The following is a 113578-nucleotide window of genomic DNA, read 5'->3' on the forward strand; positions in this document are numbered from 1 at the left end:
CCAGCCATGTGGTCCACCACTCCAGCCGGTACTTCAACCTCTCCACCGCGCTGCGGCAGAGCTGGACCCCCATGAGCACGCTGCCGTTCTGGCTGCCGCTGGCCCTGCTGGGCATCCCGCCCTGGATGATCCTGCTGCAGCAGTCGATCAGCCTGGTCTACCAGTTCTTCCTGCACACCGAGCGGGTCGGGACGCTGTGGCGCCCGATCGAGCTGGTCTTCAACACCCCCTCCCACCACCGCGTGCACCACGGCTCCAACAGCGCCTACCTGGACCGCAACTACGGCGGCATCCTCATCGTCTGGGACCGCCTGTTCCGCACCTTCGAGGCCGAGGGCGAGCGGGTCGTCTACGGCCTGACCAAGAACATCAGCACCTACAACCCGGTCCGGGTGGCCTTCCACGAGTACGCCGCCCTCTGGCGGGACGTCCGCGCCGCGGACCGGTGGCGCGACCGCATGGGCTACCTGCTCGGCCCGCCCGGCTGGGCGCCCCGGGCACGGGAGCGGGTCTGACGATGCTCCTCCTCTACGCCGGGCTCGCCCTGGCCGACCTGCTCGCCGTCCTGCTCGACATCCCGGCGCTGGAATGGGCGAGCAAGCCGCTGCTCGCCCCGGTCCTCGCGGTGTACCTGCTGCGGGCCGACCCCCGGCAGCGGCTGCTGCCCGCCGGCCTGGCCTTCGCCGCGGCCGGGGACGTCGCCCTCCTGATGGAGGGCCGGATCGCCTTCGCCGCCGGCATGGCCTGCTTCCTGGCCATGCAGGTCTGCTACATCGCGGCGTTCGCCCGTGCGGGCGCCTTCGCCGTACTGCGCGCCCGCCCCTGGGTGCCGGGCGTCTACCTGCTGGTGTGGCTCGCCGCGAGTGTCGCGCTGTGGGACGCGCTGGGCGGGCTGCGAATCCCCATCGTCCTGTACGGCCTGGCCCTGATCGCCATGGCGGCGGCCGCGAGCGGGGTCGGCCGCGTGGTCGCGGCGGGCGGCGCCCTGTTCGCGGTCTCCGACCTGCTGATCGGGCTCGGCGTGGCGGGGACGCAGTTCCCGGGCAGGGGCCTGGTCGTGATGGCGACCTACGTCCTCGCGCAGGTCCTGATCGTCTGCGGGTTCCTCCGCGCGGTCCGCCAGGCGGGCCCGGCGGAACCGGCGGCTCCCGCACCGCGCTCCGCCTGACGGGCCGGGACGCGGCGGGTACGGCCGGCGCCGTACCCGCCGCACGGGTTCACGAGACGGTCTGGGTGAAGGTGGAGGTGGTCTCCTGATAGGTCTGACCGGTCGGCTGGAAGTCGAAGGAGTAGCTCAGCCGGTCACCGGAGCGCAGGGTGACCGGCAGCTCCCACCGTCCGCGGGCGGCGTTCCAGCTCAGGAAGTAGTTGAGCTGCCCGCCTCCGTTGACGGTGTAGTGCACGGTGACGAAGCTCGCGGTGAAGCCGGTCGGCTTGAACCAGACGGCCGTGCGGTCGGCGCCGTGGGTGTAGCGGCCGGGCGTGGCGGTCGGGGTCGCCGTGGGCGTGACCGTGGGCGTCACCGTCGGGGTCGGGGTGGGCGAGACCGTGGGCGTGGGGGTCGGGGAGGGCGTGCCGGTCCCGTTGACGTAGACCGGCTTGCGCAGCTCGGCGAGGAAGCGGTCGCGGATCAGGGTGCTGCCCTGGACCCGGGAGTCGCCCCAGTAGCCGTTGGCGCAGCCGGGACCGCCGGCCTGGGCGCCGTCGGCGCACTTCCACAGCGGCTGGCTCTCCCAGTCGGTGTTGATGTAGGAGACGGCGCGGATGACGTCGCGGTTGTTCTCGATGAGGGAGAAGAATCCGGCGTACCACTGGTTCCAGATCGTCTCGGCGCTCGCGGCGCCGGTCTGCTTGGTGAAGATGCAGCTGCGGGTGCCGGTGCCGGTGCTGTAGCCCTGCGGCGCGGCCTCGGCGATCATGGCGGGCTTGGCGTGGGCGCGGGCGAAGTCGAGGATCCGGCTCTGCGCCTGCGCGGGGGGCATGTCGGAGGTCCGGCAGCCCCACTGGGTGGCGATGGAGCCGGCGTTGTAGAAGGACGACAGGCCGACCCAGTCGACGACGTCGTCGCCGGGGTACCACGTGTTCAGGTGGTTCGGGTCGGTGACGACGTAGTTCCACTCGGGGTGGTCCGGGGAGGTGTTGAGCGGCCAGGCCGCGCTCTGCCAGACGGTGGCGACCCTGGTGGCGCCGAGGGCGTCGATGCGGCCCTTGATGTAGCGGAAGGCCTTCTTGTAGAAGTCGGCGTTGTAGCAGTTCCACGGGCCGTCGAACTCGTAGCCGATGCGCAGGTAGACCGCCCGGCCGTACCCCTTGAGCCGGTTGACCATCTCGTCGACCTTGGCGCGGTACTGGCCGACCAGCGCCGGGGTCAGGTCGGCGTCGCCGTTGTCGATGATGGCCCGCAGGGGCTGGTTTCCGCAGCCGCTGGAGGTGTCGGACAGGTAGAGGCCGACCGCGAGGGCGCCGTCGGGGTACTGCGACAGGGTGGCGGGGAAGTCGACGCGGCCGGCGCCCCAGTCGGCGGGGGCGGCCATGCCGGCCAGGGGCGGCGGGTCACCGCCCAGGACGAGGTTGGTGTAGAGCGTGACGCCGCCCGGCTTGGGCGTCAGGCCCCTGTCCAGCACGTCGCGCTTGTAGTCGGACAGGGTGCTGCTGTCCTGGCCCATCAGGAACAGCACCCTGCCGTCGGCCGGCAGGTTGCGGCCCCCGACGGGGTCCGCCGAGACGGCGCTGCCGGCGGCGGGTTGTGCCGTGGTCAGGGTCGCGGTCATCGTGGCCGCGGCCGCGGCCGCGGCGATCGCGGCCAGACCTCTGGACATGCGCATGCGATGCTCCAATACACACACGGTGGGGGGACGGGCTCTCGGCACCTGACCCGCCCGCAGGTGTGGAGCTCTGCGCGCCATGGTGATCCTGCGGCGACCGCAAAGTCAATGTTTCGTGAAAGTTTCGATCCCGATCTCCGCGGCCGCCGTGCTCTCGCGGACGACGAGCCGGGTGGCCAGTTCCACCCGGGGGGTGTCCACCGGCTCGCCGTCGATGAGCCGGACCAGCAGGCGGGCGGCCATCGCGGCCATCTCCACGATGGGCTGGCGCACCGTGGTCAGCGGAGGGCTGACCCAGCGCGCCACCGGGACGTCGTCGAAGCCGACCACGCTGACGTCGGCGGGCACGCGCAGGGAGCGCTCGCGCAGCGCCTCGTAGACGCCGAAGGCCTGCTGGTCGCTGGCGGCGAAGATCGCGGTGGGCGGCTCGGCCAGGTCGAGCAGGGCGGCGGCGTCCTCGTAGCCCGAGCGGTCGGTGAAGCGGCCGTGGCGCAGGTAGCCCTCGGGGACGGTCAGCCGGGCCCGCTCCATCGCCGCGCGGTAGCCGTCCGCCCGGGCCTGGCTGCACAGCAGTCCGCGGGGGCCGCCCAGGTGGGCGATGCGGGTGTGGCCCAGCCCGATCAGGTGCTCGGTGGCACTGAGCCCGCCGGCCCAGTTGGTGGCGCCGACGGCCGGGACGTCGGGGTCGAGCTCGCCGACGGGGTCGACGACGACGAACGGCACGCCCAGGGCGTCCAGCCGGGCGCGCTCCGAGGGCGAGAGCTCCGACACCACCAGGACGACCCCGTCGGAGCGGCGCGCGGCCAGGTTGTCCAGCCACTCGCGGGTCGCCGAGGAGCGGCCGTGCACCGCCGAGACGACCATGCCGATCCCCGCGTCGTGGCAGACCTCCTCGGCGCCGCGGATGACCTCGGTCGACCAGGCGCTGTCGAGCTCGTTGACCACCAGGTCGACCAGGCCGACGTCGCCGTGCCGGTGGGAGCGGCGGCGCTCGTAGCGGTGCCGGCGCAGCGCGGACTCCACCCGGGCGCGGGTCGCGGCCGCGACGTCCGAGCGGCCGTTGAGCACCTTGGAGACCGTCGCGACCGACACCCCCGCCTCTTCGGCGATGTCGGAGATCTTGACGCGTTCCTTCGTCACCTGCTCCCCCTTCGTGTGGGTCGGAGCCTACATCGAAATTTTCGCCGCCAACCAGCCGACCAGCTCTGACGCGTACGTCATCGATCTGTGATGCGGGGACCTGGGCGGATGCCATTGACCGGAGCAGTGGGCGCCGTTACGGTACTCGAAAATCTCGCGAAAATTTCGATTCCATGTCGTGAGAGTTACCCCCCGAAGTACCCGAGAGGAGCCCGGGATGAGCGGAATCGGTACCCGGCTCGGCATGGCCGCCGGCCTGGCGGGCCTGCTGCTGGTCGCGGCCTGCGGAAGCGGCGGCACGGCCGAGGCCCCCGCCACCGGTGGCAGCGCGGCGGCCTCGGCCCCCGCGGAGAAGGTCGAGCTGACCTACTGGCACTTCATCGACCAGACCAAGATGGTCGAGAAGTGGAACCAGACGCACCCGAACGTCCAGGTCACGTACGAGAGCCTGCCGTCGGACACCTACTTCACCAAGCTGCAGGCCGCGGTCAAGGCCGGCACCGCCCCCGACGTGGCGCTGGTGGAGTACCAGATGATGAACACGATGGTCGCCGCGGACGCGCTGGAGGACATCTCCGCGCACGTGCCCGCCGACCTCGGCGGGAAGTTCCCCGCCTGGTCCTGGCAGCAGTCCACCCAGGGCGAGAAGGTCTACGGCATCCCGCAGGACATCGCCCCCATGGGCATGTACTACCGCGCCGACGTGTTCGACAAGCACGGGATCGAGGTGCCGAAGACCTGGGAGGAGTACGCCGCGGCGGCCGAGAAGCTGTCCAAGGCCGACCCCGAGGTCAAGATGGCGATCTTCTCCCCCCAGCAGGCCGGCCAGTGGGCGGGCCTGACCTGGCAGAACGGCGCCAAGTGGTACACCGCCGAGAGTGACGCCTGGAAGGTCACCCTCAACGACGACAAGTCCAAGCAGGTGGCCGCCGTCTGGCAGCGCATGCTCGACACCAAGGCCGTCGCCGGCGGCGCCGACTTCTCCCCCGAGTGGGTCAAGGGCCTGACCGACGGCACCATCGCCACCTGGATCGCCCCCTCCTGGGCCCAGTCCTACATCAAGGGCTCCATGAAGAAGGCCGAGGGCAAGTTCAAGGTCGCCCCGATGCCCCAGTGGGCCGACGGCCGGACCGCGGCCGGCAACTGGGGAGGCTCGGCGCTCTCGGTGCCCAAGGGCTCCAAGCACGCCGCGCAGGCCGCGGAGTTCATCACCTGGCTCAACACCGACCCCGACGCGGTGAACCTGGCGGTCGACACCAACGGCATCTTCCCGGCCCTGGTCTCCGGCCAGAGCTCCCCCGCCTTCACCAAGGAGGACCCGTTCTTCGGCGGGCAGAAGACCCAGGAGGTCTTCCTCGCCGCGCAGCAGGGCGTGGACCCGGACTTCACCTGGGGCCCGAACATGACGACCGTGTTCGCCATGTTCAAGGACGAGTTCGGCAAGGCCGTCAACGGCCAGGGCACCCTGTCCGACGCCCTCGACCGGGTCCAGGCGCGGGCCGTGGAGGACATGCGCAAGCAGGGCTTCCCCGTCGCCGAGTAACGGCCCGACCCAGAGGCTTCCGTACGGCCGGCCGCCGGCGCACCCGCCCGTAGACCGGGGGCCGGCCGTACGGGACACCCCCTCGAAGGAGTTCCCATGAGCCAGGTGGCCGCGCCGCCACGCCGTACCGGCCCCGACGGCGGCACCCCCCGCCCCGCGTCCCGCCGCCGGGCCCCGCGCCGGATCGGCGTGCGGGCCGTCCCGTACGTGATGGTCGCGCCCTTCACCGCGTTCTTCGCGCTGTTCTTCCTCGTCCCCATCGGCATCGCGGTCTACCAGAGCCTGCACGGCACCGAGCGCGCCGGACTGCTCGGCAAGCCCAAGGACGTGTTCGTGGGCCTGGGCAACTACGCCGAGGTCCTCACCGACCCGGGCTTCCACTCCGGACTGCTGCGGGTGCTCGGCTACGTGCTGCTCACCATCCCGGTGATGCTGGTGCTCTCGGCCGGGTTCGCGCTCATCCTCGACTCCGGCATCGTACGGCTGCGCCGCCTGCACCGGCTGGCGATCTTCCTGCCCTACGCGATCCCCGTCGTCGTGGCGACCCTGGTCTGGGGGTTCTTCTACCAGCCGGAGTTCAGCCCGATCGCCGGTGCGCTGCGCTCCCTCGGCTTCGGCACGCCCGAGCTGCTGGAGGGCGGCGCGCTGCTCGGCTCGATCGCCAACGTCGCGGTCTGGCAGTGGACCGGCTACAACATGATCATCCTGATCGCCGCGCTCCAGGCCGTCCCGGTCAGCGTCTACGAGGCGGCCCGGCTCGACGGCTGCGGCGAGCTGGCGCTCGCGCTCCGGGTCAAGCTGCCGATGCTGGTGCCCGCGATGCTGCTGGCGTTCATCTTCTCCCTGATCGGCGCGTTCCAGCTGTTCAACGAGCCGGCGGTGCTGCGGCCGCTGTCCAGCAGCGTCACCGCCGACTACACGCCCAACCTCTACGCCTACTCCAAGGCGTTCACCGACGCCCAGCCCGGCTACGCCGCGGCCATCGCCGTGGTGCTGGCGCTGGCGACGTTCGCCTTCTCGTTCGTGTTCCTCCGCGCCGGCCAGCGAAAGGGCGCCCTGTGAAACGTCTCGGCCTCCCCCTCACCCAGCTGGTGCTGCTGCTGTCCACCGTCTACTTCCTGCTCCCGCTCGCCTGGGTGCTGGTCAACGCCACCAAGGGCAGCGACGACCTGTTCAGCGCGATCGGCTTCGCCTTCGGCGAGCGGTTCGCCCTCTTCGACAACCTCGCCGAACTGGGCACCTACCAGCACGGCCTGTTCTGGCGCTGGATGCTCAACACCGTGTTCTACGCCGGTGCGGGCGCCACGGTGGCGACCCTGCTCGCGGCCTTGGCGGGCTACACCATGGCCAAGTACCGCTTCCGGGGCTCGGGCACCCTGTCGGTGCTGATCCTCGGCGCGGTCCTGGTGCCGACCACCGCCCTGGCACTGCCGCTGTACTTCCTGATGGTTGACCTCGGCCTGGACAACAACCCGCTCGCGGTGATCCTGCCGAGCTGCGTCAGCCCGATCGGCGTCTACCTGGCCCGGATCTACGCCGGCTCCTCGGTGCCGAACGAGGTCATGGACGCGGCCCGGGTGGACGGCGTGGGAGAGTACTCGATCTTCTTCTCGATCTCCGCCCGGCTGATGGCGCCCGCCCTGGTCACCATCTTCCTGTTCCAGTTCGTCGCGATCTGGAACAACTTCTTCCTGCCGCTGGTGATGCTGAACGAGCGGGCGCTGTATCCGATCACCCTCGGCCTGGTCGACTGGAACTCCACCCCGCCCTCCTCCGGCAACGTCATCTACCACCTGGTCGTCACCGGCGCACTGGTCTCGGTGATCCCGCTGGTGGCCGCGTTCCTGCTGCTCCAGCGCCACTGGCGCTCCGGCCTGGCCGCCGGAAGCATCACCGCCTGATCCGCGCCTCCGCCCGCCGCCGCACCCCGCCGGTGAGCCGTACGGCGGGGCGGGCCGCACGCCGTACCGCACCCCTTCCACGCAAGGAGACCGTTCCCGCATGCCCTCCGCCATCGCCCGCAACCCGGTCCTGCGCGGCTCCCACCCCGACCCGTCCATCCTGCGGGTCGGGGAGGACTACTACATCGCCACCTCGACCTTCGAGTGGTGCCCCGGGGTCCGCATCCACCACTCCCGCGACCTCGTCAACTGGCGCTGCCTCGGCGGCGCCCTGACCCGGTCCGAGCAGGTCGACCTGACCGGCGTGCCCGACTCCGGCGGCGTGTGGGCGCCCTGCCTGTCCTACGCCGACGGCCTGTTCTACCTGGTCTACTCCGACGTGGAGAGCTTCGGCGGCTTCTGGGACACCCCGAACTTCGTCGTCACCGCCGCCTCTCCCGAGGGCCCGTGGTCGGACCCCGTCCCGCTGCACGCCCGCGGCTTCGACCCCTCGCTGTTCCACGACGACGACGGCCGCAGCTGGCTGCTGAGCAACCGATGCGACTGGCGGCCCGGGATGCCCTGGGCATCGGGCATCATCGCCCAGGAGTACTCCCGGGCCGAGGGAAAGCTGATCGGCGCCCCTGAGGTGATCTTCGAGGGCACCGAGGCGGGGTACACCGAGGGCCCGCACCTGCACCGCAGGGACGGCTGGTACTACCTCGTCACCGCGGAGGGCGGCACGGACTGGGAGCACCAGGTGACCGTCGCCCGCTCCCGCTCGATCCTGGGCCCGTACGAGCCGGACCCGGCCGGCGCGGCGCTGACCTCCCGCCACGACCCCGCCCTGCTGCTGCAGAAGGCCGGGCACGCCAGCCTGGTCGACACCCCCGGCGGCGACTGGTTCCTCGCCCACCTGACCGGCCGCCCGCTGACCCCGCGCGGGCGGTGCGTGCTCGGCCGCGAGACCGCCCTCCAGCGCGTGACCTGGCCCGCCGGCGGCTGGCCCCGGGTCGAGGGCGGCGTGCCCGCCGAGACCGTGCCGCTCCCGCTCGAACCCCGCCCGTGGCCGCAGGAGGACGGGGGCTGGACGGGAACGGAGTGGAACACGCTGCGCCGCCCGGCGTCCGAGGACTGGATGACCGTCCACGACGGCCGCCTGCGCGTGCGCGGCGGCCAGTCCCCCTGGTCCCGGGTCCGGCCCAGCCTGGTCGCCCGGCGCGCCGCGTCCACCCGGTGCAGCCTCACCGTTCCGGTCGACTTCTCCCCTGAGGACTTCCAGCAGCTGGCCGGGATCACCGCCTACTACAACACCCAGAACTGGTACCTCCTCGCCGTCACCCGGCGGGAGGGGGTCGGCCGCTGCCTGGAGCTGCTGGCCAGCGACCGCGGTGAGATCACCGCCCCGGCGGGGGCCCCGGTCGGGGTGCCGGAGGCGGGGCCGATCCGGCTGCGGGCCGGACTCGACGGGTCCGAGCTGCGTTTCTCCTTCTCCTCCGGCACCGGGGCGTGGACCACGCTCCCGGCGGTGCTGGACGCGGGCATCCTGTCCGACGAGTACGCCACCGACGGCCGCTCCTGGGGGTTCACCGGCGCGTTCCTCGGCGTCTGGGCCGTCGACCTCACCGGCGGCGGCGCCCAGGCCGAGTTCGGGATCCCCTCCTACACGGAGTCGTGATCGCGCCGGCGGCTCCCGCTCCCTGCTGCTAAGGTGCCCGCCCGGCCTGCCGATGGGGCGGCGTGAACGGTTCCCGGGCCTGGCGCGCCTACCTCCTGGCCGGTGCGGCGGGCATGGCGGTCTTCGTGCTGCTGCCGTACGGCATGCCGCGCGACGTGGCGTGCGTCCTGGGCGGCCTGGCCGCCGTGACCGCGATGCTGTGCTCGGTCGCGCGCCGCCGCGGCGGAGCCGTCCTGCCCTGGACGCTGCTGCTGCTCGGCCAGCTCGCCATGACCGCCGGTGACGCCCTCTGGGTCTACTACCAGCACGTCGCCGGGACCGACCCCTTCCCGTCCGCGGCCGACGGGTTCTACCTCCTGGAGTACCCGCTCGTCGCCGCGGCCCTGTTCACGCTCGTCCGGCGCCGCCGCCCGTCCGGTGACCGGGAGGCCTGGCTGGACGGCGCCATCGTCGCCGTCGGCCTCGCCCTGCCGTACTGGGTCCTGCTCGGCCCGGACCCCGGCGGCCACGACTCCGTGCTCACCCGGGTGATCACGCTGGGCTACCCCGTCGGGGACATGCTGCTGCTGGCCGGACTCGCCGTGGTGCTGACCGTGACGGGCGCGCGGACGCCCGCCCTCAGGATGATCGTCGCGGCCCTCGGATTCCTCCTCGCCGGAGACGTGCTCTTCGTGCTGGTCGACGACCCCGCCGGGCTGGCCCTGCCGGTCGACGTCCTCCCCTACCTGCTGAGCTACCTGCTCTGGGGCGCCGCGGCGCTGCATCCTTCCGCAGCCGACCTGCTGCGGGCCGGGACGGAGCCGGTCACCTTCCTGACCCCGCGCCGGCTGCTGGTCCTGACGGCGGTCGTGCTGCTCGCCCCGGGCACCCTGATCGTGCAGCTCGCCCTCGGGTTCGAACTCGACTCCTGGGCCGTCGCCATCGCCTCCGTCCTGCTGTTCCTCCTGGTCGTCGCCCGGATGGCCGGCATGCTGCGCCGTCTGGAGGAGCAGGCCCGGCGGCTGGACGAGATCGCCCGCACCGACACGCTGACCGGCCTGCCCAACCGCCGCACCATGGACGCCCAGCTCGCCCGCGAGTACGAGCGTGCCGCCCGGGACGCCGTTCCCCTGACCCTGGCCCTGATCGACCTCGACCGGTTCAAGCGGTTCAACGACACTCACGGCCACCAGGCCGGGGACGCGCTGCTGTCCGGCGCCGCCACCGCCTGGAGCCTGGCGCTCGGCGGCGGCGACATGCTGGCCCGCTACGGCGGCGAGGAGTTCGTGCTGCTGATGCCCGGCCGCGATCCGGACGGCGCCGAACACCTGCTGGCCGCCCTGCGCGCCGCCACCCCGCAGGGGCAGACCTTCTCGGCGGGCCTGGCCCTCTGGGACGGCCGCGAGACCCCCCTCGAACTACTGAACCGCGCCGACACGGCGCTGTACGCCGCGAAGGAGGCCGGCCGCGGCCGCACCGAGCGGGCGGCGCCCGGGGGCGGTCGCCTGTCCGGGGCCCCGGTCCGGGACGCCGCGGGCTGAACCGCCCGCCGTCACAGGAGCAGCCACCGGGAGGACAGCTCCCTGAGCATCTCCTCCACGGAGGCGTGGTCGGGCACGAGCCGCAACCACCATTCGGCGAAGGGCCGCCCGTACTGCGCGAAGGCCGCCTCGTGGATCGGGGCGGCGTCGCGGGGCGGTGCCAGCCCGAAGTTCCCCTCCAGCCAGGCGAGGTACTCGTGGTGCCCGGCGGTGTGGTCCTCCTCCTCGAGCTCGGCGCCGTCGAGGTGGGCGCCGTCGAGGGCGAGCAGCCGGAACAGGTCCCGCAGGCCGGAGGCCTCGATGAAGAGCTCGCCCTCGTCCCCGCAGAACAGGACCGGCAGGGTGGCCATGTCCTCCCGGTCGTCGCACCGCCACAGGGCGTAGAACGAACCGGAGTCGGAGGCCCGGGCGAAGGGGATCAGCCGCTCCCCGAACTCCGGATGCGCCAGGCCCTGGAGGTAACCGGCGTCGCCGTAGTCGAACAGCTCGAACCCGCCCGCGTAGGGTCTGCCTCCGAGCCGGTCCTGCAGCTCCTTGAGCAGGTTCAGCTCGGGAACGGGTGAATACGCCTCACTCATGGAACCTCCGTATGCCGGCGGCCGTCCGGGAGGACTCTTCCCCCCGCCGCAGGGGGCCGTCCCCTGCTCCGGGCGTCACGGTACCCGCACCCGCCCCGCGAGCTCGTGGTAGACCTCCCACAGCTCGCCGAGGAACAGCCCGCCGAACCGCGCCAGGCAGGCGGGCCCGTCCGGTCCGCGGGTGCGGAACGTCGCGAGCATCCGGAGGAGGTCCGGCAGGCGGATCGCGAGGACGCCCGCGGCGACGACGCGGGCTCCCCCGTCCCCGGCGGGCCCGGTGTGCCCTTCCAGCACCCGGACGTAGAGGGTGGAGGTGTCGCGCCACGCGTCGGCGCCGGGGTCGTCGCGGACGTCCTTCCACCCGACGAGGGTCAGCGGGTTGCCGCCGGCGTCGGCGAAGTGCAGGCGGTAGCGCATCCGCCGGCACGCCGGGTCCTCCTCCCGCACGAAGAGGTTGAACCACCCCGCCTGCACCGGCAGGTGCTCGCCGCCGAGCTCGTCGCAGCTCACCCACCCGGTCATGGCGGCCTCGTGCCCGGCGTCCGCCACGAACCGCTCGCCGTCGTCCACCGTGACGGTCAGGCGGAACATCAGCCGGTGGCCGTTCGCCCGGCCCAGCCGCTCGCCCTCGGCGGGGTCGGCGGCCCCGAGGGTGACGTGGCCGTGCATCTCCTCGGTGAAACTCAGTCCCGTCGCCTCCCGCGAGACCGTCCGCGCGGCGGGCGCGGGAGCGGGGGCGGCGGCCGTCCCGGTACGGCCCGGCCGGGCGGCCGGGGCCTCCAGGATGCGGTCGCACGCCCGGTCGGAGAGCGCGGCGATCGTCAGGGCGGGGTTGGCGCCGACCGGTCCCGGCAGCGCCGCGCCGTCGAGGACGTGCAGGCCCGGGTACCCGAACACCTGGCCGTACCCGTCGACGACGCCCTCGCCGGGGTGCCGCCCCATGGGGGCCCCGCCGAGCGGGTGCACCGTGATCACCCTGCGGGCCAGCCAGAGCGGGCTGTCCCGGTAGCCGGCCCGCAGGACCCGGGCGATGTCCTGCATGGTCGCGCGCATCCCCGTGAAGAAGGCCATGGACGTCCGCGTCGTCCAGTCGACGTCGAGGTAGCCGCGGCGCAGCCGCATGACCCCGTCGGGCACGTCCCGGCCCATGCCGAGCAGTCCCAGCGAGCCGTCGGACAGGTGCCCGTCGCCGAGCAGCGCGGCCAGCTCGGCGTTGATCCGGGTCTGCGGGGACCGGGTCAGCACCGCCCGGAGCCTGCCCAGCAGGAAGAAGGCCGCGCGCCTGAACTGACCGGGCACTCCGGCGAACTCCGCCAGCCACTCCACCATGGGCGGGTAGCCGGCGTCCTGGACGTAGAAGCCGCGCCTGCCCGGGACCCGGCGGCCGGAGTCGAGCGCGTCCGGCACGCGGATCGCACTGGTGATCACCGGTCCGCGGCTGCCCTCCAGCGGGCGGTGGCCGCCGGCGTCGTCGCGGGCGCGCAGGACCGTGGTGAGCAGGTCGCCGTTGCCGCTGAACCGGGCGCCGAGCCTGCGGCTCATGCCGGGGAACGCCGACCTGTTGGTCAGCAGCAGGTAGGTGGTGCCGAGCGTGCCCGCGGCCAGGACCAGCCGGTCGCACGTGATCGTGCGCAGCGGCAGCCGCCGGGTGGGGGTGCGCCGTCCCTCGTCGCGCGGGTCGTGCACCACGTAGCGCACGACGTACCCGCCGCCGGGCGCCGGGGCCAGCCCCCGCACCTCGTGCAGCGTGCGGATGTCCGCGCCGGCGTGCTCGGCGGCCGACAGGTAGGTGTGGTCGAGGGAGTTCTTGGCCCCGTCGTTGCATCCCAGGTCGCACTCCCCGCGCAGCCTGCACGTCGTACGCGGCAGCCCGTGCAGGTTGCCGTACGGCGGGTCCGGGACGGGCAGGCCGGGCAGCGGCCGGGCGCCGGGTTCGGGGGCGAAGGCGACCGCCAGCGGGGGCAGCTCCCACTCCAGCCCGAGCCGCCCGGCGGCCTCCCGCATCGCGCGGGTCTTGGCGGTCGCGTCGTACGGCGGCAGCCCGAAGGGGTACCGCTGGGCCTGCAGCATGCGCTCCACGGCGTCGTAGTGCGGGTCCAGGTCGGCTCGGGTGACCGGCCAGTGCTCGTAGCCGCCGCCGGGCAGCGGGCTCTCCCGCACGAACCAGTGCTCGGGCTTGCGCAGCAGCACGTTGGCGTAGATGAGGGAGCCGCCGCCGAGCCCGCTGGAGACGACCGCCCCGGTCCCGCGGAAGCTCCACAGGTCGAACAGGCCGTGCAGCCCCTCGCTCGGGTCCCACAGGTTGCGGGCCATCGCGGCCGGCGTGCGCGGGAAGGACCCCGGCGGGTACGGCTTGCCGCGCTCCAGCACGACCACCCGCCGGCCCGCCTCCGCCAGCCGGTAGGCCGCGACCGCCCCGCCGAACCCCGAGCCCACGACGATGGCGTCCACGTGCTCGGCCCCCGGGAATGTTCCCTGGTGACGGCCATGATCGTTCATACCGACCTCCCGCGGTCAACCTTGTCAAGTCAGGGGGAGGGGTAGACAATAAAGACTAACCGACCAGTCACATGAGCACCGGAGCCGGCAGTGCCGTCCGAGCGTCCGGCCCGCGGTGCCCGGGATCGCGGCGATCGCCATGCACCAGCAACGCGCCACGCGCGAACGTGTCGTCCCCTTCACCGCCGGCGACGGCATGGACCTCAAACTCGTCAACGTCCAGGGGGCGCATCCGCCCACCAGGGCCCCGGTCGTCCTCGTCCACGGCGCGGGGGTGCGCTCCGGGGTGTTCCGCGCGCCCGTGGCCGTGAACCTCGTGGACGCGCTCGTCGCGCGCGGGCACGACGTGTGGCTGGAGGACTGGCGGGCGAGCATCGACCTGCCGCCCAACCGCTGGACCCTCGACCAGGCCGCGCTCCACGACCACCCCGCCGCCGTGCGCAAGGTCGTCGAGGAGACGGGGGCGGACCGCGTCAAGGCGGTCGTCCACTGCCAGGGCTCGACCTCGTTCATGATGTCCGCCTGCGCGGGCCTGGTCCCCCAGGTCGACACGATCATCACGAACGCGGTGTCCCTGCACCCGGTCGTGCCGCTCTGGTCGCAGGCCAAGCTCCGCTACGCGGTGCCGCTCGCCCACCGGTTCCTGGACTACCTCGACCCCTCGTGGGGGGACCGGCCGCCGCCGGGGGCGGCCGCCGCGATCACCTGGCTGGTCAAGGCGAGCCACCACGAGTGCGCCAGCACGGAGTGCAAGCTGGTGAGCTTCACCTACGGCAGCGGGTTCCCCGCCCTGTGGCGGCACGAGAACGTCGGCTCCGCCACGCACGACGCCTGGATCCCGCGCGAGTTCGGCCCGGTGCCGCTGACGTTCTTCCGGCAGATGGAGCGGTGCGTGCGCCGCGGCCGCCTGGTGTCCTACGAGCACCTCGACGGCCTGCCGGACGACTACACCGCGCAGGAGCCCGGGACGGACGCCCGCGTCGTCTTCCTGACCGGGCGGCTGAACCGCTGCTTCCTTCCGGAGAGCCAGATCCGGTCCTACCGGTTCTTCTCCTCCTTCCGGCCCCGCCGCCACGCGCTGCACGTCCTGCCGGGCTACAGCCACCTGGACGTCTTCTTCGGCGAGCGCGCGCACCGCGACGTCTTCCCCCTGATCACCGAGGAGCTGGCCGGTTCCCCGGCGCGGCTCGGGGAGAGACCATGACCTCACCTGAAGAGACCTCACCCGCGGAACACTTCGCCAACGTCGACGGCATCCCCTTCCGGATGCCCGTGGGGACGCGCGGCAGCCCCGCGCTGCTGGCCGCCTACGCCGTCGACCCGGACGGCGCGCGGGCCGTGCTCCCGCGGGAGCTGCACCCGTACCGGACGGGCGGCAGTGGCCTGCTGCTGATCGCGGTCGTCGACTACCGGGACACCACGATCGGCACCTATGTGGAGTTCTGCATCGGGATCCTGTGCACCAGGGGCGGCCGGCCGGCGCCGCCGCTGCTCCCGCTCCTGCTCGGCTCCGCCTTCGGCACCGGCGTCTACATCTACGACCTGCCGGTGAGCACCGAGATCTCGGTGAAGGGCGGGCGCGGCATCTGGGGCATGCCCAAACGGCGGGCCAACCTCGACTTCGTCGTCGGCGAGACCACGGTGAGCAGCCAGTACGACCTCGACGGGCGGCTCGTCATGCGCGTCGACGTCCCGCGCCCGGCGTGGACGGGACTGCCGCTGCGGTTCAACGGCGTCGGGTACGGGTGCTTCCGCGGCATGCTCGCCAAGTCGCGGATCTCCCTGCGCGGCCGGATGGGCGTGACGCCCGGCGGCGGCCCGCGCAGCCGCCTCCTGGTCGGCGACCACGAGCGGGTGGCCTGGATGAAACGGCTGGACATCGCCGAGCGGCCGCTCGTGACCGCCTTCGTCCCGGCGATGCGGGGCGTGCTCGACGACCACGTGGAGACGTGGTTCCTGACCTCGGACACCCCACCGGCGCCACCGGAGGACGGCCTGGAGAGCGTGACCGGCCTCGGTCTCGGCCAGGACCGTCTGCCGCCCCCCGACCGCGCCTCCAGCGACCGCCTGCTGCGGGCGCCCGGACCACGCGAACACGCCGGAAGCAGGTGACCACCGTGAAGAGATCACTCGTCCTGGCCGGAGGCGGAGCGAAGATCGGCTGGGCCTCCGGCGCCCTGCAGGTGCTGCTGGAGGAGTCGGACCTGAGGTTCGACCACATCGACGCGACCAGCGGGTCGGTCTTCAACCTCGGCATGCTGCTGTCCGGCCGCTCCGGCGGGCAGGTCGCCGCGGCCTGGGGGGACCTCTCCCCCTGGGAGTTCGTCTCCTTCCACCCGTGGTGGCGCTACCTGACGTTCTGGAAGCTGCCGTCGCTGCTCACGCAGGAGGCCGCGGTGCGCAGGATCCTCCCCAAGTGGGGTATCGACCTGGCGAGGATCAGATCCTGCCGCGAGGTCGCCGGCCACCCGGTCACGGCCACGTTCAACGTGGTGAACTTCACCACGAAGCGGGTCGAGACCATCCCGCACACGCAGATGGACCTCGACTCCTTCCTGGCGATCGACGCGGTCCCCGGCGTCGTCCCGCCGGTGGCCAGGGGCGGCACGCTCTACCTCGACGCCATGCTCCTCAAGGACGCCAACCTCACCGAGGCCGTACGGCAGGGCGCCGACGAGATCTGGCTCATCTGGACCATCGAGGACCTGCCGACGTGGCGCGGCGGGTTCTGGAACCACTTCGGCCACATCTTCGAGATCTGCGCCACGGGCAACCTCAAACGAGAGCTCGACCGGATCGAGGAGGTCAACGCGCGGGTGGCGGCCGGGACCGCCGAGCCGGGGCAGCGCCACGTCACCGTGCACATCGTGCGGCCGTCCGCGCCGGTCCCGGTCGGCTACCTCTTCTTCCGCAACCGGCGGCAGATGCGGCCCACCATCGAGGCCGGCCGGACCGCCGCCCGGGAGCACCTCGTCAGGACGGGGCACCTGCGCAAGGCCGCCGCCCTGCACCTGGTGTGAACGACCCGCGGTGTGAACGGCACACGGGGGAACGACCCGCGTGTGAACGGCATGCGGGGTGAACGGCACCTCTCCCGGACGACCCTTCCCAGACGACCCTTCAGGAGAAGCGATGGACCACCAGACCACCGCGGACGGCGCGCGCCGCGCGCTCGCGCTCGTCCGCATCGTGATGGGCACGACGGCCCTCCTCGCGCCCGGCCTGATCGCGGGCCGGCTGCAGGACGCCCCCGGACGCAACCCGGCCGCCCCGTACGTCCTGCGGCTCTTCGGCGTCCGCACCGTGGTGATGGGCCTCGACCTCCTGGCGGGGGACGCCCGGGCGCTGCGCTCCGCCCCGCTGGTCCACGCGAGCGACGCGCTCGCCGCGCTCGCCGCGGGCCGGGCCGGGCAGGTGCCGTGGCGCGGAGCGGCCGCGGCCGCCGGGCTCTCGGCGGTCAACACCGCGCTCGCGCTGGCCGCGCTCGCGGCGGCCGGCGGCTCCCCGCCGCCCGCCGCCGCGCCGGACGCGGTGCCGGACGGTGGGCGGCGGACGGCCCGGGAGGCCCGGGAGGCCGTGCCGTACCGGCCGGACCGGCGGCCGGCGGGGAGCCGGTGATGGGGCCGCGCGAGGCGGCCGGGGCCGGCACCGCCCCGGCGCGCCCGGACTCCGCGGAACGGCAGGCCGCCGACCGGACGCCGACCGGCCACGCGCCCCCCGCCGCCCGGAGCGGCCCGCAGCGGGGCGGCGGACCCGCCGCGAAGCCCGTCACCGGGGCCGGCTACCGCCGCTCGCGGTTCTGGGCCCTCTACGACGCGCTGGCCGGGCTGCTCGACCGCCGGTTCGGCTGGGACCGGCTGCCCACCCCGCTCGGCCTGGCGGTCCTGGTCGGGATCCGCAACCGGCTCCGCAAGCGGAACCTGCACGACCCCGGCCGGCTGCCCTCCGTCGGCCCGCCGCGGCCCGCACCCGGCCCCGGCGACCCCCGCGTGCGGAGGACCGCCGACGGCTCCTGCAACGACCTCGACCATCCCTCGATGGGCATGGCCGGGACCCGGTTCGGCAGGAACGTCCCGCTGGACAGCGCGTACGCCGAACCACCGGGGCGGATCATGACGCCGAACCCGCGCCTGGTCAGCCGCCGCCTCATGACGCGCACCCGGTTCCAGCCCGCCGGGAGCCTCAACGTCCTGGCCGCGGCGTGGCTCCAGTTCATGATCAGGGACTGGTTCAGCCACGGGCGCAGCCCGTCCGAGGACCCCTGGACCATCCCGCTGGAACCGGACGACGACTGGCCGGCGCCGCCGATGACGATCCCGCGGATCCCCGCCGACACCACCCGCCCGCCCGGCTACGACGGGCCCGTGACGTCGCTCAACACCGTCTCGCACTGGTGGGACCTGTCACTGGTCTACGGCAGCTCCGCCGAGGAGCAGCGTGCGGCCCGCACGGGCGCCGACGGCAAGCTGCGCCTGCGCTCCCGCGGCACCCGGCCGATGGCGGGCGGTGAGGCGGACCCGGCCATGGAACCGGGGTTCTGGCTCGGCCTGGTGATGCTGCACACGCTCTTCACCCGCGAGCACAACGCCATCTGCGACCGGCTCCGGGCCGAGTACCCGGGCTGGGGCGACGACGAGCTGTTCGAGCGCGCCAGGCTGGTCAACGCCGCGCTCGTCGCCAAGATCCACACCGTGGAGTGGACGCCCGCGGTCATCAGCCACCCCACCGCGGTGATCGGGCTGCGGGCCAACTGGTGGGGGCTGGCCTCCGAGCGGATCAGCAGGGCGCTGGGGAGGCTCGGCGGCGGCGAGGTGGTCAGCGGCATCCCGGGCTCGCCCACCGACCACTTCGGGGTCCCCTACAGCCTCACCGAGGAGTTCGTCGCGGTCTACCGGATGCATCCGCTGATACCCGACGAGTACGGCCTGCGCTCGCTGGGGGACGACTCCCCCATCCGCCGGTACACGCTGCGCGAGCTGTCCGGCCCGGCGGCCCTGGAGGTCGCCTCGGCCGTCTCCGCCGCCGACCTGCTGTACTCCTTCGGGACGGAGCACCCGGGGGCGATCGTCCTGAACAACTTCCCGCGCCTGCTGCAGGAGTTCGAACGGCCGGACGGCAGGCTGATGGACCTGGCGGCGACCGACATCCTGCGCTGCCGGGAGCTCGGCGTGCCGCGCTACAACGAGTTCCGCCGGCTGCTCCACCTGCCGCCCGCGCGCAGCTTCGAGGCGCTCGCCGGCGACCCGGGGCTCGCGGCGGCGCTGCGCGAGGTGTACCGGGACCGGCTGGAGGACGTCGACCTGACGGTGGGGATGTTCGCCGAGCGGCGGCCGGAGGGGTTCGCCTTCAGTGACACGGCCTTCCGCGTCTTCATCCTGATGGCCTCCAGGAGGCTCAACAGCGACCGGTTCTTCACCGCGGACTACGCCGAGCGGATCTACACGCGGGCCGGGCTGGACTGGATCGCGGACAACACGATGGCCTCGGTGCTCCTGCGCCACCATCCCGAGCTCCGCCCGGCCCTGCGCGGCGTCGGCAACGGCTTCGCCCCGTGGCACCGCGCGGGCGGTGCCGGCTGACAGCACCGCGCGGGCGGTGCCGGCTGACAGCACCGCGCGGGCGGTGCCGGCTGACAGCACCGCGCGGGCGGTGCTGACAGCACCGCGCGGGCGGCTAGGCGGCGAGGGCGGCCAGCGCGGCTCCCACGGCGACGCTCTTGACCTCCTCGAACGGGAGGGCCCGGTGCTCCACCACGCAGTCCGACATGCCGCCGAACGCCACGGTCGCGCGGATCCGCGCGGCGGCGGAGGGGTCCGGGCCGAGCAGGAGCGCGGCCAGCCGCCTGCGCCATTCCCAGATCCGGTCCACCAGGTCGAGCGCGGCCAGCGTGGCGGGATCGTTCAGGATGATCATGAAGACCTCGCGGTGCCGCCAGACGAGGTCGAAGTAGTCGTCGAGCAGCCGCCGCGCATCGGTGGGTTCGCGCCCGGCCACGAACGCCTCCAGCTCGTCCATGAACGGCTGGAGGATGCTCCTGACCAGGTCGTCCCGTGACGCGAAGTGGTAGTAGAGGGCCGGTTTGGTGATGCCGAGCCGGTCGGAGATCTGCTTCAGGCTGGTGTTCCGCACGCCCTGCGCGAGGAAGAGCTCGCGGGCCGCCGCCTGGATGCGCGTCTTGGTGTCCGAAGGCCTCGCCATGGAGCCAAGGGTAACGCTTACCTATCGTTAAGTAAGCCCTTGCCGCCCGGCGCTCCCTGTGCTTACCTATCGTTAAGTAAGCGACTTACCTTCCGTTAAGTAAGGAGACGCTCATGCGGGTCCTCATCTCCGGAGCCAGCGTCGCCGGGCCGGTGCTGGCCTACTGGCTCACCCGGTACGGTTTCGCCGTCACCGTGGTCGAGCGGGCCCCGGCGCTGCGCAAGGCGGGCGGGCACGCGGTCGACCTGTTCCGCCCGGCCATGGACATCGTCGACAGGATGGGCCTGATCGAGCCGGTCCAGGCGTGCGGGACCGGCACCGAGCGGCTCACGCTCCGCCCCGAGAACAGCGACCGCCTGCACGAACTGGAGGTCGGCAGGCTGATGCGCGTCGTGTCCGACCGGCACGTCGAGATCATGCGGGACGACCTGGGCGAGATCTTCTACGAGGCCACCCGGCACGACGCGGAGTACGTCTTCGGAGACTCCATCTCCGCCGTCGCCGAGGACCCCGGCGGCGTCGACGTCGCCTTCGAACGGGGAGCGCCACGCAGGTTCGACCTGGTGATCGGGGCCGACGGGCTGCACTCCAACGTCCGCCGCCTGGTCTTCGGCCCGGAGTCGCGCTTCTCCACCTGGATCGGCGCCTACCTGGCGGTCATGTCGATCCCCAACTACCTGGGGCTGCGCGACCGCATGGACGGGGTGACGGGCGTGAACAGGATGGCGGCCGTGTACGGCGGCGCGCGCATGGACGACGCCCGCGCGATCTTCCTGTTCCGTCCCGCCGCCGAGCTCGACTACCACCACCGGGACGTCGACCGGCAGAAGGAACTGCTGCGCCGGGAGTTCGCCGGGCTGGGCTGGGAGGTGCCCCGCCTCCTGGGTGAGGAGCTCGACCGCGCGTCGGCGTTCTACTTCGACTCGATCACCCAGCTGCGCATGGACACCTGGTCCCGGGGGCGGGTGAGCCTGGTCGGCGACGCGGGCTACTGCCCGGGCCCCGCGGTCGGCGGCAGCACCAGCCTCGCCGTCGTGGGCGCCTACGTCCTGGCCGGTGAGCTGGCCGAGGCCCGCGGCGACCACACCCGGGCGTTCCCGGCCTACGAGCGGGAGATCGGCGACTACGTGCGGCGCAGCCGCGCCTTCGCCGTCGGGGCCGCCAAGCGGCTCATCCCCGCCACCCGCCTGGGGCTGTGGAGCCTCGTCCAGGGGGTCCGGCTGGTCAACCACGTCCCCACGCCGGTCGCCCGCGCGCTGGCCGGCCTCGGCGGCGGGGGGATGCGGCTGCACGACGAGGTCGCGCTGAAGGACTACCCGCGGGGACCCGTCATGGAGACGGGCGCCGCCAGGTGACGCCGGCCGGCGCGGTCAGAGCAGCAGGTCCTCGGGGCGGATGATCTCGCGGGGCAGCGGTGCCCGCTCCATCCGCTCCAGGGGGTCGGCGGCGGCGTGCGGGTCGAGGCCCAGGCCGGTGAGGGCGGCAATGCTGCGCACGGGGACCTGGAACGTCCGGTAGGCGCCGTAGGAGAACGCCTCCTCGGTGGGCAGTTCGTCGATCAGGGCGGCCTGGCTGAGGAGGTAGCCGGTCACGGAGAGGGCGCCGGACTCCTTGACCATCGCGACGATCTTCCAGAACTGGCGGGGCAGCAGGACCCCGCGGTAGGCGTCGTCGTCCTCGGCCAGGACCGGGCCGGTGAACACGCTGACGGCCAGGTCGTGGGTGTCGGCGTTGTTCAGGACGTAGTCCTCCAGGCCGAGCCAGAGGGTCTGGCCCGCGTTGAAGGCGTGGTGCTGCGGGGTGGAGTTGGTGAAGTGGAAGGTGTCGTCGTTGGCGGCCCTGGCCTGCACGTCGCTGGTGCCCCACGCGGGGTCGAGGCGGCGTACCAGGTGCCCGCGGTCCAGGTCGTTGTCGCGGTAGACGGCCTCGCCGGTCTGCTCCCCGACCGGCAGCCGGGGGTCGAAGATCCAGCGGTCGCTCTCCCGCCGCGGCCGCCGGGCGAGCTTCCCGTCGATGTTGCAGGCGGTGAACAGCGCGAGCCGCCGCCGCCGGTGCATGACGATGCTGAAGTGGTGGTAGCGCAGTTCGGTGGAGGCGACCGCGGCCAGCTCCGGGGAGGGCACGGGCAGCGGCAGCGGGTGGGCCAGGAACCCGGGGTCGTAGCCGCCGCGGCCGGCGTAGTCGGAGTCGATCGCGCCCTCTCCGTCCGTCGCCGGGGCCGTACCGTCGAGCCGGACCGTGACCTCCAGCGGGACCGAGATCGTGATCTCGCCGTCCCGGGCGGGCGGTGAGCCCGCCGCGGTGAAGGACACCGGCGCCGGGACCGCGGAGGAGGCCGCGCCGTCCGCCGGCGGGAAGGAGGCGGGCGCCGCCTGCCCGGTCCGGCCGGGGACGAAGAGCTGGTCGGCGAGCGCGCGCTGCGCGGGCGGCAGCGGCGCCTCGCGCACGAACCGGCAGATCCGGCTGATCCGGATCCCCTCGTTGACGAACATGCCGAACCCCCTGTCGCCGGCCACCGGCACGCTCGCGTGGTGGAGCGCGACGACCTCCCACTGGTCGTTGAACACCGGCGAACCGGACGAGCCCGGTTCGGTGTCGGCCATGTAGTGCAGGAACTGGTCGAGGACGTCGACGATCCGGTTCTCGCGGAGCGCCACCTGCTTCTTCTCGCCGCGCGGGTGCTGCACGATCGTGACGAACTCCCCGATGATCGCCTTGCCCTCGTCCTCGATCATCCGGTTGAACCCGAGCGCCGCCAGGTCGGCGGCGGGCGCGCGGACCGCGACCAGTGCGAAGTCGCGCTCGGCGTCGGCGAGGAAGAACCGGTCCGGGTCGAGCGGGTGGGCCACGGCGTGCAGCGGCCTGCCGTCGATCCCGTCCTGGTAGTTGAACTCGATCACGCTGCTGCGGGCCGTACCGGCGTCGGGCAGCACGTGGTGGTTGGTCAGCAGCAGCACCGGGGACACCATGGACCCGGTGCCGTAGCCGGTCAGCCGGCCGTGCCCGTCGCGGACGTTCACCCGTCCCACCCCGCGGGCCGCGGCCACCCCGGCGTCGAGATAGCGCACGCCCACGAAGTCCGCGGTATTGATGATCTTTTCGAGCTGCGCGGCCGCCCCGGGCACGTCGCCCCCGATCAGGTCGCCGTCCCCGTAGAACCGGCTGAGCCGCTCGATGCGCTTGCCGATCCGCTCGCGGGTGTCGGCGGCGGCCAGCCCGCCCGGAGACGCGAGTGCCGACTCGTGCTCGTGCCGTCTCGCGGCCCGCTCCGCCACCCGGCGCGCGGCGGCCTCGGCCTGTCGCTCAACCAGCAGTTCGATGGACGTCATTCACCGCTCATACCAGCGGCGCATTCACCGAAATCCCCCGATCAGGCAATAACTTGCCTAATTGCCTAAAGGCAGCTTTCTGGGTGAGTCGGGCGCCGTTTCGACGTCCGCCGGGGGACGGCGTGTCGTGCCCGGACGGGCGGCGAGGTCTCCGGTGCCGATCCATCCCGGCCGATCGGCCGTCCACCGGAGACCTCGCTGGTCGCAGATTGCTTACACGCGCACGAGCCTCACAGCGCCCGGGACGCGGCGGCGCCGGTGCGGCCGTCCGAAGCGCGAGCCGCGGTCGCGCCGACGGGCGGCCCCACGCAGTTCCGCCCCCCGCTCCCGCTCCGGACGACCGGGCCGGGCGGGGAGATGCTCGGCCCGGTCAGACCCACTGGTCGTCGAGCCAGCCGAATGCCGAGGTTCCGCAGTTGAACAGCTCCAGGCGGTAGTAACCGTAGAGCCCGGTGATCCGCCCGCTGTGGTGGCGGAATGCGCCCAGTCTCCCCGACCCGACGATGTTCTGGTTGTCGGTGTCGCGTACCCGCCAGCTGCAGCCGTATCCCGAGGCGCCGGAATCGACCTCCCAGTCGATGAACCAAAGGGGGTACGTCGCCTTGAGGATGGCCGTCTCGCAGTGATTGGTGACCACGGTGCACCTCGCGGTGGTCGCGCTCGCCGGCGATGCGGCGACCACGCTCACACTCGCCGCCAGCGCCGCGGCACCCGCGCATCTGACCAGGGTCTTAAACAATTTACGCATTGCTTCCCTTCTGCTCTGCGGAACATCCCGGCGTCCGATTGCCTGGTCTCCCTGCGGGGACCCCTGGGCGGAACCGGGCCGCGTGTCGAGTACGGAGACGGCCGGCATACAACTGCCCGGATCGGGCGATAACTCCCGACACCTGCCTGGCCGCGGCCTTTGCGTAAGCCTTTGTAACCGCTGGAAGGTTGTGCGGCCTCCGGATGACCGGTGCACAAACAACACCGCACAACCGCACGGCGCAGCCGGATCGGCCATGCCCTCCGCGCCCTCCGCGCCTCCGCGCCCTCCCCGGCCTGCCGCGCCGGGTCGGAACCGGCTCAGTCCTCGTCGTGCTCGGCCACGGAGCGGACCGTGGCGGCGGGCCTTCCGGAGGAGCACGTCAGGCTGATCACCGCCGTGCGGTCGTCGGACTCGAACACCACGGAGGCGGTGGCGGCGGGACCGCGCTCGACCTCCTCGACGCCGTACCCGGGAGCCGGCGTCCACGACAGCAGCAGCGCCCGTCCGGCCTCGCAGGCGACGGTCACCGACCCCTCGGCGTAGGAGAAACCACCGGTGACCGCATGAGGCCCGGTCGCGGAGGGAGGGGCGGCCGCCGGGGCCGCGGAGGCGGTGGCCAGGACCCGCCCGACCTCGTCCGGAGTCATGGAGCGGACGGCCTGGCCGGACAGGTCGGCGCCGATCAGGGAGACCGCCCAGATCCCGGCGAGCGTGGTGAGCGCGGCGGCCGCGAGCCAGCCGCCCGCCCCCAGCAGCACCCGCCGGTTCACCGATCCACCGCCCTCCGGTGTCTTCCGCGCCTGCCGGGGAAGCTTCCCTCCTGGCCCACGTCATCACCTCACCCGAGAGAGGTCCGCATCACCGTGGCTCATCTGCTCCTCGTCGAGGACGACGCCCGGGTGCGCTCCGCGCTGACCCGCGCGCTGGCCGGCCACGGCCACGCCGTGGTCTCGGCCGCCGCGGGCATGCCGGGGCTCACCCGCGCCCTGGAGGACCGCCCCGACCTGGTCGTGCTCGACCTGGGCCTGCCCGATCTCGACGGCTGCGAGGTCCTGCGCATGCTGCGCGCGGTCAGCACGGTCCCGGTCATCGTGGCGACCGCGCGCGACGCCGAGCCGGAGATCGTCCGGGCGCTGGACGCCGGCGCCGACGACTACGTCGTCAAGCCGTTCAGCGCGGCCCAGCTGGACGCGCGGATCCGGGCCGTGCTGCGCCGCGGCCGCGACACCGGCACCGGGACGGCGGCCGTCCGGGTCGGCGGGTTGCGCATCGACCCGGCGGGCCGGGAGGCGTTCCTCGACGGGACCCGCCTGGAACTGACGCCCAGGGAATTCGACCTGCTGCACTATCTCGCCCTCCGTCCCGGCCAGGTCGTCTCCAAACGGGAGCTGCTGACCGAGGTGTGGCGGATGGCGTACGGCGGCGCGGACAAGACCGTCGACGTCCACCTCTCGTGGTTGCGCCGCAAGCTCGGCGAGAACGCCCACCGGCCCCGCTACCTGCAGACCGTCCACGGGGTCGGCGTCAAGATCGTCGATCCGGAGGAGTGAGGGGACCGGATGAGGCGACGCCTGGCCCTGCTCGCGGTGGCGACCGCCTCGCTGGTCCTGGTCGCCTTCCTCGTGCCGCTCGCCGTACTGGTGCGCGCGCTGGCCGCCGAACGGGCCACGGCCACCGCCACCGCGTGGGCCCAGTCGGTCGCCACCGCGGCGGCTCTGGGCGACCGGAACACCCTGGAGGCCACCGTACGGCAGGCGGCCGGCTCCAGCGGCATGCCGGTCACGGTCTTCCTGCCCGGCAACGGGTTCATCGGCGCCCCGGCACCCCGCGGGCCGGGAGTGGAGCTGGCCTCGCGCGGGCGCAGCATCACCGTCGAGACACCGGCGGGCCGGGAGGTCCTGGTCGCCGTCCAGGGCGGGGCCCGCGGGCCCGTGGTCGTGCGCGCGTTCGTGACCGCCGAGCGGCTGCGGCAGGGCGTCGGGTGGGCCTGGCTGGTGCTCGGCCTGATCGGGCTGGTGCTGCTGGCCGTCGGCATCGCGGTCGCCGACCGGCTCGCCCGCTCGCTGATCCGGCCGGTCAGGCAGGTCGCGGAGGTCTCCCGGCGGTTGGCCGGCGGCGACCTGGACGCGCGCGTGGAACCGGCGGACCCGCCCGAGATCCGCGAGGTCGGCACCGCCCTCAACCATCTGGCGACCCGTATCCGCGACCTGCTCGCCCGGGAGCGCGAGGCGGTCGCCGACCTCTCCCACCGGCTGCGCACACCGGTCACGGTGCTCCGGCTGGAGGTCGACACCATGCGCGACAAGGGCGAGGCCGCCCGGGTGGGCCAGGCCGTCGACAGCGTCGAGCGCATGGTCGACCAGATCATCCGCGAGGCGCGCCGGTTCGACCGGGACGGCGCGCCCCGCTGCGACGCCACCCAGGTGGTCGGCGACCGGGTCGCCTTCTGGTCGGCGCTGGCCGAGGACCAGGACCGGCCGCTGCGGCTCGGCCTCCCGGACGAGCCGATCGGCGTCGGCGTGAGCGCCCCCGAGCTGGCCGCCTGCGTCGACCTCCTCCTGGAGAACGTGTTCGCCCACACCCCCGAGGGCACCCCGTTCACCGTCGAGCTGACCGCGCGGACGGCGGGCGGGGCCCGGCTGACGATCTCCGACCGGGGACCCGGCTTCGCCCACCCGGCCCCGGTCGACCGCGGGGCGAGCGGCGGCTCCTCCACCGGTCTCGGCCTCGACATCGCGCGCCGCACCGCGGAGGAGTCCGGCGGCCTCCTGAGGGCCCGCTCACTGCCCGCAGGGGGAGCCGAGATCGTCCTCGAACTCGGCCCCGGACCGGCTTAACGATTCGTTAGGAATCTTGAAGCATCTCGCTATCACCCCGGCGGGCAGTCTCGGAGGGTCATCGCGAATCCCTGTGATCGCGGACCCTCACGGACACGGAGAAACCCCGATGCGCAAGCCATTGATCATCTTTTCCGGCCTCGCCCTCGCCGCGCTGGCGACCGCCGGCGGCGTCGCCTTCGCCGAGAACGGCGAGGCCGGCCACGGCTCCCCGTCCCCGGCCGCCACGGCCACCCCCGCCCCGGGCGCCCCCGCCCCGGACACCGACGCCGACGACACCGACGACGCCGGCCTCACGGCCAAGCCCGCCGTACTGGCCGAGCAGGCCCAGCGGACCGCGCTCTCCCAGGTGGGCGGAGGGTGGATCGTCTCCTCCGAACTGGAGGACGGGGGCGGTGCCGGCGCGTGGGAGATCGGTGTCGCCGACGGCAAGGGAGGCGAGCGGGAGATCCTCGTCGACGCGGCCACCGGGAAGGTCCTCCCCGCGGAGGCCGGCACCGCCGGCCAGGAGGACGAGACCGCGGACGATGAGACTGCGGAGGACGAGACCGCGGAGGACGGGACCGCGGACGACTGACGGCATCCGGCCGTGCCCCCCGCCCCCCGCGTCCCCCGCCCGGCCGCGCCGTACCGCGCGGTCTCCCCCGGCCGGTGAACGGCCCGCGATCGGGGGAAGGGGCGGGGCGGAGCGAGGCTCCGGCCGGGCGCGGTGCCCCCGACCCGGCCGGCCGAGGTGTCGATTGGGTGATGGCCGGTATGCGGAACGGTACGGAGACAGGGGACGCCCACCGCGTCCTGGTCGTCGGGATAGCGGCCAGCGCCGTGCTCACCGGGCTCGTGTGGCTGCTCGGCCAGCGCCTGCACGGCGTGCGCCTCCTGCCCGACCAGGGCGCGTCCTGGTACTACTGGAAGCTGCCCGAACCGACCGCCTGGACCCGCGTCTCGGCCTGGCTCGGCTACGCCGCCCACCAGGCGGCGTTCTGGGGCCTGATCTACTACGCGCAGACGCGGGTCCGCCGGTACGCCTCCGGCCTGCACGCCGTCAACGTCGCGGCGCTCGCGGTGAACCTCGGCTTCGTGCTCCTGCACACCCTGCAGACCCAGCTGTTCTACGACGGCCTCGCGCAGGACGTCTCGATCTACAGCTCCCAGGGGTCGGTCGTCCTGCTGCTGGTCGCGGTCCTGCTGATGGAGAACCGGCGCCGCGGCCTGTTCCTCGGCAGGCCCGCGCCCATCGGGGAGCAGGTCGTGGCCTTCGCCCGCAGGTACCACGGCTACCTGTTCAGCTGGGCCGCCGTCTACACCTTCTGGTACCACCCGATGGAGGCCACCAGCGGGCACCTGATCGGGTTCTTCTACATGTTCCTGCTCCTGCTGCAGGGCAGCCTCTTCCTGACCCGGGCGCACACCGACCGCCGGTGGACCTTCACCCTGGAGATCGCGGTGGCGGTGCACGGCACCCTCGTGGCCGTCATGACCAGCGGTCCCGACGGCGCCTGGCCGATGTTCCTGTTCGGCTTCCTCGGCGTCTTCCTGATCACCCAGATGCACGGCCTCGGACTGTCCGCGGCCGTCAGGTGGCTGTTCGCCGCCTGCTACGCCGGCGCCGTCCTGGTGGTGTACGGCGCCCGCGGTCTCGGCTCGGTCCACGAGATCGTCCGCATCCCCGTGATCGAGTATCTCCTGGTCGGCGTGGCGGCGGTGCTGATCTGGCTCGGGCTGGGGGTGTCCCGGCTGCTGACCGGGAGGACGGGGAGGACCGGGCGAGGCGCCCCGGCCGGGCGGCGGACCCGGTAGCCGGTCACGCGGGGTAGGCGTGGGTCTCGGTCGCCTTGACCGCGGCCCAGATCTCCTGTCCGGCGCTCAGGCCGAGGTCGGCGACGGCGGCGGGGGTGACGTCCGCGGAGGCGGTGATCGGCCCGTCCAGGTGCACGCGGATGTTGTCGCCGTACCGCTCGATGCCGTCGATGCGCGCCCGCCAGAGGTTGCGCGGGCTGCCGTCGGGCCGGGAGCGGTACAGGGCCACGGCCGCCGGGGAGAAGGCGACGAACACCGGCCCGTGCAGGCGCTCGGTGACGCTGAACACGACGCCCTCCACCGTGACCTCCGGCCCGTCGGCGGCGCCGCGGTAGAGGTTGAGGCCGACCAGGCGGGCGACGTACCGGGTGCGCGGGCGGCGGGCGACCTCGGCGGCGGTGCCCTGCTGCACGACGGCGCCGTCCTCGATGACGATCAGCCGGTCGGCCAGGACCATGGCGTCCAGCGGGTCGTGGGTGACCAGGACGGTGGCGCCGTCGAAGTCGGCCAGGTGGCGGCGGAGCCCGGAGCGGATCTCCAGGCGGGTGTGGGCGTCCAGTGCGGCCAGCGGCTCGTCCAGCAGCAGCAGGCGGGGCCGTACGGCCAGCGCCCGGGCCAGGGCGACGCGCTGGGCCTGGCCGCCGGAGAGCCGCCGGGGCCTGGCCGAGGCGTGGCCGGCCAGGCCGACCCGCTCCAGCAGCTCGGCGGCGGCGCGGCGGGCCTCCGCTCTGGAGGCGCCCTGGCAGCGGGGGCCGAAGGCGACGTTGTCCAGCGCGGACAGGTGCGGGAAGAGCAGGTAGTCCTGGAAGACCACACCGACCGGGCGGCGCTCGGCGGGCAGGGTGTGCAGGGCCCGGCCGTCCAGCTCGATGCTCCCGCCGGTCAGCGGGGTCAGCCCGGCCAGGGCGCGCAGGGCGGTGGTCTTGCCCGCGCCGTTGGGGCCGAGCAGCGCGACGACCTCCCCCGCCGCCACCTCCAGCGCGACGTCGAGACGGAAGCCGGGCCGCTCGACGGCCAGACGCGCGCGCAGCCCGCCGTGCTGCGGCGAGTCCGGGCCGGGCCGCCTCATACCCTGCTCACCCACCGCTCGCGCAGACCGGCCAGGATGAGCACGGAGACGGCGAGCAGCACGAGGCTGAGCACGACGGCCGCCTCGGGGTCCGTCTCCAGGGCGAGGTAGACGGCCAGCGGCATGGTCTGGGTGGTGCCGGGGAAGTTGCCGGCGAAGGTGATGGTGGCCCCGAACTCGCCCAGCGCGCGGGCCCAGCACAGCACGGCCCCGGCGGCGACGCCGGGGGCGATCAGGGGCAGCGTGACCCGGCGGAAGACGGTCCAGCGGGAGGCGCCCAGGGTGGCGGCGGCCTCCTCGAAACGCGGGTCGGCGGCGCGCAGCGCGCCCTCGACGCTGATCACCAGGAAGGGCATCGCCACGAACGCCTCGGCGACGACGACTCCGGCGGTGGTGAAGGGCAGGGTGACGCCGAACGCCGACTCCAGCCAGGATCCGAGCAGGCCGCGCCGGCCCAGCACCAGCAGCAGCGCGACGCCGCCCACCACGGGGGGCAGCACCAGCGGGACGGTGATCAGCGCGCGCAGCAGGCGGCGGCCGGGGAAGGAGGTGCGGGCCAGCAGCCAGGCCAGCGGGACCCCGAGCAGCAGGCAGACCCCGGTGGCGACGGTCGCGGTCACCAGCGAGAGCCGCAGCGCCTGGAGCACCTGCGGCTGGGCCAGCCGCTCCGGGAGCGTGGACCACGGGGCGCGCACCAGCAGCCCGGCCAGCGGCAGCACCAGGAAGGCCGTGCCCGCCAGCGCGGGCACCAGCAGCATCCAGGGCGGCCGGCCGGTCACGGCCCTCCCGGTGCGGCGCGCGCCGTACCGGAGCCGCGGTCCGGGGTGAGCCCTCACGGGCCGGGGACCTCGAAACCGGCCCGTGCCAGGACGTCCCGGCCCTGTGCCGACCGCACCGCGTCGACGAACCGCTGGGCGGCCTGCCCGGCCGGCGCCGTGGAGAGAACGGCGATCGGGTAGTCGTTGACGGCCCGGGCGGCCTCGGGGAAGTCGATGCCCTCGACCTCGCCGCCGGAGGCCCGCACGTCGGTGACGTACACCAGGGCGGCGTCGACCTCGCCCAGCACGACCTTGGTCAGCGTGGCCTTGACGTCCTGCTCCAGGGTGACCGGGGTGACCTCCACCCCGGCCGCCTCCAGCGCCCTGGCCGCCGCGGCCCCGCACGGCACCTGCGCGGCGCACAGCGCCACCTTCACCTCCGCGTCCGCCAGGTCCTCCAGCGCGTCGATCCCGGCGGGGTTGCCGGCCGGTACGGCGATCTGCAGCCTGTTCCGCGCGAACGTGACCGGCGGGCCCGCCAGGGAGGCGTCGGTGACGGTCTTCATGGTGGCCGGGCTGGCCGCGGCGAACACGTCGGCGGGAGCGCCCTGCACGATCTGCTGGGCGAGCGTGGCGCTGGAGCCGAAGTTGAACCTCACCGTGATGTCCGGGTGGGCGGCCTCGAAGGCCCTGCCCAGCTCGGTGAAGGTCCCGGTCAGCGAGGCCGCGGCGAACACCGTCAGCGTCCGGGCCCCGGCCTGCGGCTCCGCCGGGCCCGCTCCGGCGGAGCCGCAGGCCGCGGTGAGTACCAGGGCCGCGGCGGCGGAGGCGACGCAGGCGGCACGCCGGGAAAGGGACTTGAGCGTCACGGTGCTCTCCTAGTGGCTCGCGTTCCTGGAGTGGTCGGGGATCTCCACGACGACGTTGGTGGACTTGATCACGGCGACCGCCACCACTCCCGGCTCCAGGCCGAGCTCGTCGGCCGCCTGGCGGCTCATCAGCGAGACCACCCGGAACGGCCCGGCGGCGATCTCCACCTGCGCCATCACCGCGTCCCTGACCACCTCGGTCACGATCCCGCGCAGGCGGTTGCGCGCCGAGGAGTGCCCGGTGCCGTCCTCCGTCTCGATCCGCGCGCGGGCGAACGCGGCCAGGTCCGCGCCCGCGATCCGGCGGTGGCCCTGGCCGTCGCGCCGCGCGGACAGCCGCCCGGCGTCCACCCAGCGCCGGACGGTGTCGGCGCTGACCCCGAGCAACGCGGCGGCCTCACTGATCCGGAATGTCGCCACAACCCACCTTCTTCGCCGCACATGCCACCAGAAAGCGCCATGGCCTTTCGCAACAGCAGCAATACTTACCCATGAAGCATCGCATGTGCAATCGGATCGCACACCGTACGCGGCCGACCGCGGCCGGCCGAAGCCGGCCGCTCAGCCCGCGAGGCGGTCGCGGAGCAGCGCGTGGACGAACCGGTACGCGCCCGAGGGCCTCCGGCTCAGGATCCCCGCCGCGACCATGGCCTTCAGAGCGGCGGGCACCTGGACCCCCACGATCCCGCAGCCGCGGAAGATCTCCCTGATGTCCATCTCCTCACCGGTGAACTCCTCGACCCCTTCCGTCCGCGAGTGCGCGGCGAGCTCGCGCAGCGCCTCGGCCGCCTTCCCCCGCTCGACGTCCGCCACGTCGAGCCCGGCCTGCGCCCACCGCGCGTACCACGGCAGGAAGTCCACGGGCTCGGCGGGCAGGGCGTCGACCCACGCGGGCGAGGAGGTGAGGGCCGACACGAACTGCGGTGAGCGCGCCAGCTCGGGCGCGAGCGCGCCCAGCCGCTCCGGCCGGACGTCGCGTGCGGCCAGGAGCTCCTCCAGGCGCCGGCGCCCGTCCTCCGGCGGCACGCCGAGGACCTCCACCGTCTCGAAGTGGGGCGAACCGGTCGCCGGACCCAGGGCGGAACCGTCCCGGTCGATCATGACGAACCGCGATCTCGTCAGTCCCCGGGCGAGCTCCTCCATGAGCCGCCCGGCGTTCGCCTGCCCGTCCGGCTCGCCCAGGCCGTCGATGACGTAGACCAGCGACCCGCGGCGGACCAGGTCGAAGGCCTCCGGCAGGGCGATCTCGTGCTCGGCGGCCAGCGCGTGCGCCAGCCGCAGCTGCGGGTTGGAGCGGTCGCGCCTGAGCGTGCGCAGCTCCATGAAGACGGGGACCGCGCCCTCCTCAATGAGGCGGCGGGCGAGCCGGGCGGCGAGCACCGTCCGGCCGCTGCCCGGCTCGCCGGTGATGACCAGCCCGGTGTCCGTTCTCGCGGCGATCTCCTCCGGGCGCGTCTTGCGGGCCGCGCCCCCGGCGAAGCGGACGACCGGGGTGAGCAGCGCGCCCTCGTCCCCCAGCACCCGGCTCACGTGCTGCTGCGCGCGCTCCCGCAGGACGCCGAGCTCGGACCCGGCCGGGCCGGGGAACGGGGAGGACGTCTGCGGGGCGGGCTCCTCCTCGGCCGCCGCGACGGCGTCCCCCCGCTGGACCACCGGCGAGACCTTCACCAGGTCGATGTAGGAGCCGATGTCGCCGGGAAGCCGGTGCCGCCCGCCGGGGAACTCCTGCACGATCCTGAGCGGCAGCGGGTTCCAGGCGGGCAGCCGGTCGTCTCCCGCGGTGTCGATGTCCTCGGCGATCCGCTTCAGCAGGGTGGGGTTCTCGGTGAGCTGGACGTAGAACCCCTGGTCGCCGTCGCGGATCAGCAGCACGGCCGCCAGGACCGAGACGTCGTAGTGTTCGAGACCCCGGTCCTTGGCCACCCTGTCCTGCAGGATGAGGACGTTGACGAACCGCTTGATCGTGCGCGGGTTGCGGCGCAGCCCGATCTTGAGCAGTCTCCCCGCCGGCCTGATGTCGTCGGTGAGCAGGACGTCCACGTAGCCCTCGAAGGCGGCGTCGGACATCCGCGGCATCTCAAAGGGGATCTGGACGATCTTCTCGAGGTAGTCGCCGACCGGCTGGCCCTCGTACCGCTGCTCCACCGCGGCGTTCAGCGGCTCCTTGGCGACTCCGAGCAGGAAGACGCAGTTGTTCCGGCTGAAGTGGAGCTTGAGCGCCTCCAGCAGCGCCACGATCTGGTCGGCGTGGCAGCGGTCCAGATCGTCGATGAACACGACCAGCCTGCTCTTCCCCTGTGCCTGCAGCGCCCGGGTGATGAGGGTCTCCAGGTGCCCGTCGAGCTTGGCGTGCTCGGAGCGGATCAGGAAGTTCTGCTCGTCGTAGCTCTCCAGGGACTTGCGCATGTCCGCGACCGAGAGCTGGACGGAGGACCTCAGCACCAGCGAGCCGAGCACCTCGGAGATGAGCCCCAGCTTGCGCCGCAGGCCCTGCTGCCGTTCCAGGCCGAGATCCCGCACGACGGTGTGGAGCAGCGGCAGCACCGGGTTGGTGTCGTACTGGTGCCGCCAGGGGTCGAACCACGCGTGCGCGCAGTGCCCGTAGTCGCTCTCGATCACCTTCCTGACCTGCTTCAGCATCGAGGTCTTGCCCGTCCCCCACTCGCCGAACACCCCGATGACCAGCGGCGGCGCGGCGGAGGCCGCCAGGTGGGCGAGTCCCTCGGCGTACTCGGACCTGTTGAGCCCGTCGGCCTCGGCCGGCTCGTCGGTGTGGGTGAAGCCCGCCGGGCTCCGCACCGGGGGGGACGGCGACCGCAGGATCTCCTCGCGGTCCCTGCGACGCCGCCTGCTCCGCGCCCGCAGCAGCACACCGGCGGCGGCGCCGGCCACGAGAACGAGGCCCCCGAGGGCGATCGGCAGGCGGTACCGCTCCAGGAAGGGCGCTGTCACGACCACCTGCCGCCGGTCGATCCCCGTGGCGGAGAACAGCACGAGCTCCCCGGTCCCCGCGTGCGGGCGCGGACCGGGCGCCATGACGACCGACGCGGTGCCGCCGGAGGGCACCGGCGGCCGCCGCGGGCCCCTGATCACCAGGGCGTCCGCGATCGGTCCCACGACCCGGACCTCGACCTCGGTGGAGGGGCCCGGGTTGACGATCGCGACCTGCCAGGTGCGTCCCCCGCCCAGGCGGTCGAGCGGGATGGAGAGCGGGGTCCGCTCCAGGAACTGCGGACCGGCCGCGCCCGACCGCGACAGCGCGGCCGGCGGCCGGACGAGCACGAGGAGGACGAGGAGGACGGCCACGACGGCGGCCAACACCGGTGAGCGCCGAATCGCCATGCCTCAATTTCACCGCATGCGGGCCGCTCCCGGCCGCGCCGAGACCTGACGGTTACCCGCGACCAGCCGGGGGGAGAGCGCGCGCCTGAACACCGGCACCAGGGCCGCGGCCAGCGCGACGGCCGACATGAGCCCGAACAGGATGAGCACGGCGGTCGCGGCCGTCACGTTCGCCACCAGGACACCGGCCAGCAGCGGCCCCAGCGCCACCGCGCCGTAGCTGCCCAGCCTGGAGACGCTCACCACCTTCGCCACCCGGTCCTCGGGCACCTGGCTGAGCACGGTCCTGATGGTGACGTTGCTGAGCCCGCCCGCCAGTCCGATGACCAGCAGCGCGGCCCCGACGACCGGCGGCCCCTGCCCGAGCGCGACGGTCAGCCCCAGCGCCCCGCAGCACGTCAGGACGTGGACCAGCAGCATCGAGCGGCCCCGCCGCGAGAGCCCCAGCCACTCGGCCAGCCAGAGCGTCCACCGGCCGCGCGCCGCCCTCGCGTCGATCTTCCTGGAGATCCGCCTCCTGGCCGGGGAGATGAAGGCGCCGAAGGCGCCGCCGACACCGGAGGCGGCCAGGGTCAGCCCCACGACGGCCGGGTGCACCCCGGTCGAGGCGGCCCCGGACAGGAACACGACGATGAGCGCCTGCACGACCAGGTTGGCCAGCGCGGTCAGCACCGTGGCGGAGCGGAGGAACCTGTTCTCCCAGACCTCGCGCAGCCCCGACCTGATCCCGCCGGGGAACGTCTCCTTCGGCCGCGGGTCCTCCTCCCGGGGCAACCGGGCGAACGCGGCGGACGCGCAGGCGAACACGGCCGCGTTGGCCAGGAACGGCGTGAGCGGGCCGAGGCCGTACAGCAGCCCGCCGAGCGGGCGCCCGGCGAGCACCACCGCGTGGACCGTCGTCTCGTGCACCGCCAGCGCGGTGTCCACGTCCCGCCGGTGCACGGTCGCCGGGATCAGGGCGGTCTCCGCCACCGTGGACGTCACGAAGAGCACGCCCTCGGCCAGCGCGACGGCCACCAGGTCCGCCCCGCGGAGCGAGCCGTGCAGCAGCCCGGCGCAGACCGCCCCGACGAGCAGCGCCCGCCCGGCCTCGCTCCACATCATCACCCGCCGCCGCCCGAGCCGGTCGACGAGCACTCCGGCCGGGATGTAGCAGAGCAGCCCGGGCACCGTCGAGGCGAACACCACCCAGCCCGTCCAGGCGGGGGAACCGGTGAGCCAGAAGGCGAGCAGCGGGTAGGTCACGCCCAGTGTGCGGGTGCCCAGCATGGAGAGAGCCGATCCCAGCCAGGCCGATCTGAAGGACGGGTAGACCGAGAAGACCGCGTACGAACGCCTGGCCTGGCGGGTGCCCGCCACCACGGCCCGCCCCGCCCGGCCCGGCCCGGAGGCGGGTGCGCCGCGAGCGGCACGTGGAGCGCGGAACACTTTCGCAGAGTAGAGCATTGATCGGCGGCGTGCGGCGGCAAGCGGGGCGGCGTGCCGTGTTTCGGGAAGCGGCTTCGGCAAGCGGTTCCGAGAAGTGGTCCGGGAGACCTCCGGGTCAGCCGGTGATGAGACGCTCCGCCTCGGCGTCCAGCCGCGGCGGCAGCGGCCGGTCGGCGCTCTGCCGGGCCAGCCGGGCCAGCCGGACCGCCTCCGGCATGTCTCCCGCGGCCTTCATCACCCGGGCCGCCCGCAGCAGGGTCGAGCCGTCCTGCTCCGCGTCGAGCGGCGGGATCACCCGCACGGCGTTCGACACGTCGCCGGTCAGGGCCAGCGCCAGCGCGTAGGCGGCCTTGGTGGAGGAGCGCCTGAGCGGGCGCACCCGGTCCAGGTCGCGCAGGGCGCGTTCGGGCCGTTCGAGGTCGGACATGATCTCACCGCGGGCCCTGAGCGCCTCGGGGGCGTTGCCCTCCCTCGCGAGCGCGTCGTTCAGTTCGTCGACCGCGTTGCTCTCGCGTCCGTCGTACCAGAGCGCCCAGGCCAGCTCGGTGTGGATGGCGGGCTCGTCCGGGCTCCGCCTGACCGCCGCCCGCAGCTCCCTGACCGCGGCGCCGAACGCGCCCCGGTCGATCAGGATCCGGCCGACCGCGGTGAGCAGGGCGGCGACGGTGCGATCGGCGCCCCGCACGCTCGTGTAGAGCTCGGCGGCCCGGCGGTAGCGGGCGATCGCGTCGGCGGAGTCGCCTCTGAGGTAGGAGACGTCGCCCAGGAGCGACTCGACGCGCGCGTGCAGCCGCTCGTCGCCGCCCGGACGGCGCCCGAACCGGCCGGCGTAGGTGACCGCGAGATCGAAGTGTCCTTCGTGCAGGGCCGTCTCGGCGGCGAGCAGATCGCCGGCGGGGTCGCCGCACCGGGCCTCCCTCGCACCGGAGCCGTCGAGACCGCCGGGGAGGTCGAGGGCGTCGAGCAGGAGAGGCCGGACCAGGCGCCGGTGGATCCCGTATCCCCCGGCGCTCCTCTCGTGGCGCAGGATGTGGCGGTCGGACAGCGCCGTGACCACCCGGTCGGGCAGGGCCTTGTCCTCGCCCGTGCCGCCCCGGGCCAGCCGCCGCAGCAGCCCGGTGAGCTCGCCGGTGTCCCCGTGGAAGTGGTCGTGGGCGACCTCCTCGATCATCAGCCGGCAGAAGCCGGCCAGTATCCCGTCCACGCCGGCGAGGTCGTCACCGGTGATCGTCCGCGGGCCGTCCCGCACGGCTCCCCAGAGCGCGGTGCAGGCCACCTGCAGGTACGCGGGCTCCACGGTGTCGAGGAGCCCCTCGGGGACCCGGCGCAGGTCGTTCACGAGCGACTCCACCACCCCCGGGCCGAAGGTCCAGTGGAGGTCCTCCAGCGGAAGCCCGCAGGCTTCGCGCGCGGGCCCGGCCCCCAGCGCGCCCAGTTCGTACGGCTCGCCTCCCAGGTGCCGGCGCAGGCCCTCGTGCCCCGTGAGCGGGTCCAGGTGCTCGTCGTCCACGACGAGCAGGAGGCGCAGGTGCGGATTGCCGTCGAGGGCCTCGACCAGCTGGTCGAGTGCCGGCCTGGGCTCGGCGAGGCTGCCGGTGTAGAGCTCTTCGGCGTGGTCGACGGCCGCCAGGACGGGCAGCCGGGCGCCGGACGGTTCGAACCTGGCGGGGCGGCGCCGCAGGAACCCCGAGACCGTCTGGCCGATGAACCCCGCCGGGGCCTGGTGGGGCGCCCAGGACGACAGCAGGGCGAAGACGTGGGGGTCGTCCTCGGCGGAGACGAGCGCCGCGGGGACCGCGGACGACCGCGACAGCCGGCCCACCGGCAGCACGTCGGCCGCGGCGTGATGGATCAGGGGCAGCACCCCCGCCGACAGCAGCGACGTCTTGCCCGCTCCCGGCGGTCCGTGCACGACGGTGAGGCGGTGGGTGCGCCAGCGCCGGGCCAGCTCCGCCGACTCCCTCCCCCGCCCGAAGAATCTGACCTGGTCGTCCCGGGTGAACGGGCGCAGGCCGACGAAGGGTCTGAGGCCGGTGCCTTTAGGGATCATCGCCTGACCTGTCTCCGCTGCAATTATGACGACCATTCGCCCATGGCCCCAGGCTAGATGACGCTCATTGCGTTCCGGTTGCGATCCCGCCCGTCCGGCCGGTCTCACCGGATCCGCCGGGGACGGGGCGCCCGGTCACAGGGCCGACTGAAATCCCGCCACGACACCGCCGTCCTCGCCGGCGATTCGGAGAACCGCTTCCCTGACCTTGGAATTGTTCAACGCCTTCATTTTCTCAAGGCTCAGGTCGCTGAAGTCGATGAGGCCGGTGGCGTGGTCGTCTTCCATGCAGTCTCCCCTGTCCGGAGTCGCACGCCCGATTACGGTCCTCCGTAACCGCGGTTTTCTTCTCTTCCGCCCGGACGCCTTTTCCCTGTATGCGATTCTGTGACGACAGCGCGGCGGAGGCAATCGTAGGATCGAAAAAACAGCGGGAGGGCGAGTGGACGAGCAGGTCGGCACGCGGTCACCGGCGCGCATTCCCGAGATCTGGGGAAAGAAGGTCCCGGGAAAGAACAAGAACTTCACGGGCCGTTCCGCCGTCCTCGCCCGCCTGCGCGAGAGCCTGACCTCCAGCGCCGATCCCACCGCGCTGCTGCCGCTGCCCCAGGCGCTGCACGGCCTGGGCGGCGTGGGGAAGACGCAGCTCGCGATCGAATACGCCTGGAAGTACCGCGGCGAGTACGACGTCGTCTGGTGGATCACCGCCGACCAGCCCGAACTGGTGCCCAGCGCGCTCGCGGGACTCGCCGAGGGCCTCGGCCTGCGGTCCGCCGCCGTGGTGGGCATCGAGGAGGCGGCCGCCTCGGTCCGTGAGGCGTTGCAGCGCGGCACGCCGTACGACCGATGGCTGCTGATCTTCGACAACGCCGACGAGCCGGAGCTGATCAGAGGCATGATCCCGGACGGCGGGCCCGGGCACGTGCTGATCACCTCGCGCAACAGCAGGTGGAGCGGGGTGGCGGAGACCGTCACCGTCGACGTCTTCACCCGCGAGGAGAGCCTGGCCTTCCTGAACAAGCGGGTGGGACACGAGGTCGACAGGAAGGAGGCCGACCGGCTCGCCACCGAGCTCGGCGACCTCCCGCTGGCGCTGGAGCAGGCCGCCGCCCTGCAGCACCAGACCGGCATGTCCACGGAGGAGTACATAGAGGAGCTGCACGAGCGGACCCGCGACCTGCTGTCGATGGGGCAGTCGACGGAGTACCCCCTCTCCATGACCGCGGCCTGGCAGCTCTCGCTCGAGGCCGTCGAGAGCAAGGTGCCGCAGGCCGGCGACCTGCTCCGGTGCCTGGCGTTCTTCGGCCCCAACCCCGTCCCGCGCGACGTCTTCCGGCGCGGGAACAAGGGCGGCGGCGCCCGGATGGGGCCGATCCTGAAGGATCCGGTCGCGCTCAACCAGGCGTTCGCGGTCCTGAACCGGTTCGCCCTGGTCAAGGTCGAGGGGGACGCGCGCACCGTCCAGGTCCACCGGCTGGTGCAGGCGCTGCTGCGGGACTCGCTGGAGCCGCACGAGCGGGAGGAGATCCGGGCCGAGGTCCACACGCTGATGGCCAGCGGCGCCCCCGCGGACCCGGAGAACAACGCCAACTGGCGCAGCTTCGGCGAACTGGTCCCGCACGTGCGCCCGTCCGGGCTGGCCGACAGCCGCGAGGACGCGGTCCGCGAGTTCGCCGTCAACATCGTCCGGTACCTCTTCCGCCAGGGCACCCTCGGACCGGCCGAGAACTTCGCGGAGGAGTTCCTCGACCGCTGGCAGTGGCGGGGGGCGGGCAGGCAGGACCCGCACGTGCTGCGCCTGCGCCGGCACCTGGGCAGCATCCTGTGGCAGCTCGGCAAGTACACCGAGTGCCGCAAGCTCAACAAGGAGACCCACGAGCTGATGCAGGGGTCCCCCCACTACGGCGAGACGCACGAGGAGACGCTCCGCCTGGGGCTGAGCTACGCGGCGAACCTCCGCGGCGCAGGCGACTTCGAGGGCGCCTACAAGCGCGACACCGGCCTGCTGAAAGCGCATCGGGAGCTCTTCGGGGAGACCCATCCCGCCACCCTGCGGGCGATCAACAACCTGGCCCTGGACCAGGCGCTGCTCGGCCTGTACGACCAGGCGCGGGTGCTGCAGGAGCTGGCCTACCTGGAGCAGAGCGACGCCGTCGAGGGCGTCGGGAAGTGGGACGTCCAGATCTCCTGGAACGGCCTGGCCCGCATCGTCCGGCTCTGCGGGGACTACGAGATGGCCTGCGACCTCGGTGAGGAGGTCTACGCCTACGGGCGCAGGGAGCTCGAGGTGGAGCACCTGCTCACGCTGATGACCGCCAGGGACCTGTCGATCGCCCGGCGACGCAACGGCGACCTCCCGGGCTCCCTCGACCTCGCCGAGGAGACCCTCGCCCGGCTTGAGAAGTTCTACGGCGCGGACCACCCGGAGACCATGGCCGCGGTGGTCGCGCTGGCCAACACCCTGCGCGAGACGGGGGACCTGGACAGGGCGTTCACGCTGACCAGGAACGTGATCCCCAGATACGACAGCGTCTTCGGCAGGCAGCACCCGTACCGGTACGGCTGCGAGGTCAACCTGGCCCTGCTCCACCGGCTGCGCGGCGACGCCGCCGAGGCCCGCCGGCGGAACCTGGAGACCTGCGACGCGCTGCTCGCCTGCGTCGGCGCCCGCCACGAGTACACGTTCGCCGCCGCCGTCAACCTCGCCGGTGACCACGCCGCCCTCGGCGACGCCGCCGAGGCCTGCCGGCTCGGCGAGCACACGCTGGAACGGGTGCGCGAGCTCTTCCCCGCGAAACACGTGCTCGTCCTCTCCGCCGCGCACAACCTCGTGCTCGACCTGCGCGCGGCCGGCCGGGACGCCGAGGCTCTGCGTGCGAGCACGGAGGCGGGTTTCCGAGCGTTCAGGCCGGACCACCCCGACCGGATGCGCGCCGACGGCGGCCGGCGCATCGACTGGGACTTCGATCCCCTCACCCTGTGAGGCCGTTCCTCGCGGTCCACGCCTCGCGGTGGGCGGCGGACAGCCGGCGGGCCTCGGCGGCGGCGGCGGCCGGAACCGGTTCGTCCAGCCACGCCGACAGCGTCCGCCGCATCGCGGCCACGAACTCCTCGCCGGGCGGGGTGAGCCCGCCGTCGGCCAGGAGCGTACCCGTCACCTCGAACGCCGACCGGCGCCAGCGGGCGAACTCGACGTGCGGCCTGAGATCGGGCTCGTGCGCGCGCTGCCGCCGCCAGAACCCGGCCACGCCGAGGTACGCGTACGCGCCGTGGAGCAGACCGGACAGCGGCCGCGGATCGTCCCGCCACGGCGCGTAGTGCACCCGCTCGTCCCGCGTCCGCACCTCGGGCCGGACCAGGTGGACGGTGTCCAGCACCGCGCCCAGCTTGGCGTGCTGCACCTCGTGCGCGAACGTGGCGGCCAGCCACCGTCCGTCCGGCGGCGTGGACATGGCGACCGCGCCGAACCGCGCACCGTCCGAGGCGCTGTCCTGCCCGCGCGCGGGTCCCTTGATCGGGACGAGCACCGGGATGATGGCGGCCACCTCCTGGGCGACCGTCCAGTGGTGCCCGGTCAGCATGCGCCAGGCCGCGGTCAGGCAGTCCTGCCAGTGACGCAGCTCGTCCGGGGAGAGGCGCCCCTCGACGACCTTCCCGGGATCCCACCGGCACGGGTCCAGGTCGTCCACGATCAGCCTCCGCCTCCCGGAGCCGATGCGGTGCAGCGGCTCCCAGCCCGGCCGCCCGGCCGCTCCGGCCCGGAGGCGCACTCCCCCCACCTCGACCGTCCGGCCGGGTCCCACCCGCAGCGTCACGAGCTCCGACCCGCCGCCCGGCAGGGTGATCCGCCCGAGGGAGGGGAGCATGATCCTCCCCTGCCGGACGGGGACCGGCGTCTCGCACGCGACGCCCGCCTCGATGGCCGCGGCCGCCGCGACCGCTCCCAGCTGCGCCGGTTCGAGGGGGTCGCGGATTCCCCGCTTCAGCCGGTACACCGCCCGGTTCGCCCACGCTCCGACCGCCGGGTACCGCAGCACCCCCTCCACCGCCGCCGGGTCGCGCTTCTCCACCGCCGCGAGCACGTCGAACGCCCGCTCCACGGCCCCGGTCCCGGCCAGGCCGAGCAGTGCCATGAGCAGGCCCCTGTGCTTGCTGTCCTCCGCCGCCGCCAGGTGCCGCGCGCCCTCGGCGCCGCCGCCGCCCGCGGCCAGGCGGGACAGGACGTCGCCGGGCAGCCGGTACGGCCTGAGCTCCATGGTGCTCCTTTCGGGCAGTCGTTTCAGGCGGTCGCCCGGTGGAGGTCCGCGACCAGGCGCGAGCGGATGTGCCCGATCAGCCGGTACAGGTCCGCGCAGTACACGGAGGGGTTGAGGAACCCCGTGCCGCTCCGGTACCGGTGGGGGTAGAGGCCCGCGCCGCAGACCCGGCCGAACCTGCAGGCGCCGCACGTCTCGCTCAGCGCCTCGCGCCCGAGCTGCCTGGCCACCATCCCGGGGTGGCGCAGCGCGGCGTCGAAGGGATGGTCGACGACGTTCAGGCCGGTGGCCGGGGCGCCGTGCCGTACCGCTTTCAGGGAGTCCGTCTGCTCGATCGTGCCGTCGGTCTCGACCACGACGAGGCTGGACGGGGTCAGCCCGACCGCCTCGCTGGCGGAGCTCCCGCCGAGCAGCAGGTGGATGATCTCGCGGAAGATCCGGACGGCCGGTCCTCCTTCCGCGTCGTACCAGCGGTCGAAGACCCGCACCAGCCAGTCGGCGTAGGGCGCCCGCTCCGGATCGGGAGGGCGGCCGGGCGGCGGCGCGTCCCAGGTCCCGTGGGGCAGCAGAAAATCGATCATCGGCGGCTCGAACCCGGCCAGCGCCTCGTACGTCTCGATCGGATCGTTGGCCAGGTCCACCGTGCAGAGCAGCCCGCCGTACAGCCGCCGGTAGGGCGGGGACATCAGCAGCCGGAGCGCCCGGGCCACCGCCTCGAAGCTGCTCCGGCCGTCCGCGAACCGGCGGTTGCGGTCGTTGGCCCGCGGGCTCCCGTCGAGGCTCACCCCCACCTTCACGTCGAGTTCGGCGAAGGACCTGAGCGCCGGCTCCTCCAGCAGCACGGCGTTGGTCTGCACGGCCGCGTCCACCGTCAGCCCGGCTCCGGCCTCCGACCGGACGATCTCCACGATCTTGCCCAGGTAGTCGTGCCCGGCGAGCAGCGGCTCACCGCCGTGCAGGATCACCCGGACCGAGCCGAGTCCGTGGGCGCGCGCGTGCTCCCGGATCCGCCGCGCCACGGCCGCGACCAGTTCGGGCGCCATGACCATCGGCTGCGACCGCCAGCTCTGGTCCGCCAGCGTGTAGACGTAGCAGTAGTCGCACGCGAGGTTGCAGCGGCTGTGCACCTTCAGGAGGAACTGCCGGAAGGGATGCGGCCGCCACCCGTTCACCAGCATCTCGTCCACGTCGAGCGTGGCCGGCCACTCTCGCGATGAGTCTCCCGTGACGAAGGCCACGCTGGCACACCTCGCTTCCACGAGCGCTTCACGATGCTAACCCAGGGACGTCCGGATGAGGAGGGAGGCCGCCCGGGCCCCGGTCCCGGGTCCCGGCCTCGGGCCGGGCCCGGACGGGCCGTTGACCGGCGGGCGGATCGCTGTTGCACTGAGCGTCATGGCGAGGACTCTCTCCGTGGCCGCCTGGCTGGTGATGACGCTGGCCGCGGGCACGTCCGCGGCCGGGCCGGACCGGGCCGACGAGGTGCGCTACGACGGCTCCCTGATCTCACCCCCACCGGCCCCGCCCGCCCCGGTCCCGCCCGCCCTGGTCGCCGACCGCACCTCCCGCGCCCGGCACGGCACCGTCCTGACCGCCAACGACGGCCGGGTGCTCTCCCTGGCGGACAAGACCGGCAACCTCTTCCTGCGCTTCCCCGCCGGGAGCTGCCCGGCGGCCCCCTGCCCCCAGGCGGTCGTCCGGCCGGCCGGCTCCGAGGCGCTGGTGCCGCGGGAGGGGACGGGACGGTTCAGCTTCGGCGCCGACCTGAGGCTGACCTCCGAGCCGTCGCCCGCCGCCGGGATGAACGTGTGGCAGTTCGGCCTGGCCGGCGACGGCCGCAGCCAGTGGAAGCTCCAGGTGGACCACGGCCGTCCCTCGTGCCGGTGGTCGGACGGCACCCGCACGGTGCTGCTGTCCGCGCACGGGCACCGGCTCGCCGTCGGGCGCTGGTACCGGGTGCGGTGCGCGCGGCTGTCGCCGGCGCTGTTCGAGATCCGGGTGCTCGACCCGGCGACCGGCGCCCCGGTCGTCCCGCCCGCCCGCGCGCTCGCCGAGCTGGGGGCGATCCTCCCGGAGGGGTCCGCGCTGGTCGGCGGCAAGCGGGTGCGCGCGGACCAGGCCGACGAGCAGACCGACCAGTTCCACGGCGACCTCGACGAGGTGTACTTCGCCCGGTCGCGGGCCGTCTTCTGATCGGCGGCGCGATCCGTCCGGGACCGCGCCGCCGGTGCCGTACGGCCGCCGGGAAACCCTCATGCCGGAGCGGGCCGCGCCGATGGGATCCCGACGTGTTGGACCACGCTGCGGCAGAGGAAGGAGGCGGGACGTGGGAGCGGAACCGCTGGCCCTGCTCTTCGCGGTGGCGGCGTCCGTGTCCGCCACCGTGGCGGTCACCGCCTGGCGCCGCCGCCGGGCGGCCTCCGCGGTCGGCATGCTGGCGGTCGTCTCGGCGGCCATCGCGGAGTGGTCCCTGGTGAGCGGGATCATGACGCTGACCGGGGACGGCGGCGCCCCCCGCATGTTGTGGGCCCTGCTGTTCCTCGGCGTGTGCCTCGTCCCCCCGGGTTTCCTCTGCCTGTCGCGGGCCCTGACCGACCGCGGGTGGCGGCTGCGGCGCCGTACCGCCCTCCTGCTGGCGGTCGAACCGCTGACCGTCGTGACCGGGATCGCCACCGACCCCTGGCACCACTGGTTCTTCTCCGAAGGCGGGCGCACCCTCGAACCGTCCACGTACACCCCGCTCGTGTGGGTGCACCTGGCCTACAGCTACACCCTGCTCATGATCGCCACGGTGCGGGTGTTCCGTGCGTGGCTGCGGGGCCCGCGCAGCCAGCGGACGCTGTACGGCCTCACCCTGCTCTCCACCGTGCCCCCGACCGCCGGCAACCTCCTCAACGTGGCCGGAGTCGTGCAGGGGGTGGACCTGAGCCCCGTCGGGTTCTGCTTCACCGTGGTCGTGTCCTACTGGCTCTTCGTCCGCCGGTCGCTGCACGAACTGGTGCCCGTGGCCCGGCAGAACGTCGTCGACATGATCGACGACATGGTCGTCACCGTGGACCGGTCGGTCCGGATCCTCGACCTGAACCCGGCGGCGGACCGCCTGGTGCGGCGGCTCTCGCCGGACCTGCCCGACCGGCTGACGGGGCTGCCGATGAACGAGGTGCTCTGCGACGTCTCCCTCACCGAGGGGACCCGCACCGACCGGATCTACGCGGACTACCTGGGCAGCGGGGTGGATCTCAACGTGCGCGTCAGCCCGATGCACGACGGCCGCGGCGACCACATCGGCTGGGCCGTGGTCGCCCGCGACATCACCGCGCTCAACCGCCACCGGCGCGAGCTGGAGCGGGCCAACGCCCGCCTGTCCGAGCAGCTGCGCACCATCGAGGCGCTCCGCTCCGACCTGGCCGAGCAGGCCGTCCGGGACGCGCTGACCGGGCTGCACAACCGCCGCCACCTGATGGACGCCCTGTGCCGGGAGGTCGAGCGGGCCGGCCGGGAGCGCTCGCCGCTCAGCGTCGCCGTCCTCGACATCGACCACTTCAAGCAGGTCAACGACCGCCACGGGCACCGGGCCGGCGACCGGGTCCTGGTCCGCTTCGCCGAGCTCCTCACCGCGGGATCCCGCCCGGGCGAGATCGTGGCGCGCCACGGCGGCGAGGAGTTCGTCGTCCTGTTCCCCGGCGTGACCGGCGAGCACGCGCTCGCGCGGCTGGAGGAGCTGCGCCGGACGGTGGAGGCCGACTCCGTCCGGGCCGACGGCCGCCCGCTCTCGGTCACCTTCAGCGCGGGCGTCGCCGTCCTCGCTCCCGGGCAGAGTCCCGACGACCTGCTGCACGCCGCCGACCAGGCGCTCTACGCCGCCAAGCGGGGCGGTCGGAACCGGATCGAACGGGCCGGTCCCGGCCCGTCCACCGCGGCGGCCTGACGGGCGGGCGCGGGCGTCCCCGGCGGGACCGCCGGGAGGCGGCCCCGACCGGCTTGGATCATGCGCCGGGCGTGCCCGAGACCGGCGCCGCCTCCGGGGTCTGGGCCGCCACCAGGGCCGCGTACCGGCCGCCCCGGGCGAGCAGGCCCTCGTGGGTCCCCCGTTCCACGATCTGCCCGTCGTCGACCACCAGGATGAGGTCCGCGTCCCGCACCGTGCTCAACCGGTGGGCGATCACGATGCGCGTCTGGGAGAGCCAGCCGAGATTGGCCTCGATCAGGGCCTCCGTGGTGCTGTCCAGGTGGCTGGTGGCCTCGTCGAGCAGCAGGATCCTCGGCTCGGCGAGCAGCGCCCGCGCGAGCGCGAGCCGCTGCCGCTGCCCGCCGGAGAGGCCCCCTCCCTCGACGAGCACGGTCTCGTACCCCATCGGCATCGCGCAGATCTCGTCGTGGATGCAGGCCAGCTCGGCCGCCTGCACGATCCGGTCCATCGGCGCGCCGGGGTCGTTGAGCGCGATGTTCTCCCGGATCGACCCGGTGAACAGCGACGGCTCCTGGTTGACCACGCCGAACCGGTGCCGCAGGGATCGGAGGTTGAGCTGCGCCAGCGGCACGCCGTCGTAGCTGATCTGGCCCTCCGCCGGGGTGTACAGGGCCAGCAGGAGGCGGGCCAGCGTGCTCTTGCCCGCCCCCGACGGACCGACCAGGGCGACCTTCTGCCCCGGCCGGATCGCCACGGAGACGCCGCGGAGCGTCCACGGCCCGCGCGGGTCGTGCCGGAAGCCGACACCGTGCAGCTCGATCGATCCCCGCAGGTTGAGCACCTCGATGCCGGTGCTCGGCTCGGGTTGCGAGGCGAGGATGTCCGAGAGGCGGTCGAAGTGCGCCCCGGCCTGCTGGAGTCCCTGCAGGCTGGTCATGAGCGAGGCGACGGGCGTGAGCGCGGCGGCGGCGACGGCGTTGAGCGCCAGCAGGGCGCCCAGCGTGAGCTCGCCGTCGAGCACCCGCCACGCCCCGATCCACAGCAGCCCGAGCGGGGCGAGCAGACGCAGGGCGCCGAGTGCGGCATCCAGCAGCCCCTGGGTGAGACCGCCCCGGATGTCGGCGTTCAGCTGGTCGGTGAAGTGCTCCGACCACTGCTCGACGGCGCGGTGCTCGGCCCCGGACGCCTTCAGCGTCTCGATGCCGCCGATGGCCTGGACGAGCTGGCTCTGGGTCGCGGAGAAGGCGGCGAGCTCCTCCTGGGTGAGGCGGCCGACCCTGCGGGCGGTGGCCAGGAGCAGGAGCACCTGCAGGCCCGCGACGCCGAGCAGGCAGGCGCCGATGACGGGGTCCCAGGCGAACACCAGGATCAGGTAGCCGAGGGCGAGCGGCCCGTCCAGCAACGCCGACAGGACCTGCCCGGTGAGCATGTCCCGCAGCACCGCCACGCTCCCGGCCCGCGCCAGCAGGTCGCCCTTGCCGCGCAGCGCGAAGTAGCGGTACGGCAGGGCGACCAGGTGGGAGATCACCCCTGAGGTCAGCTCGGCATCGGCTCCCGCGCGGATCGCGACCAGCAGGACCGAGCGGAGGTAGCCGACCGCGAACTGCGTCACCGCGGCGAGCGCCAGCCCCAGGCCGAGCACGGACAGCAGCCCGCCGTCCCCGGCGGGCAGGACCCGGTCCACCAGCGCCTCGGAGAACAGCGGCAGTGCCAGGCCGAGCAGTTGCAGCAGCAGCGAGGCCAGCACCACCTGGGCGAGCAGGCCCTTCCTCCGCATCAGCAGGGCTCGGACGAAGCCCCGGCGCCAGGCCTGCCCGGCGCTGGAGCGGCCCGTCCGGAAGCCCGGCCCCGGCTCGAAGGCGAGCAGCACGCCGGTGAAGCCCTCGTCGAACTCCTCCGCCGTGAGCCTCCGGCGCCCGCGGGACGGATCGACGATGTGGACCTGCTCCGGCGACCACCGCTCGACGACCACGAAGTGGTTGAACTCCCAGTGGACCACCGCGGGCATCGGCACGCGCGCGAGGTCCTCCGGGGCCAGCGAGAAGGCCCGCGCCTTCAGCCCGCACTCCTTGGCCCCCTCCAGCAGCGATTTCGCGCTGAGACCGTCCCGGCCGATCTGGAGCCGGTCGGTGACCTCCTGGAGGGAGACCCGGTGGCCGTGGTGGGTGAGGACCATCGCCAGGCACGCGGCCCCGCACTCGGTGGCGGTGTTCTGCAGCACGACGGGAACGCGCCTCACGCCGGGCCCCCGATCCGTGCCAGCAGCACCAGCGCGAACGCGGCCGCCGCCACGGCCAGGAGCGCGACCACCGCCCACAGCGCCCACAGCGTGCCCGTCCTGATCATCAGGGGGGTACGGCTCCGCCGCTGCGCGGAGCCGTACCGGCGCAGCGTCTCCTCCCGGAAGATCCCGCGGCTCACGACCAGTGCCACTCGATCGAGGCCTGGCCGCGGCGCTCGGCCAGCCACTCCGCGAACGCGACCCGGCCGGCCGCCGCCAGGGTCGGCCCGTCCGGCGAGGCGGCCGTCCGCTCCAGGACGGTCCCGGCGAGGAAGGTCCCGCCCTGCGCCACAGGTCCGACGACGGTTCCTCCGGCGGCCTCCCCGAGCGGTCCGGGCAGCTCGAAGGCGAAGCGCTCGGCGAGCGTCGTCTCGATCCCGCCGCCCGCCGCGAGGGCGGCCAGCGCCGCGCCGAGGGACCCCTCGGCGCCCGCCGTCCCCCCGGGTGCTCCGGCCCGGTCGCCGGCGGTCTCCCGCAGGAGTGCCGCGCCGGCGGCGACGGCCCTCTCGGATCCGGTGATCCAGACCGCGCGGACCCGGTCGAACGCCTCGGGGCGCGCGGCCAGGCGGGCCGGGCCGAGCTCGGCCTCCTTGCGGCGGCGGAAGCCCCGGCGCCGGGCGATCCCGCCGATGTAGGCCTCGAACTGCTGGGGGGTCATGCCCGTCTCCTCCAGCCAGGCCAGCGTCGCCGCGCGGTCGTGCAGGCCCCGGCCCCTGCGGAACTCGTCCGCCGCGGCCTGCAGGTCCTCGTCGGGGACCGGCCCGTCGTCCCGCTGGACCTCGTTGAGGATCAGGCACTGGTCGACGATCTCGTCGTGCGGCGTCGTGTCCCGGCGCGAAAGGGAGCGGATCATGGTCAGGGCCTGGGCGACCGAGAGGTGCACCTCGTCCACGGTGACCAGCTGGCCCGCCGCCCAGTGCGTGGAGTGGTCGACCAGCCAGGGCACCCCGTCGTCGGCCTGCGCGGTGAGCGCGACCGTCCCGCCCTCGGGGTCCTCGATGAGGAGGTCGAAGTCGACCACCGGGGTGCCGGGCCGCTCGTCGACGACGAGCTCGGCCCGGAGACCGGGGTGGGCGGCCGCCCAGGCGGCGGCGGCCGTACGCGCCTCGTGCACGCGGGCGCGCCGGCGGGGCAGGCCGCGCAGCAGCCGCACGCCGGACTCCAGTGCCGTCGCGAAGTCACTCATGATTCTTTCCCGTTCTCCGCCGCCACCAGCCAGTCGGCGATCGCGTCGCTGACGGGCAGCCCCGCCTGCTCCTCCACGAAGCCCCAGGCCCCGTTCGGGTTGATCTCCAGGAACACGTACTCCCCCTCCGGGGTGAGGATGAGGTCGACGGCGCCGTAGGTCAGCCCCAGCGACGCGACCAGTTCCACGCACCGGCGCCCCAGCCCGTCCGGCAGCCGGTGCGCGCGGTAGCTCACCCGGTCGTCGTCGTAGTGCCGCCAGTCGTCCCTGGCCGTCCGGGACGCCTGGGAGTCGATCTCCGCGGTGAAGACCCGGCCGCCCACCACGATCACGCGGAGCTCCACGGCCTTGCGGACGTAGGGCTGGAGGATGACCGGCTCGTACCGCAGGCGGTGGCGCGAGGTGAGGTGCCGCCGGGTGAGGACGGTGGTGTAGGCGCGATGGCCGGCGCCGTCCACCGTGAACTCGTCGGAGTTGATCTGCTTGGCGATCAGTTCGCCCCCCGCGCGCTCGTAGGCGGGCACCAGCTCGGCGGGGTCGTTGGTGTAGACGGTCTCCGGTATCCGGAAGCCGAGCTCCGCCGCACGGGCCATATGGATGATCTTGTTGTGCGCCCGGCGCTCCACCTCCCGGCGGGAGGGGAGCCACCGGGCGGGAGCCAGCTCCCACGCCCCGTCGAGCAGGAACTCCGCCTGCCAGACCACGTGGCGCCGGTGGGACGGGTCGGTGACGGCCGCCGCCGGCTCGGGCGGGTTCGGCCGCCGCCGCCACACGGCGCGGACCTCGGACAGGTCCAGCCGCTCGGATCCGGTGTCGAGCACGATCCGGTGCGCGCCATCCGCGAAGGCGGCGGTGAGCGTGCTCCCGGCGGGGAACTCCCCCGGGTCCCACCACGTCACCGGCGCGCCGCGCGCCGCCAGCTTCGGCAGCACCATCTCGACCGCGTCGTCCCGCCGGTCGCTCAGTACCAGGATCACCGTTCACCCTTCTCACGGAGAACCGCCGGCCGGACAACGGTCCGGCCGGCGGTCGGGGCCCCCGTCCCGGCCGTCCGGGGAGGCGGGAAGGTGCCTCCTCGGACGGCCGGGGCCGACGCTGCTAGCTGATGACCCACTCGGCGGGCCGGCCGCCGATGCGCCAGGACACGCTCTGGCGGCCACCGCTGACCTCGCCCAGCTCGGCGTCGGTGAGCTCGGCGCCCTCGAACGGAATGTCGTCGATGTTGATCTTGGTCATGTCGGTCTCCTTCCACCGCCGCGTGGCGGCGGTCGTTCCCCCGTGTCGCCGTACCGCGGCGACCGGCTTACGAGGAAGACATTAGGAGCTCCAACTTGACGATCCCTTGAAAGTCCCTGGAACCCCACTTGCCACTCGCTTACCGAAAACCCCGGAATGCACCTGGGTCACGGCGACGGCAGGGCCCCAGGGAGCCGCGCGGCGGCCCGGATCCGGGGATCAGGGGTAGGAGACGACCATGGAGGGGATCGTCTCGACGCCGTACGCCGGGTCGCCGGTGTCGTTGATCACGTGGTTGTACCGGCCCTTGCCGCCGAGGGAGACGACCAGGAGGCTGTGGAACTTCACGCCGGGCTTCACCGGGGCCTCGAAGCCGCGGTCCACCTCGATGGTCGGGTCGCTGGTGAAGACGCAGTAGCTGCCCATGCCCCAGCCCTCGTGGACGTTCACCGAGTCGGCGACCTTGTAGGCGGCCCAGCCCTTGACGGAGCCGTTCATGAACGCGGCCTGGTTCGGCGGGTCGTAGGGCAGCTCGTTCTGGAAGAAGATCGTCTTGCCGCGCTCGCCGAACCACTCCACGTTGTACTTCTGGAAGTGCTCGACGAACAGGCCGGTGGCCAGCACGTCGTCGCCGTAGACCCGCATGCCGTAGTCGGAGGTGTTGACGGTCCAGCCGACGCCGTCGCCGTGGTCGGCGCGCCAGATCCAGGTGTGGTCGATGATCGTGTCGTCGCTGTGCACCACCAGGCCGGTGGTCGCCTTGCCGGCGAACTGGCCGCCGACCCGGATGAACACGTCCTGGACCGTGACGGGGTTGGCGGAGTGGTCGGTGTGCGCGCCCTGGCGGCCGATCTCCAGGAGCGTCGGCGAGTTGACCGGGCCGGCGTCGATCAGGAAGCCGGCCAGCTTCACGCCGTCCACGTCGGCCACCTTCATCGCGGTGACCCCGCCCTGCGGGACCAGCGTCGCCAGGCCGAGGCCCATGACGACGGTGTCCGCCCGGTTCACCTCGATCGTCTTGTCGAGGTGGTAGATGCCCGGCGTGAACAGCAGGTGCAGGCCCTGGGCGAGCGCCCGGTTCAGGGTCGCGGCCGTGACGCCGGGCTTGGCGACGTAGAAGTCGGTGAGCGGGACGGAGGTGCCCGGGGTCGGGCCGTTCGCCCAGCTGATGCCGCGCGCGTTGGTGCGCTTGGCCGGTACGAGCACCTTGTAGGCGTCGCCGTCCAGGTACAGGTACGGCTTCTCCCGGCTGACCGGGGTGGTGTCCAGCGTCGTGTAGCGCGGCTCGGGGAAGCCGGTGGCGGGAGCCCCCTGGACGCCGGAGAAGGTCATGTTCCACACGCTGTTGGTCCAGCCGCCGATGGTGCTGTCGCGGGTGTACCACTGCTGCTGGGAGTACGGCCCGACCTGGCCGTCGATCTTGCTGTCGGCGATGTAGCCGCCGGAGGCCCAGCCGTACCCGGACGGCGCCAGGTTGAGCGCGCCCTTGATGTGCATCCGGCGGAACGGCGCGGCCTGGGAGACCGCCCACCGGTTGGTGCCGTCGTAGGGCGCGACCGAGAGGTTCTCGGTGGAGCGCCAGAAGTTCTGGGTGGCGTTGCCGCCGAACCAGCCCGCGTCGACGCTCACGCCCTTGACCGTGACGTCGCCGGGGTTGCGCCCGAGGCCGTAGACGGAGGTGTAGAAGCCGGTGTCGACGTTGACGTCGTAGCTTCCGGGCTTGAACATCAGCGCGTACCGGCCGAGGCCGAACTGGGCCGACTCCTGCTCCTTGAAGATCTCGGTGATCTGGGCCTGGACCGCGGCGGCCGGCATGGACGGGTCGAAGACCTTCACGTTCGGGCCGAGGTCGCCGCCGCCGGGCAGGTCCTCCCCGCCGTCGCCCCTGGTGTGCACGCCGACCTCCCACAACGAGTATCCGTAGCCGGTGCCGCGGGCCGTCCCGTGGACGCGGAGGTAGCGGCCGGAGCCGGTCACCTCGTAGGAGGCGGTGCCGCCGATCGCGCCGGTGACCGTCTTCAGGGTGGTCCAGGCGGTGCCGTCGGCCGACGCCTGGATGGTGAAGTCCCTGCCGTAGGCGGCCTCCCAGCTCAGGTCGACCTTGCAGATCTCCTGGACCGCGCCGAGGTCCACCTGGAGCCACTGCGGGTCCGCCGCCGCGCTGGACCAGCGGGTGCCGGTGTTCCCGTCGAAGGCGTTCTTCGCGGGGGTGCCGCCGTTCTCCACCGACGAGGCGGAGGCGGGCCCGTCCAGCGCGGCGTTGCCGGTCCCGCACTCTCCGCCGGTCCCGCCGTCGCCGGCGCCGTACACCTGGAACTCCCACAGGGAGTAGCCGTAGCCGGTGGCGCGGGCGGTGCCGAGCATGCGGACGTAGCGGCCGCTGCCCGCCACCTCCCAGGAGTCGACGCCGCCGTCGCCGCCGGTCACCGTCTTCAGGTCGGTCCAGGTCGTGCCGTTCTGCGAGGACTGGACCTTGTAGGCGGTGGCGTACGCCGCCTCCCAGGTGAGCACGACCCTGCCGAGCTCCTGCACGGAGCCGAGGTCGACCTGGAGCCACTGCGGGTCGCTGCTCGCGCTGGACCAGCGGGTGCCGGTGCTGCCGTCGAAGGCGTCCTTCGCGGGGGTGCCGTGGTTCTCGGTGGACGAGGCCGTCGCGGTCCTGCCCTGCGAGAGCAGGGGGCCGTCGGCGTGCGCGGGGCTGCTGACCACGGGTACGGCCAGCAGCCCGGCCAGGACCGCGAGTGCGCTCCCGGCGGGTCTGAGTCTCATGTCTTACCGTCCGCTTCCGGTTGTCGGGGGGTGGGGGTACCACGGGCGGGAGAGGGGTGCGCCTCCCGCCCGCGGAGCATGGGAGCCGCGGTCAGCCGTAGACGCCGAACTCGTAGAGCGAGTAGCCGTAGGCCGTGCCGCGCTGGGTGAGGTCGAGCCGGACGTACCGGGCGGAGGCGTCCAGGTCGATGCCGTCGAAGCCGCCGTCGCCGGCGGTGGTGGAGTGCACGGTGGTCCAGTCCGTGCCGTTCGCCGAGATCCGGAGCCGGTAGGCCCTGGCGTACGCGCCCTCCCAGCCGAGCTGGACGTGCTTGATCGCGACGGTCCCGCCGAGGTCGACCTGGAACCACTGCGGGTCGGCCCACTCGCTGGCCCACCGGGTGGTGAAGCCGCCGTCGACGGCCCGGTCCGGGGTGAACGGGCCGCCGTCGCCGGTCGGCTGGTAGGAGGAGGCGGTGGCCGGCCGGCCCAGCGCCAGGTTGGTGCCTCCGACGACCGGCGGGACCACGCGGAACGAGCGCTGCTCGATGCCGACGTTGCCGTGGCCGTCGAAGGCGTACACGTACACCTTCCACACGCCCATCCGCTCCGGCGCGGTCACCGTGAACCTCCCGGGACCGGTCTGGGTGAACCTCGCGCCGGTGAAGCCGCGGTTGCCGGTGATGTGCTTGTCGCTGACCATCAGGTTGTAGCGGACCGGGTCGCCGTCCGGGTCGGAGACGTCCGTCTCGACGGTGAACGTCCCGCCCGCCGGGACCGCGGTCTGCGAGCCGACCGTCATCGAGGTGATCTCCGGCGGCGTGTTCGCCGACCGCCGCCCGGTGTAGGCCTCCTTGAGCACGTGGTAGCCGTGCCGGCGCCAGCCGCCGGGGGTCGTGTTCAGCCAGACTCCGCCGAAGTCGTTCTCCAGGCCGTAGTGGAACTGGGTGACGCCGAGGGCCACACCGCTGTGGCCGTGGACCGCGTTCCAGCTCGCGGTGTACATGTCCCGCTTCTCCAGGTCGGTCGGCTCGTCGGGGACGCCGTTGACGTCGTCCGGCACCTCCCACTCGCCGTCCGGGCCCGCCTCGGTGACGATGTACGGCTTGCGGTACCCGCCGTCGGTCCAGTCCTTCCTGACGGTGTGGACGGCGCCGTAGGAGTTGACGGCGAGCAGGTCGAGGGCCGGGGAGTGCGCCTTGTAGTAGGTCCAGGCGTGGGTGTAGGCGTCGGTCGAGGTGACCGGGTGGTTCGGATCGGCGGCGTGGATCGCCTCCGCGACCTCGTTGACGAACTTCGCGTACGCCACCCGCCGCTGCTCGACCACGTCGGCGGGGAGGCCGTGGTCCTGCATGGTGAGGATGACCTCGTTGCCGACGTCCCACATGAGCACGCCCTGGCGGTTCTTGAGCGCGTCGACCCGGGCGACGATCTCGCTCTTCACGCTGGTCTTGTAGGCGGTGTCGTTGACGTAGTCGGCGCCCTGGTTGAGCCAGTGCCCGACGATGACCTTGATGCCGTGCCGGGCGGCGGTGTCGAGCAGGGCCGGGGTGTGGGTGTCGTCGACGCCCCAGGTCCGGATCGTGTTGACGCCCATCGCCTTCAGGTCGCGCATGTAGCCGTCGGCGGCGGCCTGCGGCGGCCCGTAGGTCATGCCCTTGATCTCGTACGGCGCGCCGTTCACCGTCAGCCGCCAGTCGCCCTGGGTGCCGGTCACCTTGACCGTGCTCGGCCCAGCGGGGACGGCGGGGTCGGTCATCGGGGCGGGGACCGTGCCGGTCCGCCGGGAGACGGAGATCCGGTCCACGCTCAGCACGCCGCCGGAGGTGGTGGCGGCCACCGGCGTCCTGACGCCCGCGAGCGCGTCGGGCAGCGAGCCGCCGATGGCCAGGTCGAGGCGGAGGTAGAAGCCGTGGTGCACGGCGGCCTTCCAGGCGGCGACGCCGACCTGGCTCTCGCGCACGACCCAGGTCTGCTTCCCGTCGAGGTAGAAGCGGATCTCCTCGTCGGTCTTGGTCCGGTCGACGACCTGCGTGTACTCGTGGTAGCCGGTCCGGCAGCCCCCGCAGGTGGCGAAGCCGCTGCTGCGGCCGTTGTACTCGTTGCACACCCCGTCGGGGGCGGTGCCGCAGTGCAGGGTGTTGGCGAGCTGGTCGCGGCCGTTGACGCCGGTCATGATGTCGGTCTCGCCGACGGACGGCCAGTTGGTGTAGTCGCCCCGGTAGGCGGCGCCGGTCGCCCGGAAGCCGGGCCAGTAGCCGAGGGCGTCGGCGACCTCGGGCTGCTTGATCCGGGCGCTGAACCGGAGCAGCTCGCCCGGGCGCGGCTCGAAGTCGGTCCGCCTGGTCTCGATCCGGCCGGAGGTCCAGCCCCCGGCGGCATCCTTGATCGCCTTGATGCTCAGGTGGCCGTCGCCGTCGAGGAAGACGTTGGCGGTCGAGTCGCTCATGGTCTCGACCTCGCCGGTACCCCAGTTCGCGGCGCCGCCGGGGTAGGAGGTGCCGGTGCGCAGGATCCAGTCGGCGGCCGCCGGGGAGGTGCCGGCGGGGCCGGTGAAGTCGTCCTTCCACACCTCGGTCCAGTCGCCGGGCTCCTCCGTGCCGCCCCTACTGCCGTAGACCTGGAACTCCCACAGGGAGTAGCCGTAGCCGGTGGCGCGGGCGGTGCCGTGCATCCGCACGTAGCGGCCGGTCCCGGTGACGTCCAGCGTCTGGGTGCCGCCGGTTCCCGTGGTGGTGGAGTAGACGTCGGTCCAGGCGCTGCCGTCGTCGGAGGTCTGGATCGTGAAGGCCCTGGCGTGGGCGGCCTCCCAGGCGAGCACGACCCGGGAGATCGCCGCCTTCTCTCCCAGGTCGATCTGGAGCCACTGCGGGTCGGACCACGCGCTGGCCCAGCGGGTGCCCGTCAGGTCGCCGTCGACCGCCGCCGCGGCCGCGTAGCCGGCGCCCTCGGACGAGGAGGACGTCGCCGGCCTGCCCTGCGAGAGCAGGCCGTCGGCCGCCGCCGCCGCCGGACTGATGAACGCCAGGCCGGAAGCGACCAGTCCCGCCAGCACGGCGACGACCAGGCTCAACCGGAACCGGCCCGAGCTGCGAGCTGGATACACGATCTCTCCTCGGAAAGGGGGATGCCTGCCGTACCTGACGGCAGAGGGGAGAGCGCTCTCCGCCACAGACAGTGCTCCCGTGGATCGAGTGATGTCAAGACTCTTCTTTTCGCGGATTCGAAACTCCCAGCTCACCCGCGAGAAACCTCTGGTAGGCGGACATTAGCGACAAATATCTACTTTCATTCCTATATAGACAGCTTTTCTCAGCCTCCGTCGGCGGTCCCGCCCGCCGGACGGGACCGCCGACGGCGTGAACGACGGGCTCTGAATCGGAGAAGGCCGCATCTTGACAACTCGTCACAGGAGAGATCAAGCTTTGAGGAGAGCGCTCTCCCTCCTGCCGTCCCCACGGCGCCCCCCACAGAAGGAGAGGCCATGCACTCGTCCCGAAGTCCCGCCGGATTCCGTCTGGGGCTCCTCACCGCCACGCTGGTCGCGCTGGTCGCGACCGGTCTGACGGCCATCGCCCCCGCCGCCGCGGCGGAGACCCCGCTCTCGCAGGGCCGGTCCGCGACCGCCTCCTCCACCGAGGGAGGCGGGTACGGCGCCGGGGCCGCCTTCGACGGCGACCGCGGCACCCGCTGGTCCAGCTCCGCCGCCGACCCGCAGTGGCTCCAGGTCGACCTCGGCGCCACCGCGAGGATCTCCCGGGTCGTGCTCGCCTGGGAGGCCGCCCACGCCAGGGCCTTCACGATCCAGACCTCCGACGACGGCAGCGCCTGGACCGACGTCTACTCCACCACCACGGGAACCGGCGGCACCCAGACGCTGGACGTCACCGGGACCGGCCGCTACGTGCGGATGCACGGCACCGCCCGCGCCACCGGCTACGGCTACTCCCTGTGGGAGTTCCAGGTCTACGGCAGCGGCGGCGCGGCAGGCACCCCGAGGCCGAAGCCGACGTTCACCGACGAGGTGACGCACCACGAGTTCCAGGCCAACTGCTCGTGGACGGCGGACCGGCCCGACGACCCCATCGTCTACCCCGGCCTGCCCGGCGCCTCGCACATGCACACCTTCGTCGGCAACCGGACGACCCACGCGGGCAGCACGCCGGCGTCGCTCCTCTCCGGCGGGACCTCCTGCACCAACCCGCACGACAGGTCGGCCTACTGGTTCCCGAGCTTCTACAAGGGCGACCGGCTCGTCCGGCCCACCGGCGACCAGGTCATCTACTACAAGTCCGGCATCCTGGAGTACTGGCGGGTGCAGCCCTTCCCGCAGGGCCTGCGCTTCGTCGTGGGCAGCCCGTCCGCGACCCTGGAGCAGTTCCGCGACTCCCCCGGCGCCGTCGAGGGCTTCGAGTGCGGGGACGTCTCACGCAGCTGGGACATCCCGCGGCAGTGCCCGCCGGGCAGCCAGGTGAACGTCCGCTACCAGGCGCCGAGCTGCTGGGACGGCGTCAACCTCGACAGCCCCGACCACAAGAGCCACATGTCCTACCCGGTCGACGGCTACTGCCCGGCCGGCCATCCGGTCGCGGTGCCGATGCTGGAGTTCAAGATCGCCTTCCCCGCGGACGGCGACCTGTCCCAGGCGCGGCTGTCCAGCGGCCGCGGCTACAGCTGGCACTACGACTTCTTCAACGCGTGGGACGACCCCGCCGTCCTCGACGCGCTGGTGACGCACTGCATCAACGGCGGCCTCCAGTGCAACCCGCGCGGCTACGACCTGTACAAGCCGCACCGCGGCGCCGCCCTCACGGAGGACTTCGAGCTTCCCTGACCGCACGCGCCCGGCCCGGGCCCCAGGTGACATGGACCCCATCCGGCGGTCCGGGCCGGGCACGTGCCCTTCCCCTCCCCCTCAGGGTCCCGGAACACGCCGCGCCTTCCCCCGGACGGGAAGACCCGGCGCACGCCTCCCCCGGAACACGCCGACCCCCTCCCGGCCCGGGGGAGGCCCCCGCGGCCCCTCCGGCGAACGTGCCGCCCCGACGTGAGGAGATCCCCATGAGACGTGCCGGTGCGGCTCTCGTCCTGCTCCTGGTCGCCGGCCTGGCGATCGCGCTGGTCGCCGGCTGCGTCGCGCGCTCCGGGACGGCCGCGCCCGGTCACCGCCACGGGCCTCCGGCCCCCGCGGCGGGCGGTCCCGCCGGTTCCGCCGGCGCTTTCAACGCCACCGGCGCCTTCAACGCCACCGACACCGCCTGGCTCCAACTGATGATCCCGATGGACGAACGCACGCTGCCCCTGCTCGGACTCGGCGCCGGGCGCGGGCACGACCCGGAGCTCCGGCGGCTGGCCGGGCGGATCCGGACCTCCCACCTGGCCGAGCTCGGGCGGCTCAGGGCGGCGCTGGGCCGTACCGGCCTGCCCCCCGCAGACGTGCACAAGGGGCACGACATGCCCGGCATGGTGACCGCCGCCGAGCTGGCGGCGCTCGGGACGGCCACCGGCCCGTCCTTCGACCGGCTGTTCGCCGGTCACCTGCGCGAACATCTGGACCGGTCGGCCGCCGTCTCCCGATCCGAGCGGGCCGCCGGCGCCGACGGCGGGACGAGGGCCCTGGCCGCCGACGTCGAGCGGTCCCGCGCCGTCCAGCGCGACCTGCTCGACGCGCTCCTCCCGCCGCCCCGGTGACGGACCGGCCGGGCGGTGGCGCCGTACGCTCTTGGAGAGCGCTCTCCGTTTAAGAAAGGGAACTGTATGAGCATCGAGGAACTCGACCGGCTGGTGGAGAAGCTGGACCTGGAGCAGAAGGTACGGCTGCTCACCGGGGCGAGCGTGTGGCGCACCCGCGCCGAGCCGGCGATCGGGCTGCGGGCCGTCGTCGTCTCCGACGGCCCGGCCGGTGTGCGCGGGGAGGGGTGGGACGAGCGGAGCACCTCCCTCACCCTGCCCTCCGCGACCGCGCTGGCCGCCACCTGGGACGACGACCTCGTCGAGGGCCTGGGCGGGCTGCTCGCCGCCGAGGCGCGGCGCAAGGGGGTGCACGTCCTGCTCGCCCCCACGCTCAACCTGCACCGCTCGCCGCTGGGCGGGCGCCACTTCGAGTGCTACTCCGAGGACCCGCTGCTGACCGGCCGGATCGGCGCCGCCTGCGTCCGCGGCGTCCAGGCGGGCGGGGTGGCCGCCACCGCCAAGCACTACGTCGCCAACGACTCCGAGACCGAGCGGCTCACCCTCGACGCCCGCGTGGACGAGCGGACCCTGCGCGAGCTGTACCTGGCCCCCTTCGAGGCCGCGGTCGAGGCGGGCGTCTGGGTCGTCATGTCGGCCTACAACGGGGTGAACGGGACCACGATGTCGGAGAACCCGCTGCTCGCCGACCCGCTCAAGGCGGAGTGGGGGTTCGACGGGGTGGTCGTCTCCGACTGGGGCGGCGTGCGCTCCACCGCTCCCGCCGCCCGCGCCGCGCAGGATCTCGCGATGCCCGGACCGCGGAGCCCGTGGGGGGAGGCGCTGGTCGCCGCGGTCCGCACGGGCGAGGTGCCGGAGGCGGCGATCGACGACAAGGTCCGGCGCCTGCTCCTGCTCGCCGCCCGCGTCGGCGCGCTGGACCTCCGCATCCCGCCCGGCGTCCCGGCCTTCTCCGCGGAACCCGCCACCGCCACCGCCACCGCCACCGCCACCGCCACCGCCACCGCCACCGCCACCGACGAGCCTGCCTCCTCTCCGGGCCTCACGGCTCCCCCGGACCTGGCCGCTCCCCCGGGCCTCGCCGGGCGGGAGGACCGCGGTCCGGCCCGCGCCCTGCTCCGCCGGGCCGTCGCGGCGAGCACCGTGCTCCTGCGCAACGAGGGCCCGCTGCTCCCGGTGGAGCCCGCGCGCCTGCGCCGGGTCGCGGTGCTCGGGCCGAACGCCGCCACCGCCCGGATCCAGGGCGGCGGCAGCGCGGGCGTGTACCCCGCCTCCGCCGTCTCCCCCCTCGACGGCATCCGCGAGGCGCTCTCCGGGATCGCGGAGGTGGTGCACTCCCCCGGCGTCCACCTCGCCGACCGGCCCGCCCCGCTGCACACGGGCAACGCCCGCAACCCCCGGACCGGCGAGCCCGGCGTCCTGGTCCGCCTGCTGGACGCCTCCGGCGCGGAACTCCACGCCGAGCACCGGCTGACCGGCCGCATCCTGGAGCCGGCCCGGATCGACGGCGCCGCCGCCGTCGAGATCCGCGCCCTGCTGACCCCGGACGCCGGCGGACCCTGGGACCTGGCCGTGGCCGGCTGGGGCCGCGTCGTGCTGGAGGCGGACGGCCGCGTCCTGGTGGACGAGGAGGTGGAGCGGGACACCGACGACCCCGCCACCGTGCACCTGTCCCCGCCGTACCGGCACGCACGGCTCACGACGGCCGCGGGCCGGGACGTGGAGCTCGTCTCCCGGCGGCGGCTCGACCCGGGCAGCGGGACCGCCTCGGTCCTGGCGGCCGGACCGCCCCGCGGCGGCGACGAGGCGGAGCTGGCCGCCGCGGTCGGGCTCGCGCGCTCCTGCGACCTGGCCGTCGTGGTGGTGGGCACCACCGAGGAGGTCGAGAGCGAGGGGTTCGACCGCGAGAGCCTGGACCTGCCCGGCCGCCAGGACGAGCTCGTCCGCGCGGTGGCCGGGGCCTGCCCCGCCACCGTCGTGGTCGTCAACTCGGGCGGCCCCGTCGCCCTGCCGTGGCGCGAGGAGGCGCCCGCCGTGCTCCTGAGCTGGTTCCCGGGGCAGGAGTACGGGCACGGCCTCGCCGACGTGCTGTTCGGCCGCGCCGAGCCCGGCGGCCGGCTCCCCACGACCTGGGCGGACCGGGCGCTCGTCTCCACCGTTCCCGAGGCCGGGACGCTCGCCTACGCCGAGGGGCTGGAGATCGGCCACCGCGCCTGGCTGCGGCGGTCCGAGTCGCCCGCGTACTGGTTCGGGCACGGGCTCGGCTACACGTCCTGGTCCTACGAGGGCATCGCCGTCCCCGGCGAGGCCGCCCCCGGCGGCCCGCTCCGGGTCCGGGTACGGCTGCGCAACACCGGCGGGCGCGCCGGCCGGGAGACCGTCCAGGTCTACCTGTCCCGGCCGGAGACGGGCGTCACCCGCCCCGTGCGCTGGCTGGCGGGCTACGCCCCGGCCGAGGCCGGGCCCGGCGAGGCCGTCGAGGTGGCGGTGGACGTCCCCGCGCGGGCCTTCCTGCACTGGTCGGCCGGGGACCGCGCCTGGCGCGCCGAGGCGGGGGCCTTCACGGTGCTCGCCGGGCGCTCGGCCGCCGACCTGCCGCTGAGCGCCGTGACGGTCCTCTCCGCGGAGCCGCGGCGCTGAGGGGCGCCCCCGCCGGTCTTCCCGCGCGGATCCCCGCGCCACCGGGCCGCCCGGACGGCGCCGCGGTCGCGTCCGGGCCCGGCGGCGCGGGGCCGACGCGTGGGAGAGCGCTCTCCCGCTATGCTATAAAGATCTGCATGAACGATGGCCTCCCGCACGCGGCGGGACCCCCTACCTTGGAGGACGTGGCTCGGGCGGCGGGAGTCTCCCGCGCCACGGTCTCCCGCGTGATCAACGGGATCCGCAACGTCGATCCCGCGATCCAGGAGAGGGTCAGGCAGGCGATCGCCCTCACCGGCTACGCCCCCAACCAGGCCGCGCGCTCGCTGGTCACCCGGCGGACGGGCGTGATCGCGCTGATCGCCTCCGGGGCCGGCAGCGGTGAGGAGAACCCGTTTCCCGGCCAGATCTTCGCCGACCCGTTCTTCGGGCGCGTCGCCGGAGGCGTCGTCGGCCACCTGCGCCCGCTGGGCGTGCATCCCGTCCTGATGTTCGCCGACACCCTGGAGAGCCGCGACCAGATCATCAGCTTCCTCCGCCAGGGCAACGCCGACGGGGCCATCCTGATCTCCATCAGCGCCGGGGACACGCTGCCCAAGCTGCTGGCGGACGCCTCGCTGCCCGCCGTGCTCTTCGCCAGGCCGGTCCGGCCGATCCCCATCAGCTACGTCGACGTCGCGCACCGGACCGGGGGCAAGCTGGCCGCCGACCACCTCGTCGCCCGCGGCTGCCGCCGGCTGGCCACCATCTCCGGCCCGCTCGACCTGCCCGCCAGCCAGGACCGCCTGGCGGGCTTCCAGGAGGCGATGGCCGTCCACGGCCACCCCTACATCCCCTGCGCCGAGGGCAACTTCACCTTCGCCAGCGGCGAGGCCGCGATGGAGCGGCTGCTGGCCGAGCACCCCGGCATCGACGGGGTCTTCGTCGCCAACGACGTGATGGCCCAGGGCGCCCTGGGCGTGCTGGGCCATCACGGGCGCCGGGTGCCCGGCGACGTGGCCGTGGTGGGCTTCGACGACAGCAGCGCGGCCCTGGCCTGCCGCCCGCCGCTCACCACCGTCCGCCACCCTATCGAGGACATGGCGGCCGAGATGGCGCGGCTGCTGCTGGCCCACATCGAGCAGCCGGACCTCCCGGTGACCTCGCGGATCTTCGAACCCATCCTGGTGGTCCGGGAGTCGGCCTGATCCCGCGGCCGCCGTACCCGGGGGCACCGGCCGCGGGCGCGCGGCGGGGCCCGCCCCGCCCCGCCGGGCCCCGCACGCGGGGAGGCCCCGCCGCCGTGCGGGGCCTGGCGGGGACCGGTCCGCACCGGTCCCGCGGCGGTCAGACGGCCGGCACCGCCCTGCTCTGGCGGATCAGCTCCGCGTACCTGCGCCCGCTGGCCTTGACCGTGCGCTCCTGCGTGTCGTAGTCGACGTGGACCAGGCCGAAGCGCTTGTCGTAGCCGTAGGCCCACTCGAAGTTGTCCAGCAGGGACCAGGCGAAGTAGCCCTTCAGCGGGACCCCGCCGCGGATCGCCTCGGCGCAGGCCGCCAGGTGGTCCTCCAGGTAGGCGGTGCGCTCGCGGTCGTCGATCGCGCCGTCCGGGCCGACCCGGTCCGGCCAGGCGGAGCCGTTCTCCGTGACGTAGATCCGCTCGACGCCGTAGTCGTCGGCCAGCCGGTGCAGGATCCGCCGGAGCCCGTCGGCGTGGATCTCCCAGCCCATCGCGGTCGTGGCCGCGCCGGGGACCTCCAGCTGGCGGCTGTACGGTGCCGGGCCGTCCGGGTCGGCGGCGATGACCTGCCGGAAGTAGTAGTTCACCCCGTGGTAGTCCAGTGGCGTGGCGATCGTCTCCAGGTCGCCGGGGTGGACGGGCAGGTCGACGCCGTAGACCTCGATCATGTCCTCGGGGTAGCCGCGCCCGCAGACGGGGTCGAGCCACCAGCGGTTGATGTGGCCGTCGGCCCGCCGGGCGGCGGCGAGGTCCTCGTCGCCGCCGGTGGCGCTCTCCACCGGGCTCAGGTTGTTGACGATCCCGATCGACGGGGCGAGCCGGGCGGCGGCCCGGATCGCCTGGGTGGCCAGGCCGTGCCCCAGGTGCAGGTGGTAGGAGGTCCGCACGGCCGCCGTCAGATCCTTCACGCCCGGCGCCATCACGCCGTCGAGGTGCCCGAGCCAGGAGGAGCAGAGCGGCTCGTTGAGGGTGGTCCAGTCGGCGACCCGGTCGCCGAGCGCTTCCGCGACCGTGGCGGCGTACTCGGCGAAGCGCAGCGCGGTGTCGCGCTCCGGCCAGCCGCCGAGGTCCTGCAGCGCCTGGGGCAGGTCCCAGTGGTAGAGGGTGACGAACGGGCGGACGCCCACCTCCAGCAGCCGGTCCACCAGGCGGTCGTAGAAGGCCAGGCCCTTGGGGTTGACCGGGCCCGAGCCGGTGGGGAAGATCCGGGGCCAGGCGATGGAGAACCGGTAGGCGTCCACGCCGAGGCCGCTCATGAGGTCCACGTCCTCGCGCCACCGGTGGTAGTGGTCGCAGGCCACGTCACCGGTGTCGCCGTTGTCGATGGCGCCCGGCACCCGGCTGAAGGTGTCCCAGATCGACGGCAGCCGGCCGTCATCCAGAGCCGCGCCCTCGATCTGGTAGGCCGAGGTGGCCACGCCCCAGGTGAAGTCCGGGCCGAAGTCGCGCATGAATGGAGTCTCCTTGCTCACTTGACCGCGCCCGCGGTCAGTCCTTGTACGAGATAGCGCTGCAGCAGCAGGAAACCGGTGACCACGGGGACGCTGACCACCAGCGAGGCGGCCATCACCTGGTTCCAGTAGACGTCGTTCTGCGTGGCGTAGCCCTGCAGCCCGACGGCCAGGGTGCGGGTGCTCTCGTCGGTCATCACCGACGCGAAGAGCACCTCGCCCCACGACGTCATGAAGGCGTAGATGGTGACCGCCACGATGCCGGGCATCGCGGCGGGGATGACCACCCGGAGCAGCGCTCCGAGCGGCCCGCTCCCGTCGACCTGGGCGGCCTCGTCCAGCGCCGTGGGGATGGAGTCGAGATAGCCGACCAGCATCCAGATGGCGAACGGCAGGGAGAAGGTCAGGTAGGTGATGATCAGCCCGGTACGGCTGGCGGACAGCTCCAGGCCGATGAGGTCGCCCAGGTTCGCGAAGATCATGAACAGCGGGAGCAGGAACAGGATCCCGGGGAACATCTGGGTGGACAGCACCGTGATGGAGAAGACCTTCCGGCCGGGGAAGCGGTACCGGCTGATCGCGTACGCGGCGAAGATCGCCACCGCCACCGACGCCACGGAGGCGACGGACGCCACGATCAGGCTGTTGACGAAGTAGTGGGCCAGCGGCACGGTCCGCCACATGTCGAAGAACGGCTGCAGGGTGACCGTGGTGGGGATCCAGGAGAAGTCGCCCTGCACGTCCCCGAGCGGTTTGACGGCGGAGGTCGCCATCACGTAGAGCGGGACGAGCGTGAACAGGCCGAGAGAGCCGAGGCCGATCCAGCGGGCCCAGGGCAGCCAGCGGGGCTCACGCATGGCTCCTCCTGCGGGAGGTCGCCATCAGGTACACCGCGGTCACCAGCAGCAGGAACAGCAGCAGGAGCACCGACATCGCCGAGCCCGAGCCGAAGTTCCAGGTGACGAAGGAGCTCTGGTAGATGTGGATGGAGATCAGGTCCGCCTCTTCCGGAGCCGACTTGCCGAACAGCACGTAGGGCGTGTTGAAGTCGTTGAAGGTCCACAGGAACAGCACCAGCACGAGGACCTGGTTGACCGGGCGCAGCATGGGCAGCGTGATCGAGCGCAGCTGCTTCCACCAGCCGGCCCCGTCGATCGCGGAGGCCTCGTAGAGGTCCGACGGGATGTTCTGCAGCGCGGCCATGAGCATCAGGAAGGCGAACGGCCAGGTCCGCCAGACGTAGGTCACCAGCAGGGCGACGAAGCTGTTGCCGCCGATGAGCCAGAACGGGCGGTCGTCCGCCAGGCCGAGCTGGTCGACCAGGACGTGGTTGACCATGCCCGAGTCCCGCTGGAACATGAAGCTCCAGGTGATCACCGCGGCGTAGGCGGGCAGCGCGTAGGGGACCAGGAACAGGGTGCGCAGCAGCCCGCGCCCGCGGAAGCTGCCCTGCATCAGCACGGCTCCGGTGGTCCCCAGCAGCCAGGACAGGCCGATCGCCAGCAGGGTGAAGACGACGGTCACCGTGAAGGAGTGGAGCAGTCCGCGGCCCACCGCGGAGTCGAAGTCCACCGCGATCTCGTAGTTGGCCAGGCCCGCGCCGGGGGCCGCGCTCCAGTTGCGGATGAAGAACTGGGTGAGCTTCAGGAAGCTCATCGCGATGCCGACCAGCATCGGCACCAGGTGGATGAGGAGCTCCAACAGGATCGCCGGGAGGATCAGCAGGTACGGCAGGCCGAGGCGGCGCAGCCGTACCGGGATCAGTGCGGTGACCCGGGCCAGGCCCCTCCTCCCCGGCCGCGGCGGGCCGCCGCCCGGCGACCGGGCCCCGCGCCGCGCGCCGGGGCGGGGCGTGGTGGACACGACCATCGTTCTCCTATCGAGGGGACTGCCGGTTCGCCGGCGGGGGAAATCGCTTCGCTGTCATGGGTCCGCGCCGGGAGCGGCTCCGCGTGCGCAACGGCCGGGACGGCCGGAGGGGGAGGTCCGGCGCGGGGCCGGGCGGGGCACACCGCCCGGCCCCGCGGCCGGGCGGGTCAGCTGCCCGCCTGCATCTTCTCGTTCGCCTCGGTCAGCTTCGCCTTGATGTGCTCCTCGGTGACCGGCTTGCCGCTGGCCACGTCCGCGAAGAGCTGGTTCATCGCGGTGCCGACCAGCGTCTCGAACTGGCTCTCCTCGGGCACCTGGGGAAGGGGCGCCGCGGTGGTGGCGAGGATCTGCTGGAAGGCCTTGATGTGCTCGCTCTGGAACGCCGGGTCGTCGTAGGCGTCGGTGACGGTGGGCAGCGAGCCGTACGCCTTGTTGAGGTTCTGCTGCGTCTGCTTGCTCGTCATGAACGTGACGAAGTCGGCGGCGGCGTCCTGGCTCTCGGAGTGCTTGAAGATCGCCAGGTTGATGCCGGCCACCATGCCGTTGACCTGCTTGCCGCCCTGGCTCGGGTCCGGGAGCGGGATGGGGGCGACGCCGTAGTCCTCATCGCTCATGCCGGCCGCCTTCGCCGAGGAGGCGATGGACTGCCACAGCAGCATCCCGGCCTTGCCGGAGGTGAAGTCCTGGACCGCCTGGGTGCCGTTGGCGTACTCCGCGTTGCTCGGGTTGACGATCTTGTGGACCGCCATCAGGTCGAGGAACTGCTTGGTCGCGGCGACCTGCTTGTCGGAGTCGAACTGCGGCTTGCCGGAGGAGTCGAACAGCTCGGAACCGTGCTGCTGGCCGAAGATGAACGCGTGGTGGGCGTTCTCGCTGACGCTGGCGCCCTCCACGGCCAGGCCCCACTTGCCGTCCTTGGTGAGCTTCTTGCCGGTGGCGATGAGCTCGTCCCAGGTCTTCGGCGGGGCCTCGATGCCCGCCTCGGCGAACATCTTCTTGTTGTAGATCAGGCCGTAGGTCATGCCGTAGATCGGGACCGCGGTGGGCGGCTGCCCCTGCGCCCCGGTCGCGGCGAGGCTCGGGCCGAGGAAGCGCTCCTTGCCGCCGACCTTGGCCAGCAGCTGGTCGTCGAAGGGCACGAAGGCGCCGGTGGCCTGCAGCGAGGCCGACCAGGTGTTGCCGATGTTGACCACGTCCGGGCCCTTGCCCGAGGTCGTGGCGGCGAGGATCCGGTTGAGCAGGTCGGACCAGGGCACCACCTCGACGTTCACCTTGATGCCGGTCTCCTTCTCGAACCGGGCGAGCTCGGGCTTGAGCACCTCCGCGTCGGCCTCCAGGCTGGGGCCCTGGTTGGAGGCCCAGTACGTGAGCGTCTTGGGCGCGGCGGCCTCCTCCTTGACTCCTCCGTCGTCGCCGCCGCAGGCGGCGAGGGAGGTGGAGACGGCGAGCAGGAGCGCCCCTGCCTTGACGAGACTGCGCATACGCATGGTGGTTCCTAGGGGGTAGGTAAGGGGGTGTCGGCGGTCGTGCCGCCGGCGCCGCCGGCGTTGTCACCGCCGGGGACGTCCGCGACCGCGGGGGCATCAGGGCGGGGACCCGGGGAGCGGGGGTTGCCCATGAAGTCCTCCCGGGTCTGCCGTCCGACGTTTTGGAGAGCGCTCTCCAAAGAGAGTCGGTCACAGACCGGTTTCCTGTCAACAATCCCCGGGTAACGATCACCGTTATAACCGCCGGGGATTGGCTTCGGCTTACATAATCGCTGTTCAGAGGGATGTCGGCTTTTGGAGAGCGCTCACCGTCCGCGCGCCGCCGAGAGCGCCCCCGCCTGACGGACTCACGCGCGACCGGAGAAACCCCTGCGGATGGGGGCCCTACCGCATCCGGGCACCGCCGCCACGGCTCTCTCGCCGGACTCGGGGGGGTGAACCGGAGAACGCTCTCCAACGAGGCCCGCACGCACGGGATCCGTTGAAGAGCGTTCTCCGCTGTGCCGGAAGGCACCGCGGGAGGGGCCGGGGGCCGGGTTACACGACCTCGAAGTTGGCCATCATGGCCATGTCCTCGTGTTCGAGGTTGTGGCAGTGCATGACGTACCGGCCGCGGTAGCCGGTGAACCTCGTGATGATCTCGACGGTCTGCACCTCGCGCAGCTCCACCGTGTCCTTCCACTCCGGCGGTCCCGCCGGGCGCTCGCCGTTGACGGACAGCACCTGGAAGTGCGCCAGGTGCAGGTGCACGGGGTGGGCGACGTCGCTGGTCAGACGCCAGATCTCGGTGTCGCCCAGGCGGGGGCGGGCCTCGACGCGGCGGGTGTCGAAGGGGCGGTCGTTGACCAGCCATCCCGTGCCGCCGTGCAGGCTCCCGCCGGTGAACGCGAAGTCCCTCGTCACCGCGGCCTTCGCCGGGTCCAGCCGCTCGATCCGCGAGAGCGTCTCCGGGATCGCCGAGTCGTCGCGCGCGTCCCCGCCGACGGCGAAGCGCATCACCCTGCCCTGCGGGCCCTCCCCGGCGAGGTTGCGCAGCTCCACCAGGTCTCCGGCCCGGTAGGCCGAGAAGTCCACGACCACGTCCGCCCGCTCCCCCGGCGCGAGCCGTACCCGCCGCAGCCTCCGCGGCGCCGCGAGCAGGCCGCCGTCGCCGCCGATCTGCACGATCGTCCCGCCCGGCGCGAGCGCGAACTCGTACGGCCGGGCGTTGGAGCCGTTGAGCAGCCGGAAGCGGTAGCGGGCCCGCTCCACGCGCAGTTCGGGCCAGGGCGCGCCGTTGACCAGGATGACGTCGCCCAGCACCCCGCCCATGTACGCCTCGCGCACACCGGGCCGGTCCGCGAGCCCGGGGTAGGGCATCGAGCCGTCCTCGGCGAACGACCGGTCGCAGACCATCAGCGGGACGTCGCGCTCGCCCTCCGGCAGCGGGAGCGCGTCCTCCTCGTCGTCGCGCACCAGGAAGAAGCCCGCCAGCCCGCGCCACACCTGCTGCCCGGTGTAGTCCATGCGGTGGTCGTGGTACCAGAGCGTGGCCGCCCGCTGGTCGAGCGGGAACGTGTAGTCCTTCCGCGCGCCCGGCCGCACCAGGTCGGTCGGGTAGCCGTCGGACTCCGGCGGGGTCCTGCCCCCGTGCAGGTGCGTCACCGTCGGCACGCCGAGCCCGTTGGAGACCCGCACGACGGTCTCGCGCCCGCTCCGCGCCTCGATCGTCGGACCGGGGAAGCTCCCGCCGTACCCCCAGACCGGGGTGCGCAGGCCGGGCAGGATCTCCACCTCGGCCGCGCGCTGGACCAGCTCGTAGTGGTCGGCCGTGCCGTCGGTCCGGTACGGCCTGGCGACCTCGGGCAGCGGGAGCGGCACGGTGAACGGCGCGGGCAGCGGCGCGGTGCTCGGCAGCAGCCTGGGCTGCGGGGTCCCGGTGAGCAGGGAGCAGCCGGAGGCTCCGGACACGGCGGCGGCCGCCGCCCCCAGGCCGAGCAGGCGCAGCGCCTGCCGTCTGGTCATCGTCATGCCGCGACGGCCGTCTCGGCGCGGCGGCGCGGCATGACCCGCGCGAGCAGCATGACGCTCCCCCCGAACATCAGCACGCCGACCGGCACGTGCAGCGTCTTCAGGTGCATGACGCCGAACGCCATCTCGGCCAGCGTGCCGATCAGCAGTCCGGCGGCGGGGGCGACGGTGCGCGCCGGACCGCCGCCCGGCCGCCACACCAGGATCGCGGCGGCCAGGTGCAGCAACCCGGCTGCGAGTACGGCGACCGCCGAGATCCCGTGCACCGTCCGCCCGCCGGGTGAGGAGAGCAGCAGCCCGGCGGTGACCGCCTGGATCAGGATCATGGCCGCCTGCAGGGCGATCGCGGCGCGGAGGAACGGGAAGAAACGCGGCGTGGGCATGGGGTGGTCTCCTCGGGGAGTCACGCAGACGGGCTCAGACCGGCATCGTCGCCCCTCCGGCCGCCCGTGGTCGTCGTCCGTGAGGAGACTCCTCGGCTACTCCGCAGGGCGCAGACGCGGCCGCCCGCGCGGTCCTCCGGAGAGGCAGCTCCGCTACGCGGAGGCCTGCGCCAGCCGGTAGCGGGAGGGCGGGATGCCGTACCGGTCGACGAACGCCTGGCGCAGGGTCTCGGCCGTGCCGAACCCGCAGCGGGCCGCCACCGCGGCCATGGGCAGGGAACTGGAGACCAGCAGCTGCGCGGCGGCCTCGGTGCGGGCCTGCCGCACGAACCTGCCCGGCGTCTGCCCGAGGTGCTTGAGGAACAGGCGGGTCAGGTGCCGTTCGCTCACCCCGGCGCCGGCCGCCAGCGCCGCCGTGGCCAGGTCGCCGCCGAGGTTGCTCGCGATGTGCTCGACGACCCGTTTGACGAGGGTGTTCTCGGGCGGCGGAGGAGCGGTGAACATGCTCATCTGCGCCTGGTTGCCCGGGCGCTGGAGGTAGGTCACGAGGTTTCGCGCCACGTTCCGGGCCAGTTCGGAGCCGTTGTCCTCCTCGATGAAGGCGAGGGTGAGGTCCAGGGCGCTGGTGACGCCCGCCGCCGTGGAGATGTTCCCCTCCCTGATGAAGATCGGGCCGGGGTCGACGATGACCTCGGGGTGGCGGGAGGCGAGCCGCCCGGCCCACTGCCAGTGGGTGGTGGCGCGCCGGCCGTCCAGCAGGCCCGCGGCGGCCAGGACGGTGGCGCCCGTGCACACCGAGGCGATGCGGCGGCTCTCCCTCGCCAGGCGGCGGACGTGGGCGACGATCACCCGGTTCGCGGCGGCCTCCTCGTGCCCGATCCCACCGGAGACGATGAGGGTGTCGAGCGGTCCGGTGACCCGTTCGAGGGCCTCCTGGGCCTGGAGCGTCAGCCCCGTGCCGCAGGTGACGGGCCGGCCCCCGGGGGTGAGCAGGCGCGTGTGGTACGGCGGGCTGGCGCCGTACCAGTTCGCGCTCCCGAGGCTGGTGGTCACGCAGGCGATGTCGAGCAACTCGGCCGCCTCGTACCCGACGACGGCGACACGGCGTTCCTTCATACGGCGACCCTACGTCGGAAAGACAGGGAACCCAAGATTTCGGACCTCTACGCCCTCCCTGCTCGGCGCGCCTGCGGCGCGCCGAGCAGGGTTGAGCCATGACACAGACGACAGGCACAGGCCAGAAGGAACCGGGCGCCCAGAAGGCCGGGCAGGTCCGGGAGGCCGGGCGGACCGCCGCCCCGCCGGCCGCGTCCACGCCCCGGCGCCGCTGGGGCCGGTTCGCCCGGCACTACGTCGAGATGGTCATCGCCATGTTCGCCGGGATGTTCGTCCTCGGCATGCTCCTGGACGCCGTCGGCATCGGCTTCTCCCACGACCGCCGGCCCGAGCCGTCCTATCTGCTGATGGCGTTCAACATGTCCGTCGGCATGGCCGCCTGGATGCGCTACCGCGGCCACGGCTGGGCGAGCACGCTGGAGATGTGCGCCGCCATGTTCGTCCCCGTCGTGCTCTTCCCGCTGCTGTGGCTGGGCGTCATCGACGGCGGAGACCTGATGCTCGTCGCGCACGTCGCGATGTTCCCGCTCATGCTGGCCGCCATGCTCCGGCGCGTCGACGAGTACGCCGGGTGCGCGGGCTGACACCGCGGCTCCGGGCTCCTCTCACCCGGCGGCGGCCCGTCCGTGCGGCGGGACCGGCCGGGGAGCGCGTCAGGCGTCTCCGAAGACCTCCCAGACCTGGAGCAGCTGGCCCCTCACCGGGTCGTACTCCACCCTGGCCAGGACGGGGTACTCGGCGCCCTTCAGCGCCCTGGTGAAGGAGGAGGTGCCGCACGCCTTGGTGCCGAGGCCGTTCCGGGCGGCGTTAACGTGGTCGGCCAGCCAGGAGTCGCCGCACTTCCCCGTCACGCGCCTGAAGTCCAGCAGGGTGTAGCCCAGCTTGACCGAGGTCTTCCCCTTCGTGAAGACGACCGTCGTGCCGTTGACCCGCTTGACCGTGCCGTAGGCCTTCTTCGAGGCGGTCGGGTTCGCGAGGAACTCGTGGATCCGCTTCTCCTCTCCGAGGATCGAGATCCTGACCGGCACGGGGCCGTGCCCGAGCGCGGCGGTCAGGTCGGCCGCCTGGCAGCGGGTCCTGCCCAGCCCCTTCTTGTCGAGCTTGACGACGCCCTCGGTCTCCTTCAGGTCGCACTCGGCGGTGATCCTGCGGAACTCGGCCCCGGAGTAGTCGATTCGCCGCTCCCCGGCGCCCGGAAGGGGCTTGAGCGTGTAGCGCAGGACACCGTGCCGCTTGACGGGGGTCGCCTTGGCCGGCGTGATGCGCAGGGCGCCGGTCCCGTCGGCCCAGGCGAAGCCGTACAGCACCGACGGGCCGGAGGAGGCCGCGGCGGGGGCGGCGGCCGGACCGGCGGCGCAGAGGGCGAGTGCGGCGGTCAGGGCCGCGGCGGTGAGCGGGCGAGGCATGGGGAGTCTCCCGGATCGTGATTTCGTACACCTGTGAGACGCTCCGGAGCGTGCGAAGGTTCGCGCCCTGCGCACACGGGGAGGCGCGGGCCCGGGGGCGTCCGGCTCCGGCGCCTCGACCGTCGCGCCCGAGCGCGCCCGCACCCGGCGGCCGCGGAGTCATCGACCGGGAACGGCGGTACACCGGTCCGTTCCGGGGAAGGGGTGGCGGATGCGCTTCCACGCCGACCTGCACATCCACTCGAAGTACGCCAGGGCCTGCAGCAGGGACAGCGACCTGGAGCACCTGACGTGGTGGGCCCTGCGCAAGGGCGTCGCGCTGCTGGGCACCGGCGACTTCACCCATCCGGCCTGGTTCGGCCACCTGCGCGACAGGCTCGTGCCCGCGGAGCCGGGGCTGTTCCGGCTCCGCGAGGACCCGTCGGCGGCACTGGACGGGGACGCCCCCGGCGCGCTGCCGCCCGGTGCGGACGCGGGCCGGATGCGGTTCATGCTCTCGGTCGAGGTCGCCACGGTCTACCGGCGCGGCGGGCGCACCCGCAAGCTCCACCACCTGGTGTACGTGCCGGACTTCGAGGCGGCCGAGGCGTTCAACCGGTCGATCTCCCGCTACGGCGACCCGGCCTCGGACGGCCGGCCCGTCCTCGGCCTGGACGCCCGCGACCTGCTGGAGATCGTTCTCGGCAGCGGCGACGGCGCCTACCTCGTGCCCGCCCACGTCTGGACGCCCTGGTTCGGCGTGTTCGGCTCCAGGTCCGGGTTCGACACGGTCGAGGAGTGCTACGGCGACCTCACCGGGCACATCTTCGCGCTGGAGACCGGCCTGTCCAGCGACCCGGCCATGAACTGGCGGGTCTCCGGCCTGGACCGCTACCGGCTGGTCAGCCACTCCGACGCGCACTCGCCGCCCAGGATCGGCCGCGAGACCACGGTCTTCGAGACCAGTCTGGACTACTTCGAGGTCCTGCGGGCGCTGCGGACCGGTGACGGGCTCGCGGGGACGGTCGAGTTCTTCCCCGAGGAGGGCAGGTACCACATCGACGGGCACCGCAAGTGCGGCGTCCGGATGGAGCCCCGGGAGACCCGCCGCCGCGGCGGGATCTGCCCGGTGTGCGGGAAGCGGCTCACCGTCGGCGTGCTGAGCCGGGTCGAAGACCTCGCCGACCGGGCGGAGGGCGTACGGCCGGACGGCGCCGCGGGCTTCCGCAGCCTCGTCCCGCTCCCGGAGATCGTGGGCGAGGTCCTCGGCGTCGGACCGCAGAGCAAGAAGGTGCTCAGGGAGATCGACCGGCTCGTCACCGCCCTCGGACCCGAGCTGGCGATCCTGGAGGACGTGCCGGTGGACGAGATCGAGGCCTGCTCCCCGCCGCTCGCCGAGGCCGTCGCCAGGCTGCGCCGGGGAGAGGTGGTCCGGGACGCCGGATACGACGGCGAGTACGGTGCGATCCGGCTCTTCGGTCCCGGCGGGCCGGCGCGGGCGGGCACGACCGCGCCTCCCACCCTCTTCTAGAGGGTCCCGCGGCTCTTCACCTGCACGGCGGGACGCCCTCCGGGCGACCGCACCGCCCTGTCCCGGTTCATGAAAAATCTGGATTTTCCGCCGAGTTTTCGCTGGAATTGACATGACCGCGCAGCGACGAGTACTCTTTGAAAAGTTGCAGTCGTAGTTTCCTCGAACGTTTTTCATCTTAGAAGCGCCCGCGGGAAGTTTTTGACAGCGGGCTTTCGCTTCTCCCGATCAAGGTCGGCGGACGCACAGCGGCCCGCCACGCAGCCCCGTGTCGTCGACTTGGCGGCCCGGCGAGGCTCCCAGAAGGAGAAGCAGTGACTGAAGGTACCGTGAAGTGGTTCAACGCCGAAAAGGGCTTCGGCTTCATCGCGCCCGACGACGGTAGTGCCGACGTGTTCGTGCACTTCTCGGCGATCACTACCGGTGGCTACCGCAGCCTGGAAGAGAACCAGCGGGTCGTCTTCGAGACGACCATGGGCCCCAAGGGTCCGCAGGCCGACAAGGTCACGGCGCTCTGAGCATCAAGCTCTCGCACCGGATGAATCTCCAGTAGAGCTCGCACCGCATCGCGGTGCGAGCTCTACTGCTTTTACCTCATCTCCAGATCCTTAAAGTCCATTTTTTCGTAAAAATGGTAATTAATCCCTGGAGAGAATTCCTGCCCGCCCGGCACGTCCAGGTCGCCCTCGGACCGGCGGCCCGGATCCACGGCCCGTCCTGATGCGGCGCGGATCCGGGACGGGCCGCGCTCAGAGATCCCGGCCGCGCTCAGGGATACCAGCCGCGTTCAGAGATCCGGGCCGGTCTCGGGAGCGCGGACGACGTCGGTCGCGAGCAGCCCGGCGAGGGTCCCGTCCGTCCGCGTCACGACCATCGTGTGGGTCTTCGCCCGGTCCATCCGCTCCAGCAGCCCGGTCAGTTCCTCGCTCGGGCGGACGGTGGTGACGCCGAAGCTCATGATCTCCTCGGCGGTGGCGTCCGGCGCGGCGCCCTTCAGCTCCCGGGGGCCGACGACGCCCTGGACGATCTTCCCCTCCCGCAGCACCACCACGGCCGCGCCCGCCGGGTCGGCGAAGATCCGCGGTTCGAGCTCCGCCACCCGGTCGTCGGGGAACGCGATCACCGGATCGCGCCGCATCACGCCGGCGACCAGGATGGCCTCGCCCTCGTACGGCAGGTCCGCCGAGAGCCAGTCCATCTTGCCCGCCGTGTAGTCGTACACCTCACCGAAGCCGAGGCGCTCCAGCCGCGGGGCGGCCCGCGGGCTCATGTCGCATATCCAGTCGTGGCAGTAGACGACGACCGGCCGGGACCGGTCGAGCTCCGCGGCGGTCCGGGCGCCCAGTTCCTTGAGCGGCAGGTTCCGGGCGCCGGGAAGGTGTGCCCAGCCGTACTCCTCGCCGGGCAGCACCTCCACGAGCTGGGCGTCGCGGGTTTCGAGCAGGTCGCGTACGGTGTCGCGGTCGATGCGCTGAACCATGCGGGAGCCGTACCCACAATGGCGCGTTCGACTCGGGACGTCCCGCCGCCCCTCCCCGCTTGCCCACCGTGCCGGGCCCTGGTGCCGGCGGTCGTGCCGGGAGTCCGGCAACGGGCCGTCGATTTCCAGCACCTCGGACAGAAGCCCTGTATCACCCAGCCTTATGCGTATAACCTCAGCAATCCGGCGCATTCGGGAAAACAGGGGAAGCGACGTGGCGGGGTCGTGGGCGGAGTTACCGGTGGGTCGCGTCGTACGGCTCCGCGGCGCCGATTTCCATGCCGTCTCCCTCTCGATCGACCCGCTCCCCGATGACGCGCCCGCGATTGTGACCTATGCCGCGGGTGACGCCCGTTCACCCGCGGAAATGGCAGCCTCGGTATTGAACGAGCTGGAAAAGGTGGTTGTCGCCATATTCCCGGCATGGCTGCCGGAGGCTGCGGGCATCGACGGCCCTGGCGGCGCGGGCGTGCGAGCCGCACGCGCGCTCGCCCTGCGGACGGCGTCCGCGAGCGGCCACTTCGGCCCGTTCCTGGCCGACCTCGCGGAACGTTCCCTGCGCACCGGCCGGGAGCCCGGCGGGCTCCCCTCCGAGGGCGGCCCCGGCCTGCTCCCGTCCAGGGGCCGGCCCATCCGGCTCCCTCCCGGGGGCGGGCCCGCCCGCTTCTCGCCCGAGGTCCGTGCCGCGGGTCTCGCCAGGGCGCTCGCCACCGGCTTCGGCCGTTCCCGTGCGGCGATCCTCGTGGACGTCCCCGACGGCCTCTCCCCGCTCTCGCAGGAGGTGCTCGCCGCGGGATGCGAGTGGTTCGCCCACCGGGGCGGGTTCGGGATCTGGCTCACGGGCGCCGCCCTGACCTCGGTCGACCGGATCGGGACGGTCCCCGTCCCCGCCGAGGTGGAGGAGCTCGCCCGGGAGGTGCCGGGTCCGCCGCCGGATCGGGAGCCGTACACCGTCACCTACCCCGCCCTCGCCGGGAGGCCGCACCCCGGCAGCGGCGCCGAGCAGGCGCTGGAGACCGCCCTGGCCCGGTGCGACTGGGCGGCCGGCCGGGAGTGGAACCGGACCTACCACCCGCACCCGCTGGCCGTCCCCATCCGGATGGACCTGCTCTGGCGCGACGAGCGGTGCGTGGTGGAGATCGACGGGCCAGATCACCGTACGGCCCGCAAATACGCGCAGGACCGGCAGCGGGACATACGGCTCCAGCAGGCCGGATACGCCGTGCTGCGCTTCACCGACGACCAGGTCATGACCGATATGGAAGCCGTGCTCCGCCAGGTGGAGTGGTTCGTCCGGAACCGTCGCCACGGAACACCGAAAGGATAGAAAATGCCCGATAAAGCACTACCGCTCCCTCAGGTTTCCGCCCTTCTGGTACTGATGATCGAGGCACAGGAGGTTTCCAACCCTGACCTCAAAGAACGCCACGGCATAAGCCTCGATGGGCAGAACCGCCTGAGTCTGAACAAGCTGAAGCTCGTCGACAGCCGGAAGCAAGGACGTGCGTACGCCCACATCCTTACCGACGCAGGATGGGCCTACCTCGCCAGGGAGCTTCGTGCGAGGACGCTCCCGATGCCCAGGAAGGGCGCGGGGAGCGCTGTGCACCGCGCCCTGCTCGCGTGGCTGCCGGGGTTCCTCGAACGGACCGACCAGCCGCTCGCCGACGTCTTCCAGCCCTACGACGGCTCGGTGCCCGGTTCCTCGGAGGCGGCCTCGACGGACTCTCCCGCCGCTTCCCCGGCACCGTCCGCCTCTGTGCCCGCCTCCGTGAACGTCGAGACCCGCATCCGGCTCGCCTACGCCGAACTGGCCGCCAAGCCCGGTGCCTGGGTGAGCTTGGCGAAGATCCGCCCGCTGCTGGGTGACACGGAGCGCGCGGAGGTGGACGACACGCTCAGGCGGATGAACCGCATGCCGGACGTGCGCGTCGTCCCCGAGGAGAACCAGAAGACGCTCACCCCGGCCGACCGGGAGGCGGCGGTGGTCATCGGCGACCAGGACAAGCACTTCCTCGCGATCGGAGCGTGATGACGGACCAGGAGCGGAAGGCCCTCGCGGCGCTCACGTTCAACTGGGCGGAGGCCCCCGACGACGTGTGGCGGCCCTCGCCGTTCCACGTGGAGAGCCTGCACCGGCAGACCGGGCAGATCCTCCTCACCGGCCTGGCCGAGGCCGCGGCGAGCCGGGACGTCAGCCCGATCGGCGTGGTCGTCGAGGGCCAGCGAGGTTCCGGCAAGACCCACCTGCTCGGCTGGCTGCGCGAGCGGACACGGGAGCAGGGCGGCTACTTCTTCCTGGTGAGCCTGCTGGACGCCCGGAGTTTCTGGGCCAGCGTCATGGTCTCCGTGCTCGACAGCCTCGCGCGCGAGGAGGACGACGGGGAGGGCGGCCGGAGAAGCCAGCTCCAGGTCTTCCTGGACCGGCTCGCGGCGCTCGTGGGAGTGCCCCGGATGGTACGGCGCGCGGTGGTCGGAACCAGCAGACTGGCGCGGATGCCCCTCGACACCTTCGTCGACGCCTTCCGCCGCTTCGACCGGACACTCGGCCGGGACACCCAGGACACCCTCAGGGCCCTCGTCCTGCTCGCCTCCGACGATCTCGCGGCGCAGGACATCGGGGACGCCTTCCTGTCCTCCACGCCGGAGGAGGACCAGGGCGAGCGGGCCCGCTGGGGCATCCGGCGGAGCGAGAAGTCGCAGCAGGAGATCGTCATGGACCTGTCGCGCCTGCTCGCCCTCACCGGGCCGTCCGTCATCGCGGTCGACCAGATCGACATGCTCATCGCGCAGTCCTCGCTCTCCATGGACGGGGACTCGGCGGACCATCGCGACCTGCTCCTGGTCGAGCAGATCGCGGGCGGCCTGATGGCGCTGCGGGAGGCCACCCGCCGGACGTTGACGGTGGTCTCCTGCCTCCCTCCGACATGGGTGCTCATCGAGACGCACGCGACCGCCACCGTCCAGGACCGGTTCCGGAAAACGGCCCACCTCAAGACGATCCCGGACGCCGAGACCGGCCACGCGCTGATCGCCAAGCGGTTCGGGGCGCAGTTCGGTGAGATCGGCTTCACCCCGCCCTACCCGACCTGGCCGATCAGGCCGTCGGCGTTCGACGACGCCCGCGACTACACCCCCCGGCAACTACTCATCAAGATCAATGACCACGTCCAGTCCTGCCTTCGCGACGGTGAGATCAGGGAGCTGGAGCACCTCGCCGCCTCGGCCCCGGTGGAGAACCCCGTGGCCCCGGGGGAACCGCTGCTCTCCGCTGTGCCTCCCGAGTCCTCTGGGCAGGACCTCTCCGCCCTCGATGCCCGGTTCGCCCGGCTCAGGGAGACCGCAGACGTGGCAGCGGCGCTCGATGCCGCCACCGAGGACGCGGTCATGCCCGCGCTGCTCTCGGCCGGGCTCACCGCCTGGATCGCCGGGCAGGGCGAGGCCGGGCAGGCGTTCAGCCAGGACCCCCCGCCGAGCTCCAAGCCTCCCCTCCACGCCCGCCTCCGGCGCAGCCTGGACGTGACGACCGAGGACGAGGCGCACTGGTGCTTCCGGGCGGTCGCGACCGGGAACGCCAACGCCGCGCTGAGCCGCGTGCGGCACGCCTCGGTCGCGGCGGGCCTGGACGCCGCGATCCCCAAGCGGAGACTCTTCCTGCTCCGGAACACCGGCTGGTCGAAGGGTCCGCGGACCCGGGAGATCGTCACCGCGTTCGAGGAGGCGGGCGGCAGGGTCCTCCAGGTGGACCCCGAGGACCTGAGGATCCTCGCCGCGCTCCGCGACCTGATCGCCGGCAACCCGCCCGGTCTCCACGGCTGGCTCGCCACCCGCAGGCCCGCCGACGAGGTCAAGCTGTTCGGCGAGGCCCTGGGTGACGCGTGGACCGTTCCCGCCGGACCCGCGGGTCCTACCGCTCCCGGCCCGCGCGCGACCGCCCCGGCCGCCGGTGGGACGGGCCTCGGGAACGCGGGCGACGGTGGAGGCGGAACCGCTCCGGCCGCGGACGAAGCGACCGGGCCGAGGGGGGACCGCGCGCCGTACGTCACCCTCGGCAGGGCCATCACGGGGGACGCGCCGGTCGAGGCCGACCTGGAGGCGCTGCGGAAGCACACGGCGGTCTTCGCCGGATCCGGGTCGGGGAAGACCGTTCTCATCCGCCGCCTGGTCGAGGAGTGCGCGCTCCAGGGAGTCTCCTCCATCGTGCTCGACCCCAACAACGACCTGGCGCGGCTGGGGGACCCGTGGCCGGAGGCGCCGCCGTCCTGGGGCGTGGGCGACGCCGCGCGGGCGAGGGAGTACCTCGACACGACCGACGTGGTGGTCTGGACTCCGGGCCGCGGGTCGGGCCGCCCGCTCAGCTTCCAGCCCCTGCCGGACTTCCGGAGCGTCCTCGACGACCCCGACGAGTTCACCGAGGCGGTGGAGGTCGCCGTCGCGTCCATCGCGCCGAGGGCGAGGCTCACCGGGAGCACGGAGAAGGCCCACCGGGGGCAGGCGGTCCTCCGCGAGGCGCTCAGGTACTACGGGCAGCACGGCGCGAACGACCTCCGCGGTCTCATCGCGACGCTGGCGGAGCTCCCGGACGGGGTGAGCGCGCTCAGCAAGGCCGGGAGGATCGCGGCCGACCTGGCCGAGACCCTGACCGCGGCCATGGTCATCGATCCGATGTTCGGCGGGAAGGGCACGCCGGTGGACCCCGGCATCCTGCTCACCCCGCCGGAGGGGAAGCGGGCGCGCGTCTCGGTGGTCAACCTCTCCGGGCTGCAGTCGGACGAGCAGCGGCAGAGCTTCGTCAACCGGCTGCAGATGGCGCTGTTCGCCTGGATCAAGAGGAACCCGGCGGGCGACCGGCCGCTGGGCGGGCTGTTCGTGATGGACGAGGCGCAGACGTTCGCGCCGTCCGGCGCGCTGACCGCCTGCACGCAGAGCACGCTGGCGCTGGCCTCCCAGGCCCGCAAGTACGGCCTCGGCCTCGTGTTCGCCACCCAGGCGCCGAAGGGGCTGCACAACCGGATCCCGGGGAACGCCGCCACCCAGTTCTTCGGCCTGCTGAACAGCTACGTCCAGATCGAGACCGCGAAGGAGATGGCCAGGAGCAGGGGCGGCCACGTCACCGATGTCGCCAGGCTCCGGTCGGGCCAGTTCTACGTGGCCACCGAGGGGTCGGCGTTCGTGAAGGCGCAGGTCCCCATGTGCCTCAGCCACCACCCCAGGGACCCGCTCACCGTCGAGGAGGTGGTCCGGAGGGCGGGCGGCTCCGCGCGCCGGTGACCCGGCCGGGTTCAGTCCACCGGGCGGACGAACAGTTCGAGGTGCGAGCAGCGGACGCAGCGGAAGGCGTCGACGATCCATCGCGTCTTCCCCATGCGCCTGGCGTTGCCGAGCGGCCCGCGCTCCAGGGGGCCCTGGATCCAGCGGGCGTACCCCCTGGAGCTCTCGCCGCCGTCCTCGATGAAGCCGGGCTCCAGGTGCTCGCCGTCGCACTGGGTGCATCGCATGCCCGCATTGTGCCAGCCTCCTTTCCGGCGGATAAGGGCTTTTCGCCATAGGATCACCGGCGGTGCGGCCGGGCCCCGGGCCCGGCCGCACCGGGCCCCGATCGGAAGGAACGCAGTGGATCTGAACTACTACCGGACGCTGATCGCGGTGGCGGACGACTGCCCGGTCTCCGCGAGCGTCGTGCCGCCGGAGCGGGGCGGCAGGCTCACCGTCGCCGGCGTGCAGCACCGGATGCTCGACGGCGACCCGCACGTGCTCACCCAGGAGGACGTGCTGTTCGAGACCTGGCTCCGGCGGCAGGAACCCGGGGAGCGGTCCGCGAACGAGGTCGCGCGGCTGCGGGACGCCTTCTTCTCCAAGCCCCAGGCCTGCCTGCGCGCCTCGCCGCTGCCGAAGAAGTACGGCTGGGGGCTGCTCTTCGACGCGGAGGGCAGGGTCGCGCTGTGCCCCATGGAGTCGGACGCCTACCGGCGGATCGTCGAGGGGGACGGCGACGGCGTCACCGTCCTCAAGGCGATGCGTTCGCGCCGCGCCTGACCGGACGTCCGCGCCGCCGGGTCCCGCCGGTCGTCCGCCGCGGGGCCCGTCCCGCTCAGGACGTGCCCTGCAGCTCCGGGGGGATCCAGCCCGACGCCGACCGCCAGTTGCGCTCGGCGATCGGCATCCGCCGGGAGGGGTGGACCTCCGCCAGCTCCGCGCCGTCCTGCAGGCAGCTCGTGCCCGGAAGCGCTCCGCACACCGGACAGGACAGATGATGGCGCTCGGCCTTGGGTCGCTCCCGCATCTCCCTCGCCTTTCTCCCGGCCGGCGGCCCGGAACGGAGCCGATCCTACGCACCCGGGCCGCCCAAGAGAAGCTCTGAGTAGCATATTCGCTACGTAAAGTAATCGCCCGGTCTCCTCCCTTCCGCCGGGCTCGCCGCCCGGGGCCCGGCGCCGGGAGCCCCGGGCGGGGTCAGGTGCGCGGGCCGGGGGCGCCGCGGAAGGCGAACGGCTGGCTCTCCCGGCCCGGGATGACGAACCAGCACTCACCCGTCTTGTCGCTGTCGAGCAGCCGGAAGAACGTGTCGACGACCTCCGAGACCTCCAGGATCGGGAAGCCGATCTGCTCCAGCAGGGCCTTGCCCTCGCCCAGGATCGCCGTGTCGGCGAACGACGGGCACAGCGCCTGCACCTTGACCCCGAGCGGCGCGAGATCCTGGGCGAGCGAGCGGACGAGCCCGACCACGGCGTGCTTGTTCGCGGCGTAGATGGGGTCGGACGGGATGCCGACGATGCCCGCCATGCTCGCGGTCGCCACGATCGTGCCGCCGCCCGCGGCCAGCAGCGCCGGGAGCGCGGCGTGCGCGCCGAACACCACGCCGTCGAGGTTGACGCCCATCGCCAGCCGGTAGCGCCTGATGTCGAAGTCCTCGCCCAGCCCGCAGCCCGAGGAGATGCCGGCGTTGAGGAAGGCCAGGTCGAGCCTGCCGTACCGGTCGACGGCGGTGGCGACCGCGGCCTCGCTGTCCTCCAGCCGCGTCACGTCGCAGTGCGCGAACGTCCCGCCGATCTCGTCGGCGACGCTCTTGCCCGCGGCGTCGTCGACGTCGGCGACGACGACGCGCGCCCCGCCCGCGGCCAGCCGGCGGGCCGTCGCGGCGCCGATGCCGTTGCCTCCCCCGGTGACGAGCGCGACCCTGCCCTCCAGCCGGTCGCTGCGGACCGTGTTCACCTCTCCGACGGGCCGGTCCTCCCCGACCCCGCTGAGCATCCCCGCGCCGTCCCCGGCGAACCGGTTCCCCGTCCCGCTCACATGCCCTCCTTCGTCGGTCCCGTGAGCACGCCGCTGCGCCCACCGGCTCGCTCGCCACGCCCGCTCACAACGGCAGCCCTCCGGTGGCGGCGTTGGTCGAGCCCGTGGCCTGGTAGGCCGCGATCGTGCGCTCGGCGATGCGCATCTGGTGGATCTCGTCGGCCCCGTCGGCGAACCGCGCCCAGCGGGCGTTCTGGAACATGTGGGCCAGCGGGGTGTCGGTGGAGTAGCCCAGCGCGCCGTGCACCTGGATCGCCCGGTCGACGATCCGGTTGAGGCTGTTGGCCACGAAGTGCTTGGCCATCGAGACCTCGGTACGGAAGTCCTCACCCTTGTCGATCTTCGAGGCGGCGTGCAGGACCATGAGCTTGCACTGGTAGAGCTCCATGGCCGAGTCGGCGATGAGCCACTGGATGCCCTGCTTCTCGGCGAGCAGCGAGCCGTGGCTGTAGCGGTTGAGCGCCCGCTCGACCATCATGTCGAGCGCCGTCTCCGCCTGCGAGATCCAGCGCATGCAGTGCGCCAGCCGGGCCGGGCCGAGCCGGTACTGGCCCAGGCGGTGGCCGTTGCCGCGCCCGCCGAGGATCTGGCCGTCGGACACCCGCAGGTCGGTGATGACGATCTCGCTGTGGCCGGTCGAGCCGTGCATCGTCTCGACCTCGCGGACGTCCTTCCAGCCCTCCTGCGGCAGGTCGACGAGGAACGCGGTGTTGGCGCCGCGGGCCCCCTCGGGCGCGTCCAGCTCGGTCTTGGCGATGAGGATGGCGAAGCTCGCGCGCCGGGCGTTGGAGATGAACCACTTGTGGCCGTTGATGACCCACTCGTCGCCGTCCTTGACGGCGTGCGTGCGGATGAGCGTGGGGTCGGAGCCCGCCACCTCGGGCTCGGTCATCGCGAAGCAGGACATCTTCACGCCCTGGAGCAGCGGCCGGAGGTACTTCTCCTTCTGCTCGTCGGTGCCCCAGTGCAGCAGCGTGTGCATGTTGCCCTCGTCGGGGGCGGCGCAGTTGAGGATCCACGGCCCGAGGCGGGTCTTGGCCGCCTCGGACTGCACCATGGCCAGCTCGACGTGGCCCAGGCCCATCCCGCCCCACTCCTTGGGCATGTGCGGCAGCCAGAGTCCCTCGGCCTGCGCCTTGCCGCGCAGCTCCAGGATGGTCCGGATGTACTCCTCCCGGCTGACGGCCCTCTCCTCGGAGTCGAAGCCCTTGACGGCCGGGATGACGGTCTCCTGGATGAAGGCCCGCACGCGGCGGCGGATCTCCTCGTGCTCGGGGGCGAGTGTGAAGTCGATGGCCATGTGGTCTCCTTCGGGACGGTCCGCGGACGTTCAGTACGGCCTGCGGGCGAGGGATGAGGCGCGGTCGAGCAGGATCCGCACCGCGCCGCCGAACGAGGCGAACGCGGGGTTGGTGGTCTGACCGGCCCGGTAGCGGAACCAGATCTGCTGGGCGATCACCGCCAGCCGGAAGAGGCCGAACACCTCGTAGAACTCCCACCGCTCCATCCGCAGGCCGGTGCGGTCGAGGTAGCGCTCGACGAACTCCTCGCGCGTCGGCATGCCGGGCAGGTGGGTCGGCTGGTTGCGCAGGACGGCGTACATCTCGTCGTCGTCCGCCGTGATCCAGTAGGCCATGGCGGAGCCCAGCTCCATCAGCGGGTCGCCGACGGTGGCCATCTCCCAGTCCAGGACGCCGACGACGCGCGGCGGGCCGTCCAGGTCCAGGACCAGGTTGTCGAGCTTCCAGTCGTTGTGGATCAGGCGGGTCGCGGCGTCCTCCGGCCGGTGCCCGTCCAGCCAGGCCATCACGTCCTCGCCGTCGGGCACGTCGTCGGTGAGCGCGCCCCGGTACCGCCGCGACCAGCCCTCCACCTGGCGGCGGACGTATCCGGGGCCGCGGCCCAGGTCGCCGAGACCCGCTCCCGCCGGGTCCACGGCGTGCAGGTCGGCCAGGGTGTCGACCACGGTGTGCCCCAGGGCCCGGGTCCGCGCCTCGTCGAGCACCACGCCGGGCGGGAGCTCCCGGCGCAGGATCGTGCCCGCGACGCGCTCCATCACGTAGAAGTCGCCGCCCAGGACCGCGGGGTCGTCGCAGAAGGCGACCATCTCCGGGACCGCGCCGAAGTGCGGCCGGAGCCGCTGCTGCACCGTGAACTCGCGCCGCATGTCGTGGGCGGAGGCGGCCTTGTGCCCGCGCGGCGGCCGGCGCATGATCAGGTCGCGCCCGCCGTACCGGAGCAGGTAGGTCAGGTTCGACACGCCCCCGCCGAACTGCCGGACCTCCGGCGGGCCGTCCGCCGCCAGGTCCGGGACCCGCGCAGCGAGCCAGGCGTGCAGTGCCGCGACGTCGAACGCGTCCTCCCGCCGGACCTCTCCGGCCTCCTCGCGCACTGCGGAACTCATGGGCGCACGCCCCTGCGGTGCGCGCGGCGGGTTCTGGTCACGATCTGCACGGGAACTCCTTCGTCGAGGACGGTGACAACATACCAAACGGTCGGTACGTTCATAGAGTGGTCGTTCCGGCGGAGGAACCGGCCCCGTCCCGGCGGAAGGGAGGCCCCGATGCCCCAGGTCCACACCGTCCTCGGTCCCGTCGACACCGCCGAGCTCGGCCGCACCTACATGCACGAGCACGTGTTCGTCCTCACCCCCGACGTGCAGCAGAACCACCCCGAGCAGTGGGGCGACGAGGACGAGCGCGTCGCCGACGCGGTCGGCAGGCTCCGGGCGCTCGCGGCCCAGGGCGTGCGCACGATCGTCGACCCCACCGTCATCGGCCTGGGCAGGTACATCCCCCGCATCCGGCGCATCGCCGAGCAGGTCCCGGAGCTCAACATCGTCGTCGCCACCGGTTGCTACACCTACGGCGACGTGCCGTTCTTCTTCCACTACCGGGGGCCGGGGCTCGGCGCCGCGCTCGGCACCGACGTCCCCGACCCCATGGTCGACATGTTCGTCGGGGACATCGTGGACGGCATCGGCGGCACCGGGGTGAAGGCCGCCCTGCTCAAGTGCGCCATCGACCGCGCCGGCCTGACCGGGGGCGTGGAGCGGGTGATGCGGGCGGTCGCCAGGGCCCACCGGCGGACCGGCGCCCCGATCACCGTGCACACCCACCCCGGCAGCCGGACGGGGCTGGAGGCCGGGCGGGTGCTCTGCGAGGAGGAGGGCGTGGACCCCGGCCGCGTCGTGCTCGGGCACAGCGGCGACACCACCGACGCCGACCACCTCACCGAGCTCGCCGAGGCCGGTTTCATCCTGGGCATGGACCGCTTCGGCATCAACCTCGACACCACCTTCGAGGCGCGCGCCGACATCGTCGTCGAGATGTGCCGCCGCGGTTTCGCCGGGCAGATGGTGCTCTCGCAGGACGCCTCCTGCTACATCGACTGGATCGACCCGGCCGTCCTGCCCTTCCTGCCGGACTGGAACTACCTGCACATCGAGCAGGCCGTCCTGCCCTACCTGCGTGAACACGGGGTCACCGACAAGCAGATCGGCACGATGCTCGTCGACGTCCCCCGCCGCTACTTCGAGACCACCGGCCCGTACTGAACCGGCCCGCACCGGGAAGTCCGGATAGCGGCACGCTGACGTAAATCCTGTCCAACGACCAGTGTGTCCCGGTCATCGCCCGGGGACCAGGAATGAAGATTCTCATGGTCCGCACCGGCATTCGGATGTCATGGATCCCGGCCTTCCGCGATCGGCGCGGGAGGCCTCTCCACTGACCGGCGAGGAAAGATGCAGCCGGGGTCAGGGGTACTCTCCGCGCTCCCTCGCCGAGGTGGCGGCCACGAGGCAAGCAGGCAACGAGTTCAGGAGGACCTCAGTGATCAAGCGTGCCAAGCCCACCAAGAACGGCCAGGTCAAGATCACCTTCACCGTGCCGGCCGACCGGATCTCCGGCGGAGTCTCCCTGGTCGGCGACTTCAACGGCTGGGACCCCTACGCCCACCCGATGCAGCCGAAGAACGACGGCACCTACCAGGTGACCGTCACCCTCCCCGCCGATCGGGGCATCTGCTTCCGCTATCTCGCCGACGGCGGCCTGTGGTTCGACGACGCGGACGCCGACCGCCACGACCAGCACGGCGGGTACCTCGACGCCGCCGCGGCCAAGCAGCCCCGGCCGGAGGCCGCCAAGGCGCCCGTCAAGACGCCCGTCACCCGGGTCCCGGGGAAGCAGCCGCTCGTCTCCCCCGTCCCCGCGCTCGCCACGCCGTAGCCCGCCGTACGGCGCCCTCCGTCGTCCGCACGCCACCGGTCCCGGGCCCGCGGTTCCCTACGAAGTCTTTGCCCGACACGGAGATGAGCCCGCGGGCCCGCCGGGGACAAGCTGCGTATTGTCAGTGAGCTGGGGAGACGCAATGAGCCGTCTGAGGATCAGCAGGACCGGTGTGGCGGTCGTGGCGGCGGGGGCCGTACTGACCGGGTGCATGCCGTGGCAGAGCGAACCTGAGGACAAGAAGGTCACGGCCGCCGCCAAGGCGTCGGCGGCCGCGGCGGAGAAGGCGACCGCGCTGAAGGCCAGGCAGGCCAGGGCGGCGAAGGCCAAGGCCAACGAACTGGGCCAGATTCCCGTCCTCATGTACCACCGGGTGATCGAGAAGCCGACGAACACCGACGACCGCACCCCCAAGCAGTTCCGCACGGAGCTGGAACGACTGGCGAAGGAGGGGTACGTCCCGATCACCGCGGCCGAGTACGTGACCGGGAGGATCGGCATCCCCGAGGGGCGCCACCCCGTCGTCCTCACCTTCGACGACTCCTCGCCGTCGCAGCTCACCCTGGACGGGTCGGGCGCACCGGCGCCGGACACCGCCATCGGCATCCTGCAGGACGTCGCCAAGAAGCACCCCGGGTTCCGCCCGGTGGCCACCTTCTACGTGACACGCGACATGTTCGGCAAGGCCACACCCGAGGAGCAGACGCAGATGCTGGCGTGGCTCCACGACAACGGGTTCGACATCGGCAACCACACCAAGAACCACGAGAACCTGCTCGGCAAGCCGAAGAAGCAGGTGTACGAGGAGATCGCCGCGGGCCACCGGCTCATCACCGACCTGGTCCCGGCCAAGCCGGTGACGCTGGCGCTGCCGTACGGCAACCAGCCGAGCACCAAGGAGTGGGGCCGCAAGGGCAAGGCGGGCAAGGTCTCCTACGACTACGGCGGGGTGTTCCTCGCCGGGTACACGCCCGGGGCCTCGCCGTTCAACAAGGACTTCGACCCGCTCGGCATCCCGCGGATCCGGTCGATGGACAAGAAGGGCGACTGCGCCAAGTTCTGCTCCACCGCCTGGCTCGACTGGCTGGAGAAGAACGCCGACGAGCGCTACACCTCCGACGGCGACGTCAGGACGGTCGCCTACCCGAAGTTCAAGGCGCCCTTCATGGCCAAGCGGTTCACCGATTACGCGGTCGCCTACTAACCTGTCCCGGGTGACAGGCATGATCTCTGAGCTGTTCGACCCGGCGGCATGGCGCGAGGTCGAGGGATTCGACTTCGCCGACATCACCTACCACCGCGCCGTGGACCAGGGGACCGTCCGGATCGCGTTCGACCGGCCCGAGGTCCGCAACGCCTTCCGGCCGTCGACCGTGGACGAGCTCTACCGCGCGCTCGACCACGCCCGGATGAGCAGCGACGTGGGCTGCGTGCTGCTCACCGGGAACGGGCCCTCGCCGAAGGACGGCGGATGGGCGTTCTGCTCCGGCGGCGACCAGCGCATCCGGGGGCGCGACGGCTACAAGTACGCCGCAGGGGAGACCGCGGAGACCGTGGATCCGGCGCGCGCGGGCCGCCTGCACATCCTGGAGGTCCAGCGGCTGATCCGCTTCATGCCGAAGGTCGTCATCTGCGTGGTGCCGGGCTGGGCCGCGGGGGGCGGGCACAGCCTGCACGTGGTGGCCGACTTGACCCTCGCCAGCCGCGAGCACGCCCGCTTCAAGCAGACCGACGCCGACGTGGGCAGCTTCGACGGCGGGTACGGCTCGGCCTACCTGGCCCGCCAGGTGGGCCAGAAGTTCGCCCGCGAGATCTTCTTCCTCGGCGACACCTACACCGCCGAGGACGCCCACCGGATGGGCATGGTCAACGCCGTGGTCCCGCACGCGGAGCTGGAGAAGACCGCGCTGGAGTGGGCCCGGAAGATCAACGGCAAGAGCCCCACGGCCCAGCGCATGCTGAAGTACTCCTTCAACCTGATCGACGACGGGCTCGTCGGCCAGCAGCTCTTCGCGGGCGAGACCACCCGGCTGGCCTACATGACCGACGAGGCCGTCGAGGGCCGCGACTCGTTCCTGGAGAAGCGGGAGCCCGACTGGAGCCCCTTCCCCTGGTACTTCTAGGAGGGGCGCAGGCGCCGTCCGCGGGTGCGGTTCCCGCCCGGCTCCGGCAAGCTGGGGCGATGGCGAAGCTCGACCGGCGGGTCGTGGAGGCGGCGGAGGCCGCGCTCGCGCAGCGGAAGTTCGTGACGGCGATCGACGTGCTCACCGGTGTGCGCTGGCTGCACGCCCGGCACGTGGACACCTGGCGGCAGGGCCGGGCGGCCGCGCTGGAGGAGCTCGCGGCCGTGGACGGCGCGCGGATGACCGACGCGGTGGCGATCCTGCGGCGGTGGGCCGAGGAGCGGGGGCTCACCCCCGGCGAGGCCGCCTACCTCTCCGCCGCCCGCGACCGGGGCCCGCTCCGCTTCCTCTCCGACGGGGACGACTCCGCCTTCCGCGTGCACTGGGTCTCCCCCGAGCTGAGCGAGACCCGGCGCAGGCGGCTCGCCGAACGGCAGAGCAAGGCGCCCGATCTGACGGTGGTCGCGCCGCTGAAGGCCTGGGAGTGCGCGGACTGCCGCGGCACCGGCCCCTACCTGATCATGGAAGAGGGCGATCCGCACTGCCTGACCTGCGCGGACCTGGACCACCTGGTCTTCCTCCCCGCGGGGAACGCGGCGCTCAGCCGCCGGGCGAAGAAGGAGAGCGGGCTGGCCGCCGTGGTGGTCCGCTTCAACTCCCGGCGCAAGCGGTACGAGCGCCTGGGGATCCTGGTCGAGGAGGCCGCGCTGGCGCTGGCCGAGGAGCGGTGCCTGGCCGACGAGGAGGTACGGCTCCGCCGCCGCGAGCGCGACCGGGAGCGGCGGACGGTCGAGGACCTGCGGTTCCAGGACCGGATGGCCGGGGAGATCGTCCGGATGTTCCCCGGCTGCCCGCCGGAGCGCGCCGGGGAGATCGCCCGGCACGCCGGGGAGCGCGGCAGCGGCAGGGTGGGCCGTACGGCCGCCGCCCGGGTCCTCGACGAGAACGCCGTCACACTCGCCGTGGTCGCCTCGGTGCGGCACCTCGACACCGACTACGACCGGCTGCTGATGTCCGGGGTGCCCCGCGCCGAGGCCCGGGACCGGATCCGCGCGGCCGTCGACCGGGTGCTCGCCGGCTGGCGGCACCCCGGCCGGCCCGGCCCGGCCGATCCGTGACGGTCCGGGAAACTGTCGGACCCCGGTCCCACAATGGACCGCATGGACAAGTGGCGTGAGGTCCGCGAGACGGTGCGCGAGTTCGCCCTGCGGTTCCCGGGGGCCTACGAGGACCACCCCTGGGGCGAGACCGTGGTCAAGGTCAACAAGAAGATCTTCGTCTTCCTCGGGGTCGAGGAGCCGACCGAGAAGTGGAGCCCCACGCTCGGGGTGAAGCTCCCCGAGTCGCACGGCCACGCGCTGGCCCTCGACGGCGTCCAGCCCTCCGGCTACGGGCTCGGCAAGGCGGGCTGGGTGACGATTGCGCTGACGGGCGCGCTGCCGGAGACCGAGGTGCTGCTCGACTGGGTCGAGGAGAGCTACCGCGCGGTGGCCCCCAAGAAGCTGGTCGCCACCCTCGACGCCCCCGAAGGCTGATCCTCCCTCCCGGGCCGCGCCGCCGCAGGGCGGCGGCGGTCACGGGGCGTCCGAGGGGCGGGCGGCGAGGATGCGGGAGAGCAGGGCGGTGAGCCCGGCCCGCTCGGCGGGGTCCAGGGGTGAGAACCACTCCTGCTCCCGGCGGGTCTGCTCGGCGAAGGCCGCGCGGACGGCCGCCTCGCCCTCCGCGGTCAGCGCGACCTCCACCGCGCGCCTGTCGTCCGGCACCGGGCGCCGCTCGACCAGGCCGTCACGCTCCAGGGTGTTGACCGCGTTGGTCATCGCCGAGCGGGACATCGCGGAGATCTCGGCGAGCCGGGCCGGCTGGGTCGGGCCCAGCAGCCAGAGCTTGAACATCAGGCGGAACCCGGCGAGCGTCCAGCCGCGCGGGCGGTGGATGCGCGCCTCCAGGTCCGTGACGAGCAGGTAGGCCAGCTGGAGCAGGTTGTAGGCCAGCTCGAACGCCTCGGGGTCGGCGGGGGGCGGCATGGCGGCCAGGCGCTCCCTGGCGTAGGCCGCGTACCGCAGGTCCGCCCTGGCCGCCGCCTCCGGTTCCCTGCCCGCCGTCTCCGGTTCACCGCTCACCGATTCCACCGGGCAAGTCTTGCGCAGGGGCTCTCACCTCGTGAATATTGTTACGGCCATAACAATATTCGGGAGACCTTCTGTGCGCATCGTCATCGCCGGCGGCGGCATCGGCGGCCTGGCCGCCGCCCTCAGCCTGCACGCCGCGGGGTTCCGGGACGTGGCCGTCCACGAGGCCGCGCGGGAGATCAGGCCGCTGGGCGTGGGCATCAACCTGCTGCCCCACGCGGTGCGGGAACTGACCGAGCTCGGCCTCGCCGACCGGCTCGCGGAGATCGGCGTGGCCACCGCCGAGCTGGCCTACTTCAACCGGTACGGCGCCGCCATCTGGTCCGAGCCCCGCGGCCTGGACGCCGGATACGCCTGGCCGCAGTACTCCGTGCACCGGGGGCGGCTGCAGATGCTCCTGCTGGAGGCCGTGACCGAGCGGCTCGGCCCGCAGGCCGTACGGACCGGGAGCAGGATCACCGGCCCGGGGGCGGAGGACCTGCTGATCGGCGCGGACGGCATCAACTCGGCGGTCCGGGCGCACCTGTTCCCCGGCGAGGGGCCGCCGCCGTGGAACGGGCTGGTCCTGTGGCGCGGCACGACGTACGGCGAGCCGTTCCTGACCGGACGGTCCATGATCATGGCCGGGGACGGCACCCGGAAGTTCGTCGCCTACCCGATCGAGACGGGCGGGCGCACGCTGATCAACTGGATCGCGGAGCAGCCCCTGGACGGCGAGGCCCCCGACCGCGGCGACTGGAACCGCCCGGCGGACCGGCACGAAATCGCACGGCACTTCGCGGACTGGACGTTCGACTGGCTCGACGTCCCGGGGATCATCACCGGGGCCGGGTCCGCCTACGAGTACCCGATGGTGGACCGCGAGCCGCTGCCGTACTGGACGTCGGGGAACGTCACGCTGCTGGGCGACGCCGCCCACGCCATGTACCCGATCGGCTCCAACGGCGCCTCCCAGGCGATCATCGACGCCCGGGTGCTCGCCCACTCCCTGGCGGGCGGCGGCCTGGCGGCCTACGAGGCGGCCCGCCGCCCCGCCACGACCGCGCTGCAGCTGTCCAACCGGAAGATGGGCCCGGAGATCGTGATGAAGCTCGCCCACGAGCGCGCGCCGGCCGGGTTCGACGACATCGAGCAGGTCGTCCCCTACGCGGAGCGCGCCGAGATCGCCGCCTCCTACAAGCGCACCGCCGGGTTCGACCCGGCCTCGCTCAACGGGCGCCCGTCCTGGAGCGTGACCCGGTGAACCTCGAACCGCTCGCCGTGTTCCGCGTGGAGCTCGACCCGATCCTCGACCTCGGCGACTCGCAGTGGGGCCGCCGCCGGGTGATCAACATCGTGGGCGGGTCGTTCGAGGGCCCCCGCCTGGCGGGCACCGTGCTCCCCGGCGGGGCCGACTGGCAGGTCGTGCACGCCGACGGCATGGCCAGCATCGACACCCGCTACACGCTGCGCACCCACGACGGCGCCCACCTCTACATCTCCACCACCGGGGTGCGGCACGGCCCCCGCGAGGTCATGGAGCGCCTGGCCGCAGGAGAGCCGGTGGACCCGGCGGAGTACTACTTCCGGCTGTTCTGCCGCTTCGAGACCGGCGACGACCGCTACCTGTGGCTCAACCGCACCCTCGCCGTGGCCTCCGGGGCCCGCACCGCCGACGCCGTCCGCTACGACGCCTACGCACTCACCTGACCCCGAGGAGCCCACGATGCCGAAGCTGAACCGCGCCCCGCTCCCCCTCGCCGCCGAGCACGACACGCCCATGCCCGTGCGGGACGGCACGATCCTGCGCGGCGACGTCTACCGCCCGGCGGAGGGCGGGCCGTTCCCCACGCTGCTCGTCCGCACGCCGTACGGCGAGGGGACGTTCCGGCAGGTGCCGAAGATCCCCGCGCTGGAGGCGGGCTTCGCGGTGGTCCTGCAGCACTGCCGGGGGCGCGGGAGCAGCGACGGCGAGTTCCGGCCGTGGCTGGACGAGGGCGCGGACGGCCACGACACGATCGCCTGGATCACCGCGCAGCCGTGGTCGAACGGCGAGGTCGTGATGAGCGGCATGTCCTATCTGGCCGGGTGCGCGCTCCAGGCGGCGGCGACCCGCCCGCCGGGGCTGAAGGCGGTGGTCGCCTCGATGACCCCGCACGACTTCCACGACGGGCTGAAGTACCACGGCGGGGCGTTCGCGCTGGGCTCGGCGCTGAACTGGGGCGCGCTGCAGTCGATGCTCGGCCTGCTGCACGGCATGGAGGCGGGCGAGGACGTCGGCGCCGCCTTCGGCGCGCTCCTGCCGGTGCTGGGCGACCAGGCCGCCGCGGCGCGCACCCTCCCGGTGTCCGGCGTCCCCGGCATCCCGTGGTGGCGCGACTGGACCTCGCACCCGGAGCGCGACGCCTACTGGCAGGAGGCGGCCGAGACCCTGCGGCACGACCGGATCGAGGTGCCGGTCATGCACGTGGCGGGCTGGTTCGACCTGTTCCTCTCCGGCACCCTGGAGAACCACCGCCGCCTGGGCGGTCCGCTGGTCATCGGCCCCTGGTCCCACCTCGCGCAGGGGACCGGCACCGGGCGGCTGGACTTCGGGTTCGCCGCCTCGGCCCAGGCGCTCCGGCTGGAGCAGCGGCAGCTGTCCTTCCTGAAGGGCGAGGACACCGGCCCGGCCGTGAAGATCTTCGTGATGGGCGACGACGTCTGGCGGGACGAGGAGGCCTGGCCCCTGGCCCGCGCGGTGGAGACCCGCTACCGCTTCCACTCCGACGGCCTGCTCTCCCCCGCGCCCCCCTCGACCCCCGAGGCGACCGCGCCCGCCGCGTTCACCCACGACCCCCGCGACCCGGTCCCCACGACCGGCGGCCCGCTCCTGCTGCCCGACCCCACCAACGTCGGCCCCCAGGACCAGAGCGGCGTGGAGCTCCGCTCCGACGTGCTCTGCTACACCACCGAGGTCCTCACCGCGGACATCGAGGTGACCGGGCCGGTCTCCGTGACGCTGCACGGCTCGACCTCCGCGGCGAGCACCGACTGGACCGCCAAGCTGGTCGACGTGTACCCCGACGGCCGGGCCATGAGCGTGGTCGACGGAATCGTCCGGGCCTCCGCGCCGTCCGGGGTGCACGAGATCGACCTCGTCGCCACCAGCCAGGTCTTCAAGGCCGGCCACCGCATCCGCGTCGAGGTGTCCAGCTCCAACTTCCCCCGCTTCGACCGCAACCCGGGCACCGGCGGCGTCCCCGCCGAGGCGTCCGAGGCCGACCTGTCCGTGCAGCACCAGACCGTCTACCCGGACTCCTACATCACCCTTCCGGTCGTCCCCCGCTGAGCGGGCGGGTCAGGGCTGCTGCCAGGCGAGGCGGATGGCGAAGCCGACCAGGAGCAGGCCGGTGGCCTGCTCGATCCGGGCCCGGATCCGGGGGGTGCGGAGCAGCGCGCCGATCCGGGCCACGACCACGTTGTAGAAGCTGAACCACAGGACGTACAGCGCCGCGAAGATCGCCGACAGGAGCAGGGCCCGGCCCAGGGTGTTGCCGTGGGTGGGCAGGAACTGCGGCAGGAACGTCACGAAGAACAGCGCGACCTTCGGGTTGAGCACGTTCGACAGGAAGCCGTTGCGGATGTGCTGGAGCGGGGAGCGCCGCTCGGGCGGGAGGCCGGTGGCGGCGGTGGCAGTGGCGGCAGTGGCGGCAGTGGCGGCGGCGGCCGTGCGGCGGCTGGCGCGCAGGGACTGCACGCCGAGCCAGAGCAGGTAGAGCACTCCCACGACCTTCAGCGCGGTGAAGGCGGTCGCGGAGGTCAGCAGCAGGGCCGAGAGCCCGACGGCGGCGGCGGTGGCGTGCACGGCGAGGCCGATCAGGCCGCCGAACATGGTCAGCAGGCCGGCGGTACGGCCGAAGGCGAGGGCGTTGCGGGTGATCAGGGCCTGGTCGGGCCCGGGAATCATGATCATTACAAGCGCCGTGACCGCGAAGGTCGTCAGCATGGAACGGGGGTCTCCCTGAACGCGTGGTGAAACAAGTGCCTTATGGGCGCGTTCATCCTATTCATCCAGGGAGACCCGGATTCAACCGGCCCGGGAGACGGCGGGCGTCACCGGGCGGAGGTGCGGAAGGGCGCGGCCGGCCGGCCCAGGTTCGGGGCGCCGAGCAGCGTCCGGGAGGAGACCGCGTAGATCCCGTCGTTGGTGAAGACCCAGACGATCTTCCGGTCCCACTCGGTGTAGACGGCGTGGGTCTGGTTCCCCAGCGCGTAGTCCGGGACGTTCGCGCTGAACCCGGCCGGCACGAACTGGGCCGCGATCTTCGGGTGCCTGACGTCGCGCGTGTCGAAGAACTGCACGCCCGCGTTGTAGAACGCGTACGGCAGCAGCCCGGCCTTCGGGTCCCCCGGCGAGGTGTAGGAGCCCGAGCGCTTGGGACCGAAGCTCCCGCCGCGCTGGCAGTAGTCGGCGAACTTCGCGCCCGCCGCGGGCCGCGGCCGGGGCAGCGCGCCGACGATCCGGGGCGAGCGCGGGTCGCGGACGTCGATCTGGAAGACGTCCTTGTACGGCTCGCGGCAGTCCTCGCCCAGCGGGTAACCGGAGACGTAGACCATGCCGGTCTTCTCGAACTGCGAGACGTCCACGTTGTCCGCCTCGGTGCCGCCGACGGACATCGGAAGGTCGAGGTGGGCGACCTCCCTCATCTTCGACGGGTCGGAGATGTCCAGCACCGACAGGCCGAAGCCGCCCAGCGCCGCGAAGCCGTACCGCCCGCCCTCCTCGATCGGCGTCGGGACGAACAGCGGCATCCGCGCGCCCATCCAGGAGGTCTGGTTGCCGCAGCGCGGGTTGCGCGCGTAGGCGGCGGACTCGTCGGCGACCTGGCCCTTCCTGTGCCACTCGCCGACCTTCCTCGGGCTGGCCGGGTCGGACATGTCGTAGGCCTGGTAGCCGGCCGAGTACAGGTAGGTCGGCACCTCGGTGTTGCTCCAGGTGTCCAGCGGCGCGACGGCGACGAACATGTACCTCCCGCCGGTCCAGTACGGCGCGTCCAGCGAGCCGGAGCCCTGCTGCGGCCCGGTGACCGGCGCGTTGAGCGGGTCGGCCGCGCTCGCGTCGGTGGTGACCGTGGACAGCAGCTTCCAGTCCTTCTTGCGGGGGCCGTCGAGCCGGTAGACCTTGAAGCCCTTGAAGCTCTTCTGCGCCCGGAGCGCCGCCACACCCTCGGGATTGTTGAACTTCGTCCGCTCCGGCGCGTCGCCCAGCTCGCCCACCTGGCGTTTCTGCTCGAAGCTCTGCACCATCACGTACGCCTTGAGCTTCGCGCTCCACTGGATCGTCGAGGCGCCCCAGTAGTCGTGGGCGGCCCAGTCCTTCCCCTTGTGCAGCTCGACGTTCTCCCCGTAGGGGACCTTCACGTCGGACCGGCTCAGCCGCTCGACGATCCGGACTTTCCGCACGTCGGTGACGTCGTAGACGCGGGCCTCGCTGCGGTCGTACTGGAACAGGTACCGGCGTCCGTCGAAGTCGACGACGTTCTGCCAGGTGTGGAAGTAGTCGGGGGTGAAGTCCGCGCCCCGGTAGGCCGCCTCGATCCTGATCGGCCCCTCGGTGTAGGAGCGCGGGTCGTAGCCCTTCGTCTTCGGGAACAGGTCCTGCGCTCCGCCGGGGAAGGCGTGGCGCTCCTCGCTGGCCGGGGTCAGCCACGGGTGCCGGAAGGTGCCGTCGAGCTGCATGCCGTACGTCCCGGGCCCGGGTTCGGACGGGCGGCGGTCGCCGCAGACGGAGGGGATGTACGGGTCGTCGGGCGCCGTCGCCCGCGCCGCCGTGCCGGAGGTGAGGAGCAGACCCGCGACACCGGAGGTGACCAGGGCGTGCCGGAGGAAGTGGCGCATGGCGCGGCCTTTCGCGCGAGGAGGGCTGAAGAGGGAACGCGCCCAGCCTCGCCCCTCGGGTCTCCGCCGTGCCATGCACCGTTCCACGGGGCGGAACCGCCTCCGTTCCGCCCCGTGGAACGCGCACTCTCAGGTCACGGTGAGGCGCCGGCGGTACTTCTCCTCGCGCCAGTGCTCCTTCTCCAGCACCTCTGCCAGCGTGACCGCCGCGTCGTAGACGTCCGCGTACCCGATGTAGAGCGGGGCGAATCCGAAGCGCAGGATGTCCGGGGCCCGGAAGTCGCCGTGCACGCCCCGGTCGATCAGGGCGCGCATGACCGGGTAGCCGTCGGGGTGGGTGAAGCTGACCTGGCTGCCGCGCCGTTCCGGGTCGCGGGAGGTGACGAGCGCGAGGCCGTACGGCGCGCAGAGCTCCTCGACCAGATCGATGAAGAGCGAGGTGAGCGCCGTGCTCTTGGTCCGGAGCGCGGTCAGGTCCACCCGCTCCCAGACGTCCAGCGAGGCGTTGAGCGCGGCGAACGAGAGCACGTGCGGGGTGCTCACGGTGAAGCGCCGGATGCCCTCGGCCGGGCGGTAGTCCGGCTCGAACGCGAACGGCGCGGCGTGGCCGTGCCAGCCGCTCAGCAGGTGCTCGGTCGCGTTCTGGTGGCGCGGGTGAACGTAGACGAAGGCCGGGGAGCCAGGGCCGCCGTTGAGATACTTGTAGGTGCAGCCGACCGCGAAGTCCGCCGGGGCCATGTCCACCCGGTAGGCGCCCGCGCTGTGGCAGAGGTCCCAGATCATCAGTGCGCCCGCCGCCTGCACCCGGGCCGTGACCTCGGCGGTGTCGTGGCGGTCGCCGGTGCGGTAGTCGACCTCCGAGAGCAGCACGCAGGCCACGTCCCCGCCGGCCAGCGCCTCGTCGAGGCCGTCGGTGCCGCGCACGTCGCGGACCTCGTAGCCGCCCAGCGCCTTGACCAGCCCCTGGACCATGTAGCGGTCGGTCGGGAAGTTCTCCAGGTCGGAGACGATCACCCGGCGGTCCGGGCGCAGGCGCAGGGCCGCCGAGACGGCCTTGACGATCGCGATCGAGGTGGTCTCGCCCACCACCACCTGGCCCGGACCCGCGCCGATCAGCGGGGCGATCCGGTCGCCGGTGGTCTCCGGCAGGTCGAACCAGCCCGCGGCGTTCCAGCCGCCGACCAGGCGGCCGGCCCACTCCTCCTCGACGACCCGGGTGAGCGCGGCCGAGGCCGCCCTCGGCGGGGCGCCGAGCGAGTTGCCGACCAGGTAGACGGTCCCTTCGGGCAGGACGAACTCGTCCCTGAAGTGTTTGAGGGGGTCGGCGGCGTCGAGCGCGACGCAGTCCGCGCGGCTGATTGTCACGAGTCGTCTCCCGAGTAGGTCCTTACCGATATACCTCCATCATCGGGCATCGAGGGTGATCGGGGCATCGGGGGGTTCCGGGGGACGGAACCCCCCGATCCTGCCGCCGATCAGGACCGGCCGCGGTCCGGGGTCAGCCGCACCACCGTGTACGGCAGCACCGGGTCGGCGGCTCCGTACTGGAAGTTGACCACCAGCAGGTCGCGGCCGTCGAACGCCGCCGTGGAGGGGCCGTGCAGCCTCGGATCGGTGACCCGCTCCAGCAGCCTGCCCCGGCCGGAGCGGGCGTCGAGCCGTATCACGTTGACGGTGTTGCCGTCGCCGTCGGCGTTGCTGACCGCGTAGAGCGTGCGGCCGCGGATGAGCAGGCCGTCACCGCGCACCGGGTCGCCGCCCAGGTCGATCGGCCTGACGGTGCGCCGCCGCAGGTCGATGCGGTGCAGCACCCCGTCGTTGTAGTCGGCGACGACGAGGTACCGCTGGTCCGGGGTGACCGCGACGCCGTTGAGGTTGAAGCCCTCGGTGTACACGACGTCCGTGCCCCGCAGGTCGAGGAAGGCCCGCAGCGGCGCGGTCGCCCCGCTGCCGCCCCGCAGCTCCGCGGCGCCGATACGGTAGATCGTCGGCTGGAACGAGTCGGTGACGTAGACGTCGCCGTTCCCGGCCACGGCGACGTCGTTGAGCATCGAGTTCGGCGTGGCGGTGGCGAAGCGGTGCAGGAGGGCGCCGGTCCGCGTGTCGTACACCCACACGAAGCCGGTCGCGCCGCCCGCGACGATGAGGCGGCCGGCGGCGTCGACCTTCATCCCGCCGGCGGTGGTCCGGCCGTCGGCGGCGTTGCCGGGCAGCCACACCGAGGTCTGGGGCGAGCGGACGTCGCCGCGGTAGATGCGTCCGTCGGTCAAGCTGCTGACATAGAAGTACGGCGTCTTGGGGTCGCGGGCGATGCCCTCGGGGTAGGCGTCGTCGCCGGCCAGGACGTAGACGCCGGGCCGGTCGGCCGGAGCCGGAGCCGCCACCGCCACCGCCGCCGGTGCCGGTGTCACCGCCGCTGCGGCGCCGACCGGGGAGGCGAGCACCGCGGCCGCCACGGCCAAGGGGATGAGTCTGGAGATGCGCACGGTTTTCCTTCGATCGTTGGTCGTCGCCAGCCTCGCCCACGGGCCGGCACCCCAACAAGATCATTTTTGGTATCCCGGGATACCCTGCGGGTATGCCGGTCGATCTGCGCCTCATGCGATACGTCGTCACGATCGCCGAGGAAGGCGGCTTCCAGCGCGCCGCCGAACGCCTGCGCATGGCCCAACCACCGCTGAGCAGGCAGATCCTCGAACTGGAGCGCCACCTGGGGGTGTCGCTGTTCCACCGCCGCCCGACCCGGCTCACCGAGGCGGGCGAGGTCTTCGTGGCGTCCGCGCGGCGGGTGCTGGCCGACGCCGACGCGATGGTCGAGCGGGCGCGGGCGGCGGGGCGGGGCGAGTCCGGCACGGTACGCCTGGGAATGGTCGCCAGCGCCGCCCACGAGACGGTGCCGGAGGTGCTCGCCGCGCTGCGGCCCGCGCACCCGGACGTCGTCGTGCGGGCGCACGAGGCCTGGTCGGGCGAGCTCGCCGCCGGACTGCGGGCGGGCCGGTTCGACCTGGTCCTGGGACGGACGATCCCGCGGCGTCCCGGCCTCGCCCGGCAGACCGTCCGGCGGGAGCCGCTGGTCGCGGTCGTCGGCCCCGCCCACCCGCTCGCCGGCCGCCCCGCGGCGGCCCTGTCCGACCTGTACGGCAGCCGGCTCCGCCTGGTCCCCGGTGACGTGGCGCCCGACTACCGCGACATGCTCCTGGCCACCCTGGCCCGTACCGGCCTGGAGTTCGAGGTGGACGACTGCCAGGTGCTCGGCTGGCGCCACCTCGGCCTCGACGACGGCAAGAGCTTCGCGCTGGTGCCGGGTTCGCTCGGCGCCCTCCCCACGGCCGACGGCGTGGTGCTCCCGCTCACCGACCGCCTGCCCGCTCCCGACCTGGAGCTGGTCTGGCGGCGTGACGCCCTGCCCCCGGCCGGCGCCGCCTTCACCCGCGTCGTGGAGGCGACGGCGCGGGAGCGCGGCTGGCTGGAGACCGCTCCCGGCGGCCGGCCCGGCTGACACCGGTGCCGCCCACCGGTCACGCCGGGGCGGCGGCCTCCGGGACCGGTGGCGGCCGCTTCACGTTCTCAGCGGCCGATGAAGCGTACGGCGTTGCCGCCGAGCAGCTTGGCGCGGGCCGTATCCGACAGGAACCCCGCCCCCCGGACCAGCGAACCGACCGGCGACTCGCCCAGCGGGTAGGGGTAGTCGGAGCCGAGCATGACCCGGTCCTCGCCCATCGTGTCCACCAGCAGCCGCAGCGCCCGCTCGTCGAACACCACCGAGTCGACGCTGAAGCGCTCCACGTAGTGTGAAGGCGGCAGCTCGGAGACGCCCACCAGGTCGCTCCTGCGGTGCCAGGCGTTCTCGAACCGGCCGAGCCAGAAGGCGAACGAGCCGCCGCCGTGCGCGAAGCAGATCCGTAGCGACTCCGGCACCCGGTCGAAGACCCCGCCGAGGATCATCGCGAGCACCGACAGGTGGGTCTCGGCGGGCATGCCGACCAGCCACTGCGCCATCCAGCGCTCCAGCCGGGGGCCGCCCGGCATGTCCCACGGGTGGACGAAGACGGGCGCGCCCACGGCGGCGCAGTGCTGGAGGAACTGCACGACGCCCGCGTCGTCGAGGTCGCGGTCGCCGACGTGGTTGCCGATCTCGACGCCGGCGTGCCCGGCGGCCAGGCACCGGTCCAGCTCCGCGCAGGCCAGGTCGGGGTCCTGGAGCGGCACCTGGCAGAACGGCACCAGCCGCTCGTCCGCGCAGATCTCCAGGGCCAGATCGTTGAAGATCTTCGCGACTTCCGCGGCCTGCGCCGCGGGGCGCTCGTAGGAGAAGAACACCGGGGTCGGCGAGACCACCTGCACGTCCACCCCGTCGGCGTCCATGGCCTCCAGGCGGCGGGCCGGGTTCCAGCAGTCGTCGGCGATCCGGCGGAACTCCCGGTCGCCGAGGAGGATCGCGGCCTCCCGCTCGGAGTCCACCCGGAGCCGGGGCGCGTCCGCCCAGCCGAGTCCCGGCCAGCCCTTCGGGACGTGGTGGGTGTGGACGTCGACGATCACGCGCTATCCCTTGCCCGGGTGGAGCGCACCGCAGTTCTCGCAGGTGCGGGCCTTCTCGTCCGCGTAGAACGCCTGGAAGACCGGAGGCAGGTCGGCCACGATGTCGTTGACCTGGAGCTCGACGTCGTGGACCACGGCGTCGCACTCCTGGCAGTACCAGCGGAACCTCTCCAGCACGCCCTCCGGCCGGATGCGCTCCACCACCAGGCCGACCGAGCCCTCCTCGGGGCGCTGCGGCGAGTGCGGCACGTTCGCCGGGAGCAGCCACATCTGGCCCTCGCGGACGTGCACGGTCTCCGGGCCGTCCGGGGTCATGACGTTGACGTGCATGTTCCCCCGGATCTGGTAGAAGAGCTCCTCGTAGGGGTCGATGTGGAAGTCGGTCCGCGCGTTCGGCCCGCCGACGACCATCACGATGAAGTCGCCGGCCTCCTCGAAGAGGACCTTGTTGCCCACCGGCGGCTTGAGCAGGTGGGCGTGCTCGTCGATCCACGCGGCGAGGTCGATGGGAGCGATCATGGGTTTTCCTCTCGGAGCGGCCGGTAGGCGACGGCCTGGATCTCGATCAGCAGGTGCGGGTGGGGCAGCTGGTGCACCGCCACGGTGGTGCGGGCGGGGCCCGTCTCGTCGAAGTACTCGGCGTAGACCCTGTTGTACCCGCCGAAGTCGTTCATGTTCACCAGGTAGGCGGTGATCTGGACGAGGTCGCTCAGGTCCGCCCCGGCGGCCTTGAGGACGTCCCCGATGTTCTCGATCACCGCCCGGGTCTGCTCGGCGATGTCGAGCGCGACGGTGCCGAACTCGTCGGCCTCGGCGCCGGCGATCGTGTTGTCCGGGCGGCGGGAGCTGGTGCCGGAGACGTAGATGAGGTCCCCGGCCCGTTTGGCGTGCGGGAACCTCCCCCTCGGCACGGCCTTGCCCCTGACGACGATCCCCTCGGTCATGACCCCGCCTCCCCACCGGCCGCACCGGCCGGCTCCGTGCCGAAGGAGACCCTGCCCAGGTGCCGGATCTCGACGCTGACGTGCGCACCGGGGGCGAGCGGCTCGGCGGGCGTGGCGGCCCCGGCCAGCAGCACCCATCCGGGCTCCAGGACCGTCCCGGCGCGTACGGCGAGGCGCGCGGCCTCGGCGACCGCCCGGCGCGGGTCGCCCAGGATCGCCGCCGTGGAACCGACCTGGACCGGGCGGCCGTCGATCTCCAGGACGACGCCCAGATTCCACCGGGCGGGATCGTACGGCTGCCAGGGGCCGACGGCGTACCCGGCGGCGGAGGTGTTGTCGGCGACCACGTCGGGCAGCGAGAACCGGAAGTCCTCGTAGCGCGAGTCGATGATCTCGATGCCCGGCGCGACGGCCGCGACGGCGTCCGGCGCGAACGCGTCGGCGACCGAGGCGATCCGCCGCCCGATCAGGTAGACGACCTCCGGCTCGACCCGGGGGTGGATGTACCCGGTGACCGGGATCGTGGCGCCGTCGGGGACGGCGGAGGCGGCGGTGACGCGGCCGAGGATGAGGTCGCGCACGCCCATCTGGCGGCGCTTGCCCTCGCTGGTGAAGCCCAGCTTCACCCCCGAGAGCCGGTCCCCGCGCTCCAGCCGGAGCCGGAGCAGCTCCTCCTGGACCCGGTAGGCGGTGTCCACGTCGTAGTCCTGCTCCGGCTGCGGCACGGCGCGGGCCGTGCGGGCCGCCTCGTCCAGGATCCCGGCGAGCTTGCGGACGTCGAGGGTCACCGCTCCCCCTCCGTCCGGGCGCCGTCCCCGGCGCGGGCCAGGTCGAGCGCGATGTCCACGATCATGTCCTCCTGGCCGCCCACCATCCGGCGCCGGCCCGCCTCGGTCAGGATGGTCCGGGTGTCCACCCCGTACCGCGCCGAGGCCGCCTCGGCGTGCCGCAGGAAGCTGGAGTACACGCCCGCGTAGCCCAGCGTCAGGGTCTCCCGGTCCACCCGGACCGGCCGGTCCTGCAGCGGCCTGACCAGGTCGTCGGCCGCGTCCATCAGGGCGTGCACGTCGCAGCCGTGCTCCCAGCCCATCAGGTCGGCCACCGCCGCGAACACCTCCAGCGGGCAGTTGCCCGCGCCCGCGCCCATCCCGGCCAGCGAGGCGTCCACCCGGTACGTCCCGTTCTCCACGGCCACGACCGAGTTGGCCACGCCCAGCCCCAGGTTGTGGTGGGCGTGGACGCCGATCTCCGTGTCCTCGGCGAGGACCTCCCGGTAGGCCCGGACCCGGTCCCGGACGCCGTCCATGGTCAGCCTGCCCCCGGAGTCGGTCACGTAGACGCAGTGCGCGCCGTACGACTCCATCAGCGCGGCCTGCCGCGCCAGCTCGGCGGGCTCGGCCATGTGCGACATCATCAGGAACCCGGCCACGTCCATGCCGAGCTCGCGCGCGGTCGCGATGTGCTGGGCGGAGATGTCGGCCTCGGTGCAGTGCGTGGCGATCCGGACCGAGGCGACCCCGAGCGCGTGGGCGCGCCGCAGGTCGGAGACGGTGCCGATGCCGGGCAGCAGCAGGGTGGTCAGCCTCGCCCGCCGTACGGCTCCCGCGACCGCCTCGATCCACTCGTCGTCGGTGTGCTCGCCCGCGCCGTAGGTGAAGCTGCCCCCGGAGAGCCCGTCCCCGTGGGCGACCTCGATGGCCGCGACCCCGGCCGCGTCCAGCGCCGCCGCGATCGCGGCGGCCTGGGCGGCGGTGTAGCGGTGCCGGACGGCGTGCATGCCGTCCCGCAGGGTCACGTCCTGAACGTAGATCCTCACGCGCCCGCCCTCTCCACCGCGAGCGGTCCCGCGGCGCCCGGCGGGGTGTCCGCCCCGGCGCCGGCCCGCTCGGCGATCCGCTCGGCGGTGCGCAGCGCGGCCGAGGTCATGATGTCCAGGTTCCCCGCGTAGGCGGGCAGGTAGTGGGCGGCGCCCTCGACCTCCAGGAAGACGCTCACCTTCACCCCGCCGGTCCGCTCCCCGGTGGGCAGCGGCTCCCCCGCAGGGACCGCGTCGAACTGCACGTCCTGCTTGAGCCGGTAGCCGGGCACGTACTCCCGGACCCGCTCCGCCATCTCCCGCACGGCTCCCGCCACCGCGGCCTCGTCGCACGCGTCCACCAGGCAGTAGACGGTGTCCCTCATGATCAGCGGCGGCTCGGCCGGGTTCAGCACGATGATCGCCTTGCCCCGGGCCGCCCCGCCGACCCGCTCGATCGCCCGCGACGTCGTCTCGGTGAACTCGTCGATGTTGGCCCGGGTGCCGGGCCCGGCGGACCGCGAGGCGATCGAGGCCACGATCTCCGCGTACCGGACCGGGACCCGCGAGGCCACCGCCGCCACGATCGGGATCGTCGCCTGCCCGCCGCAGGTGACCATGTTGAGGTTCCGCTCGCCGAGGTGGTCGTCCAGGTTGACCGGGGGCACGACGTACGGTCCCAGCGCGGCGGGGGTCAGGTCGATCACCCGCGTGCCGTGCTCCCGCAGCACCCGGTCGTTGTACCGGTGCGCCGCGGCCGAGGTGGCGTCGAGCACGACGTCCACGCCCGCGAACTCCGCCAGCTTCACCAGGCCGTCGACCCCCTCGTGCGTGGTCGCCAGCCCGCGCCGCCGGGCCCGGGCGAGACCGTCGGAATCGGGGTCGATGCCCGCCATCGCGACGACCTCGACCTTCTTCGAGAGCAGAGCCTTGAACATCAGATCGGTCCCGATGTTCCCGGAACCGAGGATCGCGATTCTCATGGCCGCTCACCGCTCCTCACTCGGGCGTCCGCGCCGCGCACGCCGTACGGGCCGCTCATTCGAAGACCGCCCGCACCGAGCCGACCCCGTCGATGTGCGCCTCGAACACGTCCCCGGCCTCGACGGGCACCACCGGGCCGAGCGCCCCGGTGAGCACGATATCCCCGGCCCGCAGCGGGAAGTCCGTACCGGCCAGCGCGTTCGCCAGCCAGACGGCGGCGTTCAGCGGGTTCCCGAGGCAGGCCGCGCCCGCACCGGTGGACACCTCCTGGCCGCGCCGGTTCATGGTCATCCCGGCGAGCCTGAGGTCCAGGCCGATCAGCGGGACCGGGGTGGTGCCGAGCACGAACGCGCCACTGGAGGCGTTGTCCGCGATCGTGTCCACGAGCGTGATGTCCCACCCGGCGATCCGGCTGTCCACGATCTCGATCGCGGGCAGCACGAAGTCCACCGCCCGGATGACGTCCGCCACGGTGAACGGCCCGCCCTCCAGGTCGCTCCGGAGCACCAGCGCGATCTCCGCCTCGGCCCGGGGCTGGAGGAACCGCCCGGCCGGCACGGGCAGCCCGTCGAGGCAGGCCATGTCCGCGAAGAGCATGCCGAAGTCCGGCCGGTCCACACCGAGCTGCTCCTGCACCGCCTTCGAGGTCAGCCCGATCTTCCGGCCGACCGGCCGCCGCCCCTCGGCCAGCGCCCGGCGCGTGTTGATCTCCTGCACCGCGTAGCCGGCCGCCGCGCTCCGGTCCGGGAGCATCTCCCGCACCGGCGGGCACGGCTTGCCGCTCCGCGCCGCCTCCAGCAACCGGTCGGCCGCGTCGGCGAACACGTCGACGGCCTCGCTCCACTCAGTCATGTCCCGGCTCCAGCTTGATCGTGATGGTGGTCGGCTCGGAGTAGAAGTCCAGCGAGTGCGTGCCGCCCTCGCGTCCGATGCCGGAGAGCTTCACCCCGCCGAACGGGGTGCGCAGGTCCCGCAGGTACCAGGTGTTGACCCAGACCAGGCCCGCCTGGAGCGACTGGGCGACCCGGTGGGCGCGGCCGAGCGAGGAGGTCCAGACCGTCGCGGCCAGGCCGTACTCGCTGTCGTTGGCCAGCGCGACCGCCTCGGCCTCGGAGTCGAACGGCGCGACGTGGCAGACCGGGCCGAAGATCTCCTCCCGGTTCACCCGGGAGCCGGGCGGCAGGCCGGTGAGCACGGTCGGCTCGACGTAGTAGCCGCCGTCGCGGTCGTCGCCGAAGTGCGGCACCCCGCCGCCCGCGTGGATCTCGGCGCCCTCGTCCTTCGCCAGCGCGTAGTACGACAGCACCTTGTCCCGGTGCTCCGCCGAGATCATCGGCATCATCGCGGTGTCCTCGTCCTCGGGGCGGCCGAAGGCCAGCTCGCGCGCCCGCCCGGCCAGCCGCGCGACGAACTCGGCGAAGACCGGCCGCTCCACGTAGAGCCGCTCGGTGCACAGGCAGACCTGCCCGCCGTTGGTGAACACCGAGCGCACGCTCCCCTCCACGGCCGCGTCCAGGTCGGCGTCGGCGAAGACCAGGCCGGCGTTCTTCCCGCCCAGCTCGAACGAGACCGGCTTGACCCGGTCCGCCACCGACTTCATGATCGCCGACCCGGTACGGCTCTCGCCGGTGAAGGTGACCGCGTCCACGCCCGGATGCTCCACCAGGAACTGCCCGGTCGAGCCGGTGCCGAAGCCGTTGACGACGTTGAGCACGCCGGGCGGGAGCCCGATCGAGGCGGCGATCTCGGCCAGCACGGCCATCGAGCCCGGCGTGAGCTCCGAGGGCTTGACCACGACGGTGTTGCCCGCGGCGAGCGCGGGACCGATCTTCCAGGTGGCCAGCAGGAACGGCAGGTTCCACGGCACGACGACCGCCACCACGCCCAGCGGCCTGCGCACCGTGTAGCTGAGCACGTCCGTCAGGTGGAACGCGCTCTCCGGGCGCTGCGCCGCGATCTCGGCGAAGGACCGGAAGTTGGCCGCGCCGCGGGGGATGTCCAGGGTGCGGGTCTGCGCGACCGACTTCCCGGTGTCCGCGATCTCCGCGGACACCAGGTCCTCGAAGCGCTCCTCGATCGCGTCGCCGAGCCTGCGCATCCAGGCGGCCCGCTCGGCCACCGGCAGCGCCGCCCAGCCGGGCAGGGCCGCGCGGGCGGCGGCCACCGCGCGGTCCACGAGGTCCCGGTCCGCTTCGCGGACCCGGCGGACCCGGCGGCCGGTCACCGGATCGTAGGCGGCGAACGTCCCGCCCTCCGCGACCGGCACCCCGCCGATGAAGTGGGTGACCTGGTCAGACAAGGCTTCTCCTCAGGAAGGGACCACTCCGGTTTGTTATGTACGGGTATAGAGCCGGGGGCCGTCGATGGGCAACAATGCGTTCCGTGACACGGAACCCCGACCGCCTGTCGATGCTGGAGAAGTCCTGGCTCGTGCTGGACGCGTTCCGTCCCACGGGAGGACCGCTCCGCCTGGCCGACGTCGCCGAGCGCTGCCACCTCCCCAAGACGACCGCCTTCCGCCTGCTCGCCGAGCTCACCGGGATCGGCGCGGTCACCCGCCGCGAGGACGGCTACTACCTCGGCCGCAGGCTGTTCGAGCTCGGTTCCATCGTCCCCCTGGAACGCGATCTCCGCCATGCCGCGCTGCCGTTCATGCACGACCTGTACGAGGCGACGCACGAGACCGTGCACCTGGGCGTGCGCGACGGCCTCGACGTCGTCTACGTGGAGAAGATCCAGGGCCGGGAGGCCTTCGCCCTGCCCTCCAGGGTCGGCGGCCGGCTCCCCCTCACCTGCACCGGGATCGGCAAGGCGCTCCTGGCCCACTCCGGCCCCGACCTGATCGAGGAGGTCCTCGGCCGCCCGCTGCGCCGCCTGACGCCGCACTCGATCGTCGACCCCCGGCGGATGGAGGAGGCCATCGGCCAGATCCAGGCGGCGGGCCTGGCCTACGAACGCGAGGAGGCCCAGCCCGGCGGGGCCTGCATCGCGGCCCCGGTGTTCCACGAGGGCGCCGCCGTCGCGGCCCTGTCCGTCTCCGTCCCCCTGCCCCGCTTCCACCCCATCCGCCTGGCCCCCGCCGTCAAAGCCGCCGCCCTCGGCATCTCCCGCGCCCTCACCCGCACCATCCAGTGAGCCGGTCCCCTCAAACGTCGCTCTGCGCAGGCTCCGGCGTGGCATGGGTCGCCGCCGGCCGACCGGGAGACGCACGCCGCGCTGCTGGACCTCATCGGCAACCGGTCCCCGCCCGATCGCCGGCCTTGACCGTCAGCGCCGTCAGCGTTCCCCGGCACCGGCCCGGAGGGCGCGGATCATAGCGGGCAGTGCGGCCAGCAGGGCGATTCCTCTCAGCGCACCTGCGACGAGGTACGGCGCGCGCAGGCCGAACACGTGGGCCACCAGTCCGCCCGTCAGCGCCCCGAGCGGGATCAGCCCCCAGCCGATCATCCTGTAGACGCTGTTGACGCGGCCGAGCGTGCCGGAGGGGACGATCTCCTGCCGGAGGCTGACGGTCACGACGTTCCAGAGCGTGACGGCGAAACCGTTGAGGGCCAGCAGGGCGCCCAGTACGGCGGCGTTCGGGCTCAGCCCGATCCCGGCGAAGATGGCGACGTTCGCGGCGAGCGCGGTGAGCAGTGCGGGGAGCGCGCCGATGCGCCCGACGACGCGCGCGCTGGCCAGACCGCCGAGCAGGCCGCCCGTCGCGGCCCCGGCCAGCAGCAGGCCGTAGCCGCGCGTGTCGAGGCGCAGGACCTGGGTCGCCAGCAGGACGAGGGTCGCGTTGCCGAGGTGGGCGCAGAAGGTGTTGGCACCGAGCAGGAGCGCCAGGGTGCGCAGCAGGCGGTGCCGGGCCAGCCGGCGCAGGCCGTCGGCGATGGCCGTACGCATCGGCGGGTGCTCGGCGTGCCGGGACCTGCACCGGGGGATGCTCGCCAGCAGGGCGGCGGACAGGGCGAGCGCGCCGGTGTGCGTTCCGAACGGCAGCGCCGCGGCGGCTGCGAACAGCAGACTGCCGATCATCGGTCCGGCGGACTCCCGGCCGAGGACCGTGATCGTCTGCTGGTGGCCGTTCGCCCTGTGCAGCAGCGGCTTGGCGACGAGGTCCGGCACGATCGCCTGCGCCGCGCCGGCGGAGACGACCGTGCACACACCCAGGCCGAAGGCCAGGACCGCGAGCACCGGGATGCCGATGCGACCGAGGGAGGCCAGGAGCGCGAGAACAGCGGCGATCACTGCCTGGACCGCCTGCGAGCGCCACATGAGGCCGGCCCGGTCGTAGCGGTCGACGAGCGCGCCGGCGGGGAGTGACAGCAGCAGCCACGGCAGGTAGGCCGCCGCGGAGATGACCGATACGAGCCGAGGGTCCCGCGTGATCGTGACGGCCAGCAGCGGAACCGCCGCGGCGAACACCCCGTCACCGATGCTGCTGACACCCGTCGCCCACCACAACCGCCAGTAGGCCGCGGTCAGGCGCGGCTCGGCCTCGGTCTGCGTCCCGTCCGGCTCCATGCCGGAATCCTGTGGCTCCGGACACCGCCACGACACCGTTTAGGGTTCTGCTACATGATTGGTCGATGGCTCTGACGGTCCATCTCGGCGTGGCCGAACTGGCGGCGACGCGGTTCTCCGTCTCCCCGCTGTCGGAGACGGTGTCCGGCCTGCAGCAGTTGAGCGGCCTCGGCCGGAACCCGCTCACCCTGCGGTGGCTGCGGTGGGCGGCGGACGAGCTCGCCTGCCGGCCTCTCGACCTCTCGCACACTCTGCCGCTGGTCGTGAGCGACCGGCCGAGCTGGCCGGAGTTCCTCGTTCCCGCCCCGCTCGGCGCGGGGCCGTCCATCGACGACGAACTGGCCGCGCTGCGCAGGACGACCGCCCACCAGGTGCGGGCCAGCCTCCGGCGTGTCTTCGGCGAGCGGCTCCCCGGCACGGCCGCCGCGCTCTCCGCGCGGCCCGCGGCGGGCCTGCGTACGATCGCCGCAGAGCTGCGCGCGGCGCACGATCGGCTCGTCGCGCCGCACTGGCCGCGGATCCGGGCCGTGCTCGACGCGGATGTCGTCCATCGCGCCAGGCAACTGGCCGCGGGCGGCGCCGAGAGGTTGTTCGCCGACCTGCATCCGGATCTGCGATGGTGCGACGGCAGGCTGATGCTGGGCGGAGAACACTGGCGGACCGAACGTGTCGTGAACCGCGGTCCGGGCGGGCTGGTGCTCATCCCGGTCGTTCTCGGCCCGCCGTACGTGCTGATCAGGCTGAGCACGTCCACGCAGACCACGGTGCGGTATCCGGCGCGGGGTGTCGGAGCGCTGTGGACGGCGGGGACGCGCCCGCCCGCGGGGGGCGCGGTCCGGCTGCTCGGCCGGGTGCGGGCCGAACTGCTCGAGGCCCTGCGCTCGCCTGCGACGACGACGGATCTCGCTCGTGCGCTCGGCGTCACGCCCAGTGCGGTCTCGCAGCACCTCGGCGTGCTCAGGGAGAGCGGCCTGGTCGCGCGCGAACGGTGCGGGCGCAACGTCCTGTACGTGACGACCGCGCTCGGGGCGTCCCTGTGCGAGCCCTCACCGGGGAGTCACGCCTCGCTCCGAGAGGAACGACTCCCCGGCGAGGGAGAGTCCGGCTTCAGGCGGCACGCTGGGTGAGACGTCTGAGCCGTCCCACGATCATCAGGCCCGGGACGACGATGACCGCGGCGATCCCGGCGTGGGCCGCCCAGGCTCCCGCCAGGGTCGTTCCGCCCCAGGAGCCTTCGAGGGCGGGGTCGTGCGTGAAGGGATGGCCGAGGGCGGGATAGAGGTCCGGGCGGAGGAAGGGGTAGAGGAAGCCCGAGGCCGCCGTGAAGACCAGGAAGACCGTCAGGACGACGGTCAGGACTCTCAGCAGCAGTCGCATCGCACAACCTTCAGGAGGGCGTCGGGAACGCCTCCACCCTACGGAGGCGGAGATCCGGGCGCGCCATACTCGAAGATCGGTTTTCGGGGTCTCTCCGATACCGAGGGGGACGACAGCGGGACCGGACACGAGCGATCCGGTTCATCACGCGACGAGGCGACCCTTGCTCTGAGGTCACCTTCTCGTACCCCAGGTCATCCGCCGGTCCGAGTGTCCGGACCGGCATGATGGGCGCATGGGGCAGGCCTGGCACGTATGGGGAGATGTCGTCATAGCGGCCGTTCTGGCCGTCCCGCTGGCTGTCCTGGCCGCCGTCCTGCTCTCCCGCCGCCGGAGCCGTGCCGGCCACCCCTCCCCGGCCCGTACGGCCGCCGCCGACGTGGCCGTCGCGGCCGGCACCGCTCCCTGGATCTGGATGATCCTCACCCCCGGGACCGCCGGGGGAGTGAACCTCGTCCCCCTGGTCGACCTGTCCGACCAGCTCTCGCTCATGTCACCCGGAGGGGCGTTCGTGCAGGTCGGAGGCAATCTCCTGGTCTTCGCCGCGCTCGGCGCGATGCTCCCGGTCCGCTCGCCGCGCCTGGCCTCGCCCGGCCGGGTCGCCGCGGTGGCGGCGGCCGCCTCGCTCACCGTCGAGACCCTTCAGTACCTCCTGGACCTGGGCCGGGTCAGCTCCGTGGACGACGTGATCCTCAACACGGCGGGAGCCGTACTCGCCGCGTTCGTCACTCGCCGGTGGTGGGCCCGGTCAATAGCGGCTGGGACCGTTCCACGGTAACGGACCGGGAAAACTCCCGAAGATCACCACAAAGGCACGATCCTCTCAAAAGAAGCACGGGACCAACCTCCGTATCTGTGCGATCGTGGACAAGGCGGGGCAAGTTCTCTGGAGACGCCAAACCCGGTTGGTGACAGAGGGTGGTTAAACGTGCAGCAGTCCCCGGTACCTCCCGAGACCCCGATCTATCGGCGCATCGCCGACGGGCTCCGCGAAGCGATCCTGTCCGGCGAGCTCCGGGACGGGGATCGGCTTCCGGGCGAGAACGCCATCATGGCGCAGTACGGCGTGGCCCGTGCGACCGCCAGACAGGCGCTCTCGGTGCTCATCAACGAAGGGCTGGCCGTGCCCAAACGCGGCTCGGGCGTCTACGTCCGGCAGTTCCGGCCCATCAGGCGGCACGGCTCGCGCCGGCTCGCCCAGGGGCACTGGAGTCAGGGGCAGGCCATCTGGGACGCCGACACCAGAGGCCGGCCGTACACCGTGGACGAGGTCCAGATCGACCGGGAGACCGCCGACGACGACGTCGCCCGGGTCCTGGGCAGCGCCGAGGTCTGGGTGCGGCGGCGGCGCTACTCGGTGGACGGGCGGCCGGTGCAGCTCTCGGTCTCCCACTTCCCCGCGGACCTGGTCGAGGGCACCGCGATCGTGCGGGAGGACACCGGTCCCGGCGGCGCCTACGCGCGCCTGGGCGATCTCGGCCACTCCCCGGCGCACTTCACCGAGGAGCTCCGCGCCCGCATGCCCCATCCCCACGAGACGGTCCTGCTCGACCTCCCGGCGGGCACCCCGGTCATCGCGATCATGCGGACCGCCTACACCGCGGACGGCACTCCCGTCGAGGTCAACGAGATGGTCCTCGACGCCGCCTCATATGTACTCCAGTACGACTTCGACGCATAGATCAAGTGCATTCGTCAACCGATAGGTTGACCTGACCCTTAAGATCATTGATTTCTCTAGAGAGGTGCTTCACCTTCGGAAGTGGAACGTCACAGCGGCGGCCCTGGGCGCGGGGAAGGTGCGTGGATGTCTTTCGACCGGCATCT

General features: G+C 72.9%; 100 protein-coding genes (2 of these 100 running past the window's edge). 46 read left to right on the plus strand and 54 right to left on the minus strand.

The genetic code is table 11. The features are described 5' to 3' along the window. Both FHS22_RS14075 and FHS22_RS14080 read left to right on the plus strand, forming a co-directional pair. Window positions 1-515, plus strand: the 3' portion of a protein-coding gene (locus FHS22_RS14075) for a sterol desaturase family protein (RefSeq protein ID WP_184941808.1). It extends 325 nt beyond the left edge of the window; 515 of the gene's 840 nt are visible here — the last part of the coding sequence; the start codon falls outside the window, past its left edge; its stop codon occupies window positions 513-515. 2 nt (window positions 516-517) lie between these two features. Then, a complete protein-coding gene (locus tag FHS22_RS14080; RefSeq protein WP_184941810.1) occupies window positions 518-1168 on the plus strand; it encodes a lysoplasmalogenase in 651 nt (216 codons plus the stop codon). A gap of 49 nt (window positions 1169-1217) precedes the next feature. Here FHS22_RS14080 and FHS22_RS14085 read toward each other — a convergent pair whose 3' ends face one another. Continuing rightward, window positions 1218-2825: a glycoside hydrolase family 26 protein gene (locus FHS22_RS14085; RefSeq protein ID WP_184941812.1), complete on the minus strand. Its 1608-nt coding sequence runs from the start codon at window positions 2823-2825 to the stop codon at window positions 1218-1220. 105 nt (window positions 2826-2930) lie between these two features. Then, the gene (locus FHS22_RS14090; RefSeq protein ID WP_184941814.1) at window positions 2931-3965 is read right to left on the minus strand and encodes a LacI family DNA-binding transcriptional regulator; all 1035 of its coding nucleotides are present in this window, start codon (window positions 3963-3965) and stop codon (window positions 2931-2933) included. 217 nt (window positions 3966-4182) lie between these two features. Here FHS22_RS14090 and FHS22_RS14095 point away from each other — a divergent pair, with 217 nt between their 5' ends. The 5 genes from FHS22_RS14095 to FHS22_RS39225 all read left to right on the plus strand — a co-directional run bounded on the left by FHS22_RS14095 (window position 4183) and on the right by FHS22_RS39225 (window position 10586). Continuing rightward, on the plus strand, window positions 4183-5508 hold the full coding sequence (locus tag FHS22_RS14095) for an ABC transporter substrate-binding protein (RefSeq protein ID WP_184941816.1): 1326 nt from the start codon (window positions 4183-4185) through the stop codon (window positions 5506-5508). A gap of 96 nt (window positions 5509-5604) precedes the next feature. Beyond that, window positions 5605-6570, plus strand: coding sequence for a carbohydrate ABC transporter permease (locus FHS22_RS14100; protein WP_184941817.1), 966 nt, complete (start codon window positions 5605-5607; stop codon window positions 6568-6570). Continuing rightward, complete coding sequence (locus tag FHS22_RS14105) at window positions 6567-7409, plus strand: carbohydrate ABC transporter permease (protein WP_184941819.1); 843 nt, start codon at window positions 6567-6569, stop codon at window positions 7407-7409. Before FHS22_RS14100 ends, FHS22_RS14105 begins: the two co-directional genes overlap by 4 nt. A 100-nt stretch (window positions 7410-7509) precedes the next feature. Beyond that, entirely contained in the window at window positions 7510-9066 is a 1557-nt protein-coding gene (locus FHS22_RS14110; protein ID WP_184941821.1) for a glycoside hydrolase family 43 protein, read from the plus strand. A gap of 62 nt (window positions 9067-9128) precedes the next feature. Further along, the gene (locus FHS22_RS39225) at window positions 9129-10586 is read left to right on the plus strand and encodes a diguanylate cyclase domain-containing protein (RefSeq protein WP_184941823.1); all 1458 of its coding nucleotides are present in this window, start codon (window positions 9129-9131) and stop codon (window positions 10584-10586) included. A gap of 11 nt (window positions 10587-10597) precedes the next feature. Here FHS22_RS39225 and FHS22_RS14120 read toward each other — a convergent pair whose 3' ends face one another. Beyond that, a complete protein-coding gene (locus FHS22_RS14120; protein ID WP_184941825.1) occupies window positions 10598-11164 on the minus strand; it encodes a hypothetical protein in 567 nt (188 codons plus the stop codon). Between the two features lie 75 nt (window positions 11165-11239). Next, a complete protein-coding gene (locus FHS22_RS14125; RefSeq protein WP_184941827.1) occupies window positions 11240-13663 on the minus strand; it encodes a GMC oxidoreductase in 2424 nt (807 codons plus the stop codon). Between the two features lie 115 nt (window positions 13664-13778). On the opposite strand from FHS22_RS14125, the gene FHS22_RS14130 reads away from it, so the two are divergent. The 5 genes from FHS22_RS14130 to FHS22_RS14150 all read left to right on the plus strand — a co-directional run bounded on the left by FHS22_RS14130 (window position 13779) and on the right by FHS22_RS14150 (window position 19242). Then, entirely contained in the window at window positions 13779-14867 is a 1089-nt protein-coding gene (locus FHS22_RS14130; protein WP_221473634.1) for an esterase/lipase family protein, read from the plus strand. Next, window positions 14864-15775 carry an acetoacetate decarboxylase family protein gene (locus FHS22_RS14135; RefSeq protein ID WP_184941829.1) on the plus strand — a complete coding sequence of 304 codons (912 nt, stop codon included), beginning with the start codon at window positions 14864-14866 and terminating at the stop codon, window positions 15773-15775. The genes FHS22_RS14130 and FHS22_RS14135 overlap by 4 nt, the downstream gene beginning before the upstream one ends. A 5-nt stretch (window positions 15776-15780) precedes the next feature. Continuing rightward, a complete protein-coding gene (locus FHS22_RS14140) occupies window positions 15781-16683 on the plus strand; it encodes a patatin-like phospholipase family protein (RefSeq protein ID WP_184941831.1) in 903 nt (300 codons plus the stop codon). 112 nt (window positions 16684-16795) lie between these two features. Further along, window positions 16796-17281, plus strand: coding sequence for a hypothetical protein (locus FHS22_RS14145; protein ID WP_184941833.1), 486 nt, complete (start codon window positions 16796-16798; stop codon window positions 17279-17281). Further along, the gene (locus tag FHS22_RS14150) at window positions 17281-19242 is read left to right on the plus strand and encodes a peroxidase family protein (RefSeq protein ID WP_184941835.1); all 1962 of its coding nucleotides are present in this window, start codon (window positions 17281-17283) and stop codon (window positions 19240-19242) included. Before FHS22_RS14145 ends, FHS22_RS14150 begins: the two co-directional genes overlap by 1 nt. A 94-nt stretch (window positions 19243-19336) precedes the next feature. Here the strand turns inward: FHS22_RS14150 and FHS22_RS14155 are convergent, their stop codons facing one another. Continuing rightward, window positions 19337-19861, minus strand: coding sequence for a TetR/AcrR family transcriptional regulator (locus FHS22_RS14155; protein ID WP_184941836.1), 525 nt, complete (start codon window positions 19859-19861; stop codon window positions 19337-19339). 113 nt (window positions 19862-19974) lie between these two features. Here FHS22_RS14155 and FHS22_RS14160 point away from each other — a divergent pair, with 113 nt between their 5' ends. Further along, window positions 19975-21216, plus strand: coding sequence for an FAD-dependent monooxygenase (locus FHS22_RS14160; RefSeq protein WP_184941838.1), 1242 nt, complete (start codon window positions 19975-19977; stop codon window positions 21214-21216). A 15-nt stretch (window positions 21217-21231) separates the two neighbouring features. On the opposite strand, the gene FHS22_RS14165 is transcribed toward FHS22_RS14160, so the two are convergent. From FHS22_RS14165 to FHS22_RS14175, 3 genes are all read right to left on the minus strand, one after another. Then, a complete protein-coding gene (locus tag FHS22_RS14165) occupies window positions 21232-23190 on the minus strand; it encodes a DNA/RNA non-specific endonuclease (RefSeq protein ID WP_184941840.1) in 1959 nt (652 codons plus the stop codon). A gap of 370 nt (window positions 23191-23560) precedes the next feature. Then, window positions 23561-23938 (minus strand): hypothetical protein, encoded by a 378-nt coding sequence (locus FHS22_RS14170; protein WP_184941842.1) that lies wholly within the window; start codon window positions 23936-23938, stop codon window positions 23561-23563. A 320-nt stretch (window positions 23939-24258) separates the two neighbouring features. Next, complete coding sequence (locus FHS22_RS14175; protein WP_184941844.1) at window positions 24259-24711, minus strand: hypothetical protein; 453 nt, start codon at window positions 24709-24711, stop codon at window positions 24259-24261. A gap of 93 nt (window positions 24712-24804) precedes the next feature. Between FHS22_RS14175 and FHS22_RS14180 the strand changes: the two genes are divergently transcribed. The 4 genes from FHS22_RS14180 (at window position 24805) to FHS22_RS14195 (ending at window position 28575) form a co-directional block, all read left to right on the plus strand. Further along, window positions 24805-25491, plus strand: coding sequence for a response regulator transcription factor (locus tag FHS22_RS14180; protein ID WP_184941845.1), 687 nt, complete (start codon window positions 24805-24807; stop codon window positions 25489-25491). Window positions 25492-25500: 9 nt separating this feature from the next. After that, window positions 25501-26778: a HAMP domain-containing sensor histidine kinase gene (locus FHS22_RS14185; RefSeq protein WP_184941847.1), complete on the plus strand. Its 1278-nt coding sequence runs from the start codon at window positions 25501-25503 to the stop codon at window positions 26776-26778. Window positions 26779-26887: 109 nt separating this feature from the next. Beyond that, entirely contained in the window at window positions 26888-27355 is a 468-nt protein-coding gene (locus FHS22_RS14190) for a PepSY domain-containing protein (RefSeq protein WP_184941848.1), read from the plus strand. A 179-nt stretch (window positions 27356-27534) separates the two neighbouring features. Then, complete coding sequence (locus tag FHS22_RS14195) at window positions 27535-28575, plus strand: hypothetical protein (protein ID WP_184941850.1); 1041 nt, start codon at window positions 27535-27537, stop codon at window positions 28573-28575. Window positions 28576-28579: 4 nt separating this feature from the next. On the opposite strand, the gene FHS22_RS14200 is transcribed toward FHS22_RS14195, so the two are convergent. From FHS22_RS14200 to FHS22_RS14235, 8 genes are all read right to left on the minus strand, one after another. Next, window positions 28580-29644, minus strand: coding sequence for an ABC transporter ATP-binding protein (locus FHS22_RS14200; RefSeq protein ID WP_184941852.1), 1065 nt, complete (start codon window positions 29642-29644; stop codon window positions 28580-28582). Next, entirely contained in the window at window positions 29641-30402 is a 762-nt protein-coding gene (locus FHS22_RS14205) for an ABC transporter permease (protein WP_184942102.1), read from the minus strand. Before FHS22_RS14205 ends, FHS22_RS14200 begins: the two co-directional genes overlap by 4 nt. 74 nt (window positions 30403-30476) lie before the next feature. Beyond that, a complete protein-coding gene (gene modA / locus FHS22_RS14210) occupies window positions 30477-31271 on the minus strand; it encodes a molybdate ABC transporter substrate-binding protein (RefSeq protein WP_184941853.1) in 795 nt (264 codons plus the stop codon). A 9-nt stretch (window positions 31272-31280) separates the two neighbouring features. Continuing rightward, window positions 31281-31691, minus strand: a complete 411-nt coding sequence (locus FHS22_RS14215) for a TOBE domain-containing protein (RefSeq protein ID WP_184941855.1) — start codon at window positions 31689-31691, stop codon at window positions 31281-31283. Between the two features lie 141 nt (window positions 31692-31832). Beyond that, complete coding sequence (locus FHS22_RS14220) at window positions 31833-34613, minus strand: P-loop NTPase fold protein (protein ID WP_184941856.1); 2781 nt, start codon at window positions 34611-34613, stop codon at window positions 31833-31835. Window positions 34614-34622: 9 nt separating this feature from the next. Then, a complete protein-coding gene (locus FHS22_RS14225; protein ID WP_184941858.1) occupies window positions 34623-36041 on the minus strand; it encodes an MFS transporter in 1419 nt (472 codons plus the stop codon). Between the two features lie 115 nt (window positions 36042-36156). Next, entirely contained in the window at window positions 36157-38091 is a 1935-nt protein-coding gene (locus tag FHS22_RS14230) for an nSTAND1 domain-containing NTPase (protein WP_184941859.1), read from the minus strand. Window positions 38092-38226: 135 nt separating this feature from the next. Next, on the minus strand, window positions 38227-38379 hold the full coding sequence (locus FHS22_RS14235) for a hypothetical protein (protein WP_184941861.1): 153 nt from the start codon (window positions 38377-38379) through the stop codon (window positions 38227-38229). A gap of 154 nt (window positions 38380-38533) precedes the next feature. On the opposite strand from FHS22_RS14235, the gene fxsT reads away from it, so the two are divergent. Beyond that, window positions 38534-41074: an FxSxx-COOH system tetratricopeptide repeat protein gene (fxsT, locus tag FHS22_RS14240; protein WP_184941863.1), complete on the plus strand. Its 2541-nt coding sequence runs from the start codon at window positions 38534-38536 to the stop codon at window positions 41072-41074. On the opposite strand, the gene FHS22_RS14245 is transcribed toward fxsT, so the two are convergent. After that, window positions 41064-42347: an HEXXH motif domain-containing protein gene (locus tag FHS22_RS14245; RefSeq protein WP_184941865.1), complete on the minus strand. Its 1284-nt coding sequence runs from the start codon at window positions 42345-42347 to the stop codon at window positions 41064-41066. The genes fxsT and FHS22_RS14245 overlap by 11 nt on opposite strands. Before the next feature lie 23 nt (window positions 42348-42370). Beyond that, entirely contained in the window at window positions 42371-43585 is a 1215-nt protein-coding gene (locus FHS22_RS14250; protein ID WP_338047746.1) for an FxsB family cyclophane-forming radical SAM/SPASM peptide maturase, read from the minus strand. 157 nt (window positions 43586-43742) lie between these two features. Between FHS22_RS14250 and FHS22_RS14255 the strand changes: the two genes are divergently transcribed. Next, window positions 43743-44540 (plus strand): LamG domain-containing protein, encoded by a 798-nt coding sequence (locus FHS22_RS14255; protein ID WP_184941867.1) that lies wholly within the window; start codon window positions 43743-43745, stop codon window positions 44538-44540. A 133-nt stretch (window positions 44541-44673) separates the two neighbouring features. After that, window positions 44674-46275: a histidine kinase N-terminal 7TM domain-containing diguanylate cyclase gene (locus tag FHS22_RS14260; protein ID WP_184941869.1), complete on the plus strand. Its 1602-nt coding sequence runs from the start codon at window positions 44674-44676 to the stop codon at window positions 46273-46275. A gap of 58 nt (window positions 46276-46333) precedes the next feature. On the opposite strand, the gene FHS22_RS14265 is transcribed toward FHS22_RS14260, so the two are convergent. From FHS22_RS14265 to FHS22_RS14295, 7 genes are all read right to left on the minus strand, one after another. After that, a complete protein-coding gene (locus FHS22_RS14265; RefSeq protein WP_184941871.1) occupies window positions 46334-48496 on the minus strand; it encodes a cysteine peptidase family C39 domain-containing protein in 2163 nt (720 codons plus the stop codon). After that, window positions 48493-48690 (minus strand): hypothetical protein, encoded by a 198-nt coding sequence (locus tag FHS22_RS14270; RefSeq protein ID WP_184941872.1) that lies wholly within the window; start codon window positions 48688-48690, stop codon window positions 48493-48495. The genes FHS22_RS14265 and FHS22_RS14270 overlap by 4 nt, the downstream gene beginning before the upstream one ends. Further along, window positions 48675-49724, minus strand: coding sequence for a TIGR04500 family putative peptide maturation system protein (locus tag FHS22_RS14275; RefSeq protein WP_184941874.1), 1050 nt, complete (start codon window positions 49722-49724; stop codon window positions 48675-48677). The genes FHS22_RS14270 and FHS22_RS14275 overlap by 16 nt, the downstream gene beginning before the upstream one ends. Beyond that, window positions 49721-50701 carry an MvdC/MvdD family ATP grasp protein gene (locus FHS22_RS14280; RefSeq protein WP_184941875.1) on the minus strand — a complete coding sequence of 327 codons (981 nt, stop codon included), beginning with the start codon at window positions 50699-50701 and terminating at the stop codon, window positions 49721-49723. Before FHS22_RS14280 ends, FHS22_RS14275 begins: the two co-directional genes overlap by 4 nt. A gap of 121 nt (window positions 50702-50822) precedes the next feature. Beyond that, window positions 50823-50960 (minus strand): putative ATP-grasp target RiPP, encoded by a 138-nt coding sequence (locus FHS22_RS14285; protein WP_184941877.1) that lies wholly within the window; start codon window positions 50958-50960, stop codon window positions 50823-50825. Between the two features lie 219 nt (window positions 50961-51179). Beyond that, window positions 51180-53729: a discoidin domain-containing protein gene (locus tag FHS22_RS14290; protein ID WP_184941879.1), complete on the minus strand. Its 2550-nt coding sequence runs from the start codon at window positions 53727-53729 to the stop codon at window positions 51180-51182. Window positions 53730-53820: 91 nt separating this feature from the next. Then, the gene (locus tag FHS22_RS14295) at window positions 53821-56814 is read right to left on the minus strand and encodes a discoidin domain-containing protein (protein WP_184941880.1); all 2994 of its coding nucleotides are present in this window, start codon (window positions 56812-56814) and stop codon (window positions 53821-53823) included. A gap of 378 nt (window positions 56815-57192) precedes the next feature. On the opposite strand from FHS22_RS14295, the gene FHS22_RS14300 reads away from it, so the two are divergent. The 4 genes from FHS22_RS14300 to FHS22_RS14315 all read left to right on the plus strand — a co-directional run bounded on the left by FHS22_RS14300 (window position 57193) and on the right by FHS22_RS14315 (window position 63226). Further along, entirely contained in the window at window positions 57193-58542 is a 1350-nt protein-coding gene (locus FHS22_RS14300; protein ID WP_184941882.1) for a DUF1996 domain-containing protein, read from the plus strand. A 227-nt stretch (window positions 58543-58769) separates the two neighbouring features. Then, on the plus strand, window positions 58770-59399 hold the full coding sequence (locus tag FHS22_RS14305) for a DUF305 domain-containing protein (protein WP_184941884.1): 630 nt from the start codon (window positions 58770-58772) through the stop codon (window positions 59397-59399). Between the two features lie 66 nt (window positions 59400-59465). Further along, window positions 59466-62039 (plus strand): glycoside hydrolase family 3 C-terminal domain-containing protein, encoded by a 2574-nt coding sequence (locus FHS22_RS14310; protein WP_184941886.1) that lies wholly within the window; start codon window positions 59466-59468, stop codon window positions 62037-62039. A 185-nt stretch (window positions 62040-62224) separates the two neighbouring features. Continuing rightward, entirely contained in the window at window positions 62225-63226 is a 1002-nt protein-coding gene (locus tag FHS22_RS14315) for a LacI family DNA-binding transcriptional regulator (protein WP_338047747.1), read from the plus strand. A 139-nt stretch (window positions 63227-63365) separates the two neighbouring features. On the opposite strand, the gene FHS22_RS14320 is transcribed toward FHS22_RS14315, so the two are convergent. The 7 genes from FHS22_RS14320 to FHS22_RS14350 form a co-directional block, all read right to left on the minus strand. Next, window positions 63366-64709: a GH1 family beta-glucosidase gene (locus tag FHS22_RS14320; protein WP_184941889.1), complete on the minus strand. Its 1344-nt coding sequence runs from the start codon at window positions 64707-64709 to the stop codon at window positions 63366-63368. A gap of 17 nt (window positions 64710-64726) precedes the next feature. Then, entirely contained in the window at window positions 64727-65566 is an 840-nt protein-coding gene (locus tag FHS22_RS14325; RefSeq protein ID WP_184941891.1) for a carbohydrate ABC transporter permease, read from the minus strand. After that, the gene (locus tag FHS22_RS14330; RefSeq protein ID WP_338047748.1) at window positions 65559-66572 is read right to left on the minus strand and encodes a carbohydrate ABC transporter permease; all 1014 of its coding nucleotides are present in this window, start codon (window positions 66570-66572) and stop codon (window positions 65559-65561) included. The genes FHS22_RS14325 and FHS22_RS14330 overlap by 8 nt, the downstream gene beginning before the upstream one ends. Window positions 66573-66745: 173 nt before the next feature. Continuing rightward, window positions 66746-68065, minus strand: coding sequence for a sugar ABC transporter substrate-binding protein (locus FHS22_RS14335; protein ID WP_184941894.1), 1320 nt, complete (start codon window positions 68063-68065; stop codon window positions 66746-66748). A 537-nt stretch (window positions 68066-68602) separates the two neighbouring features. Beyond that, window positions 68603-70075 (minus strand): multicopper oxidase family protein, encoded by a 1473-nt coding sequence (locus FHS22_RS14340; protein ID WP_184941896.1) that lies wholly within the window; start codon window positions 70073-70075, stop codon window positions 68603-68605. Next, window positions 70072-70458, minus strand: a complete 387-nt coding sequence (locus FHS22_RS14345) for a hypothetical protein (protein ID WP_184941898.1) — start codon at window positions 70456-70458, stop codon at window positions 70072-70074. The genes FHS22_RS14340 and FHS22_RS14345 overlap by 4 nt, the downstream gene beginning before the upstream one ends. Window positions 70459-70611: 153 nt before the next feature. Beyond that, on the minus strand, window positions 70612-71574 hold the full coding sequence (locus tag FHS22_RS14350; protein ID WP_184941900.1) for a GlxA family transcriptional regulator: 963 nt from the start codon (window positions 71572-71574) through the stop codon (window positions 70612-70614). A gap of 98 nt (window positions 71575-71672) precedes the next feature. On the opposite strand from FHS22_RS14350, the gene FHS22_RS14355 reads away from it, so the two are divergent. Next, window positions 71673-72158 carry a hypothetical protein gene (locus FHS22_RS14355; protein WP_260407935.1) on the plus strand — a complete coding sequence of 162 codons (486 nt, stop codon included), beginning with the start codon at window positions 71673-71675 and terminating at the stop codon, window positions 72156-72158. A gap of 69 nt (window positions 72159-72227) precedes the next feature. Here the strand turns inward: FHS22_RS14355 and FHS22_RS14360 are convergent, their stop codons facing one another. Then, window positions 72228-72980: a hypothetical protein gene (locus tag FHS22_RS14360; protein WP_184941902.1), complete on the minus strand. Its 753-nt coding sequence runs from the start codon at window positions 72978-72980 to the stop codon at window positions 72228-72230. 211 nt (window positions 72981-73191) lie between these two features. On the opposite strand from FHS22_RS14360, the gene FHS22_RS14365 reads away from it, so the two are divergent. Both FHS22_RS14365 and FHS22_RS14370 read left to right on the plus strand, forming a co-directional pair. Continuing rightward, entirely contained in the window at window positions 73192-74490 is a 1299-nt protein-coding gene (locus FHS22_RS14365) for an endonuclease Q family protein (protein ID WP_184941904.1), read from the plus strand. 314 nt (window positions 74491-74804) lie between these two features. Beyond that, window positions 74805-75008, plus strand: coding sequence for a cold-shock protein (locus FHS22_RS14370; protein WP_184941906.1), 204 nt, complete (start codon window positions 74805-74807; stop codon window positions 75006-75008). 269 nt (window positions 75009-75277) lie between these two features. Here FHS22_RS14370 and FHS22_RS14375 read toward each other — a convergent pair whose 3' ends face one another. After that, on the minus strand, window positions 75278-75970 hold the full coding sequence (locus FHS22_RS14375) for a rhodanese-like domain-containing protein (RefSeq protein WP_184941907.1): 693 nt from the start codon (window positions 75968-75970) through the stop codon (window positions 75278-75280). A 469-nt stretch (window positions 75971-76439) separates the two neighbouring features. Between FHS22_RS14375 and FHS22_RS39230 the strand changes: the two genes are divergently transcribed. Genes FHS22_RS39230 through FHS22_RS14390 form a run of 3 tightly spaced genes read left to right on the plus strand, consistent with a single transcriptional unit; the run spans window position 76440 to window position 81241 of the window. Then, complete coding sequence (locus tag FHS22_RS39230; RefSeq protein ID WP_221473635.1) at window positions 76440-77297, plus strand: DUF559 domain-containing protein; 858 nt, start codon at window positions 76440-76442, stop codon at window positions 77295-77297. 54 nt (window positions 77298-77351) lie between these two features. Continuing rightward, a complete protein-coding gene (locus FHS22_RS14385) occupies window positions 77352-78002 on the plus strand; it encodes a hypothetical protein (RefSeq protein ID WP_184941911.1) in 651 nt (216 codons plus the stop codon). Beyond that, window positions 78002-81241, plus strand: a complete 3240-nt coding sequence (locus tag FHS22_RS14390) for an ATP-binding protein (protein WP_184941912.1) — start codon at window positions 78002-78004, stop codon at window positions 81239-81241. Before FHS22_RS14385 ends, FHS22_RS14390 begins: the two co-directional genes overlap by 1 nt. An 11-nt stretch (window positions 81242-81252) precedes the next feature. Here the strand turns inward: FHS22_RS14390 and FHS22_RS14395 are convergent, their stop codons facing one another. Then, on the minus strand, window positions 81253-81468 hold the full coding sequence (locus FHS22_RS14395) for a hypothetical protein (protein WP_184941914.1): 216 nt from the start codon (window positions 81466-81468) through the stop codon (window positions 81253-81255). A 115-nt stretch (window positions 81469-81583) separates the two neighbouring features. On the opposite strand from FHS22_RS14395, the gene FHS22_RS14400 reads away from it, so the two are divergent. Beyond that, the gene (locus FHS22_RS14400) at window positions 81584-82006 is read left to right on the plus strand and encodes a DUF6157 family protein (protein WP_184941917.1); all 423 of its coding nucleotides are present in this window, start codon (window positions 81584-81586) and stop codon (window positions 82004-82006) included. A 55-nt stretch (window positions 82007-82061) separates the two neighbouring features. Here the strand turns inward: FHS22_RS14400 and FHS22_RS14405 are convergent, their stop codons facing one another. From FHS22_RS14405 to FHS22_RS14420, 4 genes are all read right to left on the minus strand, one after another. Beyond that, window positions 82062-82253: a zinc finger domain-containing protein gene (locus tag FHS22_RS14405; protein WP_184941919.1), complete on the minus strand. Its 192-nt coding sequence runs from the start codon at window positions 82251-82253 to the stop codon at window positions 82062-82064. 170 nt (window positions 82254-82423) lie between these two features. Further along, the gene (locus FHS22_RS14410) at window positions 82424-83263 is read right to left on the minus strand and encodes an SDR family NAD(P)-dependent oxidoreductase (protein WP_338047749.1); all 840 of its coding nucleotides are present in this window, start codon (window positions 83261-83263) and stop codon (window positions 82424-82426) included. 64 nt (window positions 83264-83327) lie between these two features. Further along, on the minus strand, window positions 83328-84563 hold the full coding sequence (locus FHS22_RS14415) for an acyl-CoA dehydrogenase family protein (RefSeq protein ID WP_184941920.1): 1236 nt from the start codon (window positions 84561-84563) through the stop codon (window positions 83328-83330). A 30-nt stretch (window positions 84564-84593) separates the two neighbouring features. Further along, window positions 84594-85667 carry a phosphotransferase family protein gene (locus FHS22_RS14420; protein ID WP_184941922.1) on the minus strand — a complete coding sequence of 358 codons (1074 nt, stop codon included), beginning with the start codon at window positions 85665-85667 and terminating at the stop codon, window positions 84594-84596. 159 nt (window positions 85668-85826) lie between these two features. On the opposite strand from FHS22_RS14420, the gene FHS22_RS14425 reads away from it, so the two are divergent. The 6 genes from FHS22_RS14425 (at window position 85827) to FHS22_RS14450 (ending at window position 91150) form a co-directional block, all read left to right on the plus strand. Further along, window positions 85827-86819, plus strand: a complete 993-nt coding sequence (locus FHS22_RS14425; RefSeq protein WP_184941924.1) for a phosphotriesterase family protein — start codon at window positions 85827-85829, stop codon at window positions 86817-86819. Window positions 86820-87096: 277 nt separating this feature from the next. Continuing rightward, window positions 87097-87492: an isoamylase early set domain-containing protein gene (locus FHS22_RS14430; RefSeq protein WP_221473636.1), complete on the plus strand. Its 396-nt coding sequence runs from the start codon at window positions 87097-87099 to the stop codon at window positions 87490-87492. A 142-nt stretch (window positions 87493-87634) separates the two neighbouring features. After that, on the plus strand, window positions 87635-88696 hold the full coding sequence (locus tag FHS22_RS14435) for a polysaccharide deacetylase family protein (protein ID WP_184941925.1): 1062 nt from the start codon (window positions 87635-87637) through the stop codon (window positions 88694-88696). A gap of 19 nt (window positions 88697-88715) precedes the next feature. Continuing rightward, complete coding sequence (locus tag FHS22_RS14440; RefSeq protein ID WP_184941927.1) at window positions 88716-89615, plus strand: 1,4-dihydroxy-2-naphthoyl-CoA synthase; 900 nt, start codon at window positions 88716-88718, stop codon at window positions 89613-89615. 59 nt (window positions 89616-89674) lie between these two features. Then, the gene (locus FHS22_RS14445) at window positions 89675-90733 is read left to right on the plus strand and encodes a DUF2293 domain-containing protein (RefSeq protein ID WP_184941928.1); all 1059 of its coding nucleotides are present in this window, start codon (window positions 89675-89677) and stop codon (window positions 90731-90733) included. A 42-nt stretch (window positions 90734-90775) separates the two neighbouring features. Beyond that, window positions 90776-91150: an MmcQ/YjbR family DNA-binding protein gene (locus FHS22_RS14450; RefSeq protein ID WP_221473637.1), complete on the plus strand. Its 375-nt coding sequence runs from the start codon at window positions 90776-90778 to the stop codon at window positions 91148-91150. A gap of 39 nt (window positions 91151-91189) precedes the next feature. Here the strand turns inward: FHS22_RS14450 and FHS22_RS14455 are convergent, their stop codons facing one another. Next, window positions 91190-91735 (minus strand): MarR family winged helix-turn-helix transcriptional regulator, encoded by a 546-nt coding sequence (locus FHS22_RS14455; protein ID WP_338047750.1) that lies wholly within the window; start codon window positions 91733-91735, stop codon window positions 91190-91192. A gap of 82 nt (window positions 91736-91817) precedes the next feature. On the opposite strand from FHS22_RS14455, the gene FHS22_RS14460 reads away from it, so the two are divergent. Genes FHS22_RS14460 through FHS22_RS14470 form a run of 3 tightly spaced genes read left to right on the plus strand, consistent with a single transcriptional unit; the run spans window position 91818 to window position 95054 of the window. After that, window positions 91818-92987: a flavin-dependent oxidoreductase gene (locus FHS22_RS14460; protein WP_184941932.1), complete on the plus strand. Its 1170-nt coding sequence runs from the start codon at window positions 91818-91820 to the stop codon at window positions 92985-92987. After that, on the plus strand, window positions 92984-93433 hold the full coding sequence (locus tag FHS22_RS14465; RefSeq protein ID WP_338047751.1) for a DUF3237 domain-containing protein: 450 nt from the start codon (window positions 92984-92986) through the stop codon (window positions 93431-93433). The genes FHS22_RS14460 and FHS22_RS14465 overlap by 4 nt, the downstream gene beginning before the upstream one ends. Window positions 93434-93449: 16 nt before the next feature. Then, entirely contained in the window at window positions 93450-95054 is a 1605-nt protein-coding gene (locus FHS22_RS14470; RefSeq protein ID WP_184941934.1) for a CocE/NonD family hydrolase, read from the plus strand. 9 nt (window positions 95055-95063) lie between these two features. Here the strand turns inward: FHS22_RS14470 and FHS22_RS14475 are convergent, their stop codons facing one another. The 4 genes from FHS22_RS14475 to FHS22_RS14490 form a co-directional block, all read right to left on the minus strand. After that, the gene (locus FHS22_RS14475; RefSeq protein WP_184941936.1) at window positions 95064-95711 is read right to left on the minus strand and encodes a LysE family translocator; all 648 of its coding nucleotides are present in this window, start codon (window positions 95709-95711) and stop codon (window positions 95064-95066) included. A gap of 107 nt (window positions 95712-95818) precedes the next feature. Beyond that, the gene (locus FHS22_RS14480) at window positions 95819-97603 is read right to left on the minus strand and encodes an LVIVD repeat-containing protein (RefSeq protein WP_184941937.1); all 1785 of its coding nucleotides are present in this window, start codon (window positions 97601-97603) and stop codon (window positions 95819-95821) included. A gap of 129 nt (window positions 97604-97732) precedes the next feature. Next, on the minus strand, window positions 97733-98968 hold the full coding sequence (gene kynU / locus FHS22_RS14485) for a kynureninase (RefSeq protein ID WP_184941938.1): 1236 nt from the start codon (window positions 98966-98968) through the stop codon (window positions 97733-97735). Between the two features lie 110 nt (window positions 98969-99078). After that, a complete protein-coding gene (locus tag FHS22_RS14490; protein WP_184941940.1) occupies window positions 99079-100089 on the minus strand; it encodes an SMP-30/gluconolactonase/LRE family protein in 1011 nt (336 codons plus the stop codon). A 92-nt stretch (window positions 100090-100181) separates the two neighbouring features. Between FHS22_RS14490 and FHS22_RS14495 the strand changes: the two genes are divergently transcribed. Continuing rightward, entirely contained in the window at window positions 100182-101102 is a 921-nt protein-coding gene (locus FHS22_RS14495; RefSeq protein WP_184941941.1) for a LysR family transcriptional regulator, read from the plus strand. Window positions 101103-101170: 68 nt separating this feature from the next. On the opposite strand, the gene FHS22_RS14500 is transcribed toward FHS22_RS14495, so the two are convergent. From FHS22_RS14500 to FHS22_RS14535, 8 genes are read right to left on the minus strand one after another with little or no spacing between them, the layout of a single operon-like run. Next, entirely contained in the window at window positions 101171-102142 is a 972-nt protein-coding gene (locus FHS22_RS14500; protein WP_184941943.1) for an amidohydrolase family protein, read from the minus strand. Between the two features lie 3 nt (window positions 102143-102145). After that, window positions 102146-102661, minus strand: a complete 516-nt coding sequence (locus FHS22_RS14505; protein ID WP_184941945.1) for a 3-hydroxyanthranilate 3,4-dioxygenase — start codon at window positions 102659-102661, stop codon at window positions 102146-102148. Beyond that, window positions 102658-103086: a RidA family protein gene (locus FHS22_RS14510; RefSeq protein WP_184941947.1), complete on the minus strand. Its 429-nt coding sequence runs from the start codon at window positions 103084-103086 to the stop codon at window positions 102658-102660. The genes FHS22_RS14505 and FHS22_RS14510 overlap by 4 nt, the downstream gene beginning before the upstream one ends. Then, window positions 103083-103874 (minus strand): 2-keto-4-pentenoate hydratase, encoded by a 792-nt coding sequence (locus FHS22_RS14515; protein WP_184941949.1) that lies wholly within the window; start codon window positions 103872-103874, stop codon window positions 103083-103085. The genes FHS22_RS14510 and FHS22_RS14515 overlap by 4 nt, the downstream gene beginning before the upstream one ends. Beyond that, window positions 103871-104902, minus strand: a complete 1032-nt coding sequence (dmpG, locus tag FHS22_RS14520; protein ID WP_184941951.1) for a 4-hydroxy-2-oxovalerate aldolase — start codon at window positions 104900-104902, stop codon at window positions 103871-103873. The genes FHS22_RS14515 and dmpG overlap by 4 nt, the downstream gene beginning before the upstream one ends. Next, window positions 104899-105864 (minus strand): acetaldehyde dehydrogenase (acetylating), encoded by a 966-nt coding sequence (locus FHS22_RS14525; protein ID WP_184941953.1) that lies wholly within the window; start codon window positions 105862-105864, stop codon window positions 104899-104901. Before FHS22_RS14525 ends, dmpG begins: the two co-directional genes overlap by 4 nt. Before the next feature lie 55 nt (window positions 105865-105919). Continuing rightward, window positions 105920-106717, minus strand: a complete 798-nt coding sequence (locus tag FHS22_RS14530; protein WP_184941955.1) for a 2-keto-4-pentenoate hydratase — start codon at window positions 106715-106717, stop codon at window positions 105920-105922. Continuing rightward, window positions 106710-108164 carry a 2-hydroxymuconic semialdehyde dehydrogenase gene (locus FHS22_RS14535; protein WP_184941957.1) on the minus strand — a complete coding sequence of 485 codons (1455 nt, stop codon included), beginning with the start codon at window positions 108162-108164 and terminating at the stop codon, window positions 106710-106712. Before FHS22_RS14535 ends, FHS22_RS14530 begins: the two co-directional genes overlap by 8 nt. A gap of 74 nt (window positions 108165-108238) precedes the next feature. Here FHS22_RS14535 and FHS22_RS14540 point away from each other — a divergent pair, with 74 nt between their 5' ends. Continuing rightward, window positions 108239-109000, plus strand: coding sequence for an IclR family transcriptional regulator (locus FHS22_RS14540; RefSeq protein ID WP_221473639.1), 762 nt, complete (start codon window positions 108239-108241; stop codon window positions 108998-109000). 141 nt (window positions 109001-109141) lie between these two features. On the opposite strand, the gene FHS22_RS14545 is transcribed toward FHS22_RS14540, so the two are convergent. Beyond that, window positions 109142-110374, minus strand: a complete 1233-nt coding sequence (locus FHS22_RS14545) for an MFS transporter (protein ID WP_184941958.1) — start codon at window positions 110372-110374, stop codon at window positions 109142-109144. Window positions 110375-110439: 65 nt separating this feature from the next. Here FHS22_RS14545 and FHS22_RS14550 point away from each other — a divergent pair, with 65 nt between their 5' ends. After that, the gene (locus FHS22_RS14550) at window positions 110440-111501 is read left to right on the plus strand and encodes an ArsR/SmtB family transcription factor (RefSeq protein ID WP_184941960.1); all 1062 of its coding nucleotides are present in this window, start codon (window positions 110440-110442) and stop codon (window positions 111499-111501) included. On the opposite strand, the gene FHS22_RS14555 is transcribed toward FHS22_RS14550, so the two are convergent. Next, complete coding sequence (locus FHS22_RS14555) at window positions 111482-111751, minus strand: hypothetical protein (RefSeq protein WP_184941962.1); 270 nt, start codon at window positions 111749-111751, stop codon at window positions 111482-111484. The two genes, FHS22_RS14550 and FHS22_RS14555, sit on opposite strands and share 20 nt — an antisense overlap. Before the next feature lie 235 nt (window positions 111752-111986). On the opposite strand from FHS22_RS14555, the gene FHS22_RS14560 reads away from it, so the two are divergent. The 3 genes from FHS22_RS14560 to FHS22_RS14570 form a co-directional block, all read left to right on the plus strand. Continuing rightward, window positions 111987-112529 carry a VanZ family protein gene (locus FHS22_RS14560; RefSeq protein WP_184941963.1) on the plus strand — a complete coding sequence of 181 codons (543 nt, stop codon included), beginning with the start codon at window positions 111987-111989 and terminating at the stop codon, window positions 112527-112529. Window positions 112530-112679: 150 nt separating this feature from the next. Beyond that, window positions 112680-113432, plus strand: a complete 753-nt coding sequence (locus FHS22_RS14565; RefSeq protein WP_184941964.1) for a GntR family transcriptional regulator — start codon at window positions 112680-112682, stop codon at window positions 113430-113432. Window positions 113433-113558: 126 nt separating this feature from the next. Next, on the plus strand, window positions 113559-113578 hold the start of the coding sequence (locus FHS22_RS14570; protein ID WP_184941965.1) for a hypothetical protein. 199 nt of this gene lie beyond the right edge of the window; the window shows 20 of its 219 coding nt (coding positions 1-20); its start codon is at window positions 113559-113561; its stop codon lies off the right edge, out of view.

This window comes from Thiemannella venezuelensis (assembly GCF_014203605.1).
Taxonomy (GTDB): domain Bacteria; phylum Actinomycetota; class Actinomycetes; order Streptosporangiales; family Streptosporangiaceae; genus Planomonospora_A; species Planomonospora_A venezuelensis.

What these genes read in the sequence shown, in the direction of transcription:
- FHS22_RS14480 (WP_184941937.1), bottom strand. Translation starts at nt 97,603, where the DNA reads ATGCGCCACTTCCTCCGGCACGCCCTGGTCACCTCCGGTGTCGCGGGT.
- FHS22_RS14150 (WP_184941835.1), top strand. Translation starts at nt 17,281, where the DNA reads ATGGGGCCGCGCGAGGCGGCCGGGGCCGGCACCGCCCCGGCGCGCCCG.
- FHS22_RS14335 (WP_184941894.1), bottom strand. Translation starts at nt 68,065, where the DNA reads ATGCGTATGCGCAGTCTCGTCAAGGCAGGGGCGCTCCTGCTCGCCGTC.
- FHS22_RS14505 (WP_184941945.1), bottom strand. Translation starts at nt 102,661, where the DNA reads ATGATCGCTCCCATCGACCTCGCCGCGTGGATCGACGAGCACGCCCAC.
- FHS22_RS14355 (WP_260407935.1), top strand. Translation starts at nt 71,673, where the DNA reads ATGACACAGACGACAGGCACAGGCCAGAAGGAACCGGGCGCCCAGAAG.
- FHS22_RS14300 (WP_184941882.1), top strand. Translation starts at nt 57,193, where the DNA reads ATGCACTCGTCCCGAAGTCCCGCCGGATTCCGTCTGGGGCTCCTCACC.
- FHS22_RS14200 (WP_184941852.1), bottom strand. Translation starts at nt 29,644, where the DNA reads ATGAGGCGGCCCGGCCCGGACTCGCCGCAGCACGGCGGGCTGCGCGCG.
- FHS22_RS14360 (WP_184941902.1), bottom strand. Translation starts at nt 72,980, where the DNA reads ATGCCTCGCCCGCTCACCGCCGCGGCCCTGACCGCCGCACTCGCCCTC.
- FHS22_RS14170 (WP_184941842.1), bottom strand. Translation starts at nt 23,938, where the DNA reads ATGCGTAAATTGTTTAAGACCCTGGTCAGATGCGCGGGTGCCGCGGCG.
- FHS22_RS14435 (WP_184941925.1), top strand. Translation starts at nt 87,635, where the DNA reads ATGAGCCGTCTGAGGATCAGCAGGACCGGTGTGGCGGTCGTGGCGGCG.
- FHS22_RS14405 (WP_184941919.1), bottom strand. Translation starts at nt 82,253, where the DNA reads ATGCGGGAGCGACCCAAGGCCGAGCGCCATCATCTGTCCTGTCCGGTG.
- FHS22_RS14390 (WP_184941912.1), top strand. Translation starts at nt 78,002, where the DNA reads ATGACGGACCAGGAGCGGAAGGCCCTCGCGGCGCTCACGTTCAACTGG.
- FHS22_RS14555 (WP_184941962.1), bottom strand. Translation starts at nt 111,751, where the DNA reads ATGCGACTGCTGCTGAGAGTCCTGACCGTCGTCCTGACGGTCTTCCTG.
- FHS22_RS14545 (WP_184941958.1), bottom strand. Translation starts at nt 110,374, where the DNA reads ATGGAGCCGGACGGGACGCAGACCGAGGCCGAGCCGCGCCTGACCGCG.
- FHS22_RS14540 (WP_221473639.1), top strand. Translation starts at nt 108,239, where the DNA reads ATGCGTTCCGTGACACGGAACCCCGACCGCCTGTCGATGCTGGAGAAG.
- FHS22_RS14475 (WP_184941936.1), bottom strand. Translation starts at nt 95,711, where the DNA reads ATGCTGACGACCTTCGCGGTCACGGCGCTTGTAATGATCATGATTCCC.
- FHS22_RS14255 (WP_184941867.1), top strand. Translation starts at nt 43,743, where the DNA reads ATGGCGAGGACTCTCTCCGTGGCCGCCTGGCTGGTGATGACGCTGGCC.
- FHS22_RS14285 (WP_184941877.1), bottom strand. Translation starts at nt 50,960, where the DNA reads ATGACCAAGATCAACATCGACGACATTCCGTTCGAGGGCGCCGAGCTC.
- FHS22_RS14095 (WP_184941816.1), top strand. Translation starts at nt 4,183, where the DNA reads ATGAGCGGAATCGGTACCCGGCTCGGCATGGCCGCCGGCCTGGCGGGC.
- FHS22_RS14415 (WP_184941920.1), bottom strand. Translation starts at nt 84,563, where the DNA reads ATGGCCATCGACTTCACACTCGCCCCCGAGCACGAGGAGATCCGCCGC.
- FHS22_RS14185 (WP_184941847.1), top strand. Translation starts at nt 25,501, where the DNA reads ATGAGGCGACGCCTGGCCCTGCTCGCGGTGGCGACCGCCTCGCTGGTC.
- FHS22_RS14425 (WP_184941924.1), top strand. Translation starts at nt 85,827, where the DNA reads ATGCCCCAGGTCCACACCGTCCTCGGTCCCGTCGACACCGCCGAGCTC.
- FHS22_RS14350 (WP_184941900.1), bottom strand. Translation starts at nt 71,574, where the DNA reads ATGAAGGAACGCCGTGTCGCCGTCGTCGGGTACGAGGCGGCCGAGTTG.
- FHS22_RS14375 (WP_184941907.1), bottom strand. Translation starts at nt 75,970, where the DNA reads ATGGTTCAGCGCATCGACCGCGACACCGTACGCGACCTGCTCGAAACC.
- FHS22_RS14155 (WP_184941836.1), bottom strand. Translation starts at nt 19,861, where the DNA reads ATGGCGAGGCCTTCGGACACCAAGACGCGCATCCAGGCGGCGGCCCGC.
- FHS22_RS14530 (WP_184941955.1), bottom strand. Translation starts at nt 106,717, where the DNA reads ATGACTGAGTGGAGCGAGGCCGTCGACGTGTTCGCCGACGCGGCCGAC.
- FHS22_RS14325 (WP_184941891.1), bottom strand. Translation starts at nt 65,566, where the DNA reads ATGCGTGAGCCCCGCTGGCTGCCCTGGGCCCGCTGGATCGGCCTCGGC.
- FHS22_RS14125 (WP_184941827.1), bottom strand. Translation starts at nt 13,663, where the DNA reads ATGAACGATCATGGCCGTCACCAGGGAACATTCCCGGGGGCCGAGCAC.
- FHS22_RS14190 (WP_184941848.1), top strand. Translation starts at nt 26,888, where the DNA reads ATGCGCAAGCCATTGATCATCTTTTCCGGCCTCGCCCTCGCCGCGCTG.
- FHS22_RS14235 (WP_184941861.1), bottom strand. Translation starts at nt 38,379, where the DNA reads ATGGAAGACGACCACGCCACCGGCCTCATCGACTTCAGCGACCTGAGC.
- FHS22_RS14510 (WP_184941947.1), bottom strand. Translation starts at nt 103,086, where the DNA reads ATGACCGAGGGGATCGTCGTCAGGGGCAAGGCCGTGCCGAGGGGGAGG.
- FHS22_RS14420 (WP_184941922.1), bottom strand. Translation starts at nt 85,667, where the DNA reads ATGAGTTCCGCAGTGCGCGAGGAGGCCGGAGAGGTCCGGCGGGAGGAC.
- FHS22_RS14230 (WP_184941859.1), bottom strand. Translation starts at nt 38,091, where the DNA reads ATGATCCCTAAAGGCACCGGCCTCAGACCCTTCGTCGGCCTGCGCCCG.
- FHS22_RS14165 (WP_184941840.1), bottom strand. Translation starts at nt 23,190, where the DNA reads ATGACGTCCATCGAACTGCTGGTTGAGCGACAGGCCGAGGCCGCCGCG.
- FHS22_RS14205 (WP_184942102.1), bottom strand. Translation starts at nt 30,402, where the DNA reads ATGCTGCTGGTGCCCGCGCTGGCGGGCACGGCCTTCCTGGTGCTGCCG.
- FHS22_RS14495 (WP_184941941.1), top strand. Translation starts at nt 100,182, where the DNA reads ATGCCGGTCGATCTGCGCCTCATGCGATACGTCGTCACGATCGCCGAG.
- FHS22_RS14085 (WP_184941812.1), bottom strand. Translation starts at nt 2,825, where the DNA reads ATGCGCATGTCCAGAGGTCTGGCCGCGATCGCCGCGGCCGCGGCCGCG.
- FHS22_RS14560 (WP_184941963.1), top strand. Translation starts at nt 111,987, where the DNA reads ATGGGGCAGGCCTGGCACGTATGGGGAGATGTCGTCATAGCGGCCGTT.
- FHS22_RS14440 (WP_184941927.1), top strand. Translation starts at nt 88,716, where the DNA reads ATGATCTCTGAGCTGTTCGACCCGGCGGCATGGCGCGAGGTCGAGGGA.
- FHS22_RS14195 (WP_184941850.1), top strand. Translation starts at nt 27,535, where the DNA reads ATGCGGAACGGTACGGAGACAGGGGACGCCCACCGCGTCCTGGTCGTC.
- FHS22_RS14080 (WP_184941810.1), top strand. Translation starts at nt 518, where the DNA reads ATGCTCCTCCTCTACGCCGGGCTCGCCCTGGCCGACCTGCTCGCCGTC.
- FHS22_RS14450 (WP_221473637.1), top strand. Translation starts at nt 90,776, where the DNA reads ATGGACAAGTGGCGTGAGGTCCGCGAGACGGTGCGCGAGTTCGCCCTG.
- FHS22_RS14145 (WP_184941833.1), top strand. Translation starts at nt 16,796, where the DNA reads ATGGACCACCAGACCACCGCGGACGGCGCGCGCCGCGCGCTCGCGCTC.
- FHS22_RS14305 (WP_184941884.1), top strand. Translation starts at nt 58,770, where the DNA reads ATGAGACGTGCCGGTGCGGCTCTCGTCCTGCTCCTGGTCGCCGGCCTG.
- FHS22_RS14220 (WP_184941856.1), bottom strand. Translation starts at nt 34,613, where the DNA reads ATGGCGATTCGGCGCTCACCGGTGTTGGCCGCCGTCGTGGCCGTCCTC.
- FHS22_RS14275 (WP_184941874.1), bottom strand. Translation starts at nt 49,724, where the DNA reads ATGAGTGACTTCGCGACGGCACTGGAGTCCGGCGTGCGGCTGCTGCGC.
- FHS22_RS14135 (WP_184941829.1), top strand. Translation starts at nt 14,864, where the DNA reads ATGACCTCACCTGAAGAGACCTCACCCGCGGAACACTTCGCCAACGTC.
- FHS22_RS14160 (WP_184941838.1), top strand. Translation starts at nt 19,975, where the DNA reads ATGCGGGTCCTCATCTCCGGAGCCAGCGTCGCCGGGCCGGTGCTGGCC.
- FHS22_RS14385 (WP_184941911.1), top strand. Translation starts at nt 77,352, where the DNA reads ATGATCGAGGCACAGGAGGTTTCCAACCCTGACCTCAAAGAACGCCAC.
- FHS22_RS14100 (WP_184941817.1), top strand. Translation starts at nt 5,605, where the DNA reads ATGAGCCAGGTGGCCGCGCCGCCACGCCGTACCGGCCCCGACGGCGGC.
- FHS22_RS14120 (WP_184941825.1), bottom strand. Translation starts at nt 11,164, where the DNA reads ATGAGTGAGGCGTATTCACCCGTTCCCGAGCTGAACCTGCTCAAGGAG.
- FHS22_RS14365 (WP_184941904.1), top strand. Translation starts at nt 73,192, where the DNA reads ATGCGCTTCCACGCCGACCTGCACATCCACTCGAAGTACGCCAGGGCC.
- FHS22_RS14310 (WP_184941886.1), top strand. Translation starts at nt 59,466, where the DNA reads ATGAGCATCGAGGAACTCGACCGGCTGGTGGAGAAGCTGGACCTGGAG.
- FHS22_RS14345 (WP_184941898.1), bottom strand. Translation starts at nt 70,458, where the DNA reads ATGCCCACGCCGCGTTTCTTCCCGTTCCTCCGCGCCGCGATCGCCCTG.
- FHS22_RS14110 (WP_184941821.1), top strand. Translation starts at nt 7,510, where the DNA reads ATGCCCTCCGCCATCGCCCGCAACCCGGTCCTGCGCGGCTCCCACCCC.
- FHS22_RS14550 (WP_184941960.1), top strand. Translation starts at nt 110,440, where the DNA reads ATGGCTCTGACGGTCCATCTCGGCGTGGCCGAACTGGCGGCGACGCGG.
- FHS22_RS14470 (WP_184941934.1), top strand. Translation starts at nt 93,450, where the DNA reads ATGCCGAAGCTGAACCGCGCCCCGCTCCCCCTCGCCGCCGAGCACGAC.
- FHS22_RS14395 (WP_184941914.1), bottom strand. Translation starts at nt 81,468, where the DNA reads ATGCGATGCACCCAGTGCGACGGCGAGCACCTGGAGCCCGGCTTCATC.
- FHS22_RS14340 (WP_184941896.1), bottom strand. Translation starts at nt 70,075, where the DNA reads ATGACGATGACCAGACGGCAGGCGCTGCGCCTGCTCGGCCTGGGGGCG.
- FHS22_RS14445 (WP_184941928.1), top strand. Translation starts at nt 89,675, where the DNA reads ATGGCGAAGCTCGACCGGCGGGTCGTGGAGGCGGCGGAGGCCGCGCTC.
- FHS22_RS14245 (WP_184941865.1), bottom strand. Translation starts at nt 42,347, where the DNA reads ATGGAGCTCAGGCCGTACCGGCTGCCCGGCGACGTCCTGTCCCGCCTG.
- FHS22_RS14525 (WP_184941953.1), bottom strand. Translation starts at nt 105,864, where the DNA reads ATGAGAATCGCGATCCTCGGTTCCGGGAACATCGGGACCGATCTGATG.
- FHS22_RS14290 (WP_184941879.1), bottom strand. Translation starts at nt 53,729, where the DNA reads ATGAGACTCAGACCCGCCGGGAGCGCACTCGCGGTCCTGGCCGGGCTG.
- FHS22_RS14320 (WP_184941889.1), bottom strand. Translation starts at nt 64,709, where the DNA reads ATGCGCGACTTCGGCCCGGACTTCACCTGGGGCGTGGCCACCTCGGCC.